The following is a 112948-nucleotide window of genomic DNA, read 5'->3' as shown; positions in this document are numbered from 1 at the left end:
TGGTGTGCTGGAGTTCGATCTGGATGACCGCACCCTCTTCACCCTTGGTCACACGCTGCAGACCAGCGACGCCAACTCGCCGATGTGGGGCGCGTTGCCGCTGGTCTATCAGGACGGCGGTAAAACCAATTATTCGCGCTCTACCAGCACCGCAACCGATTGGGCCTATTGGGACAACCAGGAAAACCGCACCTTTGCCGAGCTGGCGCACACCTTCGATAACGGCTGGCAGGCCAAGACAGTAGTCACCCGGGTCGAGAAGAAGAGCGATGGCTCGATGTTCTATGTCTACGGCACGCCGAACCGCCAGACGGGTGCGGGCCTGTATTCCTATCCGTCCGAATACAACGAAAAGAACAAACAGCTGATCGTCGATCTCCAGGCCAGTGGTCCTTTCAATCTGGGTGGTCGTCAGCACGAAGCGGCCTTGGGCGGCAGCTGGTCACGCTCCGAGCTTGAGGACCTGTCCTGGTATGACTCCAGCACCGGCACCATGCTGCCGCCGCTGGAGCAGTGGACCGGCAACTATCCGAAGCCCCTTAACGACAACGGCAGCAACGGCAGTGACTTCACCGACCGCATGAAGAGCGTCTACGGTGCTGCACGTTGGAGCCTGACCGATGATCTGAGCCTGATCACCGGCGCTCGCGTGGTCGACGTGAAGAGCGACGGCACCAACTACGGTCAAGCCAAGTCGTCGAAGAATAGCGGCAAGGTGGTGCCTTACGCGGGCATCGTTTACGACATCACCGATCAGTATTCGGTTTACGCCAGCTATACCGAGATTTTCACGCCACAGACCAAGAACGATGTGAGTGGCTCGCGTCTGGCTCCCCTGGAAGGCGTGAACTATGAAGCCGGTATCAAGGGTGAGCTGTTCGACGACAAGGTTAACGTTTCCCTGGCGGTATTCCGTACCGAACAGGACAACTTCGCCGAGCAGGCGGGCATGAATGGTTCGGTGGCTTACTACCGCGCCATCGAAGGCCTGACCAGCGAAGGCTATGAACTGGAGTTCTCTGGCGAGCCGGTGGACGGTCTACAGCTTAGCGCTGGGTACACCTTCGTCGACATCACCAATGCCGATGGCTCGCATGCCGTCACCTACTCACCCAAGCACATGATCAAGACCGCTGCTACCTACCGCATTCCGGGTATGGAAAAGCTCAAGGTCGGCGCTGCCGTGCGTTGGCAGGACGATATCAAGATCGCCGTACCGCTGACGGCCGATGACGGTTTCACTTCGATTGGCAGTGCCGACGCCAAGCAGAAGGCCTACGCCGTGGTCGATCTGATGGCCAGCTACGACATCGACCCGAACTGGAGCGTGTCGGCCAATCTCAACAACCTCACCGACGAGAAGTACCTGAACAGCCTGTACTGGTCCCAGGCCTACTACGGCGCTCCACGTAACGTCAGTGCCACCCTGACTTGGAAATACTGATAGCCCGGGCCGCCCGGAAGGGCGGCCCTGCTGGTCGACGAGAGAATTCGATGCGCCCGATTCTGGTACTGCTGCACCGTTGGTGCGGCCTGTTCATCGCCCTGTTCCTGTTCACCGCCGGCTTGACCGGCGCTGTCATTTCCTGGGATCACGAACTGGACGAATGGCTCAACCCGCACCTGTTCGATGCGCAAAGCGCAGGGCCGGCGCAGGACCCGCTGCAGCTGGTCGATGCCCTGGAGACGAGCGACCCACGTCTGCAGGTGAGCTTCATGCCGCTGGCGCTGGAGCCTGGCCATGCGCTGGGGATCTTCGTCGACCCGCGTATCGATCCGGCCACCGGCAAGGCCTTTGATCTGGGCTTCAATCAGCTCGGCATCGACCCGGTGAACGGCGATATCCAGGGGCAACGTGAGTGGGGGGCGATCTCCCTGAGCCGGGAGAACCTGCTGCCGTTCCTCTACAAACTGCACTACAGCCTGCATATCCCGGATGGCTTCGGCATCGAACTGGGCGTGCTGTTCTTCGGCATCGTCGCCATCGTCTGGTGCCTCGATTGCCTGGTCGCGCTGTGGCTGTCGTTCCCCAACCTGCGCAGCTGGCGCAAGTCGTTCGCCTTTCGCTGGCGCCAGGGCGGCTACAAGCTCAATTTCGACCTGCACCGCTCCGGTGGCGTATGGATCTGGTTGCTGCTGCTGATCCTCGCCGTCACCTCGGTATCGATGAACCTCGAACGCCAGGTGGTGCGCCCGCTGGTTGAGCTGTTCTCGCCGTTGACGCCAAGCCCCTTCGCCAGCCGCACGCCGGTCACGCTGGACCAGCAGATCGTGCCGCAGATCGACCGCCGCCAGGCCATCGCCATTGCCGATGCCGAAGCGCGCCGGCTGGGGTGGGACGCGCCCCCCGGTGGGCTGTTCCACTCGGCGGAGTTCGGCGTGTATGGCGTTGGCTTCTACGCGCCGGGCGAGGATCACGGCGATGCTGGGCTGGGCAATCCCTGGATCTACGTCGACAGCCGCAGTGGTGAGCTGGCCGGTGCGCATGTGCCTGGCACGGGTAGCGCCGGGGATATCTTCCTGCAGGCGCAATTCCCGCTGCACTCCGGGCGCATCATCGGCTTGCCGGGAAGGATTCTGGTGTCGTTGCTGGGGCTGGCCGTTGCGGGCCTGTCCGTGACCGGCGTGGTGATCTGGGCGAGGAAACGTCGTTCGCGCGTGCTCGCCGAACAGCGCCTGCGCGGCGGTTCACAGGCCGTGGCGTAAACGTATCGCGGCGACCTGATCGGCCCGCTCTTCGAGGAAGCGGTTGAACGCCTCGATCAGCTGCGGATGGCGGATGCTGGACAGGTAGTAGTGATCTTCAACATGCGGCAGCTCTGGGTCGAACACCAGGCTGTCCGCCGTCATGCGCATCTGCCGCAACTGGTAAGCGACTACCTTGGGGTTGAGGTAGACCGCGTCGACGCGGTCGCTGCTGGCCATGCGCAGCAGTGATTCGATCTGGTTGGCCTGGATCAGGCGGATACGCCCGGCGCGAATCTCCGGCAGATAAGGCCAGGGCGTGAAGCCGTTCTGCGTGCCGAGCAGCTCGATGCGCTGCAGGCCCTGACCCAGGTGCTGCGGCTTGACCAGAATACCGTCGACGTAGGGTGCCGCCGGATGGCTGTAGTGGACGGTATGGCCGTCTTTTTGATCGGCGTTCCACTGCGGATGATCGGGGAACTTGAGGTCGACCCGGCCAGAGAGAAAATCACTGAGCAGGCGCCTGACCGGCAGCGGCGTATAGACGAAGCGATAGCCGGACTCGGCGGCGAAGGCGTCCAGCAGGTCACGTGCATAGCCGCGGTATTCGCCGTCCTCCACGTCCGAGTAAGGCTGATAGGGCTGCAGTTCGACGCCGATGCGAATCTCCTCCTGCGCCACGGCGGGCAGAACGAACAGGCACAGGCTGAGCAGCAGGGTAGAGCGTCTATTCATGGCTGGCAGGGCTCGCGGACAGCTAACGGCAGCTGACACCCGTAACCATAGCCGGGCCTTGAAGCCCGTTCAAAGTTTCCCGCACTGGCGCCAGTGCAGGCGAAACCGGGCGCCACACCGTGGGGCGATATCAGAGAATCGGCGAGATCAGTCGCGCGACGCGCATGCCCAGTTGCTGCAGGCGATGCAGGTTGCGTCGGTCGGCATTGACCAGTTCGCGTGAGCGGCTGAAATCCTCTTCCAGCATGTTCGCCACCTGGGCGTTGAAGGTCTCGTCGAAGGTCAGCAGGCTGGCTTCGAAATTCAGGCGGAAGGAGCGGTTGTCCAGGTTGGCGCTGCCCAGCACGCAGGCGTCATGGTCGATCAGCAGGGCCTTCTGGTGAAGGAATCCCGGTTGGTAGCGGAAGATGCGCACGCCGGCGCGCAAGGCCTCGAATGCATACAGGCTGGAGGCTGCGTAGACGATGTGATGGTCTGGTCGCGCCGGCAGCAGCAGGCGCACATCCACGCCGCGCATCACCGCCAGGCGCAGGGCGGCGAACAGCGCTTCGTCGGGCACGAAGTAGGGACTGCTCAGCCACACCCGATCGCGCGCCGCGTGAATCGCCTCGACGAACAGCAGCGAGCAGGTTTCCTGCGGGTCCGCCGGGCCGCTGGCGATCACCTGGCAGAGTTGCCCGGGTTCGTCCTGCTTGCTCGGCATCAGCAGTGGCGGCAGCTTCTGGCAGGCCCAGTACCAGTCCTCGGCGAAGGCTTCCTGCAGGCTTGCCACCACCGGCCCGCGCACTTCGACATGGGTGTCGCGCCACGGTGCCAGCGGCGGCTTCTGCCCGAGGTATTCGATGCCGACGTTGAGCCCGCCGAGAAAGCCGATCTCGCCATCGACCACGACGATCTTGCGGTGATTGCGGAAATTTAGCTGGAAGCGATTGAACAACCCGGCGCGGGTGGGGAAGGCATGCACCTGCGCGCCGCCCCGGCGCAGGCTGTCGATATAGGAACGCGGCAACGCATGGCTGCCGACACCGTCATACAGCACATGGACCTGCACGCCAGCGCCAGCGCGCTCCAGCAGCACGTCGCGCAGGCGCTGGCCGAGGGCGTCGTCACGGATGATGAAGAATTGCAGCAGGATCGTCTGCTGGGCACTGGCCAGCGCACTGAAGATCGCTTCGAAAGTGGCCTCGCCGTCGATCAGCAGTTCGACGCGGTTGCCGGTCAGGCCGGGCAGGTGCGACAGACGCGGCAGTGCACGCAGGCGGTCATAGGCGGGAGACAGGTGCGCGGCCTTGGCCTCCTCGACCCAGGGGCGCCAGTCCTGTTTGGCCATGGCATGGCGCATTTCCTTGTCGGCCTGACGCCGTGCCTTGACATAGGCGTCGAAACGGCTGCGGCCGAACACCAGATACGGCAGCAGCGTCAGGTAGGGCATGAAGAACAGCGACAGGCCCCAGGCCAGCGCGCCTTGTGCCGTGCGCACGGTGAGCACGGCGTGTATCGCGGCCAGAACGCCGAGGGCGTGGATGGTGGCGATCAGGTAGGCGAACAGGTGGGGGATGCCGAAATCCGCAGGCATGCAGGGTCTTCCTTTGCACGGGCTGTGTGCAGCTGACCATGGGGGTTGCGCAGCGTTCGCCACCATCCTGCCACGGCCAACGGGCGAATGGCAGTGCCGGGCAAATTGCCAGCCCCTGGGGAATTATTCGGGCGCTTCACGTGTCTTGAAATCTGAGTGAGCGGATTTCATGTGTTACCCTCCCGACGCGGCCTATTTGCAGGCCGTCTTTAATTGGAGGAGGGCATCCGTCCTGTTCACGTTCGTCTAGCAGGTTGCTGAAAACGTAGGCGAGGCCGCCAGCGCTGGGCAAAGCACAGGCGAGAGCGCGGAGTCTGCGGGCTGTATATGAGCAGTACTGAAGCTGTTCTGAGGCGTATCAATCGCAAGCGGCTTTCGACCGGGCTGTCCAAGCCTGTGTTCAACGCGGCAATGGCAACGTAGATGGTTTTCAACGTCCTGTTAGCGAGTCAAACGCATCAAGGAGAACGCCAAGTATGGGAAACGTCCCTTCGCATGACACGACCCCGCCATCCGCAGCGGAAAACAACGAAGGCATCCCGGCCCCAACGGGCGCGGCCAATCTGATCGACACCGATTACGTCATCGGTCAGGACAACATCAAAGGGCAGTTCGTCTTCGCCCTCGACATTCACGGCAAGGTCTTCACCATCTCCGCGCTGGTCGCGGTGATTTTCGTGATCCTCGCCCTGGCTCTGCAGAACCAGATCGAACCGCTGTTCAGCGGCCTGCGCGACTGGCTCACGCACCACATGGCCTGGTTCTTCATCGGCGCCGCCAACATTTTCGTCCTGCTCTGCCTTGGCCTGATCGTCTCGCCGCTGGGCAAGGTGCGCATCGGCGGCAAGGAAGCTACGCCCGACTACACCTATCTGGGCTGGTTCTCCATGCTGTTCGCTGCCGGTATGGGCATCGGCCTGATGTTCTACGGCGTGTCCGAACCGATGTCGCACTACAGTGCGGCGATGGGCGGCATCACGGTCGGCGAAGACGGCGTGCGTACCGACTGGGCGCCGCTCGGCGGTGCGGCCGGTAATGCCGAAGAGGCCGTGCGCCTGGGCATGGCCGCGACCATTTTCCACTGGGGCCTGCACCCCTGGGCGATCTACGCCATCGTCGCGCTGGCGCTGGCGCTGTTCTCCTTCAACAAGGGCCTGCCGCTGTCGATCCGCTCGATCTTCTACCCGATCCTCGGTGAGCGCGTGTGGGGCTGGCCGGGCCACGTGGTCGACATCCTCGCGGTGTTCGCCACATTGTTCGGCCTGGTCACTTCGCTGGGGCTGGGCGCCGAACAGGCGGCAGCAGGGCTCGAGTACCTGTTCGCCATTCCGGCCTCGGACACCACCAAGGTGTTGCTGATCGTCGCCATCACCCTGATCGCCCTGGCTTCGGTAGTCGCCGGCCTCGACAAGGGGGTCAAGCGCCTGTCCGAGATCAACATGGGCCTGGCTCTGATCCTGTTGTTGTTCATCATAATCGCCGGGCCGACGCTGGTGATCTTCACCGACTTCTTCAAGAACCTCGGCGCCTACCTGCAATATCTGCCGGCACTGGCCAACCCGATCGGCCGTGAAGATGCCAATTTCAGCCAGGGCTGGACCGCGTTCTACTGGGCCTGGTGGATCAGCTGGTCGCCGTTCGTGGGCATGTTCATCGCCCGCGTCAGCCGTGGCCGCAGCGTGCGTGAGTTTCTCGTCGCCGTGCTGCTGGTGCCGTCGCTGGTATCGGTGCTGTGGATGACCGCTTTCGGCGGCACCGCCATCAACCAGTTGCTGGTCGATGGTTTCACCGGTGCGCAGGATGCCGGCCTGGAGCTGAAGTTGTTCAGCATGCTCGGTGAAATGCCACTGACCGCCATCACTTCGTTCATCGGCATCGTGCTGGTGGTGGTGTTCTTCATCACCTCGTCGGACTCGGGCTCCCTGGTGATCGACACCATCACCGCTGGCGGCAAGGTCAATGCGCCGGTACCGCAACGTGTGTTCTGGGCCAGCATCGAAGGCGTGATCGCCATTGCCCTGTTGCTCGGCGGTGGCCTGGTTGCGTTGCAGGCGATGGCCGTATCCACCGGCCTGCCGTTCACCATCGTGTTGCTGGTCGGCTGCATTTCCATCGTCAAGGGGCTGATGAGCGAGCCGCGTTGACGCACACCGTTCGTCGCTGACAAGAGCGCGCCCATGGGCGCGCTTTTTCATTCCAGGGGCGCGGTCGTTAATGGGAAAGCCTGCGGCGTTTGCGCAGCGCAGGCCAGATTTTCCTTCTGATAGCGTCAGCTCCGCGTAATAGCAGCGGCGGTCGCTGCATTGCTCGCGAATAAAAAAAGAAGGAGCAGCCCCTTGAGCCAAGGCCCCGTATCACGCAAGAACGACTCATCTGTAGACGGTATTCCCGCCCCCAGCGGCGCAGTTAATCTCATCGACACCGACTATGTGGTTGGCCAGGACAACATCCGTGGCCGTTATCTGGTCAATCTCGATATCCACGGCGTGGTATTTCTCGTATCAGCCATTACATCACTGATTTTCGTCACCCTGGCCATGGTCATGCACGACCAGTTGGAGCCGCTGTTCACCGCAGTGCGCGACTGGTTGACGGTCAATCTGGCCTGGTTCTTCCTCGGCTCGGCCAACATCTTCGTGCTGTTGTGCCTGGGACTGATTGTCTCGCCGTTGGGCAAGGTGCGGCTTGGCGGTACCCTGGCTCGCCCCGACTATTCCTATTTCTCCTGGTTCGCCATGCTGTTCGCGGCGGGGATGGGCATCGGCCTGATGTTCTACGGCGTCGCCGAACCGATGTCGCACTATAGCACTGCACTGGGCGGTACGGCCGTGGATGCCAACGGCGTGCGTACCGACTGGGCTCCGTTGGGCGGGGCTGCCGGCAATTCCGCCGAGGCGGCGCGCCTGAGCATGGCTGCAACTATCTTCCACTGGGGCCTGCACCCCTGGGCGATCTATGCCATCGTGGCGTTGGCGCTGGGCCTGTTCGCCTTCAACAAGGGCCTGCCGCTGTCGTTCCGCTCGATCTTCTTCCCGCTGCTCGGTGAGCGCGTATGGGGCTGGCCGGGCCATATCATCGACATCCTGGCCGTATTCGCCACCCTGTTCGGTCTGGTGACCTCCCTCGGCCTGGGCGCCGAGCAGGCCACCGCTGGCCTGCATGTACTGTTTGGCTTGTCAGCTGACACTACAACCAAGGTCCTGCTGATCACTATCATCACGCTGATTGCGTTGGTCTCAGTTGTGACGGGTGTCGACAAAGGGGTGAAGATTCTTTCCGAAGTCACCATCGGCCTGGCGCTTCTGTTGATGGTGTTCGTGCTGCTTGTCGGCCCGACGGGGCTGCTTCTGAGCGGTGTGCTGGATAACCTGGGCGCCTACCTGCAGTACTTGCCGGCCCTGTCCAACCCGGTCGGCCGTGAAGACGCCAACTTCAGCCAGGGCTGGACCGCGTTCTACTGGGCCTGGTGGATCAGTTGGTCGCCGTTCGTGGGCATGTTCATTGCTCGCGTCAGCCGCGGCCGTACCGTGCGTGAATTCCTCACTGCTGTGCTGCTGGTTCCGTCGCTGGTCTCGGTGATCTGGATGAGCACCTTCGGCGGTACTGCGTTGCATCAGGCCCTGGGTGGCCTGACCGAGCTGAGCCAGGCTGCGCTGGAGCTGAAGATGTTCGTCATGCTCGATCAGCTGCCGATCAGCGCCATCAGTTCCTTCGCGGGTATCGTTTTGGTCGTGCTGTTTTTCGTAACCTCCTCTGACTCCGGTTCGCTGGTGATCGATACCATCACTGCAGGTGGCAAGATCAACTCGCCGGTTTCGCAACGGGTATTCTGGGCTCTGCTTGAAGGTGCCCTGGCAGTCGCTCTGTTGCTCGGTGGCGGCCTGGTTGCCCTGCAAGCCATGGCGGTCTCCACGGGCCTGCCATTCACCGTGGTGCTGCTGTTTGCCTGCGTTGCGGTGATCAAGGGTCTGCGCAGCGAACCGCGTTAAGCGCGCCGCCATAGGCGGCCTTGGAACGACAACGACGCCCCTATCGCACGATAGGGGCGTCGTCGTTTGTGAGCCTTGAAACGCGTCTGTACGAGGCCATGGTCAGTGCAGCCTGTTGATCATGGCGGTGGGCGATCAGCCGTCAGGAGCGCTGATCGAGGGGTAGGCTTGCAGCCGGACGATGCGTGACCCGTAGCGAACCATCAATACCCAGCGCATGTAACACAAGTCATAGCCATGCCTTGCTGCGTCAGGGTGCTGCGCACCGGCTTGGCTCGCGCTCGGGCGTTCGCCCCTGGGGTGTGCTCAAGCTGAGCGATTTGAAGTATGCGTCAACGCCAGAGGGCGATATCAACCTTCGCTGGAAACAAAAAAGCCCCGGATAAACCGGGGCGTTTGCGTCACTACGCGGGGATCAACACTCGATGATATTGACCGCCAGGCCACCGCGTGCGGTTTCCTTGTACTTGGTCAGCATGTCGGCACCGGTCTCGCGCATGGTCTTGATCACCTTGTCCAGGCTCACGTAGTGCGCGCCGTCGCCGTACAGCGCCATGCGTGCGGCGTTGATGGCCTTCACCGAGGCGATGGCGTTGCGCTCGATGCAGGGAATCTGCACCAGGCCGCCGACCGGGTCGCAGGTCAGGCCCAGGTGGTGTTCCATGCCGATCTCGGCGGCGTTCTCGACCTGCTCCGGGGTGCCGCCCAGTACCGCGCACAGCGCGCCGGCAGCCATCGAACAGGCCACGCCCACTTCACCCTGGCAACCCACCTCGGCGCCACTGATCGAGGCGTTTTCCTTGTACAGGATGCCGATGGCACCGGCGGTGAGCAGGAAGTCGATGATGCCGCGCTCGTTGGCGCCGGAGATGGCATTGGCGTAGTAGTGCAGCACCGCCGGGACGATGCCGGCAGCGCCGTTGGTCGGTGCGGTGACCACGCGGCCGCCTGCAGCGTTCTCCTCGTTCACTGCCAGGGCCCAGAGGTTGACCCAGTCGAGCATGCGCAGCGGGTCTTCGATGTAGCTGCGCTGGAAGCCGCCCAGCTTGCGCGCCAGGATCGCGGCGCGGCGGCGCACCTTGAAGCCACCGGCGAGGATGCCCTCGGTACGGCAGCCGCGATCCACGCAGGCCTGCATCACCTTCCAGATGTTCAGCAGACCGGCGTCGGTTTCTTCGTCAGTGCGCCAGTGGCGCTCGTTGCGGCGCATCACCTCGGCGATGCCGATACCGTGCTCGCGGGTCAGCTTGAGCAGGTCGGCACCGCTGCGAAAGGGCAGCGGCAGCGAGGTGGCGTCCGGGGCGATGATTTTCTGCTTGCTGCCATCGGCCAGCACCGCCTCGCTGACCACGAAGCCGCCGCCGACCGAGTAGTAGGTGGCCTCGTGCAACTGGATGCCGGCGGCATCGAAGGCGGCGAAGCGCAGGCCGTTGGCGTGCAGCGGCAGCGCCTTGCGGAACATCTTCAGGTCGGCTTTCTCGTCGAAGGGAACGGCATGTTTGCCGGCCAGGACGATGCGCTTGTCGCGACGGATGGTTTCGATGTACTCGGGAACCTGATCGACGTTGACGGTATCCGGCTCATGGCCGCTTAGACCGAGCAGCACCGCCTTGTCACTGCCATGACCCTTGCCGGTGGCGCCCAGCGAGCCGTACAGCTCGGCGACCACGCGGGCCACCTTGGGCATATGGTCGTGGTTTTCCAGGGCGTGGGTGAACAGCGCGGCGGCGCGCATCGGGCCGACGGTGTGGGAGCTGGACGGGCCGATACCAACTTTGAACAGGTCGAAAACGCTGATAGCCATGGCGAGGTTCTTCTTGTCGATTGAATGGACACGCGCCCGGTTACGCGCGTGTGGATGCCCCTATCTAAGAACGGCCATATCATTATGTATACTGATTTATTTTTAACGTATTCGTTAGCGTCACTTAACTATTGAGATCGCGCCATGGACATCACTCGCCTGCGAACCCTGCGCGAACTGGCCCGCTGCCGCACCATGGCGGCGGCTGCCGAGTCGCTGCACCTGACGCCCTCGGCCGTGTCGCAGCAGGTCGCCCAGCTCGAACGTGAAGTCGACGTGGCGTTGATCGAGCGACGTGGGCGCGGCGTGGTGCTGACCCCGGCTGGCGAGCGGCTGGTGGCGCATGCCGAGCGTATCCTCACGGTACTCGACGAAGCGCGTTCGGAGCTGGCGCTGCTGCGTGGCGAAATCGCGGGTGAGCTACGGGTGGCGGCCTTCCCCTCGATCGCCGTGGCGGTGATAGCGGAAACCGTTCGGGCGCTGCGCAGCGCCTATCCGCGGCTGAACGTGGTGGTGCTGGATCTGGAACCGCAGGAAAGCCTCAGTGCCCTCGGTTCCTGGCAGATCGACGTAGCGGTTATCGACGACCTGGCTGTGACCCCGGACGAGAACCGCGAGCACTACGCCCTGATTCCTCTGACCCAGGACCTGCTGCACGTGCTGCTGCCCATCGACCATGCCCTCGCCAGGCGCGACAGCCTGACCGTCGCCGACTTGCGCGATGAAGCTTGGGCGCTGGATTCCAGCGGCAGCTCGTTTGGCGAGTTCATCACCAATCTGTGCCGACGCTCCGGCTATGCACCGCGTATCAACGCCCACTGCGCCGGTTTCGAAATGGTCGCGGCGATGGTCGCTTCGGGCAACTCCATCTCCATCGTTTCCGGCCTGCGCCTGGTGCGCCCGCTGCCCGGCGTTATCTCCGTGCCGTTGCTGCCGGATATCCAGCGCGGCGTGTTCCTCGCCTACCGCAAGGGCGAGCGCGATCATCCGGCGGTAAACGTCTTCCTCGACGAGGCGATTTATACCGCCGACAGGGTGCTGGGTTAGCGCCATCCTGCTCTGTGGGAGCGGCTTTAGCCGCGATGCTCTTGGCGTTTCGATGCTGCCCACGCACATCGTGGGCATCATCCGTCTATCCGACATTTATTCAGCGGACGTGACGGGTTCTGAAGTAGCTTCAGCCTCCAGCTTCGCCCTGTCAGCCTTGCTAACGTACTTGGGTTTGTTGCTTTTGGGCGCGAGCTTGGCATTGGCTTTCTTGGCGTGGGCTTCGAGCAGTTGCTTGATCTTTTTGCGGCGATTCATGGATGTATGCCTGCGTTGTCCTACGTCGATGATATCCACGCGCAGGCCGTAGGATGGGTAGAGCAAGGCTACTTGCTGAGCCCTGTCGGAGTGGCTGGGCGGCATTTCGCTTCTGTCGCGAGGCATTTTGCGGGGTTAGCCGCACCTCGCCAACCGCGCTGTGGTGGATAAGCTTCGCGTTATCCACCCCACACGGTTTTTTGCTGCTACTGGCTGAACTGCTACTCCGCTGCACAAAACGAAGCTGTCCTGCCGTGCATGATGCCGGTAGCCAGCCATACGCCTGGCCCGCAGCCATGGAAACTGCTGAATGCCACCCCTCGCGACTCATTTGTGGTGGGTTTGCCGTCGGCGAAATTGACCCGGCTGTAGCTTTTGCAAACGGGCAGCATCAAAGGCAGCGGGACTATTGCCCACAGCACGGCGCCACACCATTGGTATTCGGACTCCAGCGTTAAAGCGCCATTTACCGGGTGCTCGCTCTGGCTCCAGAAATGCTGGGTGCCATCGATGCGGTAGCCATCCGTCGCGGGTTTCGTGTGGCTTGTGGGCGTGTGTGTCTGGAGACCGACACAGCCACTGAGGCTGAGTAGCGCTACGAGAGCGGGGATGAAGCTCCTGAAATGGGTTCTGTGCTGTTCTGATCTGCTAAGCATGGTCTGTTCCAGAGTCCTTTCCTGAATAGTCTATTTCGTCCTCTCCCCCAGGCTGGAGAGGAAAGCAAAAGCCAAAAGCTTCGCGGAGAAATCCGCTCCTACAGGGGGCCGGCAGGTCAGCTCCAGACCGCTCCCACTGGCGTATGCGCCGGGTAATGCGTCGCTGCCTGTGCCTGCAGCAGTTCACCACAGGCCAGGGCATCGGTCAGCGCGTGGTGCGCGGAGTAGGGCGGCAGGCCGTAGCGCTGGCGGCTGTCGGCCAGCCGGATGGACAGGGGATGGCGGCCGCGCAGACGATCCCACCAGCTGATACTGCGTTTGGGATGCAGGCGCGCTTCCAGCTCCATGGTGTCGATGATCGGGAACATCAGCCCTTCACCCAGGTGCAGGCGCAGAGCCTGGTCGAGGAAATTGCGTTCGATCTTGCGGTAGTGCGCCACTACCACCTTGCCGGCCAGCGCTTCGAGCAGTTCGTCCAGCACGCTGGCCAGGCGCGGGGCGTGGCGGATGTCGGAGTGGGTGATGTGGTGAAAGGTGACCGACTCGGCGCTCAGTTCGCTGGTGGGTTTCACGACCCAGTAACGGGCCTCGGCGCAGCGGATGCGTTGCAGGTCCATCGGTACCAGGCCGAGGCTGACGATGGCGTGCTGATGCGGATCGAGGCCGGTGGTTTCCACGTCCAGGGCGACCAGCGGCGCATCCGCCAATGGCGTGTCGGCGGTGATGCAGCCGGCTCGGTAGTAAGTGCGCAGGCGTTCGTCCTGACTGCTGATCGCACGCTCTGCGAAAAGTTGCGGCCAATCCTGATGCTGATAGTGACTCATTGTGGGCGAGACAGGGGCTGGGCAGGGTAGCGGAAGCGCAGGAATTTCTGGGCATTGCTCACTACCTGGAAGGCTTCCTTGAGGTGGTGGCGTTCGCTGGAGCTGAATTTCTCCGGCTCGACGTAATTGTCGGGTGGGTTGCCGGCCTCGACCTCGCGAGCCTGGTGACGGATGCGCACCAGGCTGAGGAACTCGAAGGCGTAGCGCAGATGATCCAGGGCTTCCTTGGGCAACAGCTTGGTGGCGGCGATGGCGTCGAGGCGTTCCAGCGAGTTCTGTGCCTTGGAGCCGCACGCCAGGGCATGCACGCGGATCAGGTCGGTCAGCGGCGCCGTGCCGCGACCCTTGAGGTTGATGATGTTCTTCTGGCGGCCGTCGGTTTCCATCACGAAGGTGCGGAAGAAGCCCAGCGGCGGCGTGCGATTGAGCGCGTTGCGCGCCAGCGCGGCAAGGAAGGCGGGGGTGGCGCTGGCCTTTTCCGCCAGCATCTCCTTGAGGTTTTCCACCAGCGCGGTCTTGCCGTATACGCCATCGAGGTCGAAGAAGATGCTGCTGTTGAGCAGGGTCTCCGGGTTGGGTTGTTCGATCCACTGGCTGAAGTAGCCACGCCAGACTTTCAGCGGCTGACGCCATTTGCTGTTGCTGGCCATGATGCCGCCCTTGCAGTAGGCATAGCCGCAGGCGGACAGGCCATTGCTGACGAACTGCGCCAGCTCGTAGAAGTAGGCGTCATGCTTCTCCGGGTCGAAGCTGTCGTCGAGCACCAGGGCGTTGTCCTGGTCAGTCAGCAGCAATTGTTCATCGCGCGCCATCGAACCGGCGATCATGAAGCAGTAAGGCACCGGTGGTGGCCCGAGTTTCTCTTCGGCGAGCACCAGCAGGCGCCGGGTGAAGGCGCGACCGATGCTGCTCATGGCGCGACCGACCATGTGCGCGCTGGCATCGTCGGCAACCATGCGCACGAAGGTGGCGTGCAGGTCCGGCAGCAGGCTCTTGAGGCCTTCCACCGAGTTCTTGTTGAAGATGCTGTTGACCAGATAGAGGCTGCTGCGCGACTCGTAGCGAATGACGTCTGCCAGCGAGATCATGCCCACCGGACGACGGCGCTGCAGCACGGGCAGGTGGTGGATGTTGTTGCGCAGCATGCACAGCATGGCCTCGAACACCGACTCGTCGGCCTGCACGGTGACCGGGCCAGGCGTCATCACCTGGCTGACCGGGGTGTCGCCCGGCAGCCCTTCGGCCAACACGCGGGTGCGCAGGTCGCGGTCGGTGAGGATGCCGGCCATGACTTGATTCTGCTGGTCGGCCACCTGCACCTGCGCGGGGTTGGGCCAGCGCCTGGCAGGGTTGACGATGATCACCGAGGACACGCTCTGCTCGCTCATCACCTTGGCCACCTGCTGCACGGGCATGTCCAGCGGCACACTGACCGGCGAGCGACCGATGAGTTTGCGCACCTTGATCTTCATCAGCTCACTGGCTTTGCCATGGCTGTCTTCCAGGGCGGATTTGAGCCGTGACTGGCCTTCGGCCTCGACGAAATCGGCGAAGCTGTCGAACTGGTCGCAGAGTTGTTGAAACAGGGGGCCGGGGATGAAGTAGATCAGGCTATCTTCCAGTGCCCGGGCGCCCAGGCGTACCTTGTTGCCACGCAACAGGCCGGCCTGGCCGAAGATGTCGCCTTCGGTCAGGCGGTTGTGCAGTTCGCCCCCGCGGCGATGGATTTCCACGGCGCCACTGCGCACATAGTGCAGTTCGTGAATCGGCGCGCCGGCGGCCAGAATCTCGCTGCCGGCCTTGAAATAGCCGACTTGCACCTGGCGGGCGATCTCGTCGAGCGTTTGTTCCGGCAGGTTGTCGAAGGGGGCGAAGCGATTCAGGTGATCGCGGATCTCGATCAGCTCGATCTGCATGGGGGACCTCGCTGGCAGGCTGGCATTAGAGGATACGAGCATAACGATGCGATGTCCTCCCGGGGTGTCGCTATGAGGACAATGGCTGTCACAACAGACCAACAAGGAGAAGGTATGCAGCATTCGGGTTTATGGTGGAGCGTGGGCATCCTGCTCGTGCTCGGTGGTGTGACGGTCTTCTACTACAACCGCCTGGTGTTCAATCGTCACCGTGTGGCCGAAGCCGCCAGCGGTATCGACGTGCAACTCAAGCGCCGCTCCAGTCTGATTCCGGCGCTGGTGGAATGCGTGCGGCAGTACATGAACTACGAGCAGAGCACGCTGGAGGCGCTGGTGCAGGAGCGCATGCGCGCAGTGCAACTGGCCGATTCGCCGCTGGGCCAGCGCGCCCCGGTTGAGGCGCAACTGGGCAGCCAGCTGCGCCAGCTCTTCGCCCTGGTCGAGGCCTATCCCGAACTCAAGGCTGACCAACAGTTTCTTGAGTTGCAGGGCAACATCAGCGAGGTCGAGAACCACATCCAGATGGCCCGGCGTTACTACAACGGCGCGGTGCGTGAATTGAACGTGCTGGTGGAGTCGGTGCCGAGCAACCTGGTCGCCCGCCTGTTTTCCTTTACCCCGGCCGAGTACTTCACGCTGGATGACCCGCGTGACGGCCAATCGCCGAAGATGGAGTTCTGAGCATGCAGGGATGGTTGCGTGGCCTGTTGCTGATTGTCTGCCTGTTGCCCGGACTGGTGTCGGCGCAGGAGGTCATCGAGGATTTTGCCGTGAGTCTGCAGGTCGAGGCGGATGGCAACCTGCTGGTGACCGAGCGCATCACCGTGCGCGCCGAAGGCCGCGACATTCGTCGTGGCATCTACCGCGATCTGCCGGTCAGCTATGCGCTGCCGATGGGGCTGGAGCAAAGCAGTCCGATCACCTTGCTGGGCGTGACCCGCGATGGCGATGAAGAGGCCGTGCACAGCGAGCGCAACGGCGCCTGGGTGCGCTTCTACCTGGGGTCGGCAGACACGCTGCTCGACCCAGGCCGCTATCGCTACGAGCTGCGCTATCGGGTTGGGCGCGCGCTGCTGCATCACACCGACACCGACGAGCTGTACTGGAACGTCACCGGCAACGGCTGGATTTTCCCCATTCGCCAGGCGTCGGTTGATGTGCGCCTGCCGGCGGGCGCGCATATTGGCCAACTGGCCGCTTATACCGGCGCCCAGGGCGATCAGGGCCAGGACTTCCAGATCGTCGAACGCGGCGATGATCATCTGCGTCTGGCCACCACTGCGGAGCTTCCCGCCCACCACGGGCTGACGATAGCCGTCGATTGGCAGGCCGGGCTGGTGCCGCGGCCAAGCGCCGTGGATAGCGCCAAACGTGCGCTACTGGACAACCTCGGCGTGGGCATCGGCGCGCTGCTGCTGATCGGCCTGCTGCTGTTCTACCTGAGCGCCTGGAATCGCGTTGGCCGCGATCCACAGAAGGGCGTGATCATCCCGCTGTTCGAGGGCCCGCAGGGTATGAGCGCGGTGCAGGCCGGCTACCTCTGGCATCGTGGGCTGCGTGGTGCCTTTCCGGCAGCCCGGGCATTTGGCGTGTGGCTGACCGACATGGCCATCCACAAACACCTGCAGATCGCAGACAGGCCCCGCAGTGGCTTCATCCTGTCACGCGCTGCTGTGCGAGACGACCTGAATGAGCAGGATCGCGAGTTGAGCGACCGCTTGTTCAGGGCCGGCAAGCAGGATGCTTCGATCGCTATCGGCAAGAAATACGAACCCCGCCTCGCCGATACGCTGAGCACGCTGGAAAACCAGTTGCAGCTGCAGGGCAAGGCCTGGTTCAGCAACAACCGTGGCATCTGGGCCTTGGGCTTGCTGTGGGCCCTGCTCGGGAGCGCGGTGATGCTGGTGATGGGCAGCCATGGGGATGATTTCGCTACCGGTATGGCGGGCTTGGTGTTCGGCCTGGGCTTCGGCGTGCCGACGCTGATCATGTTCAACCTGGCGCGGCGGCAGCCGAGCTCGGGCAAGAAGATTCCCTTGTTCTTCGCCGCGCTGATGTTCGCCTGGCCGGTTCCGGTAGGATTGCTGATGATCGCCGAGGCAGCTTCCCTGCCAGCGCTGCTACTGATCGTGCTGTATGCCGCGTTGGTGGTGATTTTCTATTACCTGATGCCGGCGCCGACCCTGGAAGGACGACGTTTGCTCGATGCGCTGGAAGGCTATCGCAACTACCTGCAACTGGCAGAGCAGGACGCCCTGGCGCTGGCGGCTGATGCCCCGGCGATGAGCATCGCCCTGTACGAACGCCACTTGCCCTTCGCCATGGCACTGGGTGTGGAAGACAAATGGAGTGCGCGCTTCAGTGACGCCCTGGCCAGTGGCCTGATCGATCCTGCGCAGCGCGACTATCAGCCGGCCTGGTACCACAGTCGCAGCAGCTACAGCTCGCCACAGGCGCTCAGCAGCGCCCTGGCCGCGGGCCTGAGCAGCGCCACGGCACTGGCTTCGTCACCGCCGGCGAGCAGTTCGTCGAGTGGCGGCGGATCATCCGGTGGCGGTTCCTCCGGCGGTGGCGGCGGAGGAGGAGGCGGCGGCGGTTGGTAGAGGTCGTGGCGGCGATGTGCGTGATTCGCTTTTGCTCGCGGGAAGACTTCGGGTAGGGTGCCGCTTCGATTCACGCGTGATGCCCGCGCCGGTGGCCGCGAGCGCAGGTAAGCGCATCAAGGAGAGTGTCATGTCAGGAAGACTGCGAGTCCTGCTGTTGCTGTGTTGTTTCTGCGTCTTCGGCGTGCAGGCCGAGGAGGTCATTCAGGCCTATGACGTGCGCCTGCAGGTCGAGCCCAATGGCGAGGTGCTGGTGAGCGAGCGGATCGCGGTCGTCGCCGAGGGCAAGGCCATCGTCCGCGGTATCTTCCGTGATATCCCTACGCGCTATGGCCTGGGCAAGGGCCTGTTGCGCAATACGCCGCTGACGCTGATTTCGGCCACGCGTGACGGTCATCCGGAAAACGTCGCGCAGCAGGCACTGGATCACGGCATTCGCCTGCGCCTGGGCAGCGCAGACACGCAACTCGAGCCCGGCCCCTATCTCTACGAGCTGACCTACCGCATGGATGCGCAACTGCTGCATCACGCCCGCGTCGATGAGCTCTATTGGAATGTCACCGGCAATGACTGGTTGCTGCCGATTCGCGCGGCCAGTGTCGAGGTCGTGCTGCCCAAGGGCGCGCAGATCGAGGCGGTGCATGGCTATACCGGCCATAGCGGTTCGCAGGCTGGTGATTACGAGGTGCTCGAACAGGCAGACAATCGCCTGCGCATGGCGACCAATCGTCCATTGCATGCGCATGAGGGCTTTACCGTCGCCGTTGCCTGGCAGGCTGGCCTGGTGACGCGGCCGGCTTGGTGGGAGCGTTTGCTGAGGTTGCTGAGCGATAACCTGCGCCACAGTCTGCTGATGGGGACATTTGCCGTATTGCTAGGCTATTACGCCAGGCAGTGGTGGGCGAGAGGCCGGGGGCCGGCCAGGGGAGTGGTCATCCCGCTGTTCGAGTTGTCGCGTGGCATCAGCCCGGTGATGGCGGGTTACGTCTGGCGCCGCGGCCTTGGTGGTGACAGCAAGGGCGTGCGTGCCCTGAGCATCATGGTCACCGACCTGGCCATCCGTGGCTGGTTGAGCCTGCAGCGTCACGCCGAGGGCTTACAGTTGACGCGCACCGAGTCGGCAACCGATGACCTGCGTGAAGATGAACGGCAAGTGCTCAATGCGCTGATTCCGCAAGAGGGCGGCTCACTGGTCCTGGGGGGAGGTTACGAGCCGCGGCTGGCCAGGGCGCTAGGCGGCTTGCGCAAGAGCTTGGCTGTTATCGAGCAGAACAACTTCAACAACCATACCGGCCAGTGGCTGTGCGGAGCCTTCCTGGCGCTGAGCGCCGGTATCGCCTTGCTGCTGACGTCTACCAGCGATGCCAAGGCAGCACAGGATGCGTTGTGGCTCGTGCTGATAGCAGTGGTGCTGGCAGCGGCAATGCTTCAATTCATGAGCAGCTCGATAGGTGCCGCAGGCGTGATCATGTTGTTCGTGTTGGGCACTCTGGGTATTGCCGCCGGCCTCGCGGGCGGCGGCGTGGTCCTGCAATGCGTGGCACTGTTCGCCATCGTCGCAGTCGCACGCAAGTTCCTGCGTGCACCAACCACTGCCGGGCGGCGCCTGCTCGATGAGCTGGAAGGTTATCGGGATTATCTGAGCCTGGGCGAGAAGGATGTGCTGGATCGGGCTGGCCAGGCGCCAGTGATGAGCATTGCGCTCTACGAGCGGCATCTGCCCTACGCCATGGCGCTGGGGGTCGAACAGCAGTGGACGAATCGCTTCACCAGCGAACTGCAGAAAGGCACCCTGGAGCCTGTGGCGGTGGATTATCGGCCGCAAGGCTTCACCAGCCTGATGACCTCGGGTGAGGCCCGAACCCTTGCCTGGAACCTGGATCGCGTGCTGATGAGCGCATCCGTACCACCGGAGGCGCCCCGGTCCTCCGATGATTTTTCCAGCTCTGGCAGCAGTTCCGGCTCGTCCGCTTCTCGCGGCGGCGGTTCCTCCGGCGGCGGTGCGGGTGGCGGTGGCGGCGGTGGCTGGTAGGCCGATACCGCTGCGCCTGCCTCAACTCCAGTTCCAGTAGCTCTCCGCTACCGCGTCGTGGGCGTGAAGGCTTTCCGCATGCACCACCTTGAGGCGGAAGGCGCTGGCCTGCGGTAGTTGGCGCAGGGCGCGGTGCAGGCGGCGTGCGGCGTCCTCGCAGAACATTAGGTTCTGTCCGTTGGCGAGGGCGAAGGCCTGTTCGTCTGCACGTTTCACCGCGGTCTGCACCGGCGTGCCGAGGGCCTGTTCGGCGCTGTCGATCAGCGCCAGCACGGGCAGCTCGGTGTAGTCGGGCGCCAGGCGCAGCTGCAGGGTCGCCGTGCTGCGCTGGCTGTGCGGCGTGGCGACGATGCCCTGGGTCGAGCCGAGCCAGTCGAGTACTTCCAGATAGTCCAGCGGTTCACGCGCGAAGGTCTCGGCGAAACGTTGCTGAATCAACTGCCGGGCTAGCGCCGCCGAGCAGGGGCAGGTGGACGAATAGCCGACCTCGACCTGCAGTTCCATGTTCACCCCACGACCATCCTGCCGGGCACGTAGTTCGAAGGGGTAGGCCTTCCAGCCTGTGAGTGGACTGACCAGCGCCGGGCGTTCGAGCGTCACCTGGCCACGCAGCGTCAGCGTGGCGCTGTCGGACAGTGCCTGGTGAGTGCTCAGGCAATCGTCCAGCACCTGCAGCACGGCAGGCACGTCCAGTTCCTGATGCACCAGGCGCTGGGCCGCCAGGTACAGGCGCGACATGTGAATGCCGCGTGCGCCGGCATCATCGAGGCTCACGCCGATATCGACGCTGGCGGTTACGGCCGCGCTGGCCAGGCGAATGGGCAGGGCGATACCGGCCATGCCGACCCAGTCCAGTGGCAGGTCGTGGTGAGTGGCTTGAGCGGCAATATCCGGCAGGAACTGGTCGTTCATCGCAAATCCGTGAGTTGCTTTCAAAATTAAATGTTATGTTATAACAATTAAAACAAGCCAGCCGATTTCCCATGACTCTGACTATGCCCACCGAAGCCGAGCTGCTTGCGCAGCCAGCGGATGACTACATGAACGACGCCCAGCAGCAGTTCTTTCGCGAGCTGCTGCTGACTCAGCGAGCCGAGTTGCAGGCGCGTATCGAGGAGGAATTCACCGAGCTGCGCCAACCCGATACCAGCAGCGATGTGGCCGATATCGGTGCCGCCGAGGAGCAGCGCCAGTGGCAGCTGCGCCTGCTGGAACGGGAGAAGAAGCTGCTGGACAAGATCGACCAGGCGCTCGAACGCCTGGCACGTGGCGAATACGGCTGGTGTGCCGAGACCGGCGAACCCATTGGCCTGAAGCGCCTCTTGCTGCGCCCCACCGCGACCCTGTGCATCGAAGCCAAGGAGCGCCAGGAGCAGCGCGAAAGACATCAGCGTGACCGTGACTGAAACGAGGAACACTCCATGAACCCGCGTCTACCCGTTACCGTGCTGTCCGGCTTTCTCGGCGCCGGCAAGAGCACCCTGCTCAACCATGTGCTGAAGAACCGCGAAGGCCTCAAGGTCGCGGTGATCGTCAACGACATGAGCGAAATCAACATCGATGGCAGCGAAGTGCAGCGCGACGTCAGCCTCAACCGCGCCGAAGAGAAGCTGGTGGAGATGAGCAACGGCTGCATCTGCTGCACCCTGCGCGAAGACCTGCTCGAAGAGGTCGCTCGCCTGGCCAGCGACGGCCGCTTCGACTACCTGCTGATCGAGTCCACCGGCATCAGCGAACCGCTGCCGGTGGCCGAGACCTTTACCTTCCGCGACGAGCAGGGCCGCAGCCTGTCCGACCTGGCGCGCCTGGATACCCTGGTGACGGTGGTCGACGGGGTGAACTTCCTGCGCGATTTCCATGGCGCCGACAGCCTGGCCAGCCGTGGCGAGACCCTGGGCGAGGAGGACGAGCGCTCGATCACCGACCTGCTGATCGAGCAGGTGGAATTCGCCGACGTCATCCTCATCAGCAAGATCGACCTGATCAGCCAGGCTGAACGCGAGGAGCTGACGGCCATCCTGCGCGGGCTCAACACCCACGCCGACATCCAGGCCATGAGCATGGGCCAGGTCGCTTTGGACAAGATCCTCGACACCGGCCGCTTCGACTTCGAGCGCGCCTCGCAGGCGCCGGGCTGGCTCAAGGAGCTGCGTGGCGAACACGTGCCGGAAACCGAGGAATATGGCATCGCTTCCAGCGCCTACCGCGCGCGCCGGCCGTTCCATCCGCAGCGCTTCTTCGACTTTCTCTCGCAGGAATGGCGCAATGGCCGCCTGCTGCGCTCCAAGGGCTTCTTCTGGCTGGCCAGCAAGTACCAGGAGGCCGGTAGCTGGTCGCAGGCTGGCGGGCTGATGCGCCATGGCCTGGCCGGGCGCTGGTGGCGCTTCGTGCCCAAGCAGCATTGGCCGCAGGACGAGGAAGGCCTGCAGGCGATCATGCAGCACTGGAGCGCCGAGGTCGGCGACTGCCGCCAGGAACTGGTATTCATTGGCCAGAACATCGACTTCCTGCGCCTCACCCGCGAGCTGGACGATTGCCTGCTCAGCGACGAGGAAATGGCCGGCGGCCCGGAGGCCTGGCGCCTGCTCGCCGACCCCTTCGGCCCCTGGCAGCAGCAGGAGGCGGCCTGATGTACGCGCTCAAACTGCCGGCGCCGCCGCGCCAGGCGCTGGCCGAGGACATCCAGGTGCTCGGCGAGGTGCTGCATGAGGACGTCAACCTGGCTGTCTGGCAGCGTCGCCTGCCGGCGCAGATCGCCGACTTCGCCGAAACGCTGCTGGCCCAGGGTGAGCCGTTGGCGCAGTCCATGACCCTGGAGCTGGCGCAGGCCGACAACGAGCCGAATCTTGCCGGCCTGGTGGCGCAGTACGCCGACCTGCCGGGCCAGGCGGCCTTTCTCGCCGACGTGGCCTGGCTGGTGCGCGCCTATGCCTGCCTGCTCGACGCCCGGCTTATCGGCCTGCGCCTGCGGGCGCTGGACAAGGCCATGTGCCCGCGCTTTCACGTCGACCACGTGCCGTTGCGGCTGATCACCAGCTATGCCGGGGTTGGCAGCGAGTGGCTGGAAGAGGGCGCCATGCCGCGCAGCAAGCTTGGTCAGCCGGGTGCCGAGCCGCAGGACGAAGCGTTGATCCAGCGGCTGGACAGCGGTCATGTGGCGCTGGCCAAGGGCGAGAAATGGCAGGGTAACGAAGGCCGTGGTCTGATCCATCGCTCGCCGCAACCGCTGGCCGGCGAGCGACGTCTGCTGCTGACGCTGGACTGGCTGGCATAAGTCGCGCGAAATCGGAGTTGCGTAGGGTGCGGCAAGCTCTTAAAAAATAGGCCGGAGCGACTGCCCCGGCCTTAAGCACCAAGAGATCATGTCGACGCGTGACTCGACATGAGGGTCATGTGAGGTACCCGCAGTCATTAGGCGCTTTTTTGGTGACGCTTTGATGTCAGGGCTTGATCCACTTGCCCTGATATTGCGTCTTGCAGGCTGGTTCCAGATACAGCGCGTCGCTGGCCACGCCGTAGTAGTGGATGTCCTGCTGGTACAGGTCGCTGCCGGCGCGCGCATTCTGGCAAATGCCATAGGCACCCTGCGGGCACTGCTCGACGAATTCCACCTCGACCGTCTGCCCCTGCAACTGCGGCTGGCAGAAGCCGTCGCGAAACAGCGTGGCTGGAATGTTGCGATTCTCCTGGCAGACCTTCACGTCCAGGCGCTCGGCTTGGCTATGCACCACGCAGGCTTCGGCCAGGGCCAGGCCCGGCAGCAGGGAAAACAGCAACAGCCATGCACGCATCGTTTCGACTCCCGAAAAACTGCCGGCGAATCTAACATGCTGCTTCCTTGCAGTCTGTGCTGGCACTTGTCTGGCGAACCACCGAACATAAATTCATGCTCAGTCAAATCCCTACCCACCTCATTGCCGGCCCGCTCGGTGCCGGCAAGACCACGCTGATCCGTCACCTGCTGGCGCAAAAACCGGCGGGTGAACGCTGGGCGGTACTGATCAACGAGTTCGGCCAGATCGGCCTGGATGCTGCCCTGCTCGAACAGGGCGACGATGGCATTGCCCTGGCCGAAGTGGCCGGTGGTTGTCTGTGCTGCGTCAATGGCGCGCCGTTTCAGGTGGGGCTGGGGCGGCTGCTGCGCAAGGCCAGGCCAGATCGCCTGCTGATCGAGCCGTCCGGCCTGGGGCATCCGGCGCAGTTGCTGGCACAGTTGCGTCAGCCGCCCTGGCGCGGCTTGCTGGCCGTGCAACCGGCACTGATGGTGTTGGATGCCGCCGCGTTGGTCAGCGGTCAGGCGCTGCCGGACGTGCAGCGCCAGGCATTGGATGAGGCGGGTCTGCTGTTGTTGAACAAGAGCGAGTCCCTGGACGAAGCGAGCCGGGTACGAATTGCCGCGAGCCTGCCGCCCGTGCCGCTGCACTGGACGGAACAGGGGCGGTTTGACTTGGCCTTGCTACCGGGCCTGCCAGCGCAAGCGTTACCTGCGCCGGTGGAGGCCGAGTTACCCACAGCTGCGCCAGCCCTGGCGCAGGTCTGGCTTAATACCGCCGAGCCGATCTGCCAGGTGCAGGCTCAGGCCGAGGGCTGGAGCATTGGCTGGCGCTGGCATCCCGAGCAGATCTTCGACCTCGCGCAGGTTTCGCAATGGTTGCGGACACTGGCCTGGCGTCGGGCCAAGGCGGTACTGCACGGTGTCGATGGCTGGTGTTCGCTGAATGCCTTGCAGACGCAGGCGCTACCCGACTGGGGCTCCAGCGAATGGCGCAAGGATTCGCGGCTGGAGCTGATCTTCGATCAGGCGCAGGACGTCAGCGCACTGAACGCTTCGTTCGCTGCGTGCCGAATCCCATTGGCTGGCTGATACACTCGCCGCGCGTTCGTCGTTGTGGATAACTTTCATGCACCTGCTGCCCTGGTCTCATGACACCTCTGCCGGCTTCACCCTGCGCGGCTGGCACACGCCGCCGTCGGGCAAGCCGCTGCTGCATTTCCTGCATGGCAATGGCTACTGCGGGCGCGTCTACACACCGATGCTGGCCGTGCTGGCGGAGGACTTCGACCTCTGGCTGTGCGACGTGCAGGGCCATGGCGACAGTGATCATGGTGGGCGCTTCCATGGCTGGAACCGCAGCGCCGAGCTGGCGGTGGAGGCGTTCGAGGCATTGCGCGCGCCGTTCGGCGACGTACCGCGCTTCGCCCTGGGCCACAGTTTTGGCGGCGTGCTGACCAGTTTGATCCTGGCGCGCCACCCCGAGCTCTTCCGCCGTGCAGTGCTGCTCGATCCGGTGTTGTTCAGCCCGGCGATGATCGGTGTGATGGCGTTGTCCGACGTAGTTGGCCTGGCGCAGCGCACCGGCATGGCGAAGAAGGCGCACAAGCGCCGCCGGCAGTGGTCGGATCGTGCCAGTGCGCATGCGGCGCTGCATGGCCGCGGTATGTTCCGCGGCTGGGACGAGGCGGCGTTCGATGCCTATGTCGAGCATGCGTTGAAAGACGTGGACGGTGGAGTCGAGCTCAAGTGCCGGCCGAGCCGCGAAGCCGAGATTTTCGGCTCCTATCCGCGTCGCCTGTGGCCATCGCTGGCCAAGGTGACGACGCCGACCGAAGTGATCCACGGCGCCAGCACCTATCCGTTCGTGGCGCGATCAGTGGCGCGCTGGTCTGCGAGCAACGCCCACGTGCGCAGCCAGGTGGTGTCGGGTGGGCACTGCTTCATGCAGGAGCAGCCGGCGGACAGCGCCGAGCGCGTGGCCGATTTCCTGCTGCAGCGGGGCTGAATCGGCAGGCGCTACTGCGTCTTGCGCCGCCAGTCGTCGAGGCGGATGACGTTACCCGGATGCGAATGCTGGACCGCGACCGGCTCGGGCTGTGGCTCCAGCACCGGGTGAGGCTCCAGTTCGATGCGCCCGAGGTGTGGGCCGAACATGCTGATATGTCCGCGTAGACGCTGCTCACCGGTGACGGTGAATTCGAAGTCATACAGCCGCGCCAGGCGACGATGGCCTCTGGTATCACGCTGGATGGCCAGACGACGCAATGCCACGGCGCCATCGAGCAGTTCCACGTCGAGCTTGGCGCAGTGCTGCTTGGCGAAGGCCAGCGCACGCTCGCGAATACCGTGGCCGCGCCATAGCCAGGCGCAGACGGCGGCGAACAGCATCAGCAGGAAGACATCGAACAGGTTGATCATGGCGACTCCGTCTCCGGGAGACAGAGCTTAGCCTATCTGCCGCCCAGTTCTCAGCATCCGGCTTGCCCTTGCGTCGGCTGTGCATTAGCGTTCGCGCACTTCACACGAAAAGGACGTCACCATGCATTGCCCCGCCTGTCGCACCAGCCGTCTGCAACCGGCAAAACTCGAAGATGGCTTGCTCGGCCATGGCTGCGCACAGTGCCAAGGCACGCTGGTCAGCCTGCTGCATTACCGTGACTGGGCCGAGCGTCAGCCAGCACAAGAGACATCAACCGAGCTGGCCGCCGAGGCCGAAGTGGGCGAAACCAGCCACGCCCTGAGCTGCCCCAAGTGCGCCAAGCTGATGAGCAAGTTTCAGATCAGCGGCACTCGTGCCAATCGTCTCGACCTGTGCGGCACGTGCGATGAAGCCTGGCTGGACAGCGGCGAATGGCAACTGCTCAAGGCCCTGGAACTGAGCCACAAGATGCCGGCGATCTTCACCGACGCCTGGCAGCGCCAGGTGCGCCAGCAGGCCAGCGAACAGGCGCGGCGCGAGCGTTTCAGCCGCATCGCCGGCGAGGACGCCATCGCCCGTGCTGACGAAATTCGCGCCTGGCTCAAGGACCACCCGCAGCGGCGCGAACTGCTGTTCTACATCGGTCACGACTGAGGGTCATTCTTCTCCTCGCTCAACGCCCGATAACGCTGCTGCAGCTCTTCACGAATCTGCCGGCGCTGTTTGGCCTGGCGCTGACGGCGCAGGCCGTCGGGTGTGTCCGGGTGCAGTTCGGGCACCACTGCCGGGCGACCCTGCTCGTCCATCGCCACCATGGTGAAGAAGCTGCTGTTGGTATGGCGTACCGAGCGTTCGCGGATGTTCTCGGTGATGACCTTGATGCCAACTTCCATGGAGGTGCGACCGCAATAGTTGACCGAGGCGAGGAAAGTGACCATTTCGCCGACATGCACCGGCTCGCGGAAGATCACCTGATCTACCGATAGTGTCACCACGTAGCGCCCTGCGTAGCGGCTGGCGCAGGCGTAGGCGACTTCGTCCATGTATTTGAGCAGGGTGCCGCCGTGGACGTTGCCGGAGAAGTTGGCCATGTCCGGGGTCATCAGTACGGTCATCGTCAGTTGTGCGGTTCCGGCTTCCATGGTGACTCCGAAATTGGGAGGCTGTGCGCTGCCGCGCTGTGCGTCGCCCGGCTAATATGGGGTTTTACTTGGTTAGGATGCCAGATGATGCCCTTGCGCCACATTCCCCTTATGTTGCTTGGCCTGCTCGCGCTGCCGGCACTGGCAGAACAAACGTGCGATACACCGGCGCAGTGCAACCAGGAGGGCACGGCCGCCTATCAGGCCGGTCGTTTCGAGGCGGCCATCGAGTCCTTCGAGCGTCAGCTGCGCCGCGTCGAGAACGAAGATGAAGCTGGGCTCGAGCTCGCCGTGAACAATCTGATGCTGGCCAACTTGCGCGCCGGTGACGCCGGCATGGCCCGTGCCTGGCTGCAGTTGGCTCTGGACACCAACCTTTACGGTTCGGCAACGCGGCACAACCTGATCAAGGTCACCCAGGCGCTGGATTACCCGGCGCTGAGCGCCAGCCCGGTAGGCCGCTACCTGCGCTACAGCGGCCAGGCGGTGTGGAGCGAACTGCAGATCAGCGAGATTCCTGGCGGTGGTTATCACGCCAGCTTCGCGCCGTTGCGCGCGGGGGCGCGGGTCGAGGAATACGGCCCGGCGGCCGTCGGTGAGCTTGAGGGCAAGCTGGTCGGCGACGCTGTGCAGATGCGCCTGGAGGATGCCGCGCTGAATGCCGGTTGCGCGGTGAGTCTGCTGCGCGAGGGTATCTCGCTGCGCGTGCTGGAAGTGTTCGCCGATGGCTGCCAGGACTATGGCGGCATGGGCATCAGCGTGGCGGGCGACTACATCAAGGTCGATGCGCAGGTGCGCCCGTGAGCCGACGTGCCGGCCTGCTGGGTGCTGTGATTCTGGTGCTGGCGCTGCTGGTTGCCGGCAGTGCCTGGCTGCGTGACGAGCCGCCTGGCGCCCAGGTGCAGCACTGGCAGCAGCAGGTGCAGGCAGCAACGGGTGAAAGCCGCGCTTATCTTTACCTCAACGGGATTGATGCCCCTTTAGATGAACAGCCCGAGGCACTGGGTGAGGCCCGTCTGCAGCACTACGAGCGCTGGCACGCCGGGCGTGGCGTGACCGATAGCGATTATTCGGGGCCAACCGTTGCCAGCCTGCCGTTTCCCGAAGGGCGACTGTTCTGTCAGATCGAGACGCCCGGCTGCTTCGACAGCCTGCTGGCACAGGCCGACCTGGGGAGTCGCATCTCTCCGGATTGGTTCGTGCTGCAGCGACGCTACTGGGATTTTCTCAACAGGGATGACTACCGCACGCTGACCTCGGTGAGTGTCGCCGAGCCGGTACCGCGACTCACTTACGTGTACGCGGGCCAGCAGGTGCTCAATCTACTGATGCTGCAAATGGCCCGCGATGGCCAGGGCGATGTGGCACAGGGAGGGTTGCGCGAGGAGCTCAGGCTACTGCGCCAGCAACTGGCGCGTGCGGACAACCTGGTCCTGAAGATGCTGCTGGGCGTGTTGGTCAACCGCAATCTGGAATGGCAGGTCCGTCTGTATCGCCAGGGGCTGATCCCGCGTCCGTCGGTTCCGGAGTCGTTCAGTACGGACGAGCTTTCGCTGCTCAAGCCCATGCAGCGCGAGTTCTACGGTATCGCGCAGATGTATGCGCAACTGCCAGACAGCGTCTCCGGCCGGGAATACCTTGGCCTGCAGTTGTTCTTCCGCCCGCAGATGACCATCAACGCCAGCCTGGCGCCGTATGCGCGGGCTGTGCAGTTGTCGCAGTTGGAGCCAGAGGCGTTTGCCGTCGCGATGCAGGAGCCGGCTCCCGGGCCGGCCTCGGTTGGCGGCATACGCAACCGGGCCGGCAATATCCTGCTGGCCGTTGCCGGCCCGGACATGCGCCGGTATGCCGGGCGTTTGCACGACCTGGAGGCCAAGCGTCGTTTGCTGGCCGTGGTGGTCAGCCTGCCTGCCGGGCCTTTTGCTGCCGAACGCCTGGCGAACATGCCGGATGCCCGCAACCCCTACTATCCGACGCAACTGGCCGAGCCCGATGACCGCGGCCAGCTGTGCTTCGACGGCCCGCACGAGGCGGGATTCAATGGGCGTTGCATGCCGCTGTAGATAAGGATGTGCGCCAGGGCTTATTGATCGTGCCCACGCTCTGCGTGGGAATGCCACCCAGGACGCTCTGCGTCCGCTTACCGCCGTACAGGCCAGACGGCAAGCGCGACGCAAGGCTCAGAGCTCCCCGTTACGTTCGCCACAGGGCTGCGACGATCAGGCGTGAGTCAGGTACCAGCGCCAGTCCTGCTCGCCCACCTCTCCCATGAACTGGCGGTACTCGGCCCACTTGATCGCCAGGAACACCTTGAGGAAGTCCTCGCCGAGCGCTTTGCGTGCCCAGCTTGAATCCTCAAGATTGCGCAGTGCGGTCAGCCAGTCGGTGGGCAGGGTTTCGCGGGCCTGCTCGTAACCATTGCCGACGATGGCCTCCCCCGGATCGATCTGCTCGCGGATGCCCTTGTGGATACCGGCGAGGATCGCCGCCGCAGCCAGGTACGGGTTGGCGTCGGCGCCGCAGATGCGGTGCTCGACATGGCGACTGTTGGCCGGCCCGCCGGGAACGCGGAATGACACGGTGCGGTTGTTCACCCCCCAGCTCTTGGCCAGCGGCGCGTAGCTGTTGGCCTGGAAGCGGCGGAAGGAGTTGGCATTGGGGCAGAAGATCGCCATGGCATCGCCCAGCGTGGCCATCATGCCGCCGATGGCGTGGCGCAGCAGCGGCGTGCCGTAAGGGTCTTCCGAGGCCATCAGGTTGTTGCCTTCAGCGTCGGCCAGCGATATGTGCATGTGCAGGCCGCTGCCTGCCAGGTCGCCGAATGGCTTGGCCATGAAGCAGGCCTGCAGCCCGTGCTTGTTGGCCACGCCCTTGACCAGGCGCTTGTAGCGCACACCTTCGTCCACCGCCTGCAGCGCGTCGAAGCGGTGCTCCAGCGTGAGTTCAAGCTGGCCCGGGGCGTATTCGGAGATCGCCGTGCGCACCGGCAGGCCCTGGACCTCGCAGGCGGCGTAGAGATCGTCGAGGAACGGCTGCACCTGCTCCAGCTCGTACACGCCATAGACCTGCGGCGCCTGCGGGCGCACACCGTTCATCTGCACGGCGGGCTGCGGGCGGCCATTGGCGTCGCGTTGCTTGTCCAGCAGGTAGAACTCCAGCTCCACCGCCATCACCGGGTGATAGCCGTCGGCCTTGAGCGCCTCGATAGCGCGCACCAGCACGTGGCGTGGGTCGCCCGGTGTGGCCGGCAGGCCCTGGGTCGGGTGCATGCTCACCTGCAGCTGGCCGGTGGGTACCGCGCGCCAGGGTTGCAGGGTCAGGCTGCCGGGCAGCGGATGCGTCCAGCAGTCGGCGTCGGCCACTTCCCAGACCAGGCCGCTTGCCTCGACGTCTTCACCCTGGACGGTCAGCGAAAGGATCGAACTGGGCAGTGGCCGGCCATTTTCGTAGATGGCCAGCAACTCGTCGCGATGCAGCAGCTTGCCGCGCGGGATGCCATTGGCGTCGATCAGCATCAGCTCGATGCTGCGCACCTCGGGGTGCTTGGCGAGGAAATCACGGGCTTCCTGGGGGTTGGCGAATTGCATGGTGCATGCCTCTGGTAGGGTGCGTCATGCGCACCACAGGATTCTGATGGTACCGGCGCTCTGCGTGGGTACCACTCCGGGGACGCTTCACGTCCCATACGACGCGGAGCGTCGCTGTCTGCACTCCCACGCTGGAGCGTTGGAGCGATCTTCGGATTACTCGCGGGCGCCGGGAATGGCCAGCAGCTCGGTGAGGGCTTGGTCGAGCATGGCGATCAGCTTGTCCACATCCTCGGTCGTGGTGCTTGGGCAGCACAGGGTCATGTTGTGGAACGGCGTGATCAGAATGCCGCGGTTGATCAGGTACAGGTGCAGGGCCATCTGCAGCTCGTCATGGAATGCCGCTTCGGCCTCGGCGCCGGTGCGCGGCGGGGTCGCGCAGAACTGGAATTCACAACGCGCGCCCAGCTCGTTCACCGACCAATTGAGGCCGTGTTTGTCGATCAGCTGGCGCAAGCCTTCGGCCAGACGTGCAGCCAGCGGCAGCATGTGGTCGTAGGCGGCCTGGGTCATCACCTGTTCCAGGTTGGCGCGCATGCAGTGCATGGCCAGGGCGTTGGCCGACAGGGTGGTGCCCATGCCGCTGTGGCCGTGACCGTGGCTTTCCTCGCTGGCGCGCTGGCGGGCCTTGGTCATCGCTTCGGCCATCGCCGCGCTGCAACCGAAGACGCCGCACGGTACGCCACCGGCGATGGGCTTGCCGACCACGAAGAAGTCCGGATCCAGCCCCCACAGGCGCGTGCAGCCGCCGATGTCGGTGGAGATGGTGTGCGTCTCGTCGATGATCAGCAGACTGCCGTACTTGCGCGTCAGCTCGCGGCATTTCTGCAGGAACCCCGGATCGGGCAGGACCATGCCGATATTGGTCATCGCCGGTTCGCAGAGCAGGGCGCAGACATCGCCCTGGGCCAGCGCCGCTTCCAGCGCCTCGACGTCGTTGAAGGGGATGGCGCGGCTGTGCTCGGTCAGGTCGTAGGCCTGGCCGACCAATCCTGAGCGGTGCACGGTCTTGCCGTCGCGCTCGCGCACCATCACGTCGTCGACAGTGCCGTGGTAGCAGCCATCGAACACCAGCAGGGTCTTGCGCCCGGTGATGGCGCGTGCCCAGCGCAGCACGTAGCGGTTGGAGTCGGTGGCGGTGGCGGTCACCTGCCAGTAGGGCAGGCCGAAACGCTGCGCCAGCAGCTCGCCGCAGACCACGGCGTCCTCGCCGGGGAGCATGGTGGTCAGGCCGTTGCCCGCCTGCTCGGCGAGGGCGCGGGCCACCGGCTCGGGCGAATGGCCGAACATGGTGCCGGTGTCGCCCAGGCAGAAGTCGACGTACTCATGACCGTCCACATCGAAGAAGCGCGCGCCCTTGGCCCGCTCGACGAACAGTGGCACCGGCGTCGACCAGTCTGCCATCCAGTGCATCGGTACGCCGCCGTACAAAGAGTGCCGGGCGCGTTCGGCCAGGGCCACGGATTTCGGATTGCGGGACAGGAACAGTTCGCGCTCGGCGGCGACGAAGCGGTCTACGGCGACTTGGCTGATGCCACTGGCGGTGGTCATGGGTCATACCTCGGTTGGGTGCTGTCGGCATGATATTTTGTGATCACAAAATAGTAAACAAGCTTTTTTTAGCGGCATTAAAAGCACTATTCTATAAATATGTGATCACAAAGTATTTTCACCTGTGTGATCCTTCATACAAAATCCGATCCTGACGTAGACTCGACGCATTCTTCACTGGAGCCTTGCATGCGTGACTGTAGCCTGACCCTTGCCCAACTGCCGGCGCCACCGATGGAGGTGGCGCATGGCTGACAACCTGCAGGAGCAGCTGTATCAGAACATCCGCTCAGGCCTTTTGGCCGGGCGTTTCCAGCCGGGACAACGGCTGAAGATTCGCGATCTGGCGGCCGAATGGGGGACCAGCCCGATGCCGGTTCGGGCGGCTCTGCAGAGGTTGGTGGCGGAGGGGGCGCTGGAGGGCGAGCAGCAGCGCTCGGTGCGAGTGCCGTCGATGACGCGAGAACGTTACGAGAACATCTTCCAGGTGCGTCTGGCACTGGAGGGCCTGGCAGTGGAACTGGCCACACCGCGCCTGAGCAGCGACGACCTGGCCCGCTTGCGCGACTGCGTGCAGCGCATGGATGCGGCCATCGAGCAGCGCCAGGTACAGGACTACCTCAACGCCAACAGTCAGTTCCACCTGCATCTGTATGGCGCCTGCGGCAACCCCGTGTTGCTGCGTTCGATCGAGTCGTTATGGCTGCAGATCGGCCCCTTCTTCAATCGCCTGTTCACCAGTGCCGATCTGTCACTGCGGCTCAATGACTTTCACGAAGACGCCTTCGCCGCCATCGAGGCCGGCGATGCCAAGGGCGCGCGCCAGGCCATGGAGCAGGATCTGCTGTATTTCGCGCGGTTCCTGCTCAATCTGCTGGCGTTGGAGCAGGGCGACACCTGAGGTGGGGCGGCGAGAAGCCTGCTGTCTCGCGGATGGGAGCTTGCCTTGTGGGGTGTGTGCCGGGGGGGACAATGGTGCATTCGCGGACAAGTCCGCTCCCACGATGCTGCGACCGCGAGGCTCAGCTCTCCAGCCAGACGTCCCGGCACCAGTGCCAGACCGAGTCCCAGCTTTCGTCGGTCAGTTCGCCTTCGTCGCCGTCCCACAGCCACACCTGACCCTCGACGTCCACGGCGTAGTAGTCGCGGCCTTCCTGGCACAGTGGCACCAGGTCACGCGGCAGGCCGAGGTCCCAGGCCACCGAGGCGACTTCCGGCAGGTAGGTGTGCGATTGCGGGTCACTGGCGGTCACTGGCTCCAGGCGGCCGTAGACCACATCGCTGACCTTGAGCAGGAACTCGCGCAGCTCGAAGGGCAGGTGGATGAGGATCTGCTCCTGAATCTCCACCAGCGTTTCCTCGTCCGGCAGCTCCAGCGGTACCGGCACCGGTTCGTTGAGTTCGCGCAGTTGTTCGATGACTTCTTCCACGTTCGGGCTCTCCTGATGGGCGGGCAGCTTTATACCCTAGCAGCGCGATTCGAGGTATTGCTGAAGCGCCTAGCAAATAACCGTTTCACTTATCCGCATGGGCAATTTCAGCTTGAGCCGAGCCGCCTTTATCGGCAACCTTGGCGACCCGCGAGAAAGCCTGGAAGCGTCGTTACATGCAGGATGCATCTTCAACCCCCGCCGCGCCGCTACGCGAGCGCCTCGTTGCGCGTCTGCAAAAGGAACTGCGTACCCGGCGTTTCATCGCCGGCAGCCTGTTCACCCTCGCTTGGCTGGTCGCGCTGCTGATCGTCGCGTCCCGTGAGGGCCACGGCCTGTTCGACAGTAGCCATACGGCCGTGTACGAGCCGTTTCAACTGCCCGGTCCGGACGCACGCGAGCCGCTACAGCCCACCATGCTGGCCGGTACGCTCAGACTTCATGCCGGCTTCGGTCATGTCTACAGCAACCCCGCTCGACGCGACTGGTTCGAGCTGCTGCTGCCCGCGCATGGCAACAATGCGCTGATGCCGGAAAGCATCCTGGCTGTCGAAAACCTCCGATTGTTCAACGCGGACGGCACGCAGTTGTGTGCACCCGAGTTGCGTCTGGATGCACTACAACGACTGTTGCCGGTCGGCATCGATGCCGACCTGGCGCTGTCGCAAGAGCTTGCTGAGTACCCGACGCGCGCCATGCCGGCGCATCGCTTCGAGCTGTTCTGGACGCCGGCATACAGCCCAGCCTGCTCTTATCGGGAGCCAGCCAGCGTGCTGGTCGATGTCCTGCGCAAGGTCGCCGTTGCGCAGGAGGAGCCGCTTTGGCTGGCACTGTCCGACGAGCAGAGCTTCATCCGCGTCGGCGGCAGCCGTATCGTCGCCCGGCCGGGCGCCGTGCCGGGCGAGTGGTGGATCGAGGTCGTCAACCGGGGCGAGCAGACCCTGCATTTCATGCCGGATGACTACCCGGAGCATCAGGGCTGGCATCGCGTGAGTTACGCCCCCTCGCCATACTACGACAGCGCCTGGAATCGCCTGATGCGGGGCAAGGACTTTCTCGCTACCGACATGTATCAACTGCGCTTCGCGGGCACGCCGCCGGCACGCCTGCCGATCAGGCTGTGGAGCGGCAAGGAGGAGCGTCTGACGGATGTGCGCTTCGCCACGGACGAGCAGCAGCGTAGCGTTGCGTCGCTGCCCTCGACCTGGCACCTGCCGCTGGCGCATACCGGCCTCGACATGCCCACGCACCTGCCGCAGCAGGCGCAGGGCCGCGAGTATCACGAGCTGTTTCTACCCATCTCCCTTAGCGCTGTCTGTCAGTTGCGTGTGGTCAGTTCGCAGCAGCCGCTGTTGCGCTGGCAGGCCGTGCAGCGATTGCCTGCGGATGACTACCGACGTTATTCGGTGTTGCCACCCGAGCAGCTCGATCAGGTGCGCTGGGAGCTGCAGGGCAGCGATGGTGAGCTGCGCTTCCTGCATGACGTTGAGGTCGAGAGCGAGCTGTCCTGCCCGACCGGTATGGTCTGGCAGGCACTGCCCTATGAGGCCGGCGAAACGCCCTGGCTGGTTGCCGCCAGCGCCTTGCCGAGCGCGCTGGTGCAACCCGAGCACCCGGCGCGCGAGTTGTTCGGCCGGCTGCGCTTTCTCGATGCCAATGGGCAGGCGTTGATACCGGTTGCCCGCTCTGCCGACCTTGATCAGCCGAGCGTCGAGGACTTCCTGTTCCCCGGTGGGGTGTTCAAGTTTCACGGCGAGGTCAGGGGTATCGAGCAGTTGACCATCCTCGACGCCACGCCGCGCACGGTGCGCTGGACGTATCGCTTCATGCAGCTGGAGGGCAACTGATATGCGCGTTGTTACCCTGGCCCTGATGCTGCTGGCGACTTCCGCAACCGCCTTCGAGCGGGTGCCCCAGCGCTTGCTGGACGAGCTTGCACCTCCTGCGCTGGATGGCGACGGCTGTGCGCGCAGCAAGGATGAAATTCACAAGGAAATCGTCGACGGCAAGCTGGTCGCCTGCGGTGCGCAAGCCAACGGCCAACGTAGCGGCTACTGGGTCTATGAAATGAACAATGGCTTCGTCATGCATGGCTGGTATCGCGACGGTAAGAGTGTCGGAACCTGGCTGGGCCTGAGCGCTGCCGGCAATCTGGTTGGCGTCTGGCGGCACGATGCTGTGGGCACCCGGCATGGCGTTTCCTACGGGCTGGAAAAGGATGGTCGGCTGGCCTGGAAACAGATTCATGTGTACGGCGAGCAGGTGTTCGACTGCGAAGGATGGAAGTGGCCATGCTAGAGATAATGGCGTCGCCCGATTGGGTCCGCTGGGTAAGCCTGGCGTTGGTGGTGCTGAGCGCGGTGGTGCTGGTGCCCGGCACCATCCGCGGCTGGGGGGCGACTGCGCTGGCGCTCGGGTTGTCATGCGCGGTCTTGGCGGTGCTCGCCAGCAGCCACTATCTGTTGTTTACCTGGGCGTCGCAAAAGTCTCTGGCGCTGCCTGGGTTGCTGCTGGGGCTGCCGCTGATCTACCTGGGCAGCGTCGGCCTGCTGGCTCGTCGGCAACCCCGTCGGCCGCTGGGCGCCGTGCTGGTGCTGACGAGCGCTTTGCTCCTGCTGCTGGTGATCGACAGCCAGCAGCTCTGGCCGGCGACCTTCTATCGGTTGCAGGGGGCGCTGATGGGCTACCCGGATCTGGTGCTGCACGGTGGTGAGGATCTTGGCGAATCCCTGCCGCCAGCAGGGACGCGGCTGATTTTCAAACCAGCGGACCAGACACTCTCCTGTGGCTTGCTGAACAACCCTGAGCCGTCGTACGCCTCGCTGTCCTATCGCATTGATTGTCGGAACTACTACTGGGGGCCGGCCATGCTCGCACCCGAGCATGCTGCCCTCGCCGATCTGTCACCGTTGCATGGGCTGGCTGCACTCTGGAAGGAGGAGGCGCCTGGCCAGTTCTCCACCTACATGGGGCTCAAGGTGTTCCCCGCGGCAATGACCGAATTCGACCGGCTGTGCCCTGCCGATGGCGATTGCCAGGCCGGCAAGCAGGCCATCATGCAGTTGCTGGGGTATGAGCGCTGGGCCGATTTTCGGGATGTGCTCGATGCTCAACCCGAGCAGGTGCTTGAGGCTTATAAAGCCGCGCATTATACGGCAAGCGATGAAGCGGTCGGCGTGCTCGCCGGTGACGTGCGCGCTCAGTTGGAGGCGCGCGTGGCTGCTATCGTTGCGGCCTATACCGAGGCACAGGCGCACAGTCTGATCTTGACTGACCAGGCGCCGCGCTATTCAAGCTCAAGCGGATCGGATTTCTATTGGCCTATCGAGAACAGCGCTGCGAGCTGGAACGGCTTTTTGCGGGCCTTGCGCCAGCTCCCGGTTTCGGTGCCGGAAATCGGTACGCTGAGCAAGTTGCAGAATGCCGTGCTGATCGCGGCCGAGCGGCAGGAAGACGGAGTGCGACTGGTTTACCACACGGAGGTTGGCCGTCATGCTGCCAGCACCCTGGTGATCTTCCTGGTTCCGTTGCTCTGGCTGGTACTGCTACTGGCTGTCATGATCTGGCGCTGCCTGCGCAGGCCAGGCGGCGAGCGTGTCGTGCCTTAGTGTCTCCTGGAGAGAGTCGTGACCATCAGTTGGATCAGCAAGCACCACAGCGAACTCGACATCCATGAGCTGTACGCCATTCTCTCCCTGCGCACCCAGGTGTTCGTGGTGGAGCAGAACTGCCCCTACCTGGAAACCGATGGCCAGGACCTGCTTGGTGATACCTGCCATCTGCTGGCGCGCGATGATGACGTGCTGGTGGGCTATCTGCGCCTGCTCGACCCGCAGCGGATGAATGGCGAGGTGGTGATTGGCCGCGTGGTGATTGCAGAGCAGGCACGTGGCAGTGGCCTGGGTCACAGGCTGATGGAGCAGGGGTTGGTCGAATGCAGCCGCCGCTGGCCTGGCGTGCCGGTCTACCTGTCTGCTCAGGCGCACCTGCAGGGTTATTACGGGCGGTATGGCTTCGAGGCGGTGACCGAGGTCTATCTGGAGGACGACATCCCGCATATCGGCATGCGCCGAGCCGCGATGACGTGACTCCGGCTTGTACAGGCGCGGCTGGCGCCGCGATTCGCGGACAAGTCCGCTCCCACGGGTGCTGCTTGCTGCACCGGCATGGCCTGAGGCTGTGGGAGGGGCTTTAGCCGCGACGGCTGTGCTACCGAAACTGGCGGATGCCGAAATGAAAAACCCGGGCAAGCCCGGGTTTTTTGTGCGTCGTTGCGATCAGTTCTGGCGAATGCCGGCGATCAGCCAGGGCTGGTTGTCGCCCTGGGCACGCTCCAGGCGCCAGCTCTCGCTGAACGGCTCGCCCTGGTCGAAGCGCGAAGTCTTGGACACGCCACTGAAGGTCAGGGTGGCGATGGTCTTCTCGGCGTTGTCGTCGACGCCGTCGAGCTGGACCTGAAGGTCGTCGATGTAGGTGGACTGGAAGCCATCACCCAGTTCGGCGCGCTCGCGCTTGAGGAAGTCCAGCAGTTGTGGGGTGACGAATTCGGCGATCTTGTCCATCTCGTCGGCGTCCCAGTGCTGCTGCAGGTTCATGAAGTGCTCACGGCCAGCGGCGATGAAGCTCTGCTCGTTGAACCAGGCCGGGGCGTTGATCACCGGGGCGGCCGAAGCCAGACGACCGCCGAAGATGTTGCTGCCAGCGGCCGGCGCGTTGTCGGCATTCGGCATTTCACGCTGGTACGGCGCACCGGCAGCAGCCATTTGTGGCTGTTGGCGAGCACGACGGGCGGCGAGGAAACGGAACAGCAGGAAGGCGATAAGGCCGAAGATCAGCATGTCCATGATCTGCAGGCCTTCGAAGCCGTCGCCCATGAACATAGAGGCCAGCAGGCCACCAGCGGCCAGACCGGCCAGCGGGCCGAGCCAGCGCGAAGCGCCGCTGGCGGCAGCGGCAGGCTGCTGGCGGCCGGGAGTCGGGGCAGCCTGTTGAGCTGGCGGCGTGGCCTGACGAGTCTGGTGGCTGGGAGCGGAGCCGAAGGATTTGCCACCGCCAAAACGCTTGGCGTGGGCTTCGAAGCTGAAGGTCAGTGCCAGGCACAGCACCATGGCGATACTGAGGAAACGCTGCATCACGGTTTTCTCTCTTGTGGAAAAGCTTGGTCGGCATCTTGCCCGCCGTGGCGGGTGATGACCAGTGACAGAATGTTTCCGGCTTTTGCCTGGAGGGCGAGCACCCTGCGATATGTTCGAGCAGCCCGGATGCAATCCGGGAAGGCCCGCAGCCATGGCCGCGGACTTCATCCGAGCTACGGGCGTTGCAGCAGTAGAGGCAGCGGGCCGCAGCGGAGTTGGCCACGCAGAAAGGCGCGGAAGGTTACTGCGTCTTCTTCGGGGTGGCGCAGCCAGTGCACGAAGCTGCGCAGGTAGGCGTTGGTGAGCAGGGTTTCTTCGGCGATACGGTGCACATGCAGGCTCTGTCGCCCGGCTGCTTCGCGCCACCACTGCACGGTGCGGCTGATACGCATCAGGCCGAGTACCTGCAGGTGGAGATGACCGGGTTCCAGTTTGTACAGCAGCATCTGTGCGGTGACAGCCCGATGAGCGGCGAGGCTGTCGAGCCAGGCCAGCAGGCAACTTTCCAGGCGCTGTTCGGCATTCAGCCTGGGGAGGTCGGGGTTTCCTGCGTGGTTGAGCATGGCCTGATCGGCGCGGTCGAACCAGACTTCCACCAGGTCATCCTTGTCACGGTAGTGGCGGGCGATATCGTCCAGGCCGATGTCCAGTACGGCGGCTACCTCGAAAAGGTGCAGGCGCTCCCAGCCGCAGGCGTCGGCCAGTTGCAGGGCGGTATCAAGAATGTGGGTGGGGTCGGTTGGCTTCTTTTTCATCCCCTGAAGTATGGCCGCCAGGGTATGAGGTGCAGCCTGGAGCGACAAACGGAGCCAGTGACGGCTGCTGCGCCATGCCCACCGCCGTCGCCGATCACCGGGCTCAGCGCCAGTCGTACAGCTCCTTCTCCGACAGCGCATGCATCGAGGTGGCCAGTGCCTGGAAGGTCTGCATCGAGGCCCAGATACGACCATTGAGTTCGCTCTGCGCCGCCAGGTCGCCGAGCACCTGTTCGGTCTCGCGCTGCATGGCCTGCAGTACCTCGTCGGGGAAGCGCTTGAGCAGCGTGCCGCTCTTCTTCAACTCGTCCAGCGCCAGGGCGTTGTGGAAGACGTAGTCGTCCATCATGTCCTGGGTCGCTGCGCGGGCCGCCTCGGTGACGATGGCCTGCAGGTCGGCCGGCAGGGCGTCGTAAGCCTTCTGGTTGATCAGCAGTTCGAGTACCGACTGCGGCTCCTGCCAGCCCGGGTAGTAGTAGTACCTGGCTGCCTTGTGCAGGCCGAAGGCCAGGTCGTTGTAGGGGCTGACCCAGTCTGTCGCATCGATGGCACCGGTCTGCAAGGCGGTGAAGATCTCGCCGCCAGGCATCACCACGGTGGTCGCACCAAGGCGGCTCCAGACTTCACCGCCGAGGCCCGGCATGCGGATCTTCAGGCCCTTGATGTCATCCAGGCTGTTGATTTCCTTGTTGAACCAGCCACCCATCTGCATGGTGCTGTTGCCCGCGGTCAGCGGCTTGAGGCCGAAGGGCGCGTAGGCTTCGTCCCACAGCGCCTGACCACCGCCCTTGCTGAGCCAGGCGTTCATTTCCTGGGTGGACAGCCCGAAGGGCACCGCGCCGAAGAACTGCGCCGCCGGTACCTTGCCCTTCCAGTAGTAGGGCGTGCCGTGACCCAGTTCGGCCGTGCCGCGGGAGACCGCATCGAACACTTCCAGTGCCGGCACCAGTTCGCCAGCGGCGTAGACCTTGATGGTCAGGCGCCCGGCGCTCATGGCGTTGACGCGCTCGGCCAGGCGCTCGGCCGCGGTGCCGGTGCCGGGCGCGTTCTTCGGCCAGGTGGTGACCATCTTCCAGTGGAAGGTCTTTGCAGGCGCGGTGACCTGCTCGGACGGGGCGGAATCGTCCTTGCAGCCGATCAGGCCAACGGCGAGCAAGGGCAGGAGAAGCAGGGTGGAAAAGCGCATGGGATGGCTTCCAGATATTTTTGTAGGAGCGAATTCATTCGCGATCCTGCTGGTGCGGCGCCAACCCCATCGCGAATGAATTCGCTCCCACAAGGGCAAAAAGCCTTGTGGGAGCGGCAGCAGCTTAACGCCAGTTGTACAGCTCTTTCTCGGTCAGCGCCTGCATGGCGCTGGCCTCTTCGAGGAAGGCCTTCTGCGAGGCCCAGATGCGGCCGTTGAGGTCGTTCTCGGCAGCCAGGGACTCGAGCACCACGTCGGATTGCTCACGCATGGCTTTCAACACCTCGTCCGGCAGGCGCTTGAACTGCACGCCTTCGCTCTTGAGGGTCTGCAGCGCCTTGGCGTTGTTGAACACGTAGTCGTCCATCATATCCAGGGTCGCGGCACGCGCGGCTTCGACGACGATGGCTTGCAGGTCGGCTGGCAACGCGTCGAAGGCCTTCTGGTTGACCATGGATTCGACCACCGCCTGCGGCTCCTGCCAGCCCGGGAAGTAGTAGTACTTGGCCGCCTTGTGCAGGCCGAAGGCCAGGTCGTTGTAGGGGCCGACCCAGTCGGTGGCATCGATGGCGCCGGTCTGCAGGGAGGTGAAGATCTCACCGCCAGGCAGGTTGACGGTGATCGCGCCGAGCTTGCTCCAGACTTCGCCGCCGAGGCCCGGCATGCGGATCTTCAGGCCCTTGATGTCATTCAGGCTGTTGATTTCCTTGTTGAACCAACCGCCCATCTGCATGGTGGTGTTGCCGGCGGACAGCGGCTTCACACCATAGGGCGCGTAGGTTTCGTCCCACAGCGCCTGGCCACCGCCGTGGCTGAGCCAGGCGTTCATTTCCAGGGTGGAGAGGCCGAACGGCACGCTGCTGAAGAACTGCGCAGCCGGGACCTTGCCCTTCCAGTAGTACGGGGTACCGTGGCCCATCTCGGCGGTGCCGCGAGAGACGGCATCGAACACTTCCAGGGCGGGAACCAGCTCACCAGCGGCGTAGACCTTGACGGTCAGGCGCCCGGCGCTCATGGCGTTGATGCGCTCGGCCAGGCGCTCGGCGGCTGTGCCCAGGCCCGGGAAGTTCTTCGGCCAGGAGGTGACCATCTTCCAGTGGATGGTTTCGGCCGGCTTGGCGGCGGCTTGCTCGCTGGCAGCCTTTTCTTCTTTGCAGCCAACCAGGCCGATGGCGGCGATCAGCGCCAGAGCGGCGCCGAACAGATTGCGGCGATTCATCGATTATCTCCAGATACGGTAGGTACTCAGAGCCTATTCACGAGCATGCGAGCTAGAGTCCTACAAGGCAAAAATAGGCGAGGAACGGTCGGAGTCGCGGGCGACTGTACTTTTGTACATGAGCATTCCAAGCCTGTTTTTAACGCAGTAGGGCCGACGCGCAGCTGATCGTGCATAGGCTCTTCACACGGCTTCGAGCTTGGCGTATGCCAGCATCAGCCACTTACTGCCTTCGTTTTCAAAATTCACCTGCACCCTGGCCTGTGCGCCGGCACCCTCGAAGTTGAGGATGGTGCCCTCGCCGAACAGGCTGTGGCGTACCCGCTGACCCAGGTTGAAGGGCGTCTGCGGCACGGCGCTGCCGGCGAACAGGCTGCTACCGCTCATCGAGCTGGTGCTTACCGGGCGGCTGACGCTGTTGCTCAGGCGTACCTCCTGAATCAGCGGTGCGGGGATTTCGCGGACGAAGCGCGACACCTTGTTATAGGTCTCGCTACCGTAGAGACGCCGGGTTTCGGCGTAGCTGATCACCAGCTTCTGCATGGCACGGGTAATGCCGACATAGGCCAGGCGGCGTTCTTCTTCCAGTCGGCCCGGTTCTTCCAGGCTCATCTTGTGTGGGAACAGACCCTCCTCCATGCCAACCAGGAATACCAGCGGGAATTCCAGGCCCTTGGCGCTGTGCAGGGTCATCAGTTGAATGCTGTCCTCGTTCTCGGCGGCCTGGGTGTCCCCGGCCTCCAGCGATGCGTGGGTGAGGAAGGCCTGTAGCGGGGTCAGCTCGTCGTCTTCGTCGTTCTCGAAGGCGCGCGCGGCGCTGACCAGTTCCTCCAGGTTCTCCACCCGGGCCTGGCCCTTCTCGCCCTTTTCCGCCTCGTGATAGGCGAGCAGGCCGCTCTGTTCGATGACCACCTGGGTCATCTGGTGCAGGGGCATGGCCAGAACTTTTTCGGCCAGGCCCTCGACCAGCTCGATAAAGCCCGCCAGCGCGCCGGATGCGCGGCCAGGCAGGACCTTGTTGGCGAGCATCAGGCGGATCGCCTCCCACATGTGCACGTCGTGGGCGCGGGCGTACTCGCGGATGGTCTCGATGGTCTTCTCGCCGATGCCGCGTGCCGGCACGTTGACGATGCGCTCCAGCGCCGCGTCGTTGCCACGACCGTCGAGCAGACGCAGGTAGGCCATGGCGTTCTTGATCTCGGCGCGCTCGAAGAAGCGCTGGCCGCCGTAGATGCGGTAGGGGATCTTCTCGCGCAGCAGCGCTTCTTCCAGCACCCGTGACTGGGCGTTGGAGCGATACAGAATGGCGATCTCGCTGCGTTTGAGGCCGTCCTTGCGCAGGGCGTCCTCGATGGTCTCGACCACGTAGCGTGCTTCGTCATGCTCGTTGAAGGCGGCGTACAGGGCCAGCGGCTCGCCGTCACCGCCATCGGTCCACAGCTCCTTGCCGAGGCGCCCGTTGTTATTGGCGATCAGAGCGTTGGCGGCTTTGAGGATGCCGGCGGTGGAGCGATAGTTCTGCTCCAGGCGGATCACCTGGGTATCGGGGAAGTCGCTGGAGAACTGCTGGATGTTCTCGATGCGTGCGCCACGCCAGCCGTAGATCGACTGGTCGTCGTCGCCCACCACCATCAGGCTGTCGCCGCCTTTGGCCAGCAGACGCAGCCAGGCGTACTGCACGGCGTTGGTGTCCTGGAACTCGTCGACCAGGATGTGGCGGAAGCGCCGCTGGTAATGCTCGAGCAGGCCCGGCTTGTCGCGCCAGAGGTCGAGCGCACGCAGCAGCAGCTCGGAAAAGTCGATCACCCCGGTACGTGCGCAGGCCGCTTCGTAGGCCTCGTAGATGCCGCGCATGGTAGCCAGGAACAGGTCGCCACCAGCCTGGATATGCTGCGGGCGGAAGCCTTCATCCTTCTGTCCGTTGATGAACCACTGCGCCTGCTTGGCCGGCCAGCGTTGTTCGTCCAGGCCCAGTTCACGGATCACCCGCTTGATCAGGCGCTGCTGATCGTCGGAGTCGAGAATCTGGAAGTTCTCGGCCAGCCCGGCTTCCTGCCAGTGCGCGCGCAGCAGACGATGGGCCAGGCCGTGGAAGGTGCCGACCCACATGCCGGCCGGGTTGTGGCCAAGCATCTGTTCGATGCGGTGGCGCATCTCGGCGGCGGCCTTGTTGGTAAAGGTCACCGACAGGATCGAATGGGGCGACGCGCCAATCGCCTGGATCAGGAAGGCGATGCGGTGCACCAGCACGCGGGTCTTGCCCGAGCCGGCGCCGGCCAGCACCAATTGGCGGCCGAGCGGAGCGGCCACGGCCTGGACCTGGGCGTCGTTGAGCGAAGCGAGGAGGAGTTCGGGGTCGTTTTGCATCGCGGCATTCTAGGGGGCTGGGCAGGGGAGGGCAAACCGTCGGCCAGGTGAAGCGAAACCGGCCGGATGCAACCGACGACCGGCAGGTCAGGGCGCAGAGGTATGCGTCTGGCGGCCAAAGGCCATCATGGCTGGTAGGGGCTCACCAAAAGTTGGGCGCCAAGCTGTGAAATTGCCCACATCTTTGTTGGGCACAGCGTCTGTCTCGGGTATTCTCCCGCGACGTCAGGGTTGAGGGCGCCGATAGTTCTCTCGCACACCCTTAGGCAACCATTACAAGAACATCGCCTATGACCGCCACGACTAGCGCCGTAGTTCAAGAGGTGACGCTGGACCCGCATCAGGCTGAACGTCAGTTCGCCACGGATATTGCCGTCGAGCGTACCCGACTGTTGTTTCAGGGCTCGCGTCTGCCCACTTTGCTCATGCTGCTGGTCGGGCTGGCCTGCAGCCTCTTGCTGTGGAGTCAGCAGAGTGCGCCATTGCTTGCGGCCTGGCTGGGCTGGGTGGTGTTGCTGGTGCTGTTGCGCCTGACTCAGGTGAATGCCTTCAACGAGGCGCTGCCCAGTCGCCAGGCCGAACCCTACTGGCGCCGCATCTTCCTCTTCGGTGCCGGAGCCTCCGGCCTGACCCTGGCCTTCGCCGTGATCGTGCTGGTGCCGGCCGACGTGTTCTATCAGCAGGCACTGGTCTATGGCCTGATCGCCGCGGCGATTCTTTCGGCCAGCGTGGCCTATGCCGTCAGCCTGTCCGCCTTTCTGAGTTTCGCCTTGCCCTGCCTGGTGCCTTCGGCGGCCTTCCTGCTGCTGGCCGATAACAGCCTGCAACGTGGTTGGGGGCTGCTCGGGGTGATCCTGTTTCTCGCTCTGCTGATCGTGGCCTGGCAGGTCAACCGCCTGGTGCAGCGCAGCCTGCTGCAGCGTTTTCACAACCTGGCGCTGATCAGCAATCTGGAGCATGCCAAGCAGCGTGCCGAAGGGCTCAACGAGGAACTGGCGCGCGAGGTGGAACAACGCCGCCGTGCGGAACGCGAATTGCGCGGCGCCCATGGCGCGCTGGAAATGCGCGTCGCCGAGCGCACGCTGGAACTGGACGAGGCGACCCACGCCCTGGGCAAGAGCCAGGCGCGTCTGGCCCTGGCACTGGAGGCCAGCGAGCTGGGGCTGTGGGACTGGGATCTGGACAGCGATCAGGTGCACCACTCGCACCTGCGCGAGCTGTTTGGCCTGGAGCCCGGCCAGGTGCAGGTGATGCTGCGTGATCTGACGCCGCGTCTGCACCCCGATGATCTGCCGCGGCTGCGGCGGGCGCTGGTCCAGCACCTCAAGGGGCGCAGCGAGGATTATCAGATCGAGTACCGCGTGCGTCATGTCGATGGTCACTGGGTCTGGGTCGAAGATCGGGGCCGCGCGGTCGAGCGCGATGCTGCCGGCCGTGTGCGACGCATGCTCGGCACGCGACGCGACGTCAGCGCGCGGCGTCAGCAGGAGCAGCAGCAACGCCTGGCTGCCACCGTGTTCGAGGCAGCCAGCGAAGGCATCTTCATTCTTGACCCCTACTACCGCGTGCTGGCGGTCAACCGCGCCTTCAGCTCGGTGACCGGCTACAGCAGCGAGGAAGTGGTCGGGCGCACGGTGACCAGCCTGATCGGCAGCCGTGAGATGCGCAGGCAGTACCAGATGATCCGTCAGGAGTTGGACAGTAGCGGCACCTGGCAGGGAGAACTGATCGAGACGCGCAAGAGCGGCGAACTCTACCCGCAGTGGTTGCAGCTCAATCTGGTGCGCGATACCAGCGGTCGGCCCAGCCATATCGTCGGTTTCTTCGCCGACCTGACCGCACGACGCGAGGCCGAGGAGCGCCTGCGCTACCTGTCGCACTATGACGAACTCACCGGCCTGGCCAACCGCAGCCTGTTCAAGGAGCGCCTGCACGAGGCCAGCCAGCGTGCGCGGCAGAGCGGTCGCAGCATCGCCCTGGTACATATCGACCTGGACCGCTTCAAGCTGCTCAACGACAGCCTCGGCCATGAGGTGGCCGACCAGTTGCTGCGCCAGATGAGTCGCCGTCTGACCCAGGCCGTGCCCGAAGCCGATTGCATCGCACGGCTGTCGGGCGACGAATTCGCCGTCATCCTCGACGCCTACGGCAGCCTCTCCAGCCTGGCGCGGGTGGCCAGCCGCCTGCTGGCCAAGCTGCGTGTGCCAATGACCGTGGGCGGCCACGAGCTGGTGGTCAGCGCCTCGCTGGGGATCAGCCTGCTACCGGATTATGCGCGCGAGATCAGCGCACTGATCAGCCAGGCCAACATGGCCGTGCAACACGCCAAGCACCTGGGCGGCAATACCTTCCAGTTCTTCACCGACAACCTGCAGGCCTGCACACTGGAGCGGCTGCAGCTGGAAAACCAGCTGCGCAAGGCCATCGACGAAGGCCAGCTGGAGGTGTTCTACCAACCCAAGCTGAACCTCGCCGATGACCAGCTCAACGCTGCCGAAGCTCTGGTGCGTTGGCGCCATCCGCAGCAGGGTATGGTGGCGCCAGGCGAGTTCATCGGCCTGGCCGAAGAGACCGGGTTGATCGCGCCGATTGGCGAGTTCGTGCTGCGCCAGGCCTGCCAGCAGGCGTGCGAGTGGCAGCGCCAGGGGCTGGCGAAGATTCGCGTATCGGTGAACATTTCGGTGTACCAGCTGCGTCAGGGCAACCTCACCAGCCTGGTCCGTCAGGTGCTCGATGAAACCGGCCTGGCACCGCATTATCTGGAGCTGGAGCTGACCGAGAGCGAGTTGCTCGACAACGTCGAGAGCGTCATCGCGACCTTCCGCCAACTGCGCGAACTGGGGGTGAAGCTGGCAATCGACGACTTCGGCACCGGCTACAGTTCGCTCAGCTACCTCAAGCGCTTCCCGGTGCACTACGTGAAGATCGACCAGACCTTTATCCGCGACCTGTCGCCCGGTGGCGAGGATGCGGCGATCACCCGCGCGATCATCGCCATGGCTCACAGCCTGGAGCTGAAGGTGGTCGCGGAGGGCGTGGAAACCCAGGCGCAGATGGACTTTCTCAAGAGCCAGAATTGCGACGAGATCCAGGGTTTCCTGATCAGCCGCCCGGTAGAAGCCGGCGCCTTCGCCGAACTGTTGCGCGCGCAAATCGACAACCCGCTGGATTGAGCGGCGTTTCCTCTCTACCCAGTCGCTGGCGGCGACTGCAGACGCGACCGGCGCAAAGATGGCTGCGCCATCACCACCACTACGGGATGCTGCAGGCCTCGGTCACGACAAGGAGCATCCGATGGCCAAAGCCCCGTCCCTGAGCATGGCGCAGCGTCTGCTGCTGGCCTCGCAGAGCATGGCGCCCGTGGCGGTGAAGGCGGCGCTGGTGCAGAAGCTCGGGCCCGAGCAGGCCGCGCAGCTGTCGCCGCACATGGTGCCAGCGCAACTGCGTGAGCTGATTCTCGAGCTACCCATCGACTTTCTCGCCCGGGTCACCACTCACCTCGATCCGCAGCTGATTCTGCCAACCTACCTGGCCTTGCCGGATGAGTTGCATCTGCAGGTGGCGCGTCAGTTGTGTGTGATCGGCGCCTTCGCCACCGCCGCGCGTTACGCCGAATGCCTGTCGGCCAGGCAGGTGAAGATGCTGATCTACGGCATCAACGACGCCGATCATGTAGTGCAGATTGCCCGGCATATCGTCGATATCGAACTGATCGTGCAAAGCCTGCGCAGCTTTTCCACCGGCTACCTGTGCAAGCTCACCGAGGCGGCTGCCGCCGATGACAACCTGGCCATCGCCGCGCGCGTGCTCGGTGGCCTGGCGCTGTCACGCCAGGCCGATGTCTGTGCTCATCTCGAGCCTGCGCTGGTAAATGAGTTGTTGCCGCAGTTGCTGGAGGCCAACGACGGGCTGCGCGAGCTGCTGCCCGAACGACTGTTCGAGGCCGCTGCGGTTTAACTCTGCTGCCCCTTACTTGGCGAACAGCTGACCGATATCCTTGAACGCCTTGAACTCCAGGGCGTTGCCACAGGGATCGAGAAGAAACATGGTCGCCTGTTCGCCGACCTGGCCCTTGAAGCGCACGTAGGGCTCGATGACGAACTGCGTCTCGCGGCTGCGCAGGCGCTCGGCCAGCGCCTCCCAGTCAGCCCAGCCAAGTACTACGCCAAAGTGCGGCACCGGCACGTCGTGGCCATCCACCGGGTTGCTTACGGCCTCTTCCTGATAGGCCATCTTCGGCGCCTCATGAATCACCAGCTGGTGTCCGAAGAAATCGAAGTCGACCCAGTGGTCGCTGCTGCGACCCTCGGCACAGCCGAATACCTCGCCGTAGAAATGCCGCGCTGCGGCCAGGTCATGGACGGGAATCGCCAGGTGAAAGGGAGCAAGGGCCATCACGCAGTACCTCTGGTTATTGTCTGTCGGACTAGCCTAGCAACAGCCAAATCGATTTAAAGCGAATATCCTTGCTCGTAATCTCAAATAATTTTGATCAATTGAGGCGTCCATGCTGCGCGAGCTGAAAACCTTCGTCACCGTAGCCCGACATGGCACCTTCGCTGCTGCGGGGCAGCGTGTAGGACTGACCCAGTCTGCCGTCAGCGCGCAGATGCGCGTGCTGGAGCAGAACCTTGGCGTACGCCTGTTCGATCGCAGCGGCCGCAGCGCGGTGCTCAGTGCCGGTGGCCGCCATGCCTTGCCGTTGGCAGAACAGATACTGGGTCTTTACGCGCAGATGGCAGTGCCGACGGCGCTGGCCGAATGGCAGGGCGAACTCAAAATTGGCGCCATCGCCACTGTCCAGACAGGGCTGTTGCCTGAGGCCCTGGTGCGCTTTCGTACCCAGGCCGCACGGGTCGAGCTGAAGCTGGTGCCGGGCGTCTCGCTCGATCTGCTGGGGCAGGTGGATGCCGGTGAACTGGATCTGGCGGTACTGATCCGCCCGCCCTTCGAGTTGCCCAAGGAACTGATGCAGGTCCCTCTGGCTCGCGAACCCTTCGTGCTGATCGTGCCGCCTGGCCTGCCGGGGGACGATCCGCTGCAACTGCTGCGCGAGCAGCCCTTCGTGCGTTATGACCGCCGTTCCTTCGGCGGTCGTCAGGTCGAGCGTTTCCTCCGCGAACAACGGCTGACGCCCCGCGAGGCGCTGGAGCTGGATGAGCTGGAGGCCATCGTGCGTATGGTCGAGTGTGGGCTGGGTGTATCGCTGATACCCCGTGCCGGCTTGTGGTGTAACCGACCCCAGGCGCTACGCGTACTGGAGCTGGGTGAGCTCACCTTCCACCGCGAGTTGGTCGCGACCCTACGCCGCGCCCAGCGCCAGCCGGCGCTGGACTGGTTGCTGCAGTGCCTGGCTGATCCAACCTATGATGAGGTTTCCTGTCGAGCGGAGGTCTGACGGATGAACAAGGATATCGGCGAGATCAACGGCGCGTGCCATTGCGGCGGTGTGCGCTTTCACGTGACCTTGAGCGATGGCCTGCACAGCGCACGGCGCTGCACCTGCTCCTACTGCCGCATGCGCGGTGCGGTGGCGGTCTCGGCCGAGCTTGCCGGCTTTCGCATCCTGCAGGGTGAAAACTTGCTGACCACCTACCGCTTCAACACCATGAGCGCGACGCACTTCTTCTGTTCGCGCTGCGGCATCTACACCCACCATCAGCGGCGTTCCAATCCCAGTCAGTACGGCGTCAATGTCGCCTGCCTGGAGGGGATCAGCCCGTTCGATTTCACTGAGGTGCCAGTCAGCGACGGCATCGCCCATCCCAGTGACGACCCTAGCGGCGCCGGGCCGCGGCAAGCCGGTGTGCTGCGCTTTATCCCGTCGTGAGCTCCCTTTCCAGCGCGCGGAAATGAAAATGCCGCGCGGCTTTGCAGCGGCGCGGCATCGGGTACTACTCAGGGTGTCAGCGGCGATCAGAACGCCGGTACGACGGCGCCCTGATACTTCTCTTCGATGAACTGCTTCACTTCGGCGCTATGCAGGGCCTTGACCAGTTTCTGCACGGCGTCGCTGTCCTTGTTGTCAGCGCGGGTCACCAGGATGTTCACGTACGGCGAGTCGCTGCCTTCGATGGCCAGAGCATCCTTGGTCGGGTTCAGCTTGGCTTCCAGGGCGTAGTTGGTGTTGATCAGGGCAAGGTCGACCTGGCTCAGCACGCGCGGCAGGGTGGCGGCTTCCAGCTCACGCACCTTGATGCCTTTCGGATTCTCGACGATGTCCTTCGGCGTGGCGAGGATGCCGGCTTCCGGCTTGAGCTTGATCACACCAGCCTTCTGCAGCAGCAGCAGGGCGCGGCCTCCGTTGGTGGCGTCGTTGGGGATGGCCACGGTGGCGCCTTGCGGCAGCTCGTTCAGGTCCTTGATCTTGCTGGAGTAGGCGCCGAAGGGCTCGACGTGTACGCCGGCAACGTTGACCAGATCGGTCTTGCGGCTGGCATTGAATTCGTCCAGGTACGGCTGGTGCTGGAAGAAGTTGGCATCGAGGTTCTTCTGCTGTACCTGCAGGTTGGGCTGCACGTAGTCGGTGAACACACGCACCTTCAGCTCCACGCCTTCTTTGGCCAGCGCCGGTTTGACGAACTCGAGGATCTCCGCGTGCGGTACCGGAGTGGCAGCGACGCTGAGGGTTTCGGCCTGGGCCGAGAAGGCCGCGCAAGCGGCGATGGCAGTCAGCAGCTTCTTCATTTCAAGGTTCCTTTTGGGAAGGTTGGTGCGGGTCTCGCGGGTGGCGAGTCGCCGCTTTTCATCATTTACGGGAAAAATGCACAACCAGCCGGTCACCGATCATCTGCAGCGCCTGAACCAGAATCAGCAGCAGGATCACGGTCACGGCCATCACGTCCAGCTGATAGCGGTGGTAGCCGTAGCGCACCGCCAGGTCACCGAGACCGCCGCCGCCGACCAGGCCGCTCATGGCGGTATAACCCACCAGGGTAATCGCGGTAACGGTGGTAGCCGCGAGCAGGCCAGGCAGTGCTTCAGGCAGCAGCGCGCGGGTGATGATCTGCCAGGTGGTGGCGCCCATCGCCTGAGTTGCCTCGATGATGCCGCGTTCCACTTCACGCAAGGCGCTTTCCACCAGGCGGGCGAAGAACGGCGTTGCCCCGACGATCAGGGGAGGGATGGTGCCTTTCACGCCCAAGGAGTCACCAACCAGGAACGCGGTGACGGGCAGCATCAGGATCAACAGGATGACGAAGGGCATCGAACGCAGGATGTTCACCAGCAGCGACAGCGTGTTGTACAGCTTCTCACGCTCGAAGATCTGGTTCGGGCTGGTCAGAAACAGCAGTACGCCGAGTGGCAAACCGAGCAGAACGATAATCACCATTGAGCCGAAAAGCATGAGCAGCGTGTCAAGGCTGGCCTCCCAGATTTCCGGCCAGAAGACGTTGGGCAGCAGTTGTTCGAGCATCAGCGCAGTACCTCCAGATGCACGTCGGCGGCGCCGAAGCGCGCCAGCGCGGCGTCGATGTCGCCACCGGTCAAGGCCAGGGTGAGCTGGCCGTAGGGGGTGTCCTTGATACGGTCGATGCGCCCGGCGAGGATGCTGTAATCCACCCCGGTCTCGCGCGCCACGGTACCTAGCAGCGGCGCGTAGGTGGCTTCGCCCTGGAAAGTCAGGCGCAGGATGCGCCCCGGAACGTGGGCGAAGTCGTCATGTTGCTCGGCCTCGTCGACATGTTCGGACTCCTGCACGAAGCGCCGCGTGGTCGGGTGCTGCGGGTGCAGGAACACCTCGGCTACCGGGCCCTGCTCGACGATCACGCCGGCATCCATCACCGCCACGCGGTCACAGACGCGGCGGATCACGTCCATCTCGTGGGTGATCAGCACGATGGTCAGGCCCAGTTCGCGGTTGATCTCGGCCAGCAGCTGCAGCACGGCGGTGGTGGTCTGCGGATCGAGGGCGCTGGTGGCCTCGTCGCACAGCAGGATCTTCGGTCGTGTGCTCAGCGCACGGGCGATGCCGACGCGTTGTTTCTGGCCGCCAGAAAGCTGCGCCGGGTACTTGTTGGCATGATCCTGCAGGCCGACACGGGTCAGCAGTTCAGAGACGCGGGCGTAAATCTCGGCGCCGCTCAGTTCGCCGGCCAGGCGCAGCGGCATGGCGATGTTGTCGGCGACGGTCTTCGACGACAGCAGGTTGAAGTGCTGGAAGATCATCCCGACCTGCTGGCGGAAGCGGCGCAGGCCATTGGCATCGAGGGCCGTGACGTCGACGCCATCGATCTCGATGCGTCCGCCGGAGGGTTCCTCCAGGCGGTTGATCAGGCGCAGCAGGGTGCTCTTGCCTGCGCCGGAATGACCGATGATGCCGAACACCTGGCCGCTGCCGATCTGCAGCGTGGTGGGCTGCAGTGCCGGAATCTCGCGGCCCGCGACACGGTAGGCCTTGTGGACGGATTGAAACTGGATCACGCGAACGACCTTTTGGGTGTGTTCAAGGGCGAGCCCCAAGGTGGAAGGGGCCGGCCATCGGGCGCCGGGTGGGCGCAAAAGGGGGCTAGTCTACCCGGCGGTGTTTAGGCCGAGAAAATCTTTGTTGGCCTATGGTTATTACAAAATGGCATTACCGATCAGCGGTGGTACCAGTGCCCGCGTCAATGACGCTGCGGGCTCAACAGCAGGCGCGGTACCTGCTGTGGCGCGATCGTCTGGCTTAGCTGCGGACGGAAGCTCGGGTCGAGCTTCTTGATACGTGCCGAGAGCAGTGCCGCGACCCAGGGGTAGTCCTTGGCCTCGCGTACTTCGATGCGCACGGCGCAGCGAAAGGTCACGACGTCCGCGGCCACGCTGTCGAGCAGACGGCGCAGTTGCTGGTTGTCCTGGCTGTCCAGCATAGGCAATGCCACGACGCTGGTGGCGGCGCTCGGGTCGATCAGTCGGGCGCTGGGCGTGCTCTCGACCACTGGCTTGGCCAGGTTTGCCGGGGCCGCAGAGGCCGCCACCTTGGCCTGCCGCTCACTGGCCAGGCGCTGCTGGCGCAGTTGCTCCTGGCGTTCGGCGTCGAGCTTGGCGGCCGCCTCGCGTGCCTGCTGTTCGGCTGCCGTTTGCCGGGCGGCGCGGGCGCTATCGATGGCCTGGTTGAGGTCGTGGCTCAAGGCCGGTGCCTGTGGCATCAGGCTGCGGGCCTGACCCAGCGCCTGCGCGGCGCGATCCAGATCACCCTGCTGCAGCGCTTCCTGGCCTTGCTCCATATAGGCCTCGGCCAACTGGCGCTGGTATTGCTCCAGGCGTGTGTCGCGGCTGGCGCGTTGCTGCAGTGCGCTGAGCTGGCTACGCGCGTCGTCGAGCCGCTCTTCGGCCAGGCTCAGGTCGAGCTCGCGGAAGGCGATGACCAGATCATCGACCGGCGGGAGACTCTGCTGCTGGCTGCTCTGGCAACCGACCAGCAGCAGAACCAGTAAAAGAGGAAGACCACGAAAAGCGAACGACTTCATGACTACGCGTCTCGAATTGTGCAAAAAACGCGCAATCATACAGGTTCGTACCGCTGATTTCACCTCGAACGGTCGCGCCGTAGCGCGCCCTCAAGTGTTGCGCTTGGGCAATGCGAAGCTGGCCAGGAACAGCGCCGCGGCACTGACCACGATGGACGGCCCGGCCGGCGTGTCCTGGTACCAGGACAGCGCCAGGCCGCAGCACACCGCCAGCAGGCCGAGCAGGCTGGCGCCCACGGCCATCTGCTCCGGCGTGCGTGCGTGACGCTGAGCGGCAGCAGCGGGAATGATCAGCAGGGAAGTGATCAGCAGCACGCCGACGATCTTCATTGCCACGGCGATTACCACGGCGATCAGCAGCATCAGCGCCAGGCGGATCGCCGCGACCGGCAGGCCTTCGACCCGCGCCAGTTCCTCGTGCACGGTGATTGCCAGCAGTGGCCGCCACAGCCAGGCCAGCAGCGCCAGCACCAGCGCACTACCGCCGATGATCCAGGCCAGGTCGGTGGTGCTGACCGCGAGCAGATCGCCGAACAGGTAGCTCATCAGATCGATGCGCACGTCATGCATGAAGCTCAACGCCACCAGGCCCAGCGACAACGTGCTGTGGGCGAGGATGCCGAGCAGGGTGTCGGAGGCCAGCGGCTGGCGTTGCTGCAGGGTCACCAGCAGCACGGCCAGCAGTACGCAGCCGACCGTCACGGTGAGGGTCGGGCTGACGTCGAGCAGCAGGCCCAGCGCCACGCCGAGCAGGGCGGCATGGGACAGCGTGTCGCCAAAATAGGCCATGCGCCGCCAGACCACGAAGGAACCGAGCGGGCCGGCTACCAAGGCCAGCGCCAGGCCGGCGAGCAGGGCGTTGAGGAGAAAGTCAGGCATCAGTGTTTACAGTTCGGGCCGTGGACGTGGGCCGGACCGTGAATGGTCAGGCCTGGCTTGACCACGCCGCCATGCAGGTCGTGATCGTGGTCGTGATGGTGGTGATAAACGGCGAGGCTCTTGGCGTCCTGGCCGAACAGCTCGATGAAGGCTGGGTCGCCGCTGACCTGCTCCGGGTGGCCGGAGCAGCAGACATGGCGGTTGAGGCAGACCACCTGGTCGGTGGCGCTCATCACCAGGTGCAGGTCGTGCGAGACCATCAGCACGCCGCAGCCGTGACGCTCGCGCAGACGCGAGATCAGCCGGTACAGCTCGGCCTGGCCGGCGACGTCGACGCCCTGCACCGGCTCGTCGAGCACCAGCAGTTGTGGCTCGCGCAGCAGGGCGCGGGCTAGCAGCACGCGCTGCATCTCGCCACCGGAAATGCTCTGTAGCGGGCTGTCGATCACCTGTTCGGCGCCGACTTCAGCCAGTGCCGCCAGCGCGCGCTGGCGATCCACACCCGGCACCAGGCGCAAAAAGCGCAGCACCGACAGCGGCAGGGTGGCGTCGACATGGAGCTTTTGCGGCATGTAGCCAATGCGCAGGCGCGGCGTGCGGCGCACGCTGCCACGCTCGGGCTGCAGCAGGCCGAGTACCACGCGCACCAGAGTGGTCTTGCCGGCGCCGTTGGGGCCGATCAGGGTGACGATCTCGCCGGGCTTTACGCTGAGCTGCACGTTATCCAGCACCGGCTGGCCGTTGAAGCTGACAGCGACGCCGTCGAGGCGGATCAGCGCGTCGCTCATGCCGTGCCCTTGCAGCCTGCGCACAGGCCGACGACTTCCACGGTCTGGCCTTCAACGATAAAGCCGACGCCGGTTGCACTGTCGACGATGGCCTGACTGATGGTGGCTTGTTCCAGTTCGGTTGCCGCATGGCACGCTCGGCAGATCAGGAACTGGCCCTGATGCGGGTGCTCGGGATGGCTGCAGCCGACGAAGGCGTTAAGTGATGCGATGCGGTGTACCAGGCCGTTTTCCAGCAGGAAATCCAGTGCGCGGTACACCGTGGGCGGCGCGGCGCGGCGGCCGTCTTCGTCGCTCAGTACGCCGAGGATGTCATACGCGCCGAGTGGCTTGTGACTGGCCCAGACCAGTTCCAGCACGCGTTTGCGCAGAGCTGTCAGGCGCAGGCCCTGGCGCGCGCAGATGGCTTCTGCTTCGGCCAGCGCATGGCTGACGCAGCGGGAGTGATCGTGAGGGCGTGCAGACAGGGGCGTGTCGGTCATGGGCAAGGACGGAGCGAGTGAGAGACGTTATTATATTACCTGTTCAATGCCATTCGAGTATGCCCCGTGTTGCGTCTTTTCTGTCTCTTTACCCTGTTTTTCGTCGCCAGCGCTCAGGCCGAGGTGCGCGTGCTGACCAGTATCAAACCGCTGCAACTGATCGCCGCGGCGGTGCAGGACGGCATCGGTGAACCTGAAGTGCTGCTGCCGCCTGGCGCTTCGCCGCACCACTATGCGTTGCGCCCGTCCGACGTACGGCGAGTGCGCGATGCCGACCTGCTGTACTGGATCGGCCCGGACATGGAGGCCTTCCTGCCCCGTGTGCTGGGCAGCCGTGACAAGCCCCAGTTGGCGGTGCAGGACCTGCCCGGCATGACCCTGCGTCATTTCGGCGAGAGTCATGAGGAACATGATCACGAGCACGCACATGCTGGCGACGACCTGGGCCACGATCATGACCATCGCCCGGGCAGCCTGGATGCTCATCTGTGGTTGGCGTCCGACAATGCCAAGGTGATCGCCGCGCGTATGGCCGCTGACCTGGCCAAGCTGGATGCTGCCAATGCCGGGCGTTACGCCGCCAACCTGAAAGCCTTCGAAGCACGCCTGGATGCGCTCGATGGCCGTATTCGCCCGCAACTGGCCGCCTTGCAAGGCAAGCCGTATTTCGTTTTCCACGAGGCCTACGACTATTTCGAGGCTGCGTACGGCCTCAAGCATGCCGGCGTATTTAGCGTGTTGAGCGAGGTACAGCCGGGCGCACGGCATGTCGCTGCCATGCGTGAGCGCCTGCAGCAGACCGGGCCGAGCTGCGTGTTCAGCGAACCGCCACTGCGCCCACGGTTGGCCGAAACCCTGACCGCCGGCCTACCGGTGAAACTGGCGGAACTGGATGCTCTGGGCGGGACCTTGCCGGTCAACGCGAGCGGTTACGAGCAACTGCTGGAAAACCTGGCAAACGGCCTCAGCGAGTGCCTGAATAGCCTGTAGGGGACGCATTGGAGAGTCCAGCGGCAGACCCTGTGTAGGAGCGAATTCATACGCGATTGAAGTGCCCCGGATTGCACCCGGGCTACGGGCTGGCGAGGCTTTGTGGGAGGGGCTTCAGCCGCGACGAACCGAGCTACGAACTGTAACCACCACCTCGTTGCCGTTCGCCGGCGCAAACCACTAGGCTTGCGCTTTTGCCGCGAGCGCCCTCCATGCTGTCACCTGCACCTCGCCCGTCCAGCGCCACACTGGTGCTTTTGGCCTCGCTCTACTGTGCTCAGGGCTTGCCCTCCGGGCTGATCGCCCACTCGCTACCGGTACTGCTGCGCCAGCACGGCGTCGACCTGGCGCTGATCGGTCTGCTCAAATTGCTGGCGCTGCCCTGGTTGCTCAAGGTCTTCTGGGCTCCCTGGATCGACCGCCTGGCCTCGCGCCGATTGGGTCACCATCGTGGCTGGATTCTGCCGCTGCAGAGCGGCGTCATCGTCTGTGTCGCCGCGCTGGCGCTGCTGTCCCCGCAGGCGCTGTTTGGCTCCGGCCTGTGGTTGTTGCTTGGTTTGCTGCTGCTGATCAACCTCTTTGCCTCGACCCAGGACGTGGCCACCGATGGCCTCACCGTACGCCTGCTGCCCGAACGCTGGCGCGGCCTGGGCAACAGCCTGCAAGTGGGTGGCTACAAGGTCGGCATGATCATCAGCGGTAGCGGCCTGTTGCTGGTGATCGACCCGCTGGGTTGGAACCTGGCCGTGGGGCTGGTGGCTGGCCTGATCCTGCTGATGAGCGTGCCGATCTGGTTGTTCCCCGAGCGCCGGGTGTTGCCGTTTCAACCTGCTCTGGCTGAAAACGCTCTGGGCCCACGTCTGCTGCTCGATCACTACCGCGGCTTGTTGGCGCAACCCGGCATGCTGCTGTGGCTGGCGGTGGTGCTGACCTTCAAATTGGGCGACTCGCTCGGCTCGCCGATGATCAAGCCAATGCTGGTGGATCAGGGCTGGAGCACGGGCGCGCTTGGCCAACTGACCCTGATCAGCAGCCTGGCCGGCATTGGCGGAGCCATGCTCGGCGGCCTGCTCTATGCCCGTATCGGCGTGCTGCGTTCGCTGATCCTGTTCGGCGCCCTGCAAGCCAGCGGCATCGCCGCCCTGGCCTTGCTGGTGGGGCAGGGCGCCAACACTGGGTTGGTCTACGCCGTGACCCTGTTCGAACAAGTGGCCGACGGCATGTCCACCGTCGCCCTGTTCGCCGCGATGATGCGCATGTGCCGCCCCGAACACGAAGGCGCCGACTTCACCTTGCAAGCTTCAGCGCAACTGCTGCTGTCCGGCTTCGTCGGGGCCAGCAGCGGGGTTTTGGCCAAGGCGTTGGGTTACGAGGGGCTGTTCGTGGTGGCCGGAGGGGTGGGAATGCTGGTGTTGCTTGTGGTGCTCGCGCACGCGCGCCGGTCAGTCGCCTGAACGACGCCGGCGAGCCAGTAGCCTGAATGCAATCCGGGGAAGGGCGCCGGTTATTTTCGGGTTGCATCCGGGCTACACGTCTATGCCCAGTGCCGTCCGTGACGCTCCAGCAGGTGCTGCAGTTGCTCCGGCCCATCGCTGCCGGCCGGGTAGGGGCGCGGGCTCTGGTAGTGCTGGTGCCAGCCCTGCAGGATCGGGTCGACCCATTTCCAGGCTGCCTCGACTTCGTCGCGGCGCATGAATAGCGTCGAGTCGCCGTCGATCACGTCGAGCAGCAGGCGCTCGTAGGCATCCCAGCGGCGTTGCTGGTTGAAGGCATTGGCCAGGTTGAGGTCCAGCTCCACCGGTTTCAGATGCATGCCCTTGCCGGGGTTCTTGGCCATCAGTTGCAGGCTGATGCGCTCCTCCGGCTGCAGGCGGATCAGCAACTGGTTGGCTTCACCGTCGTTGAACAGGCGGTGCGGCACCGGCTTGAACTGGATGAGAATCTCCGAGGTTTTCTTCGCCAGGCGCTTGCCGGTGCGCAGGTAGAAGGGCACGCCGGCCCAGCGCCAGTTGTCGATCTCCACCTGCACGGCGACGAAGGTTTCGGTGTCGCTGTCGTTATCGACGTTCTTCTCGAAGTAATACGCAGGCACGTCATGGCCGCCGATCTTGCCGGCGGTGTACTGACCGCGCACGGTCTTGTCCTGTACATCGAGGCCGGAGATGGGTTTCAGAGCCTCGAGGATCTTCACCTTTTCGTTGCGCACCGCTTCGGCGTCGAAGCGCACCGGCGCCTCCATGGCCACCAGGCAGAGCAGTTGCAGCAGGTGGTTCTGGATCATGTCGCGCATGGCGCCGGCCTTGTCGTAGTAGCCGCCGCGGTTTTCCACGCCCAGGGTTTCGCACACGCTGATTTGCACGTGATCGATATGCCCGGCACGCCAGACCGGCTCGAACAGGGCGTTGGCGAAGCGCAGCGCCATCAGGTTCTGCACGGTTTCCTTGCCCAGGTAGTGATCAATGCGGAATACCCGTGCCTCGTCGAACACGGCGCCGATGGCAGCGTTGATCGCACGGGCCGACTCCAGCGAGTGGCCGATGGGTTTTTCCAGCACGATGCGCGCCGCCGGGCCAGCCAGGCCGGCGTTAGCCAGGTGCGCAGCGATGTCTTCGAACAGGCTCGGTGCGGTGGCCAGGTAGTACACCCGCACGCGCTGCTCGTCACGTCCCAGGCGCTTGGCCAGGCGGCCGAAATCGGCGCTCTGCGCGGCGTCCATGGCGAAGTAGTCGAGGCGTGCGGCGAAGCTCGCCCAGGCCTCGTTGGTGAAGTCGGCACGGGCGATCTGGGCACGGCAGTGGCGCTCGGCCAGGGCCTGGTAGGCCTCGCGGGTGTGACTGCTGCGGGCCAGGGCAAGGATGCGCACATCGGCGTGCAGGCGCCCTTCGCGGTGCAGGTGATAGAGCGCCGGCAGCAGCTTGTGCAGGGCCAGATCGCCCGTGCCACCGAAGACCAGCATGTCGCAGGGAATACTCAAGGGAAACACTCCGACTCGTTTAGCGGACCGTTGCACACTACCTGCGTTTGCAGGTAGGAGGCAGTGAAAACCGCCTCAAGAATGCCTGTATTTCTGCGGCGTGCCCGATGTTTGAAACATTCGTTCAGCTGTTCGGCAGCCGCTTGGCTGTGCGCGGATGCGCGCTATGTAGTATAACTACAAGGTCACTACAACCGCCGGCCGCCGATCATAACCGAGCCATGACTCGCCGAGTGCCGCGGTAGACCCTTTTCTGCATAGAGCCTATCTCCGTGAATCTGTTGCAACACATCGCCCAGTCGCGCCACCTGCTGCGCAAGTCCGAGCTCAAGGTGGCCGATCACGTCTTGCTCGATCCTGCATCGGTGATGCACAGCTCCATGGCCGAGCTGGCGCATAGTGTCGGCATCAGCGAGCCGACCATCGTGCGCTTCTGTCGCGCCATCGGTTGCAGCGGCTTCCAGGACCTCAAGCTGAAGCTGGCGCAGAGCCTGGCCGCCGGCGCCAGCTTCGGCCAGTTCGCGATTCATGAGGATGACTCGGTCGCCGACTTCAGCCTGAAGATCTTCGACACCACCCTGCATACGCTGATGGAGGTGCGCGAGAAGCTTGACCCCGAGGCGCTGCAGCGCGCCATCGCCGCGTGCTCCAACGCGCAGCGCGTGGAGTTCTACGGATTCGGTGCATCCGGCGCCGTGGCCGCCGATGCCCAGCACAAATTCTTCCGCCTGCTGCTCAATGCCGCGGCCTATTCCGACCCGCACATGCAGGCGATGAGCGCTGTGACCCTGCAGCCCGGCGACGTGGCGGTGTGCATTTCCCAGTCCGGTCGCTCCAAGGACCTGTTGATCAGTGCCAACCTGGTGCGTGAATCCGGCGCCAGCCTGATCACCCTGTGCCCGAGCCAGACGCCGCTGGCCGAGCTATCGACCGTCAACCTGGCCATCGACGTGCAGGAAGACACCGAGATCTACACCCCGCTGACCTCGCGCATCGCCCACCTGGTGGTGATCGACGTGCTGGCCATGGGCGTGGCCATGGCGCGCGGGCCGAGCCTGGTCAACCACCTCAAGAGCGTCAAACGCAGCCTGCGCAGCTTGCGGCTGTCACCCAAGTCGCTGCGTAACAGCGAGGATTAGAGCTGGAGTCTTCAAGGATGAAGCGTTTAATGGAACGCGCTGGGCTGCTTGCGTTGATCATTCTCTTTACGGGCTGCAGCACTTTTTTCTCCCGTATGCCTGCCGACAGACAGGTCAAGCTGTATCCGGCGACCAAGTTCGCAATGGATGCTGCCGGTGATGGCTGGTGCTGGATGTTCCTGGCTTGTCCGGCGTTGATGGTTTCTCTGCCGGTCGATGCCGCGCTGGACACGCTGCTGTTGCCGGTCGACGCGGTACGCGTGCACAACCGTCAAAAGTCGAAGAAGGCCGAGTCGGGCGAGCCGTCCAAAGTCACCGAGCCTTCATAGAGTCGCCGTCAAAGCTTCATCTCCCCGAGCGAAGCTGGGTACTCCAGTCCTCGTTCCGGGAGAACCGAGATGCCTCGTATCTTCGATGACGCGCAACTGCACGACCAACCTGACGCCAAGACCCGGCGCAAGCTGCAAGACCAACGCCGCATGGCCTATCGCCGTGCCATCGAGCACTATGCCGAGCAGTGCCAGCTGCAACGTGAGCTTGCCGATTTCCCCGAGCTGGTGTCCGCCGGCTACTCGCGGCAGGCCGAGCGCACCTCCCGCCGCGCCGCCTGATCCGCTCTCGCTGCCCTGCCTGTGAGCAGGGCAGCTAGATTGCCCGATTCTACGAACTTATTGCCCGGTTCTGCCGATCTCTGCGGTCAGTGGCGACAGGCGCTTTTATGCCCACTACAGTGATGGTCTGGCCCCTTGTGTGCGGGGCTGACCGTGACTACCGGCAAGCCATGCCGGAACCATCAGACACCATCAGAACAAGGTGGGCAGACCATGATTACCCTGAATCTCAATGGCAAGGACCATGAGCTGGACGTGGCCGACGACATGCCGCTGCTCTGGGCATTGCGCGATGTCGCCAATCTCACCGGCACCAAGTACGGCTGTGGCATGGCGCTGTGTGGCGCCTGCACGGTGAACGTCGAAGGCCAGCCGACGCGTTCCTGCGTCACCCCGGTATCGGCGGTGGTCGGCAAGCGCATCAGCACCATCGAAGCGGTTGGTGAAGATGCCGTGGGCAAAGTGGTCCAGCAGGCCTGGAGGCAACTCGATGTGGTCCAGTGCGGCTACTGCCAGTCCGGCCAGATCATGGCGGCGACGGCGCTGCTGAGCAGCAATAAGGCGCCAAGCGATGCCGATATCGATGCGGCCATGAGCGGCAATATCTGCCGTTGCGCTACCTATGTGCGGATTCGCGCTGCGATCCACGAAGCGGCTGGCCAACTGGCCTGAGGAGAATCGAATCATGGGCAAGATCGAAACCCCCGATAGCGCCACTCGCGGCATCCTCAATGTTAGCCGCCGCACTCTGCTCAAGGGCTCCGGTGGCCTGGCGCTGGGCATCTTCTTCGCGCCGTTGCTGCGCGGTATGGACGCGCTGGCCGCAGGTGGCCCGCTGGAGCCGAACGCCTTCGTGCGTATCGACCTCGATGGCACGGTGACCGTCCTGGCCAAACACCTGGAAATGGGCCAAGGCAGCTACACCGGCCTGGCCACATTGCTCGCCGAAGAACTGGATGCCGACTGGGACAAGGTGCGCGTCGAAGGCGCGCCGGCCGATGTGAAACGCTACAACAACCTAGCCTTCGGCCCGATGCAGGGCACCGGCGGCAGCACCGCCATGGCCAACTCCTGGGAGCAGATGCGCAACGCCGGAGCGACCGCCAAAGCCATGCTGGTGGCGGCTGCCGCGCAGCGTTGGGGCGTGCCGGCCAGTGAAATAAGCGTCGACAAGGGCGTGGTCAGTCACGCCGGCTCCGGCCGCAGCGCTGGCTTCGGCGAGCTGGTCGAAGCGGCAGCCTCGCTACCGGTGCCCGAGCAGGTGCAGCTCAAGGACCCGAAGGACTTCAAGCTGATCGGCAAGCGCGAGCTGCGCCGCAAGGACAGCCCGGGCAAAACCGATGGCAGCGCCATCTTCACCCAGGACTTCAAGCTGCCCGGCATGCTGGTGGCCATGGTCGCCTATCCGCCGCGTTTCGGCGGCGTGCCACGCTCGGTCGATAGCAGCAAGGCCAAGGCCGTGCGTGATGTGGTCGAGGTGGTGGAGTTTCGCGAACTGCCCCATGGTCGTTCGGGGGTCGCCGTGTTGGCGAAGAACACCTGGGCGGCGCGTCAGGGTCGTGATGCGCTGGTGATCGACTGGGATGAGAGCCAGGCATTCACCCTCGGCAGCGAAGAAATTCTCGCGCAGTACCGCGACAGTGCGAGCAAGCCCGGTCTGCCTGCAACGAGCAAGGGCGACGCCGATGCGGCGCTGGCCAAGGCCGCCAAGGTGGTCGAAGCCGACTACGAGTTCCCCTACCTGGCCCATGCGGCGATGGAGCCGATGAACTGCCTGGTCAAGCTTTCCAGTGACCGCTGCGAAATCTGGAACGGCGAGCAGTTCCAGACCGTCGATCAGGCCATCATCAGCAGCTATCTGGGCCTCAAGCCCGAGCAGGTCTCGCTGACCCAGCTATACGCCGGCGGCAGTTTCGGCCGTCGCGCCAGCTCGGTGTCGGATTATCTGCTGGAGGCGGTGGCGATTACCAAGGCCGCGCGCGACAAGGGCGTGGATGCGCCGGTGAAGATGGTCTGGACACGCGAGGACGACACCCGCGGTGGCTTCTTCCGTCCGCTGTACCTGCACCGCGCGCGCATCGGCCTGGATGAGGCCGGCAAGCTGCAGGCGTGGCACAACCGCATCGTCGGCCAGTCGATCATTGCCGGCACCTCGATGGAGCCGTTCCTGGTCAAGGAGGGGATCGACCACACTTCTGTCGAAGGTGTCTCCAATCTCTCCTACGCCGTGCCCAACCTGCAGGTGGAGTTGAGCACGCCGACCAATATCAAGGTGCCGGTGCTGTGGTGGCGCTCGGTGGGGCATACCCACACCGGTTACGTCGCCGAAACCATGATCGATGAGGCCGCTGTCGCGGCCGGGCAGGACCCTTACACTTTCCGCCATGCGTTGTTGGACAGCCATCCGCGTCATCGCGGTGCGCTGGAGCTGGCCGCCAAGCAGGCCGGCTGGGACAAACCGCTGGCGGCGGGCGCTGAGGGCGAGAAACGCGGGCGTGGCATTGCCGTGCATGAATCGTTCGGCTCGTTCGTGGCACAGGTCGCCGAGGTCACGGTGAAGGCCGATGGCAGCTATCGCCTGGATCGTGTGGTGTGCGCCGTGGACTGCGGCATCGCGATCAACCCGGATGTGATCAAGGCGCAGATGGAAGGCGGCATCGGCTTCGCCCTGGCGGCTGCCCGGCATAGTGCGATCACCTTGAAGGAAGGACGGGTCGAGCAGTCGAACTTCCACGACTTCCAGGTGCTGCGCATGAACGAGATGCCCAAGGTCGAGGTGCATATCGTGCCGTCCGCGGAGAACCCGACCGGCGTCGGTGAGCCCGGTGTGCCGCCGCTGGCACCGGCGCTGGCCAACGCGCTGTTCGCAGCAACCGGAGTGCGCCTGCGCAAGCTGCCATTCCCGGCGCAGATCAAGGCCTGAAGTTGGCTGCAGCAAACAAAGCGCCCGGGCAGTTGCCCGGGCGTTTTGGTTTGTTGGTGTGCGGTGGGAGGCGCTTTAGCGGCGAGCTTTGGCGATGGATCGCGGCTGAAGTCGCTCCTACGGAATCCTGTCGGGTGTGTTCAGCATGTAGGGTGGGCTTTAGCCCACCAGACCAGCCGTGGTGGGCTGAAGCGGATCGCCGTCCGGCCCACCCTACATGCCTGTGGCCTCGATGCAGTCCGGGGATCAGGAAGCACTTAGCCTGGTCGCCGGCTCAATATCGCTGCGGTCCAGTGGTGTTGGTGTGTGGATCGCCGCCTGGCGATGCTTGAGCATGCCGCCTGTGCGCTGGTTAATGGCGGCTGTCATCTCGGCGAGGATCGCCGTGGCCACACTCTCCGGCGTATCGCCGCCGATATCCAGACCGATGGGGTAGTGCAGGCACTCCAGGGCCGGCAACTGCGGGCTGTGCTGGCGAATCTCGTCCAGCAGGCGTTCGGTGCGGTCACGCGGTCCCAGCTGGCCGATATAGGCGGGCGAGCCCTGCAGAACGCTGCCCAGCCAGTGGCGATCCTGGCTGTAGCTATGGCTCATGATCGCCACCATGGCGTCGTTGGTGAGTGTATGCAGGTCATAGGGCGGCTGTGCATCCACCTGCAGCACGGCGTCGGCGTCGGGGAAGCGTTCGGCGCGGGCGAAATGGGAGCGGCCATCGACCACGGTGACGTGCCAGTCCAGCAGCTTTGCCATGTGCGTCAGCGGCTGTGCGTCATGCCCGGCGCCGAAGATCACCAGACGTCGCTGCGGCGGCAGGTATTCGCAGAACACCTCGATCTCGCCACGCGCATCACGGTAGTTGCGCAGTGAGGAGCGGCCGTCGGTCAGGGTTCGTTGCAGATCGGCGCGAACCTCGGCGTCGATTGCGGAATCGAGCAGGCGGCCGTTGTCGCTGAGCGATGGATGCAAGTAAAGACGCTCACCCACGCGTACGCGGGCGTTGCGATAGCTACCTATCACCGTGGCGACCGCCCCGGCCTGGCCGCTTTCGCGCACCTGGCGCAATAGCCCAAGCACCGCCAGTGGCTTTTCCGCGCTATGGCGTTCGAGCAATACGTGCACGGTGCCGTTGCAGCCGAGGCCGAAGGTCAGTGCGGCGTCCTGGTCGTCATCGTCGTCCTGAGTGGCGGTGCTGTAGCGACGGATCACGGCTTCGCCACCGTCGGTCAGCCACCAGGCCTTCTTCGCCACTTCGGATTCCAGGCAGCCGCCGCTGATGGTGCCCACGGTACCGCCGTAGAGTGGGATCAGCATGCGCGCGCCTGGACGGCGGTATGCCGAACCCTCGACCTTGACCACTGTAGCGAGCACGGCCTGGCCATCGTCGCGTTCGAGCGTGCGGACGGCATCGAGCAGAGCGCTGATTCCCGACAGCATAGGTTTCTCCCGGGCAGATTTTTTGAAGCGACCCCAGGGTGGCAATGTCCCGTATCTCAGTGAAGAAGGGTTAGGCCGATCCTGCGAGATTCTTGCCCGATCCTGCGCTGCCTGCCTGAAAGCGTTCAGCCAGTTTGCCGATATGCGCGCGCTCGGTGCGGATGAAGTCGACGAACGCCTGTGCCACCGGGGACAGGCGTCTGCCGCGGATATTCACCACGCACCAGCTGCGCTGCAGTGGCAATTCGGCCACTGGCAGCTCGCGCAGCAGGCCGTACTGCAACTCCAGGCGTACGGCATGGCGCGGTAGCAGCGCGATGCCTAGTCCGGCCAGCACAGCCTCGCGCTGCGATTCCAGCGAGCCGACCTCCAGCGTATGCGGGAAGTGCGCACGTTTCTGATGGCAGTACTCCTCGCAGGCGCGGCGGGTGCCAGAGCCGCTTTCGCGAGTCAGCAAAGGGTAGGCAGTCAGGTCCTGCAACTGCAGGCTGTCCGCCTCGCAAAGCGGGTGGTCGGGCGGTGCCACGGCGATGATCGGGTTGTTGAGGAAGGGCATGAAGTCCAGCGCCAGATCCTGCGGCACCTGGCTCATGATCATCAGGTCATCGCGGCTCTGGGTCAGGCGGCGCACCACCAGGGCGTGGTTGACCACCGTGAGGTTGAGTACGACTTCCGGGTAATGGCGGCGAAAATCGGCGAACAAGTGGGGAATGAAATACTTCGCGCTGGATTCCACGCACAGGTTGAGCTGCCCCTGCAGCGAGCCCTGCAAGTCCGACAACTGCATGTCCAGGCTTTCCAGTCGGCCGAAAATATCGCTACTGGCGCGACGTAGTGCTTCGGCGGCCGCGGTGAGGTAGAGCTTCTTGCCGACGTACTCGAATAGCGGCTGGCCGACCAGGTCTTCCAGCTGACGAATCTGCAGGCTCACGGCCGGTTGGGTCAGTGACATTTCCTCGGCTGCGCGGCTGTAGGAGCCGTGTTCGCACACCGCCCGAAACACCTGAAGCTGGCGCAGCGTCATGCGCAGCAGGGTTTTACGCACGTTTTCGCCCTCGTTCGATCAATCCATAAGTAATTACTTATGCGCGATCAAATAATTATTCATTTTTGTTAATTCGTATAGCCGGATAGGGTTTCACCACGTTTTGCAACCAACTGTTGCAGCGGCCCTTGCAGCTCTGCGCTGAGGATTGGATCGTGATAAGAAAAATACTGATCGCCAACCGTGGTGAGATTGCCGTCCGCATCGTGCGGGCCTGCGCCGAGATGGGCATTCGCTCGGTGGCGATCTATTCCGAAGCGGACCGTCATGCATTGCACGTCAAGCGCGCTGACGAAGCGCACAGCATTGGCGAAGACCCGCTGGCCGGCTATCTGAACCCGCGCAAGCTGGTCAACCTGGCGGTAGAGACCGGCTGCGATGCACTGCACCCTGGCTACGGCTTCCTGTCCGAGAACGCCGAACTGGCGGAAATCTGCGCCGAGCGTGGGATCAAGTTCATCGGCCCGAGCGCGGAAGTGATCCGTCGCATGGGCGACAAGACCGAAGCGCGCCGCAGCATGATGGCCGCTGGCGTGCCCTGCACCCCGGGCACCGAAGGCAACGTTGCTGATCTGGCCGAGGCGCTGCGCGAAGGCGAGCGTATCGGCTACCCGGTGATGCTCAAGGCCACCTCCGGTGGCGGTGGACGCGGCATTCGTCGCTGTAACAGCCGCGAGGAACTGGAGCAGGCCTACCCGCGCGTCATTTCCGAGGCGACCAAGGCTTTCGGTAGCGCGGAAGTCTTCCTGGAAAAATGCATCGTCAATCCGAAGCACATCGAGGCGCAGATCCTCGCCGACAGCTTCGGCAACACCGTGCACCTGTACGAGCGCGATTGCTCGATCCAGCGCCGCAACCAGAAGCTGATCGAAATCGCCCCCAGCCCGCAGCTCACCCCCGAGCAGCGCGCCTACATCGGTGACCTGGCCGTGCGTGCGGCGCAGGCCGTGGGCTACGAGAACGCCGGCACCGTGGAGTTCCTGCTCGCCGAAGGCGAGGTGTACTTCATGGAGATGAATACCCGGGTGCAGGTGGAACACACCATCACCGAGGAAATCACCGGCATCGATATCGTTCGTGAGCAGATTCGCATCGCCAGCGGCCTGCCGCTGTCGGTCAAGCAGGAAGACATCATCCACCGCGGTTATGCCCTGCAGTTCCGTATCAACGCCGAGGACCCGAAGAACAACTTCCTGCCCTCGTTCGGCAAGATCACCCGTTACTACGCTCCCGGCGGCCCTGGCGTGCGCACCGACACGGCGATCTACACCGGCTACACCATTCCGCCCTATTACGACTCGATGTGCCTGAAGCTGATCGTCTGGGCGCTGACCTGGGAAGAGGCGATGGATCGTGGCCTGCGCGCACTGGACGACATGCGCGTGCAGGGCGTGCGCACCACCGCCCCCTATTACCAGGAAATTTTGCGTAACCCGGAATTCCGTAGCGGCCAGTTCAATACCAGCTTCGTCGAAAGCCACCCGGAACTGACCCAATACTCGATCAAGCGCAACCCGTCGCACCTGGCCATCGCCATCGCCACCGCCATCGCTGCCCACGCGGGCCTGTAGGGGACATCATGAGCAAGAAGATCACCGTTACCGATACCGTCCTGCGCGATGCCCACCAGTCGCTGCTGGCCACGCGCATGCGCACCGAAGACATGTTGCCGATCTGCGACAAGCTCGACCGCGTCGGCTACTGGTCGCTGGAAGTCTGGGGTGGCGCCACCTTCGACGCGTGCGTGCGCTTCCTCAAGGAAGACCCGTGGGAACGTCTGCGTCAGCTCAAGGCCGCGCTGCCCAATACCCGCCTGCAGATGCTCCTGCGCGGGCAGAACCTGCTCGGCTATCGCCATTACAGCGATGACGTGGTCAAGGCGTTCGTGGCCAAGGCGGCGGTCAATGGCATCGACGTGTTCCGCATCTTCGATGCGATGAACGACGTGCGTAACCTGCGCGTGGCCATCGAGGCGGTCAAGGCTGCCGGCAAGCATGCTCAGGGCACCATCGCCTATACCACCAGCCCGGTGCACACCAACGAGGCCTTCGTCGCCCAGGCCAAGGCCATGCAGGCGATGGGCATCGACTCCATCGCCATCAAGGACATGGCCGGTCTGCTCACGCCTTACGCCACCTTCGAGCTGGTCAAGGCCCTGAAGAGCGAGGTCGACCTGCCGGTATTTATCCACAGCCATGACACCGCCGGTCTCGGCGCCATGTGCCAGCTCAAGGCTATCGAGGCCGGTGCCGACCATATCGACACCGCCATTTCCAGCCTGGCGTGGGGCACCAGCCATCCGGGCACCGAGTCGATGGTCGCCGCGCTCAAGGGTAGCGAATACGACACCGGCCTGGATCTGGAGCTGATCCAGGAAATCGGCATGTATTTCCATGCCGTACGCAAGAAGTACCACCAGTTCGAGAGCGAGTTCACCGGCGTGGATACCCGCGTGCAGGTCAACCAGGTGCCGGGCGGGATGATTTCCAACCTGGCCAACCAGCTCAAGGAGCAGGGTGCGCTGAACCGCATGAACGAAGTGCTGGAAGAGATTCCGCGCGTGCGCGCCGACCTCGGCTTCCCGCCGCTGGTGACGCCGACCTCGCAGATCGTCGGTACCCAGGCGTTCTTCAACGTGCTGGCCGGCGAGCGCTACAAGACCATCACCAACGAAGTGAAGCTGTACTTGCAGGGCCGCTACGGCAAGGCGCCGGGCAAGGTCGACGAGCAACTGCGCAAGCAGGCCATCGGTAGCGAGGAAGTGATCGACGTGCGCCCGGCCGACCTGCTCAAGCCCGAGCTGGCACGCCTGCGTGAAGAGATCGGCAGCCTGGCCAAGTCCGAAGAAGACGTGCTGACCTTCGCCATGTTTCCCGATATCGGCCGCAAGTTCCTCGAAGAGCGCGCGGCCGGCACCCTCAAACCGGAAGAGCTGCTACCCATGCCGAACGGCCAGGGCAAGGCGGCGCCGGTGGGCGGTGAAGGCGTGCCGACCGAGTTCGTGGTCGACGTACATGGTGAAAGCTACCGTGTGGACATCACCGGTGTCGGCGTCAAGGGCGACGGCAAGCGCCACTTCTACCTGTCCATCGACGGCATGCCGGAAGAGGTGGTGTTCGAGCCGCTCAACGATTTCGTTGCAGGCGCAGGTGGCAAGCGCAAGCAGGCCGCTGCACCGGGCGATGTATCTACCACCATGCCAGGCAATATCGTCGATGTACTGGTCAAGGAAGGTGACACGGTCAAGGCGGGTCAGGCGGTGCTGATCACCGAAGCGATGAAGATGGAAACCGAAGTGCAGGCGCCGATTGCCGGCAAGGTCAAGGCCGTTCACGTGGCCAAGGGCGACCGTGTCAATCCGGGCGAAGTACTGGTGGAAATCGAAGGTTAACCTCTATGGAGCCCGGCCTGTTGGATGGGCAAGTTTGACGGGGCGTATAACCCGGGCTCCTTTTTTATTCGTTGGCGTCCGTCCCTGACGGGGCGCCCAGGGTTTGAGACCCAGGAGCCGCAAGGCTCCTTTTTTTACTGCAGTTCTCTGGTCATGCCCCAGGTGCGCAAGCACAGCGCGGGCGATCAGCACCGCTTGCGCGGGGCATGGCCTTTTCCCTTCAGCCGGCCGGAGCCTTGACTCCGGCCGGCGCGTTTCAGGCCTGTGGGAAGCGCGAGCGCGGCGTGGCCATCGGGATCTTGTCGCCATCGAGCGGCAGGAAGCTGCCCAGCTCGGCGTCGTAGGCCTTGATCTGGCTGGTTTCGATGTCGTACACCCAGCCATGGATGAACAACTGCCCGCGCGCCAGCTTGGCTGCCACCGATGGGTGGGTGCACAGGTGGTTGAGCTGCGCCACGACGTTTTCTTCGGTGAGCACCGCCAGGGTTTCCTTGTCGTCGCTGCAGTTGCAGTTCTCTGCCACCACGCTGCGTGCGACCTCGGCATGGCGCAACCAGGCCTTGACCGTGGGCATGGTTTCCAGCGATTGCGGGTTGAGCACGGCCTTCATCGCGCCGCAGTCGGAGTGGCCGCAGACGACGATGTGCTGCACGCCCAGGGCCATCACCGCGTATTCGATGGCGGTGGAAACGCCGCCCATCATCTGCCCGTAGGCCGGCACCACGTTACCGACGTTGCGGTTGACGAACAGGTCGCCTGGCGAGCTCTGGGTGATCAGCTCCGGTACCACGCGCGAGTCGGCGCAGGTGATGAACATGGCGCGGGGGTTCTGGGCGGTGGCGAGCTTCTTGAACAGCTCTTCCTGCTGCGGGAAGACCTCGTTGCGAAAGCGTTTGAAGCCGTCAACGATGCTGTGCAGCGCCTGATCGGCGGTTTCGTTGCCCTCATGGGTCTGAAGCGGAATCACCTGGTGTTTGTAAGGCATGCCCTGAACCTCTTTGTTATCGAAAATACGCTGCTAAAACGACAGCGGCAGCGGGGTGCGAGTCACACGCAAGTGTCGCCTTCGGCAAGCCGAGCGACAACTGGCAGGTTCGTCTTTATGCAGGGCTGGAGACCATCAAGACTCAGCGTAGGTTCAGAGCAGGCTCAATTGCGCACCGGGCGGGCAGAACTGCGAGCAGTCCAGCGCAAAACCCTCGCGGCGATCCAGGCCGAGCTTGCGTCGAGCCAGGCGGAAACGCTGTTGCAGCAGCTCGGCAAACTGGCCCTCGCCACGCATGCGGCTGCCGAAGCGGCTGTCGTAGTTCCTGCCGCCGCGGCTCTGGCGAATCAGGCTCATCACATGTTCGGCGCGGTCGGGGAAATGCATCTGCAGCCATTGCTCGAACAGATCGGCGATCTCCAGCGGCAGGCGTAACAGCACGTAACCTGCTGAGCGTGCCCCTGCATCGCGCGCGGCTTCGAGCAGTTGCTCGAGCTCCATGTCGTTGATCATCGGAATCATCGGCGCGCACATCACGCTCACCGGCACGCCGGCCTCATGCAGCGTGCGCATGGCGCGCAGGCGGGCAGCTGGTGCTGCAGTGCGCGGCTCCATTATGCGCTTCAGCTCGTCGTCCAGAGTGGTCAGGCTGAACGCCACGCTGACCAGGTTATGGCTGGCCAATTCGCTGAGCAGGTCGAGATCACGCAGGATCAGCGAGCCCTTGGTGATGATGCTCAGTGGGTGCTTGTAGCGCAGCAGGATCTCCAGCGCCTGGCGGGTCAGGCGCTGCTCGCGCTCGATCGGCTGGTAGGCATCGGTGTTGATGCCCAGGGCGATGGGCTGTGGGACGTAGCCGGGTTTCTGCAGTTGTTCTTCGAGGCGCTCGGCCAGGTTGGTCTTGGCGATCAGGCGGGTTTCGAAGTCGATGCCCGGCGACAGGTCCCAGTAGGCGTGAGTCGGCCTGGCAAAACAGTAGATGCAACCGTGTTCACAGCCGCGGTAGGGGTTTACCGAACGGTCGAAACCGACATCCGGCGAGTTGTTGCGGGTGATCGCCGTCTTGGCTTTTTCCTTGCGCACCTCGGTGGCGCGACTCATTGGCGTTTCGTCCTGGTACCAGCCGTCGTCTTCCTGTTCCGAGCGGGTTGGGGCGTAACGGTTATGCGGGTTGCTGGCGGTGCCGCGACCGCGCGGCGGCAGGTTCAGGGACATGTGAAACGCTCCATATACTGTATGTATGAACAGTATATGGGTTGTCTAATTCGTGCCAGTACTCCGCGTCGCTCAGTCGTCTTCTTCGACCGGTGGTGGCGGTGGGGTAAAGGGCTCGACCACGTACTGGCGGCCGTAGCGGCGGCAGTCTTCCAGCGTGCCGTTTGCCTGGCGCAGGGTGACGAGGAAGGTGCTGCCCTGCGGGTCGTCGGCATCGATCACGCCGGTCTGCAGGTTGACGGCCTTGTTGAAATACCACTCGAACTCGTCGTCCGCCCAGCTCGTACCGCCATACCAGCGAACGATCAGTCCGCCTTCGCGCCAGTGCACGGAGGCGAAGGAGTGTCCGTCCGGCCAGCGGTAGCCGACGATACAGAAGTGGTTGCGGGTGTCGTAGGCCTTCTTCGACTGCAGCAAGATACGCAGCTCGGGTTCAGGATCCTGATAGGGTGGCGTCGTGGCGATATCGAAGCGGGCGTCCATCCCGGCGTAGATCAGTTCGCCGAAATCCGTGGCCAGGGCGGCTGGCGCGGCACCGAGCAGGGCCGCGCCGATCAGCTTTACGAGTGTGCGCATGAACATCCTTGTGATAGGTGATCGACGCCCTGCACGCTAACCCATTAGCGCTGTGCTCAGGAAGCCGTCTGGCTGACCATCGCTTCGCTCTCCGGGCGGCGCGAATAGCGCTGGGCCAGCACCGCGCAGACCATCAATTGAATCTGGTGGAACAGCATCAGCGGCAGGATCAGCACGCCGATGGCGCCGCCGGCGAACAGTACCTGGGCCATGGGCACGCCAGTGGCCAGGCTCTTCTTCGAACCGCAGAAGAGAATGGTGATGCGATCTTCCAGATTGAAACCCAGCCACTTGCCGAGCAGGTGGGTGATCACCAGGGCGAGGGCCAGCAGCACGCAGCAGGCGAAGGTCACGGCCAGCAGTGTGAGCAGCGGTACCTCTTGCCATAGACCGCCAATTACCGCGGCGCTGAAGGCGGTGTAGACCACCAGCAGGATCGAACTCTGGTCGATGTACTTCAGCCAGCTCTTGTTGCGGTTGACCCAGCCGCCGATCCAGCGCTGCGCGATCTGGCCGAGAACGAACGGCAGCAGCAGTTGCAGGCTGATCTTGCCGATGGCGTCGAGGGTCGAATCGTTGTCGCCCTGCACGCCCATCAGCAGCGCCACCAGCAGTGGGGTGACGAAGATGCCGAGCAGGCTGGAGGCTGCTGCGCTGCAGATCGCTGCCGGGATGTTGCCGCGCGCCAGCGAGGTGAAGGCGATGGCCGACTGTACGGTGGCCGGCAGGGCGCACAGGTAGAGCATGCCCAGATACAGCTCCTTGCCCAGCAACGGTTCCAGCGCCGGCTTGAGCGCCAGGCCGAGTAGGGGGAAGAGAATGAAGGTGCAGGAGAACACCAGCAGGTGCAGGCGCCAGTGCCCGGCACCGGCGACGATCGCCTGGCGTGACAGCTTGGCGCCATGCAGGAAGAACAGCAGGGCGATGGCCAGGTTGGTGATCCACTCGAAGATCGTCGCAATCTGGCCGCTGGCAGGCAGCAGCGTGGCGGCCAGTACCACGGCGAGCAGGGTCAGGGTGAAATTGTCAGGCAACAGGCGGCGCAGGAACATGGCGAATCTCGGACTTGCGATACAGGAGGGCGCCAGACTATCGTCAGTGAAAATTTCCGGCTAACGCCAAAGAGCCAGCAAGTGTCGACAAACAGACATCCCTCCACGGTCTATCGCAACCTTCCCGAGTTACCGAGCCTGCCCAGGCCGCTCTACGGTCGGGTTGAATCGCTGACCAACCGCGCCCTGACCTTTCGCCATACCCATCCCTGGGTGCAGTTGTCCTATGCCATTGCCGGGGTACTCGAAGTGCAGACCGCCGGCGCCCGTTTCGTCGCGCCGCCACAGCGTGCGGTATGGGTGCCGGCCGGTGTCGAGCACCGTGTGTTCAGCTCGCCGCGCACCGAGATGCGCAGCCTGTACATCGATGGCGATGCCGTGCCATGGGGGCCGGATGCGTGTCGGGTGCTGGCGGTCAGTCCGTTGCTGCGCGAGCTGATTCGTCGTTTCAGCGATCTACCCGCCGAATACGACGAGCAAGGTGCGCCAGGTAGATTGGCCTCGGTGCTGCTGGATGAGCTGCACGCTGCGCCGGAAGTGGCACTGGTGCTGCCGCTGCCGCAGGATGCGCGCCTGCGCGAGGTGTGCCACGGCCTTGAGGACGCCAACCTGCGCCAGTTGGGCCTGGGGGAATGGGGCGAGCGCCTGGGTGTTTCGGAGAAGACCCTGAGTCGGCTGTTCCTGCGTGAAACCGGCTTGAGTTTCCGCGCCTGGCGCCAGCGTCAGCGCCTGCTCGATGCGCTGACTCCGCTGGAGCAGGGCGAGCGTGTCACGGACGTGGCACTGGCTTGCGGCTACGAATCACTATCGGCTTTTATCGCGGCCTTTCGCCGCCAGTTCGGCGCGCCACCGGGGGAATTCTTTCGCGAATAGCGTCTGCTTGCAGGTTATCGCATGCGGGTGCATTTCGCGGACAAGTCCGCTCCCACAGGTGGCTGTGACTGATTCGTGGGGGCGGACTTGTCCGCGAATCCCAGCATCGGGGTGGGCAACAAGGTCTCTGAGCCCGATGCGAAAGGAGCGGCTGGTTTCAGTCCAGAGCCACCGGCAGCGCCTTGCCGCCTTCCTGCTGCCAGGTGCCGATTAGGGAGCCATCTGGTTGCAGGTGCAGGTCGAAGCTGGCTGGGGTGTCGCCGCCTTCCTGAAGGCGCAGGCGGCCGTTGTGCAAATCTCGACCATCCAGCTCGATGCGCGTGGCGTACTTGTCGTAGAAGTAGGCGCTGGATTGCGGGCGGCTGTTCTCGCTGGTGCCGACGACCAGGGTGATGGGATAGCGGCCGCCAATCTTGCCCCAGTACACGCCGCCGGCCTTCAGATCGGCCGGATGCTGGCAATCGCTGCGTCGCTCCAGCAGCAGGCAGCGCCCGTAGATGCTGAGGTCAGCGTCAAGCTCGGCATAGGGCACGCTGTTGGCGAACTCGCCAAGGTCATCCAGGGCTCGTGCTGCATGGGGCGCGCAGCTTTCGGCGGTCAGCGTCAGTTGTTGCTTGCCGAGTTGCAGGCGGTCGTAGCGGAGGTCGGCTTTGCTACGACTGGGCAAACACTGACGATACATATCCCGCTGTTCGTCGCTGCGTTCGTCGTGGTCGTCAGGGGGGAGCGATAACAACTCGTCGGTATGTCCGCCGGGTACCGGAATACCGGCCAGATAGTCTTCGATGCGCTTGCTTCGTTCCCTGCCGATGCGTTCGCCCAGCCGTTGCAGGCCGGCCGATGTGAAGAGTTGGCGCAGGCCAATGGGTTGGCCGCTGGCCAGGTCGAACAGGTAAGTGACATGGCCCATGCTGGTATAGGCCCCGGTGTACTCGCCGCTGATGGTCAAGGACAGAAAGCCGGGTTGCTCCGTGTCGATCCGGTAATCCAGGCTGTTGGTGCCCCAGATCTCACCTTCCTTCGGCCAGATTCGCTCGAAAGGCGAGCGCTCGAAGCGCCCCGGCAACCCTTCCAGTTCCATGACGTGCAGGTAAGTGTTGATGCGCCGCACCGCCAGGCTGTCGCCTTGCAGTACGGGAAAGCGATAGTTCGCCCAGTCGCCGCGTTTGGCTTCCAGGTTTTCGAAGCGCAGTTCGGCGGCCACCGGCATCACGGTAGCGAGCATCAATAGGGGTAGGTAACGCATCCTGTCCTCCCTGGACATGCAACAAGCCGAATCAGGCGCGACGCACCTGCAATCCCTGATAACCGTATTCACCGGGTTCGCCACTGAGCGCCAGCTGGCCGGCGGCCGCTAGTTCACGGGCGCGCCAGAACAGAAAGAAATCGGTGGCGAAGAAACCATCGTTGCGCGCCATGACCTCGGCCATCAGCCGCGCCAGCGGTTGTGCCTGTGCGCTTGCGCCATTGACCAGCGCGGCATCGATGGCCTGGTAAATTTCACCGCTGAAGGTACCCGCTTGCCATCGGCGGATCGGTGCGTCCTCAGTCACTGCCTCTCGCCACTGCGCCGCCAGTTCGGCCCTGCGTTCGGCATCGACCAGACGCGGCTCGGCGATCTGCGTCAGCGCCTCGGGGCTGTGCATGGCCACCGCCTTGCGCGTTTGCACACGGCTGTCGCCATTGCCACAAGCCACTTCCCAGAGTTCGGCGCTGCTGCCTTGGAGCGCGCTGGCGACGCGCGCCAGCAGCAACTGCTCGCTGCTGCTGTCGCCATGCCAGACGGTGACGGGCCGATCCTGACTCCCCAGGCTGGCAAGCCAGCGAGCATCCTCGGCCAGGCCTGTGGAAAAGTCTGGCCGCGGTGTCATCGCTGCTGGCCACACTTCGCCCCAGAATACGGCGCGGGCGTTGCAGGGCGGATTGTCCACGTCGCCCAGCGGGCCGACGGCGAGGTCGTCACTCAGCACGCGCAGACCGGCTTCGGCGGCCTGCTGGCCGATCACTCGCGTCACACCGGCTACCGCGTTGTCGCCGCAAACCAAGTGCCACATGCGGCTCAGTCCTTCTTCAGCTTCGGATTGGGAAAGAACTGCACCGCCTGCACATTCGGGTCGGCGGCCTTGGGTTTCAGGCCGCTGACGTTGACCCGCGTGGGCAACTCCTTGGGCACCGAGTTGCCGCGTGCGTCGAGGGTGTCGGCGTAGCCGCACTTAACGCATTCACGGTGCGGCACGCCGTCGACGTTCCACATCTTGATGCTGTCGGTCTCGCTGCACGCCGGGCACACGGCACCGGCGATAAAGCGTTTCGGGGTGCTGTTCACCGGGGCGTCGCTCATGCGGCCTCCTGGCTCAGGCCGAGGTGGCGCAGCAGGGCGTCGATGCTCGGCTCGCGACCGCGGAAGTCGACGAACAGCACCATGGGTTCCTGCGAGCCGCCACGGGCGAGGATGGCCTCGCGGAAGGCGCGGCCGGTATCGGCGTTAAACACACCTTCTTCCTCGAACTTGGAGAAGGCATCGGCGCTGAGCACTTCGGCCCACTTGTAGCTGTAGTAACCGGCCGCATAGCCACCGGCGAAGATATGTGCGAAGCCGTTGGCGAAGCGGTTGTAGGCCGGCGGGCGCAGTACCGAGACCTCGGCGCGCACGCCTTCGAGTACGTCCAGCACGCTGCGGCCGTCGCCGTGGCTGGCGTGCAGCTCGAAATCGAACAGGGAGAACTCCAGCTGACGCACCATCATCAGCCCGGACTGGAAGTTCTTCGCCGCCAGCATCTTGTCCAGCATGGCCTGCGGCAGCGCCTCGCCGCTTTCATAGTGGCCGGAGATCAGCGCCAGGCCTTCGGGCTCCCAGCACCAGTTCTCCATGAACTGGCTCGGCAGCTCGACTGCATCCCAGGCCACGCCGTTGATGCCCGAGGCGCCGGCGTGCTCGACGCGAGTCAGCAGGTGATGCAGGCCATGGCCGAATTCGTGGAACAGGGTGGTGACCTCGTCGTGGGTCAGCAGCGCCGGCTTGCCGCCGACCGGCGGGGTGAAGTTGCATACCAGGTTGGCCACCGGGGCGATCAGCTTGCCCTTAGCGTCACGGCGCTTATCGCGGGCGCCGTCCATCCAGGCGCCGCCGCGCTTGTTGGCGCGGGCGTAGAGGTCGAAGAAGAAGCGGCCGACGTGCTGGCCGTTCTCGCTGATCTCGAACAGGCGCACGTCCGGGTGCCAGGTGTCGAAGTCTTGCAGCTCGCGAATCTCGATGCCGTAGAGCTTCTGCACGATGGCGAACAGGCCGGTGAGCACCTTGTCCACCGGGAACCAGGCGCGTACTTCTTCCTGGGAGATGCTGTAGCGCTGTTGGCGCAGCTTCTCGCTGTAGTAGCCGACATCCCAGCTTTGCAGATCATCCAGACCCTGTTCGGCGGCGAAAACCTTCAGCTCGGTCAGATCCTGCTCGGCGAAAGGTTTGCTGCGTACGGCCAGGTCGCGCAGGAAGCTCAGCACCTGCTCGGTGGATTCGGCCATCTTGCTCGCCAGGCTCAGCTCGCTGTAATGGGCGAAGCCGAGCAGGCGCGCCAGTTCCTGGCGCAGGTCGAGAATCTCGGCCATTAGCGGGCCGTTGTCGTTCTGCCCGGCATTCGGCCCCTGGTCGGAGGCGCGGGTGCAGTAGGCGGCATACACCTCTTCGCGCAGCGCGCGGTCGTCGGCGTAGGTCATCACCGCGTAGTAGCTGGGGAATTCCAGTGTGATCAGCCAGCCGTCCAGGTTCTTGGCCTTGGCTGCCTGCTGCATCTGTGCCTTGGCAGAGTCGGTCAGGCCGTTCAGGCGCGCTTCGTCAGTGATGTGCTTGGTCCAGGCCTGGGTGGCGTCGAGCAGCTGGTTGGAGAACTTGCTGGTCAGCTCGGACAGGCGCATCTGGATCTCGCCATAGCGCTTCTGCTGCTCGGCCGGCAGGTCGATGCCGGAAAGGCGGAAATCACGCAGGGCGTGTTCGAGAATGGTCTTCTGCGCCACGTCGAAATCGGCGGCCGCCGGGCTCTGCGCCAGCGCCTCGTAGGCCTGGAACAGCGGCTTGTTCTGGCCCATTTCGGTCCAGTACTCGGACAGCTTGGGCAGGCAGGCCTCGTAGGCGGCGCGCAGCTCGGGACTGTTGCACACCGAGTTGAGATGGCTCACCGGGCTCCAGGCGCGGCCCAGGCGTGCGCCCAGTTCGTCCAGTGCCAGCACCAGGCCCTCCCAGCTCGGATTGGTCTGCTGCTGTTCAAGCAGCTTGGCGATGGCCGCGCGGCTGTCGGCCAGGATCTGGTCGACAGCAGGCTCGACGTGTTCCGGTTTGATCTGCGAGTAGGGTGGCAGGTCGAAGTCTTGCAGCAGGGGATTGTTCGCGGTCACGACGAGGCGCCTATGGAGAAGGAAGACAGTGTTGTGCTGGCGGGCATTCGAGCTAATTCCAGCACGCTGACAACAGACATGGGGGCCATCTTAATTACAATCAAGCTTTCCCGCAGCCCAGGAGCCTCTATCGTGGCGATTCGCAAATACCAGCAACACCTCCCGCAACTGGGCGCGCGCGTCTTCGTCGACGCCAGCGCCGTGGTCATCGGTGATGTCGAACTGGGCGAGGACAGCTCGGTGTGGCCGATGACCGTGATCCGTGGCGATATGCACCGCATCCGCATCGGTGCGCGCACCAGCGTGCAGGACGGCAGCGTGCTGCACATCACCCACGCCGGGCCGTTCAACGCCGAGGGCTTCCCGCTGATCATCGGCGATGAGGTCACAGTCGGGCACAAGGTCACCCTGCATGGCTGCACCCTGGGCAACCGCATCCTGGTGGGCATGGGTAGCATCGTCATGGACGGCGCGGTGGTTGAAGACGAAGTAATCATCGGCGCCGGCAGCCTGGTGCCGCCGGGCAAGCGCCTGGAAAGCGGCTACCTGTACATCGGCAGCCCGGTGAAACAGGCCCGCCCGCTGACCGACAAGGAGCGCAGCTTCTTCAGCTACACCGCCGGCAACTACGTGAAACTCAAGGATCAGCACCTGGCCGAGGGGTATGACCAGTGAGCGATGAACTGATCATCCGTCCCATCGAGGCGGCCGATTTCGATCAGGTCTGGCCGATCATCCGTGACGTGGTGCAGGCGCAGGAAACCTACGCCTTCGACCCGGACATGGATCGCGACACGGCCTGGAAACTCTGGGTCGAGCTGCCGCGCGCCACCTTCGTCGCCGAGCAGGGCGGGCAGATTCTCGGCACCTACTACATCAAGGCCAACGCTGCCGGGCCGGGTGATCACGTCTGCAACTGCGGCTATATGACCGCTCCGGCCGCGCGGGGTAAGGGCGTGGCCAGCCGGCTCTGCACCCATTCGCTGGACGTGGCGCGCGAGCTGGGCTTCAGCGCCATGCAGTTCAACAGCGTGGTGGCCACCAACACCGTTGCCGTGGCGCTGTGGCAGAAGCACGGTTTCGAGATAGTCGGCACCCTGCCCAAGGCCTACCGCCACGCCCGGCATGGGTTGGTGGATTGCCATGTGATGTTCCGTAGCCTGACCTGAGCCTGCCGTTGCTACGGAGGGAGAGCCCTTATCTGATCGGTAGTAGGCGTGGGGCGATCAGTCAGCTCCTTTGCTAAGGAGTCGCTTCGGGCTCTGATGCTGCTTGCCAGCCGCCTCCCAGCGCGCGTGCCAGCGCCACGCTGCTCTGCAGGCGAGCCAGATGCAATCGGGCGCTCTGATCTTCGGCCGCGTAGAGGCTGCGCTGGGCGTCGAGCAGGTTGAGCAGGTCGTCGGCGCCGGCCTGGTAGCGTTCTTCGGCCAGTTGCAAGGCGCGGGCGGCTTGGGCCTGGACTTCCTGCTGGGCTCGCCAGCGGGCCTCGACGCCGGCGCCGGCATTGAGGGCCGTCTGTACATCGGCGAAGGCTTCGACGATGCGCTGGCGGTAGCTGGCCAGCAGTTCCTCGCGGCGCGCGGAACTGGCGTCGCGGGCGGCGGCGAGGGCGCCGCCGTCGAAGATCGGTGCGCTGAGCGCGGCGGCCAGTGAATAGAGCGGATTGGCCAGTACGCGGCTCAGGCTGCTGGCGTTGCCACCGGCACCAGCGCTCAGATCGAGGCGCGGTAGCAGGGCGGCGCGTGCCGCGCGCAAGTCGGCGTCAGCGGCGCGCAGTTGCGCTTCGGCGCGGGCCAGATCAGGTCGGCGCAGCAGCAGGTCGCTGGGCAGACCGGCCGCCAGCGGCATGGCCTGCAGGGCGTTGAGCGCGCTGTCCATTGCCACGGCTGGCTGGCTCTGGCCGAGCAGAACGGCGAGGCTGCTATGCAGGTCTTCGGCCTGCTGGCGCAGTTCGGCGCGGTTACGTCGCTGCTCGGCGAGCAGGCCGCGTTGCTGGGCCAGTTCCAGCGGGGTAGCGGCGCCGGCGGCGTAACGGGCCTCTACGGTACGCAGCACGCGCTGCGCGTTGCTCAGGTTCAACTCGGCCAGGCGTAGGCGCTCGGCCAGCGCCACCTGGCGCAGCCAGGTCTCCACCAGCGTAGCGGTCAGGCTCAGGCGCAGGGCGTCGCGGTCGAAGCGCCTGGCGGCCAGTTCGGCCTGTACGGCGTCGCGGCTGGCGCTCAGGCGTCCCCACAGGTCCACTTCGTAACTGGCCAGCAGGCCCGTGTCGTAGGTGTTGCCGGCGCCACCATCCTGGCCGCCGAGCCGCCTTTCGCGGCTGGCGCCGAAGCTGCCGTCCACGCGTGGCAGCAACGCTGCGTTGGCGCCACGGGCAAGGGCTTCGGCCTGACGCAGGCGTGCGGCGGCCGCGTCTAGGTCGTGATTGTGTTGCAGCGCCTGACTGACCAGGGCGTCCAGCTCGGTACTGGCAAAGGTCCGCCACCAGTCATCGGCAGGCGCGCTGGCATCTGCCAGTGTGTGATTCCAGCTCGGCGGGGGCGTCGGCAGATCGACGGGGCCTGCGCTGTGCTTGGCGCAGCCGACGAGCAGCGCGCTGGCGAGCAGCAGGGGCAGAGGGCGGGGCATGGTCAGTCCTGTCATTGCGTGGCGAGCGCCACCACTGGGTCGAGGCGGGCAGCGGTGCGTGCCGGCAGATAGCCAAACAGCAATCCAGTGCCGACTGCGCAGGCGAAGGCCAGCAGCATGGCCGAGAGGGAAAACACCAGCGGTACGTCCCACAGCAGCAACAGCGCACCGAAACCGAGGCCGCTGGCCACGCCGGCGCTGCCGCCGAGCAGGGTGACCAGCACCGACTCGGTGAGGAACTGGCGCAGGATGTCACGCTGGCGTGCGCCGGTGGCCATGCGGATGCCGATTTCGCGGGTGCGCTCGCGTACGCTCATGAGCATCACGTTCATCACCCCGATGCCGCCCACCAGCAGCGACACGGCGGCGATCAGACCGAGCATCAGGGTCATGCTCTGCCGTGTTTCGGCCTCGGCCTGCAGCTTGGCCGCCGAGTTGTACACGCGGAAGTCCTCGCGGCCGTGGCGCTGGCGCATCAGCTCTTCCAGCGCCGTCTGCGCCTGGGCGACCAGTGCGCTGTTGCGCACTTCGATGGCGCCGTAGCTTTCGTCACGCAGCTTGGGGAAGACCCGCACCACGCCGGTGCTGTGCGGCACCAGAACCTGCTCGTCGGGATAGTTGCCGCCGGCTTCGCTGCCTTTCTCGCTCATCACGCCGATCACCTCGAAGGGCGCGCTGTTGATCAGGATGATCTGCCGCAGCGGATCGCCGCCGTCGGGGAACAGGTTCTGGTAAACCTCGTGGCCGAGCACGGCCACCGGGGCGATCTCGGCGTTTTCCGCGGCGCTGAAGAAGCGCCCGCGTGCCACCGGCCAGTGGTGGATCGCCGGCAACTGTTCGCCGACGCCGAGCACTTCGGTCTGCAGCGCCTGCTGGCCGTGGCGGATCAGCGCCGGGTCGCGCAGGATCGGCATCATCCGCGCCACTTCGCGCAGTTGGCCGATGGCGGCGAAGTCATCCATGGTCAGCACGCCAATCGGCCCGCCAGTGCGCGGTACGCTGCTGCCGATGTACATCAGGTTGGCGCCCATCACGCCCATTTCCGCGACCACCTTCTGCCGCGCACCTTCGCCGACGGCGAGCATGACGATCACCGAAGCCACGCCGATGACGATGCCGAGCAGGGTCAGCGCGGTGCGGAAGCGGTGGATCAGCAGCACGCGCCAGGCGCTGCGCAGCATCTCGCCGAGTTCGTCGGCGAACGCTGCCCCCGAATCGCGGCCGGCCTGCTGCAAGTTCGGTGGCGGCAGTGCCGTGGCGGGTGGTAGACCGCCGCTGTCGGCGATCACCGCGCCATCGCGGACTTCGATGATGCGTCGTGCCTGGGCGGCGACATCACGGTCGTGGGTGATCAGGATGATGGTGTGGCCGGCGTCGGCCAGCTCGTGCAGCAGCGCCATCACCTCCTTGCCGCTGTGGCTGTCCAGCGCGCCGGTGGGCTCGTCGGCGAGGATGATGCGTCCGCCGTTCATCAGCGCGCGGGCAATCGACACCCGTTGCTGCTGGCCGCCGGAGAGTTGGCTTGGGCGATGTTCCAGGCGCGTACCCAGACCCAGTCGCTGCAGCAACTCGGCGGCTCGTGCATGGCGTGCGGCGGCCGGCATGCCGGCGTAGATGGCCGGCACTTCGACGTTTTCCCGCGCCGACTCGGTGGCGATCAGGTGGTAGCCCTGGAACACGAAGCCGAATGCTTCGCGGCGCAGCCAGGCCAGCTGGTCGGCGTCGAAGGCGGCCACATCCTGCCCGGCGAAGTGGTAGCTGCCGGCGCTGGGGCGGTCGAGGCAGCCGAGGATATTCATCAGGGTCGACTTGCCGGAGCCGGAGCTGCCGACGATGGCGACGAATTCACCGGCCTCGATGCGCAGGTCGATGCCGCGCAGCACATCCACCGCCGGCGCGCCGTCCTCGCCGCCGTAGGTGCGGCGGATGCCCTGCAGTTCGATCAGTGCACTCACCACTGGAACCTCGGCACTCCCTCGTCGGCCGTCAGCTCGCCGGTGATCAGGCGCTCGCCTTCCTTGAGACCTGCGGTGATTTCCGCTACCTGACGGTCTCGCGCGCCGACTTGCACCGTGCGCGCCTCGGCCTTGCCGTCGGCACCGAGCACGCGCACCTGCCAGGCGCCGGGCTGGCCCTGCAGGGCGTCCAGCGGTGCGGTGAGCACATCGCTGGCAGTGGCAGTGACGAACACCACCTGCGCGGTCATCTGTGGCATCAGCTCGCCGTCGGCGTTGTCCACCTCGAACAGCACGGTGTACTGCACCACCTTCTCGGTTTCGTTACTGGCGCTACTCGCTTCGCCCTGACTGCCGGTCGGCACCGGTGGCGCCGGCAGCACCTGACGCACGCTGCTGTGCCAGCGCCGCGCATCGCCGCCGAGGGTAGTGAAGTACAGCGGCAGGCCTGGCTGCAGGCGGCGAATATCGGCTTCGGACACTCGCGTCCAGCCGGTCATGCTGGACAGATCGGCGATGCGCATCACCGTTGGCGTCTGGTAGGTGGCGTTGAGGGTCTGGCCCTGCTTTACATCTACTCCCAGTACCGAGCCGGCAATCGGCGCATACAGGCGCGTGTAGCTCAGTTGCGCCTCGTTGCCGCGCAGCCGTGCGCGTGCCTCGGCCACTTGCGCGCGCAGTTGCTGCAAGCGCGCCTCGGCCGAGCGCAGGGTGGCCACGGCAATCTGCACATCTTCCTCGCGCGTGGCCTCGGCGCTGAGCAGGCGTTGCTGGCGGCGGTGCTGCTGGCGGGCCAGATCGAGCTGCGCCTGCTGCTCGGCCTGTTGCGCGCGCAGGCCGGCGAGCGCGGCGCGGTCGGCTTCCACCGTGGCCTTGTGCAGGCTGGCGTCGATCTCGGCGAGCAGTTGGCCCTTGTCGACGTGATCGCCCGGCTCCACCAGCAGACGCATGATCTGCCCGGACACCTGCGCGCCGACCTCCACCGAATGCCGCGGCTGTAGGGTGGCCATGGCCACTACCGTAGCCTGCACGTCGCCGCGCGCCACTGGCTCGCTGGCATAACGAATTGCCGGCGCCCGGGTGAACCAGCCGGCCAGGCTCAGCAGGAGTACAACGATTGTCACCAGCCAGGTGAGACGGCGCGGGGAAAAGCGGGAAAACATCATGATGAAGCTCGACCTGAGTGACCATCCGTGAGCCGGCGCAGGTGCGCGCGCGGGAGGTGAGATGCGGATCCTGAGGAACCACCTGGAGGGGTGGTGCGACAAGGGCGTCGGCAATGACGCTCCACCTACAAAGACGGATGAGTCGCGGCGACCTGCTGTCCGTTTGTCGGAGCGAATGAAACAAGATGTTTCAGCATTCCTGCGTCTGGCGGCGATGGAGAGGCCGGTTCATGTCAAGAAATGTGCGCGTTGCGTTTAGCACGGCTGCTACGCCTGCTCGGCCAGCAGTGCCCTTGTTTCCAGCAGGTAGCACATTTCGCCGGCGAATGTGGCGCGCGAGCTGGGTTTCAGCGTCATGCAGTTCAATAGCGTGGTGGCGACCAACACGGTGGTCGTGGCGTTGGGGCAGAAGCTCGGCTTCACCATCGTCGGCACCCTGCCCAAGACCTACTGCCATACGCGGTTGGGGTTGGTCTATTGCCACGTGATGTTTCGTAGCCTGAGTTGAGCTTGCCGTTGGTGTAGGAGCGAATTTATTCGCGATCATGGCCGGGCGCTGAGCCAAACCTACAGCGGCATATCTGATTGGCAGCAGGCGTATCCGGCAGTTAAGTAAGAACGAATCCGGCAAGTCATTGGTTATTAAAGTCAAAACCCTGTTTCAAGCGTTTTTACCCATTTCCCCAGCCGTTGGTTAAATGCCTGACTTTGAAAACGCGGAAATCGGCCTCGGAAAAGGCCTGCCAATCAGTACACGTAAAGCCTGGCGTCTGCATCGACTGCAGCACGTAAACAGCCTGTCGCACTTTCTTCTGCCGTCAGGGTCGTTATTCTCCGACTACCCCAACGGACTGTGTCGACGACAAGGATCGCCCCATGACCGAACCCAATCCCTTCGCCCCGGAGGCGCGTGCGCCGACACTGGCATCACGGCAATTGCCGTTATTGCCGCTGCATCTGGTAGGCGTGGTGCTGCTGATGAGCCTGATCAGTATCGCGGTCACGCTGGTCGGGTGGGTGATCAATGATGTCGACACCGATGCCATGTTCTGGCTGCGCTACGTCGTCAGCTATTGGATAACCCATCTGCTGATGGCCGGGCTGTGCGTCTACTGGCTGGCCAACGCCTACATGGAGCGCCATCGCCTGGCGAGCTACCGGCAGCCGGCAGGGTTGCTGATCGGCTATGGCCTGGCCTACCTGCTGTTGTCCTGGGCACTGGGTTTTGCCTCTGGGCAACTCTACGCGTGGCTGTATCAGCAACTGGATGTCTACGGCGTCGTGCGTCTGCTGTTCGGTCTCGGCTGGTGGGGCGTCGGTTTGCTGATCTTCTGCCTCGAGGCGCTGCTACCGCTCTGGCTGCTGTTGCATCTGTTCCGCCAGCAGGCCGAAGTAGGCGCTGACGATTTGCAGGTGTCGGGCACGACACTGGCCTGGTGCTTCGCGCTGGCTGTCGTGGTGGCTTCCCTGCAACTGGCGGGGATGACCACTCAGTTGCTGAGCGGGATGGCCTATGGGTACGAGCTGCAGGGCTGGGAAGGGCTGGTCAACCTGGTGAATGCCGTGCTGTTTCTGCTGGTCGCGCTCTTCACCGCGCGTGCAGCATTGCCAGCGCAGGTACGAGGTTTCAATGGCGGACGGCTGGCAGCAGCGGTGGCGATCACCCTGTCACTGTGGATAGGCAGTGCTCTGCTTTGCGGCATTGTGCTGCTGGTGCTGCTTTGGCTTGGACTGGGAAACAGCCTCGTATTGATGCTGTTCTTCAGCCTGCTGCAACTGGCGCTGCTGTGGCCATTCACTCGCCTCGGGCTGCGCTGGGGCTATCGCGCGCAAGCTGCCCAGGCGTGAATGCCTGGGCAAAGGCGGGTATCCTTCGCCACCGTTCCAGTTGCGAATAGGCACTCGCCCATGCATCACTCCACCCTCCTTTTCGATCTCGATGGCACGCTCACCGACCCGCGTGAGGGCATCACCCGTTCGGTGCAGTACGCGCTGGCCAAGCTGGGTATCGATGAGCCTGATCTGGCTGCGCTGGAGCATTTCATCGGCCCGCCGCTGCTGCAGTGCTTCATGGCGACCTATGCGCTGGACGAGGCCACCGGCTGGCAGGCGGTCAATCATTATCGCGAGCGTTTCCGGGTGACCGGTCTGTACGAGAATCGGGTATTCGAGGGTGTCGAGGCGCTGCTCGAAGCGCTGGTGGCGCAGGGGCGGACGCTGTATATCGCGACCAGCAAACCGACGGTGTTCGCCGAAGAAATTGCCCGGCACTTCGGTTTCAACCGTTACTTCAAGCGTATCTACGGCAGCGAGCTGGACGGCACGCGCACCAACAAGGTCGAGCTACTGGCGCATCTGCTGGAGTCGGAGCGACTGGCGCCGGATTCGGCACTGATGATCGGCGATCGCAAGCATGACCTGATCGGCGCTCGCAGCAATGGCTTGCAGGCGGTGGCAGTGGGCTACGGCTTCGGTAGCCGTGAAGAGTTGCTCGGCGAGGCGCCGGCCTTCCATTTCGAGACGCTGGAAGAGATGCACCGGGCGTTCAGTCGTTGATCGATCCCGGCTGCTGCCGGATCACCGGCGTAGGCCGGAGCGAAAGATTCGCGGGCAAGTCCGCTCCACAAAAGCCACCTCGTGGGAGCGGACGTGCCCGCGAACGGCTCTCCACCCAGCGCAAAGATAGTCGCTGGAAGTGGAGTCAAGGGAGAAACGGCTGCTGACTTCCCGCCGTGCTGCGGGAAGCCAACTTCACGGGCATCAGCCGTTGCGCTGATAGACGATCTTCTTGGTGCCGCCGTCGCAGCTGCCGACGACCATGCTCTGATCCTGAACTTCGTCGTTGGGCACGATTTCCAGGGTGTAGCTGGGCACGTTGTTGGCCTGGATCTTCACTTCAATTTCCTGCTTGAGTTCTTCGCAGGGCTTGGGCGCGGCCAGCGCGCCGCCAGCCAGGAGCATCAGGGCCAGGGCGGGAATCAGTCGTTGCATCGCTTGTACCTCCAGTGTTGGGCGAAACCTGAGTAGGTTGGACTGGCATTTTGCCCAGCAGTTCTAGTCGTTTTGCAGCAGGCTTTCCAACCTGGCCCGACGATCTGCTTCCGGTAGCCGACCGAGCGCGGCTACGGCTGCATAGAAGGCCTGCCAGTTTCGTGCTTCATGCTCGAACAGGGCGGCAAAGGCTGGCACCCATTGGTCGTAGAGACCAAAGGGCAGTAGCTTGGCATTGTTCAGCGGGCTCTCGATCCAGGCGTCATAGCGGCCCTGGCCACCCCATTCAACTTGGCGCAGGGTACGGTAGTCGCGGCGCAGACGATCGAATTCGGCCTGCTTGGCGGCGCGCATGGCTTGCTCCGGCTGTTCGCTGGCATAGAGCGCCTGCAGGCGCTCGCGGCTGGCCAGTACCAGTTCGATGAACTGCTGGCGCTGGCGGTCATCGTCAGCCGGTGGTGTTTCTCCGCGGGCGGCATGCCACTGACGCAGCCCTTCATGCTCGACGAAGGTGGCGAAGGACTCGTTGAAGGCGGTATCCCCCGGCAGGTAGTACTGCTGGTGTGCCAGTTCGTGAAAGATCACCGCGATGAAGCGTTCGTCGCTCCAGCGCAGCATGGTGTTGAGCAGCGGATCGTCGAACCAGCCCAGAGTCGAGTAGGCCTCCACGCCGCCGATGTAGGTATCCAGCCCCTGCTGGCGCAGCAGCGCGGCGGCGGCGCGCGCGCGACCCTGCTGGTAGTAGCCACGGTAGGCGACGCAGCCGGCGATGGGAAAGCAGTGCAGCTCGGGTTCGAGGGAAAACTCCGGCGTGGCGAACAGGTTCCACACCACGAAGGGGCGACCCAGGTCGGCGTACAGCCGATAGCTGCGGTTCTCAGGTAGCTGCAACTGCGTGCTGGCGAAGTCTCGCGCCTGCTGGCTCAGCGCCAGGCGCCTGGCCAGATCGGGGGCGGTCGCCGGGTCTTCGAGAATGCGCTGCACTGGCTCGCGGGCGTGCAAAAGCTGCCACTGGCCCTGGCCGAGGTGGGCGTAGTAGTCGATCGTCGAGCAGCCGCCCAGCAGCAGGGCGAGCAGGGGAACCGCAATGCGGCGCAGCAGGTCGATAGGGCAGGCGTTGGGCATGCCGTCACGCTAGCTGATCGCGTGTGCAGTCTCCAGCCCCTTTCGCCTCGGTTTTGCCTGCCTCCCGGTGTAGGCTGGTATCCGGACCCTTATCGGAGGTCGCCATGCGCGTCCTATTTCTCGCTCCCGCCCTGATGCTGCTTGGCGCCTGCGCTTCGCCACTGCCCACGCCTGACCCGCAGCAGGCCTGGGTCGAGCTGTATTCCACTGCCGATACCCTGCTGATGGCCGACCGCCTCGACCGCAAGCGTTGGCCGGATGGCCGCTACTTTCAGGTAACGCCTGGCCAGCACGAGCTGGAAACGCGCTTTCAATTCGAGGTGCGCAGCGGCGGGTCGGTGGGCATGTTGAGCGAGCCGTTGCGCATGACCTGCGAGATTCGCCTGCGTTATGACGATTTCGCCGCGGGGCAGCGTTATCGCATCGAGGCGCGCCAGCAACTGATGAAGGCGCAGGCATGGCTGTATGACGAGCAGAGAAACGTACTCGCACGCGGTGAGGTGTTGCGCTGCGGGACGGCGATCTGACGTCGATCTGAAGCTTGCGGCGCGCCGTTCGAATAGCCGGCTGCGCCGCAGGTGTTGCCTCAGTTTTCCAGCACGGCTTCGAGGGTGATCGCCGCGTTCAGCACCTTGGAGACCGGGCAGCCGGTCTTGGCGGTTTCCACGGCCTTCTCGAAGGCGGCGCGATCAGCACCAGGAATCTTCGCGCGCAGCGACAGGTGCACCGTGCTGATCTCGAAGCCGCCGTCGACCTTGTCCAGGGTGACTTGTGCCTGGGTATCGATGCTCTCGGCGGTCATCCCGGCTTCGCCCAGCTCCTTGGATAGGGCCATGGAAAAACAGCCGGCGTGGGCGGCGCCGATCAGCTCCTCGGGGTTGGTGCCGGGCTTGTCCTCGAAACGGGTGTTGAAGCCGTAAGGGGAGTCCTTGAGCGCGCCGCTCTGAGTGGAGATGGTGCCCTTGCCGTCCTTGATGCCGCCCTGCCAGTGGGCCGAAGCTGTCTTCTTCATATGCGTCTCCCATTGAATGATCGAGGCCACCGGTCTGGCAGCCCGTTCTCATTCAGAGGGTTGTCGCGCTCACAAGTTCGGCACCTGGCAGGCTGTTAGCCGCGTTGCAGTTCGGCAAGGATGTCGAAGGCGTGCAGACGGTCGGCGAAGTCGTACATGTCGCAGGTGAAGATCAGTTCGTCCGCCTCGGTCTGTTCGAGCAGTTGCTCGAGACGCTGGCGTACGGTCTGCGGTCCGCCAATGGCGGCCAAGCCGAGAAACTCGCTGACCGCCTGGCGCTCGTGCGGCAGCCACAGGCCTTCCATGCTCGCCACTGGCGCACGCTGCACCAGGCTCTGGCCACGAATCAGCGCGAGAATGCGCTGGAACGCCGAGGTGGCCAGATGCTGCGCCTGCTCGTCGCTGTCGGCCGCCAGTAGCGGTACGCCGAGCATCACGTAAGGCTTGTCGAGCACCTCTGACGGGCGGAAGTGATTGCGGTAGATGCGGATCGCCTCGTGCAGGTAGCGCGGCGCGAAGTGCGAGGCGAAGGCGTAGGGCAGACCCTTGATGCCGGCGAGCTGGGCGCTGAACAGGCTGGAACCGAGCAGCCAGATCGGCACGTTGGTGCCGGTGCCCGGCATGGCGATCACCCGTTGTCCTTCCTGGCGCGGGCCGAGGTAGGCCTGCAGCTCCTCGACGTCATTGGGGAAGTCGTCGACGCTGCCGTCGCGACTACGGCGCAGGGCATGGGCGGTGTACTGGTCGGCACCGGGCGCGCGGCCCAGGCCCAGCTCGATTCGGCCGGGGTAGAGCGTGGCGAGGGTGCCGAACTGCTCGGCGATCACCAGTGGCGCATGGTTGGGCAGCATCACCCCGCCGGCACCGAGGCGGATTTTCGAGGTGCCGGCGGCCAGGTAGCCGAGCAAGACGGATGTGGCGGAGCTGGCGATGCCGTCCATGTTGTGGTGTTCGGCAACCCAGAAGCGCTCGAAACCGAGGCTTTCGACGTGTCGGGCCAGTGCCAGCGAGTTGTGCAGGGCCTGGGCGGCATCGCCGTCATCGCGGATCGGTGCCAGGTCGAGGGTGGAGAGCTTGATGGAGGCCAGTCGGCTCATGGGGAGTCTCCTCGTTGCATGGCCGGCTACTCTAACCCCATGGGTCGTGGCTCGCACGCCCGGCGCAGACATAGTCATCATCGACGCGGATAATGGGCTGGTGCGTGCAGCGCCTCATATCGGGCGATCCTGACGCTGACTCCAGAACTGCTCGGCCAGCAACTGCAGGCGTGCAGCGAGGTCGGCGAGCTGCTCGGCGCTGCCATGGCTGCGGGCGCTCGCTTCGGCGGTGCTGGCGCAAGCCTGGCGGATGCCATGCAGGTTGCGCTGGATGTCATCGCCGACTGCGCTCTGCTGCTCCACGGCACTGGCGATCTGCAGGTTCATGTCGCTGATCTGGCTGACCCGCTCGGTGATTCCGCTCAACGCCTCGGCGGCCTGTTGCGCCTGGCCGGCAATGGCCTGAGCGTGCTGCTGGCTATCGGTCATCGCGGCGACGCTGCCGTCTATGGTGCCTTGCAGGCCGCCGATGATGGCATCGATCTCGCTGGTGGCCGCCTGGGTGCGCCGGGCCAGCGCGCGCACTTCATCGGCGACCACGGCGAAACCACGGCCGGCGTCGCCGGCACGGGCCGCCTCGATGGCGGCATTGAGGGCAAGCAGGTTGGTACGCTCGGCGATGTCGCCGATCACTGTGAGCACCTTGCCGATCTCCCGGCTGCTGTCGGCCAGTTGGCGCACCTGGGCATGGCTGGCCTGCAGCGCCTCGGCGAGAGTAGCGATCTGTCTGCGAGTGTCCTCCACCAGTTGCCGGCCATCGCCGGTTTCCTGATCCGCTGCACTGGCCGCGCTGGCGCTGAGCTGGGCGTTGCGCGCCACCTCCTGGACGCTCACCGCCATTTGCCCCATGGCACTGGCGACCTGTTCGGTTTCCTGGTGCTGTTGCAGGGTGGCGCTGTTGTGATGTTCCACCGCACCGGCCAGTTGCCCGGCCTCACCGTTGAGTTGCCGAGCCGAGTCGGCGATGCGCCCGACCACCGCACCGGCTTCGGCCTGCAGGCTTTGCAGGGCGAAGGCGATAGCGCCGAAGTCATCACGGCGTCCGCTGTAGAGGAACTGGCTCAGCGGGTTGTCGGCATGCCTTCGGGCCATTTCCGCCAGGCCTCGCAGCGGCCGCAGGGCGTGCTGAATGACGCCTGCCAGCACCAGCCCCAGCAGTGCACCGGCCGCCAGTTGCGGCGGCAGCGGCAGGCCCAGCGCCAGGCTGGTGAGCAGCGCGCCGAAAGGCGGCAGTAGCAGGCCGAGCAGCGCGAGACGCCGGCCCGGCTCCAGCAATGGCCGGCGCAAGGCGCTTGGCGTACGGCCGGCGAGCAGTTCGGCATACAGCGCCTCGGCGCTGGCGACTTGCTCTGCGCTGGCCGCTGTGCGCACGGATTGGTACTCGACCACCTGCCCATCGCGGCGCATCGGCGTGACGTAGGCGCTGACCCAGTAGTGGTCGCCGTTCTTGCAGCGGTTCTTCACCAGGCCCATCCACGAGCGTCCGGACTTGAGCGTCTGCCACAGGTGGGCGAAGGCGGCGGGCGGCATGTCCGGATGGCGCACGATGTTGTGGTTGCGACCGATCAGCTCGTCTTCGCTGAAGCCGCTGATGGCGACTAATTCCGGGTTGACGTAGGTCAGCGCGCCTTTGAGATCGGTCGTGGAGAGGATGTTGGTCTGCGGCGGTACCGGAATCTGGCGGCCGCTCACCGGCAGGTTGCGCTTCATGCCTGCACGCCCTCTTTGCGCAACTGACACCAGAGGCCTTCGAAGCAGTCCTCGCCGTCGAGCAGGCGCTGCAACTCGCGCGGTGCACGCGGCTGGCTGAACCAGTAACCCTGGGCGTAGTGACAACCTTCGCTGTAGAGAAAATCGAGCTGCGCCTGCTTCTCCACACCCTCGGCCACCACCGCCAGGCCCAGGCTGTGGCCCAGGCCGATGATCGCCCGAGTGATGGCCAGCGACTCGCTGTCCTGTGGCGCGCCAGCGATGAAGCTCTTGTCCACCTTGATGATGTGCAGCGGGAAGCGCTTGAGGTAGCCGAGCGAGGAGTAGCCTGTGCCGAAATCATCGAGCGCCAACTGAATGCCGAGGCTGGCCAGTTCGCGCAGGCAGGCGAGATTTTGCGCGCTGTCCTCCATCAACTGGCTTTCGGTGATTTCCAGCACCAGGCTCGACGGCGGCAGCCCGCTGTGCCGGAGGATATCAGCGACGCGCGCAGCGAAGTCGCTCTGCTGCAACTGGCGGCTGGACAGGTTGACCGAGCAGCGCAGATGCGGCTGCCCAGCCAACTGCCAGGCGCGCACCTGGCTGCATGCCTGCTGCAGCACCCAGTCACCCACCGCGAGGATTTCGCCGGACTCTTCCAGGCACGGGATGAACTCCAGCGGCGAGATCTCACGCCCTTGGTGTTGCCAGCGCAGCAGAGCCTCCACCCCAATCAGCCGAGGCTGGTTGCCATCCAGCTGGCAGATCGGCTGGTACACCAGGCGTAGCTCGCCGCGCGCACCCGCCTGGGCGAGGGCGTTTTGCAATTCCAGCTGGCGCTGCGCCTGCTGCTGCAGTTCGTTGCTGTAGCGGGCGAACTGGGCCTTGCCCGCGCTCTTGGCGCGGTACAGCGCCAGATCGGCCGCCTGCAGCGGATCGAGTGGCTGGCCGCTTTCCTGCAGGCCGGCGATACCGATGCTGGCGCTGACTGCCAGAGTCTGCTCTGGCAGCCGCAGCGGTACGTGCAGGCTGTCGAGCATGCGCTGAGCGACCCGCTCTGCGTCGCCCATGCAGGCCAGGTCGTCGAGCAGGGCGACGAACTCGTCGCCGCCGAAGCGCGCCAGGTGGTCCCCCGGACGCAGGCAGTGGCTGAGGCGTTCGGCGACTTCCACCAGCACGCGATCACCGGTCTGGTGGCCGAGGCTGTCGTTGATCAGCTTGAAGCGATCGAGGTCGATGAACAGCAGCGCGGCCTCGCGGGCGCCGGGGCGTTGCCGGCGTTGCACGGCCTGTTGCAGCAGCTCGCTGAGGCGGGCGCGGTTGGCCAGGCCGGTGAGCGGATCGTGGCGCGCGGCATGATGCAGTTGCTCTTCGGCGGCGCGGCGCTGGCTGATGTCGCTCTGCGAGCCGGCCATGCGCCGCAGGCCGCTGCTGCAGGTATCGGCGACACCGCGTACCAGCACCCAGAGGTAACTGCCGTCGCGGCGGCGGATGCGGTATTCGTGGTGCAGGAAGGGCGACAGGCCGCGCAGGTGATTGTCGATGGCCTGGCGCAGGCCGGGCAGATCGTCACTGTGTACGCGACTGAACCAGCTCTGGCTGGTAGGCGAGAGGCTGTCACGGTCGAGATCGAGCATGCGAATCCAGCGCTCGGAGAGGTACAGCTGGTCCTGCTCCAGCTGCCATTCCCACAGGCCGTCGTTGGCGCCACGCATGGCGCGCGCATAGCGCGCCTCGCTGTCCTGCAGCGCCTTGCGCTGGGCGGCGCCGTAGCTGTCCAAGGCCAGGCCGATGTCGAAGAACACCTTCTTGATCAGGCTGGAGAAACAATCGCTGGCCACCGAGGAGCCGAGCAGTTCGCCGAGCAGGCGATCCAGATACAGGCGATAGGCGCCGAGGTACCACTTGAGGTCGACCCCTACGCGCTGGTGGACCCAGCCGATGCGCAGCCGTTCCAGCACGTAGGCCTCGTCCAGTGGGCTTAGCCAGAGGCCGCGGTAGTAGTCGGCCTGGCGTTGCTTGAGACGTTCGATGACGGCCCTGTCGCCGAGAATGGCCGTTGGCGCCGGGTAGTCGGCAAGTTCCTGGTAGAGCGTATCGACGAAGTTCTGGTTGGCGCGTTCGACCCGCTGCGCACAACGCGCCAGACGCTCGTTGTCGACCTGGCGCCAATCGAGAAAGCGCAGGCGCTGACGCAGCTCATCCAGGTCGGGAGCGATGTGTTGCAGCAGGTCTAGAAACTCTTGTTCGTTGCCCATCTCAGCCTCGTGCTTTTCCTCAGCGCAAAAAAAAGCGCCGCTGGCCGCGCTTCCTCGAAGGAAGGCGGCCAGCGGCGCTCTGTCTTGCAGGCCCTGTGTCCTGCCCGGCAAAGCCGGTCTCCGCGTGGGCGGAACCTACTGCGGCTAGCTTTTACCGCATTGCCCCAGCGCGGACAACTCCTCACGCAGCTGGCTCAGGCGCTTGCGCAGCTCTGCCAGCTGGCCCGACTTGAAGGCGTGCCGGGTGCGTTCGAGAACCTCGATGGCGTCGTCGAGATTGCTTTGCACATCGCCCAGGCTGCCCACCGGCAGGCGTTGCAGCCAGCGACACAACGGCTGCTGCTGGCAGCTGTCGAGGCTCTCGATGACCTGGCAGTGAGGGGCCTGGCGACGCAGCAGATGGGCGATCTGCTGGCTGGAGGCGGTGTCCGGCAAGCTGAGCAGCAGATGGGTCTGAGGCATGACGGTCGCGCTGTATGGCAATTGGCTAGCAATACTAGGGTGCCGCCGCTGGCGATTTATTGATCAGGATCAGTCTGTGGCGTCGTTGCTCGACCTGGCGAGCTTTCGGCCTGTTGCGCGCGGTATTCGCCGGGTGTCAGGCCTGTCCATTGGCGAAAGGCGCGGAAAAATACGCTGGGCTCGGAGTAGCCCAGCAGCAGGGCGATTTCCGCCGCAGGCAGGCGACCGTCGCGCAGATGCTGCTCAGCCAGTTGCCGACGTGTGTCGGCCAGCAGTTGCTGGTAGCTGCAATCCTCTTCGGCCAGGCGTCGCTGCAGCGTGCGTTCGCTGAGGTTGAGCGCCCGCGCCAGTTCGGCGCGGTCCGGCTCGCCATGTGCCAACTGCTCACCGAGCAGGCCGATGACCCGTGCGCTGAGGCTGGCACTGGGCAGGCGGGCGAGCAGGGTTTCGGCATGTTGACGCAGCAACTGTTGCAGCGGCGGGTTGGCCTGGATCAACGGCAGCTGGCACAGCGCATGCGGCAGGAGGATGGCGTAGTCGTCGCTGGCGAACTGCAGCGGGCAGGCGAACACGTCCTGGTAGGGCGCGGTGTCGGCCGGTTGCTCATGACGAAACTGCGCACCCAGCAGGTGGAAGTCGTCCAGCAGCGGAGCGGTCATCTGCACCCAGCAGGCCATCATCGCCAGCACTCGGATGCGCGTCGCCGGATGTTGCGGATGCAGGGGGCGGTACAGCACTGCCAGGCATTGGTCGCGTGTTTCCACATGCAGCTCGCCACCCTCACCGCCGAGACGCTGATAGCGCAGCGCGGCATTCAGCGCATCCTTCAGGGTGGCACTGCTTTGCAACAGGTAGCCGAGCACGCTGAAGGGACCGGGGGCAAGATTGCGACCGAGCAGCAGGCCGGGCTCCGGGTGCTGCAGGCGCGCGTCCAGTTCATGCCAGAGGGTTTCCTGAGCCGCGAAGGGGATGCGCGCATCGGGGTCTGCCAGTTGTTCGTCACGCAGCGCGCAGGCGCTCAGCAGGGCTCGGCGATCGAGGCCGAGACGCGTGGCAGCGTGCAGCACCGCCTGGGTCAGGCTGGCGCTGACCGAGGCTTGCGCGGATTCGTGAGGGACGTTGGACATTGGCCGATTCTGCCCAATGCCGGGAATGGGCGATAGCCCGCGCCTCACACAAGCGGTTACGAGCGATTGGCCAACAAGGCGTGCATATTCGCCGTGAGCGGTTAGACTTCCCTCCCGGACGTCGCTCACAAGGCACGCTCGCTCAAAACAACAGAAAAAAGGAGATTTCCCATGAAAGGCAAATCCTTGGCATGGGTCCTGTCCGCCGCACTCGCGGGCACTGCCCTGAGTGGTATGGCACAGGCTGAAGAGAAATTCGTCACCATCGGCACCGGCGGCCAGACAGGCGTCTATTACGTTGCCGGCCAGTCCATCTGCCGTTTCCTCAACCGTGGCTCGGCCGAGCACGGCATCAAGTGCAACGCACCTGCCAGCGGCGGCGGCGTGGCCAACGTGAACGGCATTCGCAGCGGCGAATTCAACTTCGGCATCATGCAGTCCGACCACCAGTACAAGGCCCTCAACGGTCTGGCGCCGTTCGAGGCCGAAGGCGCGATGAGCGACATCCGTGCAGTGTTCTCGCTGCAGAGCGAAGTGTTCACCATCCTCGCCCGTCGTGACGCCAACATCAAAGGCTTCGACGACCTCAAGGGCAAGCGCGTCAACGTTGGCAACCCGGGTTCCGGTCAGCGCGACACTCTGGAAGAAATCCTCGCCGTCAAAGGCTGGGACCGTTCCGCCTTCGCTCTGGCTGCCGAGCTGAAGCCGGCCGAGCAGGCCAGCGCACTGGGCGACAACAACATCGACGCCATGACCTACTTCGTCGGTCATCCCAACGGCGCGATCCAGGAAGCCACCACCACCACCGACGCCGTTCTGGTGCCGGTGACCGGCGCCGAGATCGACAAGCTGCTGGCCGAGAAGACCTACTACACCAAGGCTGACATCCCGGGCGGTCTGTACAAGGGCAACGACCAGCCGACCCCGTCCATCGGCGGCAAGGCTGTGCTGTCCACCAGCGCCAAGGCTGATCCGGAAGTGGTCTACCAACTGGTCAAGTCGGTATTCGACAACATCGATCGCTTCAAGCGTCTGCACCCGGCCTTCGCTGACCTGAAGGAAGAGGACATGATCAAGGTCGGTCTGACTGCCCCGCTGCACGAGGGCGCCGAGCGCTACTACAAGGAACGCGGCTGGCTGTAAGCCGGCATCCGGCGATAGACGAAACCGCGGCCATGGCCGCGGTTTTCTTTTGCCCCGAGGGTTGCCTCAGCGCTGCTCGTCGAGCAGGTCGATGGCCAGCGTCTGCAGGCGTTTCAGCAGGGCTTGCTGAGCGGCAGAAGGCGTCTCGTCGCAACGCCGCAACAGGTACAGGGGCACGGGGATGACGGGCTCCAGCGGGCGGGCCTGAACGTCTCCGCGATTGCCTGACAAGGCCGTGAACGGGTCGACCAGGGCCAGCCCCTGCCCGGCAGCCACCAGCATGCGGGCCAACTGGTAGGTCTGTACCGAAATGTCGATGCGGGCTGGTGGGTCCAGCTCCTGGATGTGCCCGCGTAGCAGGCCGCCCAAGGCGTCTCGTGTGTCCAGGCCGATCAGGCTCAGCCCTGCCATGTTCTGCAGGCGTATGGGCGTCGCGCATTCCTGGTCACTCCACCAACCCGGTGGGGCGATGGCCATCATCCTTCCCTGTGTCAGCACTTCAGTGTGCAGGTCCGGGTGCTCCACGCGTTGCAGCGTCAGGCCGAGATCGGCCTCGCGCAGCAACAGGGCCTGGATGATTTCGCTGGTGTGCTGGGTCGCGAGGTCGCATCGGGTGTGCGGAAAATCGGCGCGCCAGACGCATACCACGTCAGGCAGTAGGGTTTGCGCCAGGGTGGGTGTGCAGATCAGGCGCAGCGCCCGTTCCTCGCCACGGCGCAGGCTATCGGACAGGCGCCGCAGATCCTGCAGTTCGGCAGCGAGGCGTTCGGTCTGTTGCTGCAGTATTCGCGCTTCGGCGGTAGGCAGCAGCTTGCCGCGTACACGGCTGAACAGGGCAAACCCCAGCTGCTGTTCGGCATGCTGAAGAATCTTGCTGGCAGCCGGCTGGGAGATGTGCAGCAGCTCTGCCGCTGCCGTGAGACTCCCGGTCTGCAGGACTGCCTGAAACAGTTCGACGTGGCGTAGGCGCATGAGCAATCCGTGTTCCCGCGTGGTCGAGGGAACATAACCTAGGGTTATGGGCTGCCGCCATCTTTTCATTGGCCGCTCGTTTCGCCCCTCCATACCCTGACTTCATTCAGATGCGGGGGATGGATCATGCGGGTCGCGGTTATCGGTGGTGGGGTGATAGGGCTGAGCACGGCCTACGCGCTGCTCCGTCAAGGGTATCGGGTGGATCTGATCGAGCAGCGTGAGGAAGTGGCGCTGGAGACCAGTTTCGCCAACGGTGGTCAGCTCAGTTATCGCTATGTCTCACCCTTGGCCGATGCCGGTGTGCCGCTGCAGGCGCTGTCGTGGATGCTGCAGGGGAATGCCCCGCTGCGTTTTCGCCCCAGCCTGAGCCCGCACCAGTGGCAATGGTGTTTGCGCTTTCTGCTGGCTTGCCGCCGCTCGGTGAACCAGCGCAATGGCGCGCACCTGCTGCGCCTGGCCTTGTACAGCCAGTCGGTATTGCAGGGTTGGCGCGAGCAGGAGGCGCTGGATGATTTCTCCTGGCGCGCCAATGGCAAGTTGGTGATCTACCGCAACGCTGCGAGCTGGAACAAGGCGCGCAGCGCAGTCGGTGAATCGGCGCATCAACGCCTGCTCGACGCTGATCAATGCCTTGAGCTGGAGCCTGCCCTCGAAGGGCTGGCCGGCCGAATCCAGGGCGGTGTCTTCGCGGCCGGTGACGAGGTCGGTGATTGTCATCAGTTTTGCCGACAGCTGCTGCGCAAGCTGCGCAGCAATCCGTCGTTCCGCCTGCATGCCGGGCGGCGGGTCACTGCGATACCCCTTGAGCACGGCAGGGTGAGGGCCGTGGCGCTGCATGACGGGGAGCTGGAGGTCGATCATGTGGTGGTCGCGGCAGGTGTCGGCAGCGTGGCATTGCTCCGCCCGCTGGGGTTGCGACTGCCGATATACCCGCTCAAGGGCTACAGCCTCACCTTGCCGCTGGCCGACCGCGCAGCGGGCCCGGAGACCAATGTCACCGATTACGACCACAAGGTGGTCTACGCCCGCCTGGGCGAGCGTTTGCGGGTTGCTGCAATGGTCGATATCGGCAGTTGGGATGCCACGCCAGACCCTGATCGGCTGGCTGAATTGAGACAGCTTGCCCAGGCCAGCTTTCCTCGCGCGGGCGATTACGCGGCTGCCGAGACCTGGGCGGGAATGCGCCCGGCGACACCGGAGGGCACGCCACTGTTGGGAGCCTGCGGCATCGGTAATCTCTGGCTGAACGTCGGCCATGGCAGCCTGGGCTTCACCCTGGCATGCGGCAGCGCCGAGGTGCTGGCGCAACTGATAGGCCAGCAACAACCGGCGATCGCTCTCGATGGTATGCAGTTGGCATCCTGAGAACCCCCGAACACTCACAACAGCAGGAGTTTGCCATGTCCGTGCAACGTATTCAGGCCAACGACCGCCTTTCTGGCGCGACGATCTTCTCCGATCTGGTGTTCCTCTCTGGCCAGGTGCCGAGCGACCGCAGCCAGGATGTAGCTGGGCAGACCGCCCAGGTGCTGGAAAAGATCGACGCGCTGCTGACCGAGGCGGGATCGGATCGAAGTCACATGCTCAGCGCGCAGATCTGGCTGAAAGACATCGAGAAGGACTTTGCCGCCATGAATGCGGTCTGGAGTGAGTGGCTGCCAGCCGGCTGCGCGCCTGCCCGGGCCACGGTCGAGGCACGCCTGGCTTCTGCCGATGTTCTGGTCGAGATCATGGTCATTGCAGTACGTAAGGCGGCTTGACGGCCGCAATGGTTGTACCGATGGCGCTGGTGACGACGGCCCATCCACCGTTCGAAAAAACAACAACACGAGGACGTTGATATGCAGCAGCATCGAATCATGGGTTTCCTGGCATGTGTCATCGGCAGCACCTTGCTGAGCAGTCCCCTAGTCGCTCAGGAGCGCTACGTGACTATCGGCACCGGTGGGCAGACGGGGGTTTATTACACGGCCGGACAGTCGATCTGTCGGTTCCTCAATCGCAGTGGCGCCGAGCACGGCATCAAGTGCAACGCGCCGTCTTCGGCTGGCAGCGTCAGCAACATTGCCTCGATCAAGAGCGGCGACTACGACTTCGGGTTCATTCAGTCCGATCATCAGAACAAGGCGCTCTCGGGCCAAGCGCCTTTCGACCAGGATGGCGCTGTCGAAGATCTGCGCGTGGTCTTCTCCCTGCAGAGCGAAATCCTCAGCGTGGTCGCCCGTGCAGACAGCGGTATCGAGACCTTCGCCGACCTCAAGGGCAAGCGCGTGAATATCGGCGTACCGGGCTCTGGCAGTCGCGATACCTTCGATGAGGTGATCCAGGCCAGCGGCTGGAGCAAGTCCGACTTCGCCCTCGCCGCTGAACTCAAGCCTGCCGAGATGGCGGCTGCACTGGGGGACAACAACCTGGATGCCATCACCTATGTGGTCGGCCATCCGAGTGGTGCCATCCAGGAGGCCATGGCTACCGTCGAGACCCGCCTGATCCCGGTCAGCGGCCCTGATATCGACAAGCTCCTGGCACAGGCCAGCTACTTCACCAAGGCGGATATCCCGGCGGGTGTCTATCCTGGTGTTGAGCAGCCCGTCCCATCCATCGGCGGTAAAGCGGTGCTGGCCACTTCGGCCAAGACCGATCCCGAGGTCGTCTACCAGTTGGTCAAGTCGGTATTCGATAACCTGGAGCGCTTCAAACGCCTGCATCCGGCGTTTGCCGACCTGCAGGCTGAGGACATGATCAAAGCGGGGCTAACGGCTCCGATACATGAAGGGGCACTACGTTTCTACAAGGAAAAAGGCTGGCTCTAGCCGGGGTGGAGAGTCTCAGGCTGGGCTCTAAACTCTTCGATAGCGGGCGCAGTTGAGCTGGTATAGGTAAACTGCGTGCTCAGAGATCCTTTCAAAGGGTCAAAAACCGAGCCCCTCCGTCAACGAGGGGCTCGCCGTTTTTATCAGAATGACAACGTAGGTGTACTACCCTATGGCCGAAAACAAACTATCCACCGAGGAACTGATTGCCCAGGATGTCGGCGCGCGCATGCCCGTCGGCCCGATGGCCCAGGTGATCACCGGCCTTGCCTTGCTCTGGTCGCTGTTCCAGTTGTGGATCGCCTCGCCACTGCCGTTCATCTTCGGCGTTGGTGTACTCAACGATACCCAGACCCGCGCCATTCACCTGGCGTTCGCCTTGCTGTTGGCTTTCCTCGCCTATCCGGCATTCAAGAGGTCGCCACGTGATCGCGTGCCGCTGCTGGACATCGCCCTTGGCCTGGTCGCCGCTGCCAGTGCCGCCTATCTGTTCATCTTCTACCAGCAGCTTGCCCTGCGTCCTGGCAGCCTGACCACGGGCGACCTGGTCACTGCCTGCATCGGTATCCCGCTGCTGCTGGAAGCCACGCGCCGTGCACTTGGCCCACCCCTGGCGATCATCGCCCTGGTGTTTCTCGTCTACAGTCTGGCCGGCCCCTACATGCCTGGCCTGCTGGCGCATCGCGGGGTCAGCTTCAACGCGCTGGCCAACCACCAGTGGATTACCACCGAGGGCGTGTTCGGTATCGCCCTGGGCGTATCCACCAGCTTCGTGTTCCTCTTCGTATTGTTCGGCGCGTTGCTCGAGCGAGCCGGCGCTGGCCATTACTTCATCCAGCTGGCGTTCAGCCTGCTCGGCCACTTCCGTGGTGGCCCGGCCAAGGCAGCGGTGCTGGCTTCCGGCCTGACCGGGATGATCTCCGGCTCGTCGATTGCCAACGTGGTGACTACCGGCACCTTCACCATTCCGATGATGAAGCGCACCGGCTTCTCCTCGGAGAAGGCCGGCGCGGTCGAAGTGGCCTCCTCGGTCAACGGCCAGATCATGCCGCCGGTAATGGGGGCTGCGGCCTTCCTGATGGTCGAATACATCGGCATGCCCTATGTCGAGATCATCAAGCATGCCTTCCTGCCTGCCGCGATTTCCTACATCGCGCTGCTCTACATCGTCCATCTCGAGGCTCTGAAGCTCGGCCTGCAACCCATTGGCGGCCATCAGCCCAAGCCCTGGCTGCGTCGCCTGACCGGCTTCGCCTTCGGTGCAGCGCTGATCAGCGGCTTGTCGCTGGCGGTCTACTACGGCCTCGGCTGGCTCAAGCCGGCGCTCGGCGAATATGCCCTGCCGGTGATCGGCGTTCTGCTCGCGGTGGTCTACCTGGCGCTGCTGAAAGTCGCCGCCAGTGTGCCGGTACTGCCGCCGGAAGACCCCAATGCGCCGTTGGAAGAACTGCCGCAGACCCGCGCGGTGCTGCTCTCGGGCCTGCATTTCCTGCTGCCGGTGGTGGTGCTGGTCTGGTGCCTGATGATCGAGCGTCTGTCCCCCGGCTTGTCGGCCTTCTGGGGCAGCGTGATGCTGATCATCATCCTGCTCACCCAGCGCCCGCTGCTGAGCTGGATGCGCCGCGATGGCAGCCATGACCACGGCACCTTCATCGATGGCGTGGTCGACTTGCGCGAAGGCCTGATCGCTGGTGCCCGCAACATGATCGGCATCGGTATCGCCACCGCGGCGGCCGGCGTCATCGTCGGTGCGGTTTCGCAGACCGGCGTTGGCCTGGTGTTGGCCGACCTGGTCGAGCTGCTGTCGATGGGCAACCTGCTGCTGATGCTGATCCTGGTGGCAGTGTTCAGCCTGATCCTCGGCATGGGCCTGCCGACCACTGCCAACTACATCGTGGTGTCCAGTCTGTTGGCGCCGGTGGTGGTGGCGCTGGGGCAGCAGAACGGCTTGATCGTGCCGCTGATCGCGGTGCACCTGTTCGTCTTCTACTTCGGCATCATGGCCGACGTGACCCCGCCGGTGGGGTTGGCCTCGTTCGCCGCGGCTGCGGTGTCCAAAGGCGACCCGATCAAGACCGGTATCGTGGCGTTCTTCTACAGCCTGCGCACCGCCGCGCTGCCGTTCCTGTTCATCTTCAACACCGACCTGCTGCTGATCGACGTGGACTTCTGGCATGGTGTGCTGATCTTCATCGTGGCGACCGTCGCCATGTTGATATTCGCTGCCGGCACCCAGGGTTTCTTCTTGGTGCGCAGCCGCCTGTACGAGAGCGTGCTGCTGCTGTTGGTGGCGTTCACCCTGTTCCGTCCCGGCTTCTGGATGGACATGCTGCACGATCCCTATCAGGAGGTGCCGCCGGCCGAGCTGGCGCAAGCGCTCGATGGGGTAGAGGACGGCAGCTCGCTGCGCCTGCGCATTCTTGGCGAGAACGCCGTGGGCGACCCGCGTGAGTTCACCGTGCTGCTGCCGGTGCCGGACGGCGCTTCGGGCCAGGCACGCCTGGAGAAGCTCGGCCTGAACCTCTACGAGGAAGGCGACAAGGTGCTGGTGGACAGCGTCACCTTCGGCAGTATTGCAGCCGATGCAGGCCTCGAGTTCGACCAGCAGATCCTCAGCGTGCGGGCACCGACCGACCGCTGGCTGAAAGAGCTGATGTGGATTCCAGGCTTCCTGCTGTTCGGTCTCGTTGTGCTGCTGCAGCGCCGTCGTCTGGTCGCGCAGCTTACATAGCGCGCGTCTCGACCTCCAACAAGGCAGCTTCGGCTGCCTTGTTCGTTTATGCCCTGGCAACGGGTTGCTAGACTCGCCGACCTGACCATTCAGACAACAAGGACTCAGCCAGCCATGTCGACGCCACGCGTGCACTATCCCTGGTACAAGAAGGAAGACACCGACGCCTTTTTCGCCCTGTTCCAGAACAACATCGCCAACTTCGTGATCATCGCCATCAGCATGCTGGGCATGGGTTTTCCCGCCGAGATCGTGTTCGGTCAGGTGTTGCCAGGCGCGGCGGTGGCGGTGATGGCCGGCAACTTCTACTACGCCTTTAGTGCCGCGCGACTGGCGCGCAAGGAGAACCGTGCCGACGTGACGGCGCTGTCTTACGGCATCAGTACACCGGTGATGTTCGTCTTCCTGTTCGGCGTGCTGTTGCCGGCGAAAAACCTTACCGGCGATGCCGAGCTGGCCTGGAAGGTAGCGGTGGCTGCGTGCTTCATCAGTGGCCTGATCGAGGCTGCCATCAGCCTGATCGGCAACTGGGTGCAGCGTCATCTGCCGCGTGCGGCCATGCTCGGCGCGGTGGCCGGGGTGGCACTGACCTTCATCGCTGGGGAAATGCTGTTCAAGACCCTGGAAATTCCGGTGATCGGCCTGCTCGTACTGGCCATTACCATCGTCGGCCTGGTGGCGCGGGTGAGCATGCCGTTCCGCCTGCCTGCCTCGCTGTTCGCCATCGTCGTCGGCACCGCGCTGGCCTACCTGATCGGCGCGGCTGACGGCGGCAAGTTCAGCGATGCCTTCACCCACCTGGGTTTCTACCCGCTACTGCCCAACCTGGCCTGGTACGAAGGTCTGGGCCTGCTGTTCACCAGCCTGCTGGCGCTGATGACGGTGATCCTGCCGATCACCCTGTACAACGCCATCGAGACCATGAACAACGTCGAGGCCATGAGCGCCGCCGGTGACAGCTACAGCGTGCGCGAATGCCAGGCCGTGGATGGGCTCGGTACCTCGCTCGGGGCGCTGTTCGGCGGCGTGTTCCCGACCACCGTTTACATCGCCACCGTGGGTTCGAAGTGGATGGGCGCCGGGCGTGGTTATAGCCTGCTCAATGGCGCGGTGTACGGCCTGGCGACCATGTTCGGTCTGATCGCCTTCATCGCCGCGCTGATTCCGGTATCGGTGGTGGCGCCGATCCTGGTGTTCGTCGGCATGTCGATGATCGCCACCGCGTTCAACAGCAACCACGCCCGTTACTACCCGGCCGTGGCGCTGGCGATGCTGCCGTACTTCGCCAACTACCTGGCGACGCGCTTCAACCGTGGCGCACCCGAAGTGGTCGAGGGCATTTCCAGCGCCATCGGCGCGCTGGGGCAGGGCGCCATGTTCAGCGCCATCCTGCTGGGCGCGATGTGCGTGGCGGTGATCGATCGCCAGTTCCGCCAGGCCACCACCTTCGCCCTGGTGGCGGCGGCCATGGCCTTCGTTGGCCTGATGCACGCGCCGAAGCTGGCGTGGTATGCCGCGCCAGACTTCGTCCACGGTTATCTGCTGATGGCGCTGTTCTTCGCCTGGTACGCCTGGCGCGGCGTCGAGCCGGCCGAGCCCGAGCGCGTGACCGGCGCCGACTGAGTCACTCGCCGCCTTCGAGCTTGAGGGCGCCGGTTTCGCCGCCCTCGAGCACCACGTAGGCGCTGGCGCAGAACAGCGAGTTGAGTCGCTTCATGTCGGCGATCAGCTCCAGGTGCAGGGAGCTGGTTTCGATGCTCTGCACCACTTGACGCTGCAGACGGCCGATATGCGCATGGGCCAGGCGTCGCTCCTGCGCGCGGAAGCGGCGCTTCTCCCGCAGCAGCTGGCTGGCGCTGGCGTGGTCGGCGCTGAGGAACACGTTCAGCCCCAGGCGCAGGTTGGCCATCAGTTGTCCGTGCAGGCTGGTGAGCTCCTCCAGCCCCTTTTCGGAGAAGGCCCGGCGTTGCGCGGTCTTCTCGTTCTGGATCTTGCCGAGCATGCGCTCGATCAGATCGCCAGCCTGCTCGAGGTTGACCGCCAGCTCGAGAATCTCTGCCCAGCGCCGGCTTTCGTGCTCGCTCAGGGCCTCACGGGGGATTTGCGCAAGGTACAACTTGACCGCCCGGCACAGGCTGGCGACATCGTCATTGAGGCTGCGCAGCTCCTTGTTCAGTGCTGGCTGGTTCTGCTCCAGCACCGGTAGCAGACGGCTGAGCATGGCCTCGATCTTGTCGCCCACGCGCAGGGTTTCACGCACGGCGTTGGCCAGCGCCAGGCTCGGCGTGGCCAACGCCGTTGGGTCGAGGTGGCGTGGCCGGGCGATGCCGCTGTCGTCCGCTCGGTCCGGCAGCAGCCAGTTGCAGAAGCGTGCCATCAGCCCGACGCTCGGCAACATCAGCACCGCGCGCAGGCTGTTGTAGAGGAGGTGGAAAAAGATCACTAGCTCCGCCGGGCGCCAATTCAGGCTGTCCAGCCAATGGGCCAGTGGCTGCAGCAAGGGCAGGACCAGCAGCAGCCCGATCAGCTTGTAGATCAGGCTGCCCAGCGCCACGCGGCGCCCGGCCGGGTTCTGCAAGCTGCTGGTAAGAAAGGCCAGCAGGCCGCTGCCGATATTGGCGCCAATCACCAGGCCGATGGCCACCGGCAGGCTGATCAGCCCAGCGCCAGCCAGGGTCGCGGTGAGCAACACCGCTGCCAGGCTGGAATAGGTGAGCAGGGCGAACATCGCGCCGACCAGGGCATCGAGCAGCAGGTCGCCGGTCAACGATGCGAACAGCACGCGAATGCCACGTGCCTCGGTGATCGGCGTGGCGGCGGCAACGATCAATTCCAACGCCAGCAGCATCAGCCCGAGGCCGATGGCCACGCGGCCGAGTTGCCCCGCTCGGGTCTGCCGTCGCGAGAGAAAGAAGATCACCCCGAGAAAAATCAGCAGCGGGCTGAGCCAGCTCAGATCGAGGGTCAGCACGCGTGCCATCAGCGCGGTGCCGACGTCGGCACCGAGCATGATCGCCAGACCCGGCGCCAGTGCCATCAGGCCCTGAGCGACGAAGGAGGTGACCAGCAGCGCGGTGGCGTTGCTGCTCTGCACCAGCGCGGTGACGCCGATGCCGGCGACGAACGCCAGCGGCCGGCGACTGATGTTGTGGCTGAGCACCTTGCGCAGTTGTGAACCAAACACGCGCAGGATGCCGGTACGTACGATGTGTGTGCCCCAAACCAACAGGGCAATGGCTGACAGCAAATGCAGCAGGGTCAGCATAAATCGGCCCCCTGAAAGACGGCCGATTAGAGGTTATGGTTTCGGCCTGTATAGATGAGCATCGGCCGAAATCATTCAGAAAGCCAGTCAACCGTCGCGCAGCACCTTGAGTTCGGCGTCGTCGGCGGAGAAACCGCGCTCGAGTTTGAACTTGAGGCTGATGTCGGTACGCGAGTCGGCAAACTTGAGCGCTTCGGCCAGGCTGATGCGTCCGGCTTCGAGTAGGGCGAACAGATGCTGGTCGAAGGTCTGCAAACCCTGCTCGGCGGCTCGTGCGATGGCCTCGCGCAGTTCATCCAGTTCGTCGCGCTGGACCAGATCGCGGATATAGGGCGTGCCGAGCATCAGCTCAATCGCCGCCACGCGCTTCTGCTCGATGCCAGGCACCAGGCGTTGGCCGATCACCGCGAGCAGGTTGTGCGCCACGTCGGCCAGTACCTGTTTGCGAGCGTCGTCGGGGAAGAAGCGGGCGATGCGTTCGATGGCGTGGCTGCTGCTGGTGGCATGCAGGGTGGCAACGCATAAATGGCCTGTTTCGGCGTAGTGCAGGGCGTGCTGCATGGTGGCGGCGTCGCGGATTTCGCCGAGCATGATCACGTCCGGCGCCTCACGCAGCACGTTGCGCAGTGCGTCATCGAAGCTGTGGGTATCGAGGCCGACTTCACGCTGGTCGATGATCGAGCGCTGATGGCTGTGGAGAAACTCGATGGGGTCTTCGATGCAGACGATATGCCCGCTCTTGTGGCGATTGCGAAAATCCAGCATCGCCGCCAGGGTGGTGGACTTGCCCGAGCCGGCTGCGCCGGTGACCAGGATCAGCCCGCGGTCCTGCATGGCCAGTTTCTCCAGCAGCTTGGGTAGACCGAGCGCCTCGAAACCAGGGATCTCGCTCTTGATCAGGCGCACCACCATGGCCACTTCGCCGCGCTGGTAATAGACGTTGACCCGATAGCGTCCGGCGCCCTGCAGGCTGACGGCCAGGTTCATCTCCAGGTCGCGTTCGAACTCGGCGATCTGCTTCTGCGTCATCAGTTGATAGGCCAGCTGCTGCACCTCGCCGGCCTTCATGATGCGCTGGCCGACGGGCTGGCTATGACCTTCGACCTTCATGTGCGGCGGCGCGCCGACGCTGAAGAACAGGTCCGAGCCGGCATGTTGATGCATCAGCTGCAGGTAGGGGAAAACATCGGGCTGGTCGTTGGCGCTGGTGTCGTTCATCGGCGTGTCGCAGTCGGTTCGTGGTGCAGCAAGGATAGCCGGCGTCCTGCCAATCCTGTTGTTCCGCATCAAGAGATCGGGGCAAATGGTCGCCCTGTGGTGTATCGCACTGGACAGCTTCGCTCATGGGAGCAAGAGTCAATGTTCAGGGGCGGGAAGGCGATTGCACGCCGGTGATTGGAGAGTGAGGGTGGGATTTTGGGGAGTGGCTCTGCTGGGCCTGTTGCTGTGCGCCTCGGTGCGCGCCGATGTGCTGCATCTGGCCACGGGCGATGACTATGCGCCGTTCACCGGTACCGCACTGCCCGGTCAGGGCATGCTTACCCAGGTGGTGCGTGCGGCGCTGGCCGAGCAGGGCATGGCGATGACGCTCGACTGGCTACCCTGGAACCGCGGCTACCTGAAGGCCAGGCGCGTTGAATACGATGCCACCTTTCCCTACGTTCGCTCGGCCGAGCGCGAAGCGGAGTTTCTCTACTCGGCGCCCATCTACTTGTCCGAACAGTTTCTCTTCAGTCGCGCGGGTGACCGTATCGAACTCGATGATCTGCCGAGCATGACCGGGCGCCGGCTTTGTTATCCACTGGGCTGGCAGCCGGCGGCGATGATCCAGCAACTGATCGACGAGGGGATACTGCTTCGTCATTCCCCGCTTGGGTTGCAGGAGTGTGCGCGGTTGTTGCTGTTGCAGCGTGACGATCTGTTCATCGCTGATCGCCATCTGGGTAACAGCGCCTTGCGCGCAACCGGCGCTGAGCCGAGTGCGTTCCATCGTTCGCAGACAGCGTTCCACAGCAATACGCTGCACTTCATCGTGTCACGACAACATCCGCGTGCGGCCGAACTGATCGAGCGCTTCAATCGCGGGCTCGAAGCGCTCAAGGCGAGCGGTGACTATCAGCAGTTGATCGAGCGCTACGTGGAGTAGCGCCTCACCGGTCCGTCAGGCCAGCAACATCATGATCGCCACCAGGCTGCCTGCGGCCAGCAGCGTCTGCAGGGTGATGATGCCGGCCATCAACTGGCTGTCGCCGCCGAGCTGGCGGGTCAGCACGTAGGCGGTAGGGGCCGTGGGCAGGGCGAAGAACAGCACCAGAACCGCAGTCTCCATGGCCGGCAGCGCCAGCGTCCAGGCTACGCCCCAGGCCAGCAGCGGCATCGCCAGCAGGCGCAGGGCGCTGTTCCAGGTCAGTGCAGGAATTTCTCCGCCCAGCTGTTCCGGCTTGAGTGCCGCACCGACGCAGAGCAGGCCCAAAGGCAAGCTGGCGGCGGCGAGCAGGCTGAGCAGGCGGTCGGTGCCACCAGGCAGGCCGATGCCCGTGAGGTTGAACAGCGCACCGCCGAGGCAGGCGAGGATCAGCGGATTCTTGATGATCGGCAGCAGCAGGCTGCGCGCACTGACGCCGCGCTCGGCGGTGAGCGACCACACCGACAGCACATTCACCGTCGGCACCATCAGGGCCAGCATCAGGGCAGCGAGCGTCAGGCCTTCCTGGCCGAACAGGCTGCCGACCGCAGCCAGGCCCAGGTAGGTGTTGAAGCGCAGAATGCCTTGAGTGAATGCGCCAAAACGCCCCGCTGGCCAGCCACGCAGGCGACGTACCAGCAGCAGCGCCAGCCAGGCGATACCCAGACCGAGCAGCACAGCCAGTGCCAGGCGCGGCAGCGCCGGGTTGTTCAGCGGCGCACGGGCCAGGCTGGAGAACAACAGCGCAGGGAACAGGATGAAGTAGTTGAGGCGTTCGGCGCCCGGCCAGAAAGCCTCGCTCGGGAACTCGCGCAGGCGCAGCCAGTAGCCGGCGACTATCATGGCGAACAGCGGCCACAAGGCCAGCAACAGGTCGATCACGGGAACCCCCGGTGGTGGTGAGCGCCTATCTTGGTCAGCGGCGCGGGGCAATGCAAGGCGGAGGCAGGATGAAGGCAGAGCATCAGGGCGGCTGCCAGTGCGGCGCACTGCGTTATCGGATCGATGCGCCGCTGGAGGATATCGCCCACTGTCATTGTTCGGTCTGCCGGCGCAGCAGTGGCGGCATCCTCACCACCTGGGTCACGGTGCCGCGCCAGGCATTTCGTTGGCTGTGCGGTACACCGAAGGCTTTCGCCTCATCGGCCAGTTGCACGCGTTATTTCTGTACGGACTGCGGCGCACACCTGGCGCTGTTCACCTCGCTCAGCCCGGATACGCTGGACGTGACGGTGGCTACCTTGGACGAGTCGCATCAGGCTCCGGCGGGTCGGCATATCTGGGTGAGCAGCCGGCTGCCGTGGTTGACGGTCGATCCGCAGTTGCCGGAAGAGAACGAAGAGATCATTCCGTAGCCTGGATGCAATCCGCGGACAGCGCAGGATGACTTCCCGGGTTTCAGCCGGGCTACTCAAGAGCTAGGGCAACTGCAGGCCGCCACTGGCCTTGTGCAGCGCGCGCAGGTGTTCGCCCAGCGCAACCAGATTCGCCTCGTTGGCTTCCAGCTCGGTCAGGCGCTCAGGTTGCAGCAGGTTGCGCACTTCGCCATCGAGCTCGTCGCTAAGTTGACGCAGTTGCTGCTGCCGCTCGCGGCTGCGATCTTCCAGCCCCTGCCATTCGCTGCCTTGCGGTAGACCGTAACCGCCATCGAGCAATTCCGCCGGGCGGCTGAGGAAGCCGCTGTTGGCAAGGATCTGTTCGAGCGCGGCGCCGGCCTTGTTCAGGCTCGGATCACCGGCGGCGCGGCCGGTGAGGTAGCGGCGCTTGAGTTCGTCCTGGGCCAATAGCAATTGCCGGCGCAGCGCGGCCTGTTCCAGCAACAGCAGGGCAGCGCTAGCGCGTAGATCGGCCTTGGCGAACCACTGGTTGCGAATCTGTGCTGGCTGTTCCAGCCAGGTCTCGACGCTGTCCTGGGTGATCGGCAGGCGCTCGCGCAGGACACGGAACATCGCCTGGTAGCGTTCGCGGAAGGAGTCGAAGCGATAGCCCAGGCGCAGTGCCTCTCGCGGATCGTCGAGCACGGTGGTATCGGCCAGGCCACGAGCATCCATCAGTTCCAGCAGGCCATTGGGCAGGATGCTGTCCAGCGCCTGCAGGCGCGGGTTGGCGGTGCCGCTGCGCAGCAGCTTGAGGGTTTCCACCGCGCAGTTGTTGGAGACGAAGTAGTAGTCGCCGTCATAGCTCCAGTGCTGCTCGGCCGCGCGTACCACCAGCTGTTCGACCTCGTCACGCGACAGGCGCAGCGGCACCGAGGCCAGGCTGCGCAGCTCGACCTTGGTGTATTCGTCGATCACCTGCTCCAGCGGCAGGACGAACAGGCGTGAGGGGTAGACCCCGGTCAACCCGTCCCAGCTCGATAGTTGCAGGTCGCCGACGAAGGCACGGTAGGAGAGCACCAGATGATGGTCGAGATCCAGACGGCAGTCCGGACCGCGCGGACGGCCCGGTG

The 112948-nt window shown here is 64.3% G+C and carries 101 protein-coding genes and 1 pseudogene (2 of these 102 only partly in view); 49 read left to right on the top strand and 53 right to left on the bottom strand.

Annotated features, from left to right (window positions below; translation table 11 throughout):
* Positions 1-1444, top strand: partial view of a TonB-dependent siderophore receptor gene (locus tag EL191_RS23975; protein WP_041975484.1) — the 3' portion only. 692 nt of this gene lie to the left of the window's left edge; 1444 of the gene's 2136 nt are visible here — the last part of the coding sequence; the start codon falls outside the window, past its left edge; the stop codon is at positions 1442-1444.
* 50 nt (positions 1445-1494) lie between these two features.
* Positions 1495-2706 carry a PepSY-associated TM helix domain-containing protein gene (locus tag EL191_RS23970; protein ID WP_041975482.1) on the top strand — a complete coding sequence of 404 codons (1212 nt, stop codon included), beginning with the start codon at positions 1495-1497 and terminating at the stop codon, positions 2704-2706.
* On the opposite strand, the gene EL191_RS23965 is transcribed toward EL191_RS23970, so the two are convergent.
* Both EL191_RS23965 and cls read right to left on the bottom strand, forming a co-directional pair.
* Entirely contained in the window at positions 2689-3420 is a 732-nt protein-coding gene (locus EL191_RS23965) for a substrate-binding periplasmic protein (protein WP_041975479.1), read from the bottom strand. The two genes, EL191_RS23970 and EL191_RS23965, sit on opposite strands and share 18 nt — an antisense overlap.
* Positions 3421-3550: 130 nt before the next feature.
* Entirely contained in the window at positions 3551-4996 is a 1446-nt protein-coding gene (cls, locus tag EL191_RS23960) for a cardiolipin synthase (RefSeq protein WP_041975477.1), read from the bottom strand.
* A 476-nt stretch (positions 4997-5472) separates the two neighbouring features.
* On the opposite strand from cls, the gene EL191_RS23955 reads away from it, so the two are divergent.
* Complete coding sequence (locus tag EL191_RS23955; protein ID WP_013717916.1) at positions 5473-7140, top strand: BCCT family transporter; 1668 nt, start codon at positions 5473-5475, stop codon at positions 7138-7140.
* 192 nt (positions 7141-7332) lie between these two features.
* Positions 7333-8985, top strand: coding sequence for a BCCT family transporter (locus tag EL191_RS23950; protein ID WP_017363483.1), 1653 nt, complete (start codon positions 7333-7335; stop codon positions 8983-8985).
* A 415-nt stretch (positions 8986-9400) separates the two neighbouring features.
* Here the strand turns inward: EL191_RS23950 and EL191_RS23945 are convergent, their stop codons facing one another.
* Positions 9401-10789, bottom strand: coding sequence for an L-serine ammonia-lyase (locus tag EL191_RS23945; protein ID WP_013717914.1), 1389 nt, complete (start codon positions 10787-10789; stop codon positions 9401-9403).
* 144 nt (positions 10790-10933) lie between these two features.
* On the opposite strand from EL191_RS23945, the gene EL191_RS23940 reads away from it, so the two are divergent.
* A complete protein-coding gene (locus tag EL191_RS23940; RefSeq protein ID WP_041975474.1) occupies positions 10934-11836 on the top strand; it encodes a LysR family transcriptional regulator in 903 nt (300 codons plus the stop codon).
* A 96-nt stretch (positions 11837-11932) separates the two neighbouring features.
* Here EL191_RS23940 and EL191_RS23935 read toward each other — a convergent pair whose 3' ends face one another.
* The 3 genes from EL191_RS23935 to EL191_RS23925 all read right to left on the bottom strand — a co-directional run bounded on the left by EL191_RS23935 (position 11933) and on the right by EL191_RS23925 (position 15490).
* Positions 11933-12094 carry a DUF2986 domain-containing protein gene (locus EL191_RS23935; RefSeq protein ID WP_013717912.1) on the bottom strand — a complete coding sequence of 54 codons (162 nt, stop codon included), beginning with the start codon at positions 12092-12094 and terminating at the stop codon, positions 11933-11935.
* Between the two features lie 772 nt (positions 12095-12866).
* Complete coding sequence (locus tag EL191_RS23930; RefSeq protein WP_041975472.1) at positions 12867-13574, bottom strand: 3'-5' exonuclease; 708 nt, start codon at positions 13572-13574, stop codon at positions 12867-12869.
* Positions 13571-15490 (bottom strand): DUF294 nucleotidyltransferase-like domain-containing protein, encoded by a 1920-nt coding sequence (locus EL191_RS23925; protein ID WP_041975470.1) that lies wholly within the window; start codon positions 15488-15490, stop codon positions 13571-13573. Before EL191_RS23925 ends, EL191_RS23930 begins: the two co-directional genes overlap by 4 nt.
* A 114-nt stretch (positions 15491-15604) precedes the next feature.
* On the opposite strand from EL191_RS23925, the gene EL191_RS23920 reads away from it, so the two are divergent.
* The 3 genes from EL191_RS23920 (at position 15605) to EL191_RS23910 (ending at position 20125) form a co-directional block, all read left to right on the top strand.
* Positions 15605-16171, top strand: coding sequence for a LemA family protein (locus tag EL191_RS23920; protein ID WP_041975467.1), 567 nt, complete (start codon positions 15605-15607; stop codon positions 16169-16171).
* A 2-nt stretch (positions 16172-16173) separates the two neighbouring features.
* On the top strand, positions 16174-18093 hold the full coding sequence (locus tag EL191_RS23915) for a DUF2207 domain-containing protein (RefSeq protein WP_041975465.1): 1920 nt from the start codon (positions 16174-16176) through the stop codon (positions 18091-18093).
* Positions 18094-18223: 130 nt separating this feature from the next.
* Positions 18224-20125: a DUF2207 domain-containing protein gene (locus EL191_RS23910; protein ID WP_041975464.1), complete on the top strand. Its 1902-nt coding sequence runs from the start codon at positions 18224-18226 to the stop codon at positions 20123-20125.
* A gap of 21 nt (positions 20126-20146) precedes the next feature.
* Here EL191_RS23910 and folE2 read toward each other — a convergent pair whose 3' ends face one another.
* Positions 20147-21037, bottom strand: a complete 891-nt coding sequence (folE2, locus tag EL191_RS23905) for a GTP cyclohydrolase FolE2 (RefSeq protein ID WP_041975462.1) — start codon at positions 21035-21037, stop codon at positions 20147-20149.
* Between the two features lie 71 nt (positions 21038-21108).
* Between folE2 and dksA the strand changes: the two genes are divergently transcribed.
* From dksA to EL191_RS23890, 3 genes are read left to right on the top strand one after another with little or no spacing between them, the layout of a single operon-like run.
* On the top strand, positions 21109-21531 hold the full coding sequence (gene dksA / locus EL191_RS23900) for an RNA polymerase-binding protein DksA (RefSeq protein ID WP_041975460.1): 423 nt from the start codon (positions 21109-21111) through the stop codon (positions 21529-21531).
* A 15-nt stretch (positions 21532-21546) separates the two neighbouring features.
* Positions 21547-22755 carry a zinc metallochaperone GTPase ZigA gene (gene zigA / locus EL191_RS23895; RefSeq protein WP_041975458.1) on the top strand — a complete coding sequence of 403 codons (1209 nt, stop codon included), beginning with the start codon at positions 21547-21549 and terminating at the stop codon, positions 22753-22755.
* Positions 22755-23399, top strand: coding sequence for a DUF1826 domain-containing protein (locus EL191_RS23890; RefSeq protein ID WP_041975456.1), 645 nt, complete (start codon positions 22755-22757; stop codon positions 23397-23399). The genes zigA and EL191_RS23890 overlap by 1 nt, the downstream gene beginning before the upstream one ends.
* A gap of 166 nt (positions 23400-23565) precedes the next feature.
* Here the strand turns inward: EL191_RS23890 and EL191_RS23885 are convergent, their stop codons facing one another.
* Complete coding sequence (locus tag EL191_RS23885; protein ID WP_013717902.1) at positions 23566-23916, bottom strand: hypothetical protein; 351 nt, start codon at positions 23914-23916, stop codon at positions 23566-23568.
* Between the two features lie 95 nt (positions 23917-24011).
* Between EL191_RS23885 and EL191_RS23880 the strand changes: the two genes are divergently transcribed.
* Both EL191_RS23880 and EL191_RS23875 read left to right on the top strand, forming a co-directional pair.
* Positions 24012-24989: a CobW family GTP-binding protein gene (locus EL191_RS23880; RefSeq protein WP_041975453.1), complete on the top strand. Its 978-nt coding sequence runs from the start codon at positions 24012-24014 to the stop codon at positions 24987-24989.
* Positions 24990-25026: 37 nt separating this feature from the next.
* Complete coding sequence (locus tag EL191_RS23875; RefSeq protein ID WP_041975451.1) at positions 25027-25905, top strand: alpha/beta fold hydrolase; 879 nt, start codon at positions 25027-25029, stop codon at positions 25903-25905.
* 11 nt (positions 25906-25916) lie between these two features.
* On the opposite strand, the gene EL191_RS23870 is transcribed toward EL191_RS23875, so the two are convergent.
* The gene (locus EL191_RS23870; RefSeq protein ID WP_041975450.1) at positions 25917-26318 is read right to left on the bottom strand and encodes a DUF3301 domain-containing protein; all 402 of its coding nucleotides are present in this window, start codon (positions 26316-26318) and stop codon (positions 25917-25919) included.
* Between the two features lie 121 nt (positions 26319-26439).
* Between EL191_RS23870 and EL191_RS23865 the strand changes: the two genes are divergently transcribed.
* Positions 26440-26973, top strand: a complete 534-nt coding sequence (locus EL191_RS23865) for a TFIIB-type zinc ribbon-containing protein (protein WP_013717898.1) — start codon at positions 26440-26442, stop codon at positions 26971-26973.
* Here EL191_RS23865 and EL191_RS23860 read toward each other — a convergent pair.
* Positions 26964-27461, bottom strand: a complete 498-nt coding sequence (locus EL191_RS23860; protein ID WP_003464774.1) for an acyl-CoA thioesterase — start codon at positions 27459-27461, stop codon at positions 26964-26966. The two genes, EL191_RS23865 and EL191_RS23860, sit on opposite strands and share 10 nt — an antisense overlap.
* A gap of 84 nt (positions 27462-27545) precedes the next feature.
* Between EL191_RS23860 and EL191_RS23855 the strand changes: the two genes are divergently transcribed.
* Complete coding sequence (locus EL191_RS23855) at positions 27546-28265, top strand: hypothetical protein (RefSeq protein ID WP_041975445.1); 720 nt, start codon at positions 27546-27548, stop codon at positions 28263-28265.
* A complete protein-coding gene (locus EL191_RS23850; protein ID WP_126403538.1) occupies positions 28262-29524 on the top strand; it encodes a hypothetical protein in 1263 nt (420 codons plus the stop codon). The genes EL191_RS23855 and EL191_RS23850 overlap by 4 nt, the downstream gene beginning before the upstream one ends.
* A 156-nt stretch (positions 29525-29680) precedes the next feature.
* On the opposite strand, the gene EL191_RS23845 is transcribed toward EL191_RS23850, so the two are convergent.
* Positions 29681-31048 carry a glutamine synthetase family protein gene (locus tag EL191_RS23845; RefSeq protein WP_126403537.1) on the bottom strand — a complete coding sequence of 456 codons (1368 nt, stop codon included), beginning with the start codon at positions 31046-31048 and terminating at the stop codon, positions 29681-29683.
* Positions 31049-31204: 156 nt separating this feature from the next.
* A complete protein-coding gene (locus EL191_RS23840) occupies positions 31205-32599 on the bottom strand; it encodes an aspartate aminotransferase family protein (RefSeq protein WP_126403536.1) in 1395 nt (464 codons plus the stop codon).
* A 247-nt stretch (positions 32600-32846) separates the two neighbouring features.
* Here EL191_RS23840 and EL191_RS23835 point away from each other — a divergent pair, with 247 nt between their 5' ends.
* Entirely contained in the window at positions 32847-33500 is a 654-nt protein-coding gene (locus tag EL191_RS23835; protein WP_126403535.1) for a GntR family transcriptional regulator, read from the top strand.
* 121 nt (positions 33501-33621) lie between these two features.
* Here EL191_RS23835 and EL191_RS23830 read toward each other — a convergent pair whose 3' ends face one another.
* Positions 33622-34029 (bottom strand): SMI1/KNR4 family protein, encoded by a 408-nt coding sequence (locus EL191_RS23830; protein WP_013717892.1) that lies wholly within the window; start codon positions 34027-34029, stop codon positions 33622-33624.
* A 176-nt stretch (positions 34030-34205) separates the two neighbouring features.
* On the opposite strand from EL191_RS23830, the gene EL191_RS23825 reads away from it, so the two are divergent.
* The 4 genes from EL191_RS23825 to EL191_RS23810 are packed head-to-tail and all read left to right on the top strand — an operon-like array spanning position 34206 to position 38117.
* Entirely contained in the window at positions 34206-35876 is a 1671-nt protein-coding gene (locus EL191_RS23825) for a hypothetical protein (protein WP_126403534.1), read from the top strand.
* A gap of 1 nt (position 35877) precedes the next feature.
* Positions 35878-36327, top strand: coding sequence for a toxin-antitoxin system YwqK family antitoxin (locus EL191_RS23820; protein ID WP_013717890.1), 450 nt, complete (start codon positions 35878-35880; stop codon positions 36325-36327).
* Positions 36321-37637 (top strand): hypothetical protein, encoded by a 1317-nt coding sequence (locus tag EL191_RS23815; RefSeq protein ID WP_126403533.1) that lies wholly within the window; start codon positions 36321-36323, stop codon positions 37635-37637. The genes EL191_RS23820 and EL191_RS23815 overlap by 7 nt, the downstream gene beginning before the upstream one ends.
* Positions 37638-37655: 18 nt before the next feature.
* The gene (locus EL191_RS23810; RefSeq protein WP_115290387.1) at positions 37656-38117 is read left to right on the top strand and encodes a GNAT family N-acetyltransferase; all 462 of its coding nucleotides are present in this window, start codon (positions 37656-37658) and stop codon (positions 38115-38117) included.
* A gap of 189 nt (positions 38118-38306) precedes the next feature.
* On the opposite strand, the gene EL191_RS23805 is transcribed toward EL191_RS23810, so the two are convergent.
* The 5 genes from EL191_RS23805 to uvrD all read right to left on the bottom strand — a co-directional run bounded on the left by EL191_RS23805 (position 38307) and on the right by uvrD (position 44691).
* Complete coding sequence (locus tag EL191_RS23805; RefSeq protein ID WP_013717887.1) at positions 38307-39161, bottom strand: Tim44 domain-containing protein; 855 nt, start codon at positions 39159-39161, stop codon at positions 38307-38309.
* Positions 39162-39337: 176 nt separating this feature from the next.
* The gene (locus EL191_RS23800) at positions 39338-39919 is read right to left on the bottom strand and encodes a TetR/AcrR family transcriptional regulator (protein ID WP_115290388.1); all 582 of its coding nucleotides are present in this window, start codon (positions 39917-39919) and stop codon (positions 39338-39340) included.
* Positions 39920-40022: 103 nt separating this feature from the next.
* Positions 40023-41105: a TRAP transporter substrate-binding protein gene (locus EL191_RS23795; protein WP_126403532.1), complete on the bottom strand. Its 1083-nt coding sequence runs from the start codon at positions 41103-41105 to the stop codon at positions 40023-40025.
* A 124-nt stretch (positions 41106-41229) separates the two neighbouring features.
* Entirely contained in the window at positions 41230-42324 is a 1095-nt protein-coding gene (locus EL191_RS23790) for a TRAP transporter substrate-binding protein (protein WP_013717884.1), read from the bottom strand.
* A gap of 183 nt (positions 42325-42507) precedes the next feature.
* Positions 42508-44691 carry a DNA helicase II gene (uvrD, locus tag EL191_RS23785; protein WP_126403531.1) on the bottom strand — a complete coding sequence of 728 codons (2184 nt, stop codon included), beginning with the start codon at positions 44689-44691 and terminating at the stop codon, positions 42508-42510.
* A gap of 290 nt (positions 44692-44981) precedes the next feature.
* Here uvrD and EL191_RS23780 point away from each other — a divergent pair, with 290 nt between their 5' ends.
* Both EL191_RS23780 and EL191_RS23775 read left to right on the top strand, forming a co-directional pair.
* Positions 44982-47864: an EAL domain-containing protein gene (locus EL191_RS23780; RefSeq protein ID WP_115298696.1), complete on the top strand. Its 2883-nt coding sequence runs from the start codon at positions 44982-44984 to the stop codon at positions 47862-47864.
* A gap of 121 nt (positions 47865-47985) precedes the next feature.
* The gene (locus EL191_RS23775; RefSeq protein ID WP_013717880.1) at positions 47986-48648 is read left to right on the top strand and encodes a hypothetical protein; all 663 of its coding nucleotides are present in this window, start codon (positions 47986-47988) and stop codon (positions 48646-48648) included.
* A 12-nt stretch (positions 48649-48660) separates the two neighbouring features.
* On the opposite strand, the gene EL191_RS23770 is transcribed toward EL191_RS23775, so the two are convergent.
* Positions 48661-49086 (bottom strand): VOC family protein, encoded by a 426-nt coding sequence (locus tag EL191_RS23770; RefSeq protein WP_017363456.1) that lies wholly within the window; start codon positions 49084-49086, stop codon positions 48661-48663.
* Positions 49087-49198: 112 nt separating this feature from the next.
* Between EL191_RS23770 and EL191_RS23765 the strand changes: the two genes are divergently transcribed.
* Both EL191_RS23765 and EL191_RS23760 read left to right on the top strand, forming a co-directional pair.
* The gene (locus EL191_RS23765) at positions 49199-50089 is read left to right on the top strand and encodes a LysR family transcriptional regulator (RefSeq protein WP_115298694.1); all 891 of its coding nucleotides are present in this window, start codon (positions 49199-49201) and stop codon (positions 50087-50089) included.
* A gap of 3 nt (positions 50090-50092) precedes the next feature.
* Positions 50093-50521, top strand: a complete 429-nt coding sequence (locus EL191_RS23760; RefSeq protein ID WP_013717877.1) for a GFA family protein — start codon at positions 50093-50095, stop codon at positions 50519-50521.
* 86 nt (positions 50522-50607) lie between these two features.
* Here the strand turns inward: EL191_RS23760 and EL191_RS23755 are convergent, their stop codons facing one another.
* From EL191_RS23755 to EL191_RS23725, 7 genes are all read right to left on the bottom strand, one after another.
* Positions 50608-51378, bottom strand: a complete 771-nt coding sequence (locus EL191_RS23755) for a MetQ/NlpA family ABC transporter substrate-binding protein (RefSeq protein WP_013717876.1) — start codon at positions 51376-51378, stop codon at positions 50608-50610.
* A gap of 61 nt (positions 51379-51439) precedes the next feature.
* Positions 51440-52108 (bottom strand): methionine ABC transporter permease, encoded by a 669-nt coding sequence (locus EL191_RS23750; protein ID WP_013717875.1) that lies wholly within the window; start codon positions 52106-52108, stop codon positions 51440-51442.
* Complete coding sequence (locus EL191_RS23745) at positions 52108-53115, bottom strand: methionine ABC transporter ATP-binding protein (protein ID WP_013717874.1); 1008 nt, start codon at positions 53113-53115, stop codon at positions 52108-52110. Before EL191_RS23745 ends, EL191_RS23750 begins: the two co-directional genes overlap by 1 nt.
* Before the next feature lie 182 nt (positions 53116-53297).
* On the bottom strand, positions 53298-54137 hold the full coding sequence (locus EL191_RS23740) for a PA5502 family lipoprotein (protein WP_041975443.1): 840 nt from the start codon (positions 54135-54137) through the stop codon (positions 53298-53300).
* A gap of 90 nt (positions 54138-54227) precedes the next feature.
* Positions 54228-55016: a zinc ABC transporter permease subunit ZnuB gene (znuB, locus tag EL191_RS23735; protein WP_013717872.1), complete on the bottom strand. Its 789-nt coding sequence runs from the start codon at positions 55014-55016 to the stop codon at positions 54228-54230.
* The gene (gene znuC / locus EL191_RS23730; protein WP_041975441.1) at positions 55016-55804 is read right to left on the bottom strand and encodes a zinc ABC transporter ATP-binding protein ZnuC; all 789 of its coding nucleotides are present in this window, start codon (positions 55802-55804) and stop codon (positions 55016-55018) included. The genes znuB and znuC overlap by 1 nt, the downstream gene beginning before the upstream one ends.
* The gene (locus EL191_RS23725; RefSeq protein WP_041975439.1) at positions 55801-56286 is read right to left on the bottom strand and encodes a Fur family transcriptional regulator; all 486 of its coding nucleotides are present in this window, start codon (positions 56284-56286) and stop codon (positions 55801-55803) included. The genes znuC and EL191_RS23725 overlap by 4 nt, the downstream gene beginning before the upstream one ends.
* A gap of 66 nt (positions 56287-56352) precedes the next feature.
* Between EL191_RS23725 and znuA the strand changes: the two genes are divergently transcribed.
* The gene (gene znuA, locus EL191_RS23720) at positions 56353-57276 is read left to right on the top strand and encodes a zinc ABC transporter substrate-binding protein ZnuA (protein ID WP_041975437.1); all 924 of its coding nucleotides are present in this window, start codon (positions 56353-56355) and stop codon (positions 57274-57276) included.
* Positions 57277-57488: 212 nt separating this feature from the next.
* Positions 57489-58730 carry an MFS transporter gene (locus EL191_RS23715; RefSeq protein WP_041975436.1) on the top strand — a complete coding sequence of 414 codons (1242 nt, stop codon included), beginning with the start codon at positions 57489-57491 and terminating at the stop codon, positions 58728-58730.
* Between the two features lie 80 nt (positions 58731-58810).
* Here the strand turns inward: EL191_RS23715 and zwf are convergent, their stop codons facing one another.
* Entirely contained in the window at positions 58811-60232 is a 1422-nt protein-coding gene (zwf, locus tag EL191_RS23710) for a glucose-6-phosphate dehydrogenase (protein ID WP_217997017.1), read from the bottom strand.
* A 290-nt stretch (positions 60233-60522) separates the two neighbouring features.
* On the opposite strand from zwf, the gene hexR reads away from it, so the two are divergent.
* From hexR to EL191_RS23685, 5 genes are all read left to right on the top strand, one after another.
* A complete protein-coding gene (gene hexR, locus EL191_RS23705; protein ID WP_017363449.1) occupies positions 60523-61389 on the top strand; it encodes a transcriptional regulator HexR in 867 nt (288 codons plus the stop codon).
* A gap of 17 nt (positions 61390-61406) precedes the next feature.
* Positions 61407-61718 carry a YceK/YidQ family lipoprotein gene (locus EL191_RS23700; RefSeq protein ID WP_231118651.1) on the top strand — a complete coding sequence of 104 codons (312 nt, stop codon included), beginning with the start codon at positions 61407-61409 and terminating at the stop codon, positions 61716-61718.
* 69 nt (positions 61719-61787) lie between these two features.
* Positions 61788-62000, top strand: coding sequence for a PA3496 family putative envelope integrity protein (locus EL191_RS23695; RefSeq protein WP_017363447.1), 213 nt, complete (start codon positions 61788-61790; stop codon positions 61998-62000).
* Positions 62001-62213: 213 nt separating this feature from the next.
* Entirely contained in the window at positions 62214-62672 is a 459-nt protein-coding gene (locus EL191_RS23690; RefSeq protein ID WP_013717864.1) for a (2Fe-2S)-binding protein, read from the top strand.
* Between the two features lie 13 nt (positions 62673-62685).
* On the top strand, positions 62686-64923 hold the full coding sequence (locus EL191_RS23685; RefSeq protein ID WP_041975433.1) for a xanthine dehydrogenase family protein molybdopterin-binding subunit: 2238 nt from the start codon (positions 62686-62688) through the stop codon (positions 64921-64923).
* Positions 64924-65169: 246 nt separating this feature from the next.
* Here EL191_RS23685 and EL191_RS23680 read toward each other — a convergent pair whose 3' ends face one another.
* Both EL191_RS23680 and EL191_RS23675 read right to left on the bottom strand, forming a co-directional pair.
* On the bottom strand, positions 65170-66357 hold the full coding sequence (locus EL191_RS23680; protein WP_080764230.1) for an XdhC family protein: 1188 nt from the start codon (positions 66355-66357) through the stop codon (positions 65170-65172).
* 70 nt (positions 66358-66427) lie between these two features.
* Positions 66428-67402 carry a LysR family transcriptional regulator gene (locus EL191_RS23675; RefSeq protein ID WP_041975431.1) on the bottom strand — a complete coding sequence of 325 codons (975 nt, stop codon included), beginning with the start codon at positions 67400-67402 and terminating at the stop codon, positions 66428-66430.
* Between the two features lie 155 nt (positions 67403-67557).
* Between EL191_RS23675 and EL191_RS23670 the strand changes: the two genes are divergently transcribed.
* On the top strand, positions 67558-68973 hold the full coding sequence (locus EL191_RS23670; RefSeq protein WP_017363443.1) for an acetyl-CoA carboxylase biotin carboxylase subunit: 1416 nt from the start codon (positions 67558-67560) through the stop codon (positions 68971-68973).
* 8 nt (positions 68974-68981) lie between these two features.
* A complete protein-coding gene (gene oadA, locus EL191_RS23665; RefSeq protein WP_041975429.1) occupies positions 68982-70793 on the top strand; it encodes a sodium-extruding oxaloacetate decarboxylase subunit alpha in 1812 nt (603 codons plus the stop codon).
* A 256-nt stretch (positions 70794-71049) separates the two neighbouring features.
* Here the strand turns inward: oadA and EL191_RS23660 are convergent, their stop codons facing one another.
* From EL191_RS23660 to EL191_RS23645, 4 genes are all read right to left on the bottom strand, one after another.
* A complete protein-coding gene (locus EL191_RS23660; protein ID WP_041975426.1) occupies positions 71050-71778 on the bottom strand; it encodes a carbonic anhydrase in 729 nt (242 codons plus the stop codon).
* 153 nt (positions 71779-71931) lie between these two features.
* Positions 71932-72993 (bottom strand): PA0069 family radical SAM protein, encoded by a 1062-nt coding sequence (locus EL191_RS23655; protein ID WP_041975423.1) that lies wholly within the window; start codon positions 72991-72993, stop codon positions 71932-71934.
* Positions 72994-73065: 72 nt separating this feature from the next.
* A complete protein-coding gene (locus EL191_RS23650; RefSeq protein ID WP_013717856.1) occupies positions 73066-73569 on the bottom strand; it encodes a hypothetical protein in 504 nt (167 codons plus the stop codon).
* A 56-nt stretch (positions 73570-73625) separates the two neighbouring features.
* Entirely contained in the window at positions 73626-74621 is a 996-nt protein-coding gene (locus EL191_RS23645; protein WP_041975421.1) for a bile acid:sodium symporter family protein, read from the bottom strand.
* Between the two features lie 81 nt (positions 74622-74702).
* On the opposite strand from EL191_RS23645, the gene EL191_RS23640 reads away from it, so the two are divergent.
* Complete coding sequence (locus EL191_RS23640) at positions 74703-75494, top strand: AraC family transcriptional regulator (protein ID WP_041975418.1); 792 nt, start codon at positions 74703-74705, stop codon at positions 75492-75494.
* Positions 75495-75651: 157 nt separating this feature from the next.
* Here EL191_RS23640 and EL191_RS23635 read toward each other — a convergent pair whose 3' ends face one another.
* The 4 genes from EL191_RS23635 to prlC are packed head-to-tail and all read right to left on the bottom strand — an operon-like array spanning position 75652 to position 79880.
* Complete coding sequence (locus EL191_RS23635) at positions 75652-76740, bottom strand: DUF3298 domain-containing protein (RefSeq protein ID WP_041975416.1); 1089 nt, start codon at positions 76738-76740, stop codon at positions 75652-75654.
* Positions 76741-76771: 31 nt separating this feature from the next.
* Positions 76772-77548 carry a DUF1835 domain-containing protein gene (locus EL191_RS23630; protein ID WP_041975414.1) on the bottom strand — a complete coding sequence of 259 codons (777 nt, stop codon included), beginning with the start codon at positions 77546-77548 and terminating at the stop codon, positions 76772-76774.
* 5 nt (positions 77549-77553) lie between these two features.
* Positions 77554-77835, bottom strand: a complete 282-nt coding sequence (locus EL191_RS23625; RefSeq protein ID WP_013717851.1) for a YheV family putative zinc ribbon protein — start codon at positions 77833-77835, stop codon at positions 77554-77556.
* The gene (gene prlC, locus EL191_RS23620; protein ID WP_041975411.1) at positions 77832-79880 is read right to left on the bottom strand and encodes an oligopeptidase A; all 2049 of its coding nucleotides are present in this window, start codon (positions 79878-79880) and stop codon (positions 77832-77834) included. Before prlC ends, EL191_RS23625 begins: the two co-directional genes overlap by 4 nt.
* Before the next feature lie 132 nt (positions 79881-80012).
* Here prlC and EL191_RS23615 point away from each other — a divergent pair, with 132 nt between their 5' ends.
* A complete protein-coding gene (locus EL191_RS23615) occupies positions 80013-80555 on the top strand; it encodes a gamma carbonic anhydrase family protein (protein ID WP_041975409.1) in 543 nt (180 codons plus the stop codon).
* Positions 80552-81049, top strand: coding sequence for a GNAT family N-acetyltransferase (locus EL191_RS23610; protein WP_174447334.1), 498 nt, complete (start codon positions 80552-80554; stop codon positions 81047-81049). The genes EL191_RS23615 and EL191_RS23610 overlap by 4 nt, the downstream gene beginning before the upstream one ends.
* 73 nt (positions 81050-81122) lie before the next feature.
* Here EL191_RS23610 and EL191_RS23605 read toward each other — a convergent pair whose 3' ends face one another.
* From EL191_RS23605 to EL191_RS23595, 3 genes are read right to left on the bottom strand one after another with little or no spacing between them, the layout of a single operon-like run.
* The gene (locus EL191_RS23605; RefSeq protein ID WP_041975406.1) at positions 81123-82505 is read right to left on the bottom strand and encodes an efflux transporter outer membrane subunit; all 1383 of its coding nucleotides are present in this window, start codon (positions 82503-82505) and stop codon (positions 81123-81125) included.
* An 11-nt stretch (positions 82506-82516) separates the two neighbouring features.
* Positions 82517-84463: a MacB family efflux pump subunit gene (locus tag EL191_RS23600; protein WP_041975404.1), complete on the bottom strand. Its 1947-nt coding sequence runs from the start codon at positions 84461-84463 to the stop codon at positions 82517-82519.
* The gene (locus EL191_RS23595) at positions 84457-85626 is read right to left on the bottom strand and encodes an efflux RND transporter periplasmic adaptor subunit (protein WP_041975402.1); all 1170 of its coding nucleotides are present in this window, start codon (positions 85624-85626) and stop codon (positions 84457-84459) included. The genes EL191_RS23600 and EL191_RS23595 overlap by 7 nt, the downstream gene beginning before the upstream one ends.
* A 328-nt stretch (positions 85627-85954) precedes the next feature.
* On the opposite strand from EL191_RS23595, the pseudogene EL191_RS23590 reads away from it, so the two are divergent.
* The 3 genes and pseudogenes from EL191_RS23590 to EL191_RS23580 form a co-directional block, all read left to right on the top strand.
* Positions 85955-86134 (top strand): annotated as a pseudogene (locus EL191_RS23590) (GNAT family N-acetyltransferase); the annotation flags it as partial.
* A gap of 368 nt (positions 86135-86502) precedes the next feature.
* The gene (locus tag EL191_RS23585) at positions 86503-87474 is read left to right on the top strand and encodes a hypothetical protein (protein ID WP_041975400.1); all 972 of its coding nucleotides are present in this window, start codon (positions 86503-86505) and stop codon (positions 87472-87474) included.
* A 60-nt stretch (positions 87475-87534) separates the two neighbouring features.
* A complete protein-coding gene (locus EL191_RS23580; protein ID WP_041975398.1) occupies positions 87535-88182 on the top strand; it encodes an HAD family hydrolase in 648 nt (215 codons plus the stop codon).
* A gap of 204 nt (positions 88183-88386) precedes the next feature.
* Here the strand turns inward: EL191_RS23580 and EL191_RS23575 are convergent, their stop codons facing one another.
* Positions 88387-88617 (bottom strand): DUF1161 domain-containing protein, encoded by a 231-nt coding sequence (locus EL191_RS23575; protein ID WP_013717841.1) that lies wholly within the window; start codon positions 88615-88617, stop codon positions 88387-88389.
* 63 nt (positions 88618-88680) lie between these two features.
* Positions 88681-89742 (bottom strand): aminopeptidase, encoded by a 1062-nt coding sequence (locus EL191_RS23570; RefSeq protein WP_041975394.1) that lies wholly within the window; start codon positions 89740-89742, stop codon positions 88681-88683.
* A gap of 104 nt (positions 89743-89846) precedes the next feature.
* On the opposite strand from EL191_RS23570, the gene EL191_RS23565 reads away from it, so the two are divergent.
* Positions 89847-90269, top strand: coding sequence for a PA0061/PA0062 family lipoprotein (locus EL191_RS23565; RefSeq protein ID WP_013717839.1), 423 nt, complete (start codon positions 89847-89849; stop codon positions 90267-90269).
* A gap of 59 nt (positions 90270-90328) precedes the next feature.
* Here the strand turns inward: EL191_RS23565 and EL191_RS23560 are convergent, their stop codons facing one another.
* From EL191_RS23560 to EL191_RS23535, 6 genes are all read right to left on the bottom strand, one after another.
* Positions 90329-90754 (bottom strand): OsmC family protein, encoded by a 426-nt coding sequence (locus tag EL191_RS23560; protein ID WP_017363426.1) that lies wholly within the window; start codon positions 90752-90754, stop codon positions 90329-90331.
* Between the two features lie 95 nt (positions 90755-90849).
* Positions 90850-91851, bottom strand: coding sequence for an LLM class flavin-dependent oxidoreductase (locus tag EL191_RS23555; RefSeq protein ID WP_041975392.1), 1002 nt, complete (start codon positions 91849-91851; stop codon positions 90850-90852).
* Between the two features lie 114 nt (positions 91852-91965).
* Entirely contained in the window at positions 91966-93561 is a 1596-nt protein-coding gene (locus EL191_RS23550; protein WP_041975390.1) for a methyl-accepting chemotaxis protein, read from the bottom strand.
* On the bottom strand, positions 93558-95798 hold the full coding sequence (locus EL191_RS23545; RefSeq protein ID WP_041975388.1) for a putative bifunctional diguanylate cyclase/phosphodiesterase: 2241 nt from the start codon (positions 95796-95798) through the stop codon (positions 93558-93560). Before EL191_RS23545 ends, EL191_RS23550 begins: the two co-directional genes overlap by 4 nt.
* 144 nt (positions 95799-95942) lie before the next feature.
* Positions 95943-96260 (bottom strand): hypothetical protein, encoded by a 318-nt coding sequence (locus tag EL191_RS23540; protein ID WP_017363422.1) that lies wholly within the window; start codon positions 96258-96260, stop codon positions 95943-95945.
* A gap of 56 nt (positions 96261-96316) precedes the next feature.
* Positions 96317-97387, bottom strand: a complete 1071-nt coding sequence (locus EL191_RS23535; RefSeq protein ID WP_041975383.1) for an AraC family transcriptional regulator — start codon at positions 97385-97387, stop codon at positions 96317-96319.
* Positions 97388-97558: 171 nt separating this feature from the next.
* Here EL191_RS23535 and EL191_RS23530 point away from each other — a divergent pair, with 171 nt between their 5' ends.
* On the top strand, positions 97559-98530 hold the full coding sequence (locus EL191_RS23530) for a TAXI family TRAP transporter solute-binding subunit (RefSeq protein ID WP_013717832.1): 972 nt from the start codon (positions 97559-97561) through the stop codon (positions 98528-98530).
* Positions 98531-98596: 66 nt separating this feature from the next.
* Here the strand turns inward: EL191_RS23530 and EL191_RS23525 are convergent, their stop codons facing one another.
* Positions 98597-99502 carry a LysR family transcriptional regulator gene (locus EL191_RS23525; RefSeq protein ID WP_041975380.1) on the bottom strand — a complete coding sequence of 302 codons (906 nt, stop codon included), beginning with the start codon at positions 99500-99502 and terminating at the stop codon, positions 98597-98599.
* Between the two features lie 126 nt (positions 99503-99628).
* Here EL191_RS23525 and EL191_RS23520 point away from each other — a divergent pair, with 126 nt between their 5' ends.
* The 5 genes from EL191_RS23520 to EL191_RS23500 all read left to right on the top strand — a co-directional run bounded on the left by EL191_RS23520 (position 99629) and on the right by EL191_RS23500 (position 106672).
* Positions 99629-100870 carry a D-amino acid dehydrogenase gene (locus tag EL191_RS23520; protein WP_041975379.1) on the top strand — a complete coding sequence of 414 codons (1242 nt, stop codon included), beginning with the start codon at positions 99629-99631 and terminating at the stop codon, positions 100868-100870.
* A 35-nt stretch (positions 100871-100905) separates the two neighbouring features.
* On the top strand, positions 100906-101265 hold the full coding sequence (locus EL191_RS23515; RefSeq protein WP_041975377.1) for a RidA family protein: 360 nt from the start codon (positions 100906-100908) through the stop codon (positions 101263-101265).
* An 81-nt stretch (positions 101266-101346) separates the two neighbouring features.
* Positions 101347-102318 (top strand): TAXI family TRAP transporter solute-binding subunit, encoded by a 972-nt coding sequence (locus tag EL191_RS23510; RefSeq protein WP_041975375.1) that lies wholly within the window; start codon positions 101347-101349, stop codon positions 102316-102318.
* Between the two features lie 172 nt (positions 102319-102490).
* Positions 102491-105049, top strand: coding sequence for a TRAP transporter permease (locus EL191_RS23505; protein ID WP_041975372.1), 2559 nt, complete (start codon positions 102491-102493; stop codon positions 105047-105049).
* Between the two features lie 114 nt (positions 105050-105163).
* On the top strand, positions 105164-106672 hold the full coding sequence (locus EL191_RS23500) for a uracil permease (RefSeq protein ID WP_041975370.1): 1509 nt from the start codon (positions 105164-105166) through the stop codon (positions 106670-106672).
* Between the two features lies 1 nt (position 106673).
* Here EL191_RS23500 and EL191_RS23495 read toward each other — a convergent pair whose 3' ends face one another.
* Together EL191_RS23495 and EL191_RS23490 are read right to left on the bottom strand one after the other, a co-directional pair.
* A complete protein-coding gene (locus EL191_RS23495; RefSeq protein WP_041975366.1) occupies positions 106674-108314 on the bottom strand; it encodes a Na/Pi cotransporter family protein in 1641 nt (546 codons plus the stop codon).
* An 87-nt stretch (positions 108315-108401) separates the two neighbouring features.
* Complete coding sequence (locus EL191_RS23490; protein ID WP_041975364.1) at positions 108402-109532, bottom strand: PilT/PilU family type 4a pilus ATPase; 1131 nt, start codon at positions 109530-109532, stop codon at positions 108402-108404.
* A gap of 190 nt (positions 109533-109722) precedes the next feature.
* Here EL191_RS23490 and EL191_RS23485 point away from each other — a divergent pair, with 190 nt between their 5' ends.
* A complete protein-coding gene (locus EL191_RS23485) occupies positions 109723-110460 on the top strand; it encodes a substrate-binding periplasmic protein (RefSeq protein ID WP_232005499.1) in 738 nt (245 codons plus the stop codon).
* Positions 110461-110475: 15 nt separating this feature from the next.
* On the opposite strand, the gene EL191_RS23480 is transcribed toward EL191_RS23485, so the two are convergent.
* Positions 110476-111381 carry an AEC family transporter gene (locus EL191_RS23480; RefSeq protein ID WP_013717822.1) on the bottom strand — a complete coding sequence of 302 codons (906 nt, stop codon included), beginning with the start codon at positions 111379-111381 and terminating at the stop codon, positions 110476-110478.
* Between the two features lie 68 nt (positions 111382-111449).
* On the opposite strand from EL191_RS23480, the gene EL191_RS23475 reads away from it, so the two are divergent.
* Entirely contained in the window at positions 111450-111854 is a 405-nt protein-coding gene (locus EL191_RS23475) for a GFA family protein (RefSeq protein ID WP_013717821.1), read from the top strand.
* A gap of 63 nt (positions 111855-111917) precedes the next feature.
* Here the strand turns inward: EL191_RS23475 and EL191_RS23470 are convergent, their stop codons facing one another.
* A protein-coding gene (locus EL191_RS23470) for a DUF7844 domain-containing protein (RefSeq protein WP_041975360.1) crosses the window boundary here: on the bottom strand, positions 111918-112948 show its 3' portion. The gene runs 925 nt beyond the window's last position; only the last 1031 of its 1956 coding nucleotides appear in the window; the start codon falls outside the window, past its right edge; its stop codon occupies positions 111918-111920.

The sequence above is a fragment of the Pseudomonas mendocina genome (assembly GCF_900636545.1).
Classification (GTDB): Bacteria; Pseudomonadota; Gammaproteobacteria; order Pseudomonadales; family Pseudomonadaceae; genus Aquipseudomonas; species Aquipseudomonas mendocina.
The sequence above is the reverse complement of the archived record's forward strand: the minus strand, read 5'-3'. Positions and strand labels throughout refer to the sequence as shown.

Excerpts from the sequence above, each read along its gene's own strand:
- EL191_RS23530 (WP_013717832.1), top strand. The coding sequence starts at position 97,559 with ATGAAAGGCAAATCCTTGGCATGGGTCCTGTCCGCCGCACTCGCGGGC.
- EL191_RS23475 (WP_013717821.1), top strand. The coding sequence starts at position 111,450 with ATGAAGGCAGAGCATCAGGGCGGCTGCCAGTGCGGCGCACTGCGTTAT.
- EL191_RS23740 (WP_041975443.1), bottom strand. The coding sequence starts at position 54,137 with ATGAAGTCGTTCGCTTTTCGTGGTCTTCCTCTTTTACTGGTTCTGCTG.
- folE2 (WP_041975462.1), bottom strand. The coding sequence starts at position 21,037 with ATGAACGACCAGTTCCTGCCGGATATTGCCGCTCAAGCCACTCACCAC.
- EL191_RS23715 (WP_041975436.1), top strand. The coding sequence starts at position 57,489 with ATGCTGTCACCTGCACCTCGCCCGTCCAGCGCCACACTGGTGCTTTTG.
- EL191_RS23595 (WP_041975402.1), bottom strand. The coding sequence starts at position 85,626 with ATGATGTTTTCCCGCTTTTCCCCGCGCCGTCTCACCTGGCTGGTGACA.
- EL191_RS23970 (WP_041975482.1), top strand. The coding sequence starts at position 1,495 with ATGCGCCCGATTCTGGTACTGCTGCACCGTTGGTGCGGCCTGTTCATC.
- EL191_RS23890 (WP_041975456.1), top strand. The coding sequence starts at position 22,755 with ATGTACGCGCTCAAACTGCCGGCGCCGCCGCGCCAGGCGCTGGCCGAG.
- EL191_RS23635 (WP_041975416.1), bottom strand. The coding sequence starts at position 76,740 with ATGCGTTACCTACCCCTATTGATGCTCGCTACCGTGATGCCGGTGGCC.
- uvrD (WP_126403531.1), bottom strand. The coding sequence starts at position 44,691 with ATGCAAAACGACCCCGAACTCCTCCTCGCTTCGCTCAACGACGCCCAG.
- EL191_RS23495 (WP_041975366.1), bottom strand. The coding sequence starts at position 108,314 with ATGCTGACCCTGCTGCATTTGCTGTCAGCCATTGCCCTGTTGGTTTGG.
- EL191_RS23930 (WP_041975472.1), bottom strand. The coding sequence starts at position 13,574 with ATGAGTCACTATCAGCATCAGGATTGGCCGCAACTTTTCGCAGAGCGT.
- EL191_RS23570 (WP_041975394.1), bottom strand. The coding sequence starts at position 89,742 with ATGCCCAACGCCTGCCCTATCGACCTGCTGCGCCGCATTGCGGTTCCC.
- EL191_RS23795 (WP_126403532.1), bottom strand. The coding sequence starts at position 41,105 with ATGCGCTTTTCCACCCTGCTTCTCCTGCCCTTGCTCGCCGTTGGCCTG.
- EL191_RS23925 (WP_041975470.1), bottom strand. The coding sequence starts at position 15,490 with ATGCAGATCGAGCTGATCGAGATCCGCGATCACCTGAATCGCTTCGCC.
- EL191_RS23575 (WP_013717841.1), bottom strand. The coding sequence starts at position 88,617 with ATGCAACGACTGATTCCCGCCCTGGCCCTGATGCTCCTGGCTGGCGGC.
- EL191_RS23655 (WP_041975423.1), bottom strand. The coding sequence starts at position 72,993 with ATGTCCCTGAACCTGCCGCCGCGCGGTCGCGGCACCGCCAGCAACCCG.
- EL191_RS23870 (WP_041975450.1), bottom strand. The coding sequence starts at position 26,318 with ATGATCAACCTGTTCGATGTCTTCCTGCTGATGCTGTTCGCCGCCGTC.
- znuC (WP_041975441.1), bottom strand. The coding sequence starts at position 55,804 with ATGAGCGACGCGCTGATCCGCCTCGACGGCGTCGCTGTCAGCTTCAAC.
- EL191_RS23695 (WP_017363447.1), top strand. The coding sequence starts at position 61,788 with ATGCCTCGTATCTTCGATGACGCGCAACTGCACGACCAACCTGACGCC.
- EL191_RS23770 (WP_017363456.1), bottom strand. The coding sequence starts at position 49,086 with ATGGCCCTTGCTCCCTTTCACCTGGCGATTCCCGTCCATGACCTGGCC.
- EL191_RS23540 (WP_017363422.1), bottom strand. The coding sequence starts at position 96,260 with ATGCCTCAGACCCATCTGCTGCTCAGCTTGCCGGACACCGCCTCCAGC.
- EL191_RS23510 (WP_041975375.1), top strand. The coding sequence starts at position 101,347 with ATGCAGCAGCATCGAATCATGGGTTTCCTGGCATGTGTCATCGGCAGC.
- EL191_RS23560 (WP_017363426.1), bottom strand. The coding sequence starts at position 90,754 with ATGAAGAAGACAGCTTCGGCCCACTGGCAGGGCGGCATCAAGGACGGC.
- EL191_RS23840 (WP_126403536.1), bottom strand. The coding sequence starts at position 32,599 with ATGACCACCGCCAGTGGCATCAGCCAAGTCGCCGTAGACCGCTTCGTC.
- EL191_RS23775 (WP_013717880.1), top strand. The coding sequence starts at position 47,986 with ATGGCCAAAGCCCCGTCCCTGAGCATGGCGCAGCGTCTGCTGCTGGCC.
- EL191_RS23935 (WP_013717912.1), bottom strand. The coding sequence starts at position 12,094 with ATGAATCGCCGCAAAAAGATCAAGCAACTGCTCGAAGCCCACGCCAAG.
- EL191_RS23920 (WP_041975467.1), top strand. The coding sequence starts at position 15,605 with ATGCAGCATTCGGGTTTATGGTGGAGCGTGGGCATCCTGCTCGTGCTC.
- EL191_RS23820 (WP_013717890.1), top strand. The coding sequence starts at position 35,878 with ATGCGCGTTGTTACCCTGGCCCTGATGCTGCTGGCGACTTCCGCAACC.
- EL191_RS23865 (WP_013717898.1), top strand. The coding sequence starts at position 26,440 with ATGCATTGCCCCGCCTGTCGCACCAGCCGTCTGCAACCGGCAAAACTC.
- EL191_RS23765 (WP_115298694.1), top strand. The coding sequence starts at position 49,199 with ATGCTGCGCGAGCTGAAAACCTTCGTCACCGTAGCCCGACATGGCACC.
- EL191_RS23855 (WP_041975445.1), top strand. The coding sequence starts at position 27,546 with ATGATGCCCTTGCGCCACATTCCCCTTATGTTGCTTGGCCTGCTCGCG.
- EL191_RS23500 (WP_041975370.1), top strand. The coding sequence starts at position 105,164 with ATGTCGACGCCACGCGTGCACTATCCCTGGTACAAGAAGGAAGACACC.
- EL191_RS23490 (WP_041975364.1), bottom strand. The coding sequence starts at position 109,532 with ATGAACGACACCAGCGCCAACGACCAGCCCGATGTTTTCCCCTACCTG.
- EL191_RS23815 (WP_126403533.1), top strand. The coding sequence starts at position 36,321 with ATGCTAGAGATAATGGCGTCGCCCGATTGGGTCCGCTGGGTAAGCCTG.
- cls (WP_041975477.1), bottom strand. The coding sequence starts at position 4,996 with ATGCCTGCGGATTTCGGCATCCCCCACCTGTTCGCCTACCTGATCGCC.
- EL191_RS23545 (WP_041975388.1), bottom strand. The coding sequence starts at position 95,798 with ATGGGCAACGAACAAGAGTTTCTAGACCTGCTGCAACACATCGCTCCC.
- zigA (WP_041975458.1), top strand. The coding sequence starts at position 21,547 with ATGAACCCGCGTCTACCCGTTACCGTGCTGTCCGGCTTTCTCGGCGCC.
- EL191_RS23910 (WP_041975464.1), top strand. The coding sequence starts at position 18,224 with ATGTCAGGAAGACTGCGAGTCCTGCTGTTGCTGTGTTGTTTCTGCGTC.
- EL191_RS23650 (WP_013717856.1), bottom strand. The coding sequence starts at position 73,569 with ATGCGCACACTCGTAAAGCTGATCGGCGCGGCCCTGCTCGGTGCCGCG.
- EL191_RS23945 (WP_013717914.1), bottom strand. The coding sequence starts at position 10,789 with ATGGCTATCAGCGTTTTCGACCTGTTCAAAGTTGGTATCGGCCCGTCC.
- EL191_RS23625 (WP_013717851.1), bottom strand. The coding sequence starts at position 77,835 with ATGAGCGACGCCCCGGTGAACAGCACCCCGAAACGCTTTATCGCCGGT.
- EL191_RS23565 (WP_013717839.1), top strand. The coding sequence starts at position 89,847 with ATGCGCGTCCTATTTCTCGCTCCCGCCCTGATGCTGCTTGGCGCCTGC.
- EL191_RS23690 (WP_013717864.1), top strand. The coding sequence starts at position 62,214 with ATGATTACCCTGAATCTCAATGGCAAGGACCATGAGCTGGACGTGGCC.
- EL191_RS23835 (WP_126403535.1), top strand. The coding sequence starts at position 32,847 with ATGGCTGACAACCTGCAGGAGCAGCTGTATCAGAACATCCGCTCAGGC.
- EL191_RS23825 (WP_126403534.1), top strand. The coding sequence starts at position 34,206 with ATGCAGGATGCATCTTCAACCCCCGCCGCGCCGCTACGCGAGCGCCTC.
- EL191_RS23505 (WP_041975372.1), top strand. The coding sequence starts at position 102,491 with ATGGCCGAAAACAAACTATCCACCGAGGAACTGATTGCCCAGGATGTC.
- EL191_RS23685 (WP_041975433.1), top strand. The coding sequence starts at position 62,686 with ATGGGCAAGATCGAAACCCCCGATAGCGCCACTCGCGGCATCCTCAAT.
- EL191_RS23555 (WP_041975392.1), bottom strand. The coding sequence starts at position 91,851 with ATGAGCCGACTGGCCTCCATCAAGCTCTCCACCCTCGACCTGGCACCG.
- EL191_RS23790 (WP_013717884.1), bottom strand. The coding sequence starts at position 42,324 with ATGAATCGCCGCAATCTGTTCGGCGCCGCTCTGGCGCTGATCGCCGCC.
- EL191_RS23915 (WP_041975465.1), top strand. The coding sequence starts at position 16,174 with ATGCAGGGATGGTTGCGTGGCCTGTTGCTGATTGTCTGCCTGTTGCCC.
- EL191_RS23660 (WP_041975426.1), bottom strand. The coding sequence starts at position 71,778 with ATGCCTTACAAACACCAGGTGATTCCGCTTCAGACCCATGAGGGCAAC.
- EL191_RS23520 (WP_041975379.1), top strand. The coding sequence starts at position 99,629 with ATGCGGGTCGCGGTTATCGGTGGTGGGGTGATAGGGCTGAGCACGGCC.
- EL191_RS23645 (WP_041975421.1), bottom strand. The coding sequence starts at position 74,621 with ATGTTCCTGCGCCGCCTGTTGCCTGACAATTTCACCCTGACCCTGCTC.
- dksA (WP_041975460.1), top strand. The coding sequence starts at position 21,109 with ATGACTCTGACTATGCCCACCGAAGCCGAGCTGCTTGCGCAGCCAGCG.
- EL191_RS23725 (WP_041975439.1), bottom strand. The coding sequence starts at position 56,286 with ATGACCGACACGCCCCTGTCTGCACGCCCTCACGATCACTCCCGCTGC.
- EL191_RS23755 (WP_013717876.1), bottom strand. The coding sequence starts at position 51,378 with ATGAAGAAGCTGCTGACTGCCATCGCCGCTTGCGCGGCCTTCTCGGCC.
- EL191_RS23630 (WP_041975414.1), bottom strand. The coding sequence starts at position 77,548 with ATGTGGCACTTGGTTTGCGGCGACAACGCGGTAGCCGGTGTGACGCGA.
- EL191_RS23780 (WP_115298696.1), top strand. The coding sequence starts at position 44,982 with ATGACCGCCACGACTAGCGCCGTAGTTCAAGAGGTGACGCTGGACCCG.
- EL191_RS23700 (WP_231118651.1), top strand. The coding sequence starts at position 61,407 with ATGAAGCGTTTAATGGAACGCGCTGGGCTGCTTGCGTTGATCATTCTC.
- EL191_RS23535 (WP_041975383.1), bottom strand. The coding sequence starts at position 97,387 with ATGTCCAACGTCCCTCACGAATCCGCGCAAGCCTCGGTCAGCGCCAGC.
- EL191_RS23845 (WP_126403537.1), bottom strand. The coding sequence starts at position 31,048 with ATGCAATTCGCCAACCCCCAGGAAGCCCGTGATTTCCTCGCCAAGCAC.
- oadA (WP_041975429.1), top strand. The coding sequence starts at position 68,982 with ATGAGCAAGAAGATCACCGTTACCGATACCGTCCTGCGCGATGCCCAC.
- EL191_RS23965 (WP_041975479.1), bottom strand. The coding sequence starts at position 3,420 with ATGAATAGACGCTCTACCCTGCTGCTCAGCCTGTGCCTGTTCGTTCTG.
- znuB (WP_013717872.1), bottom strand. The coding sequence starts at position 55,016 with ATGCCTGACTTTCTCCTCAACGCCCTGCTCGCCGGCCTGGCGCTGGCC.
- EL191_RS23940 (WP_041975474.1), top strand. The coding sequence starts at position 10,934 with ATGGACATCACTCGCCTGCGAACCCTGCGCGAACTGGCCCGCTGCCGC.
- EL191_RS23800 (WP_115290388.1), bottom strand. The coding sequence starts at position 39,919 with ATGAAAAAGAAGCCAACCGACCCCACCCACATTCTTGATACCGCCCTG.
- EL191_RS23880 (WP_041975453.1), top strand. The coding sequence starts at position 24,012 with ATGCTCAGTCAAATCCCTACCCACCTCATTGCCGGCCCGCTCGGTGCC.
- zwf (WP_217997017.1), bottom strand. The coding sequence starts at position 60,232 with ATGCTGGTCTTCGGTGGCACGGGCGATCTGGCCCTGCACAAGCTGCTG.
- EL191_RS23550 (WP_041975390.1), bottom strand. The coding sequence starts at position 93,561 with ATGAAGCGCAACCTGCCGGTGAGCGGCCGCCAGATTCCGGTACCGCCG.
- EL191_RS23750 (WP_013717875.1), bottom strand. The coding sequence starts at position 52,108 with ATGCTCGAACAACTGCTGCCCAACGTCTTCTGGCCGGAAATCTGGGAG.
- EL191_RS23860 (WP_003464774.1), bottom strand. The coding sequence starts at position 27,461 with ATGGAAGCCGGAACCGCACAACTGACGATGACCGTACTGATGACCCCG.
- EL191_RS23680 (WP_080764230.1), bottom strand. The coding sequence starts at position 66,357 with ATGCTGTCGGGAATCAGCGCTCTGCTCGATGCCGTCCGCACGCTCGAA.
- EL191_RS23760 (WP_013717877.1), top strand. The coding sequence starts at position 50,093 with ATGAACAAGGATATCGGCGAGATCAACGGCGCGTGCCATTGCGGCGGT.
- EL191_RS23955 (WP_013717916.1), top strand. The coding sequence starts at position 5,473 with ATGGGAAACGTCCCTTCGCATGACACGACCCCGCCATCCGCAGCGGAA.
- EL191_RS23515 (WP_041975377.1), top strand. The coding sequence starts at position 100,906 with ATGTCCGTGCAACGTATTCAGGCCAACGACCGCCTTTCTGGCGCGACG.
- EL191_RS23605 (WP_041975406.1), bottom strand. The coding sequence starts at position 82,505 with ATGCCCCGCCCTCTGCCCCTGCTGCTCGCCAGCGCGCTGCTCGTCGGC.
- EL191_RS23885 (WP_013717902.1), bottom strand. The coding sequence starts at position 23,916 with ATGCGTGCATGGCTGTTGCTGTTTTCCCTGCTGCCGGGCCTGGCCCTG.
- EL191_RS23525 (WP_041975380.1), bottom strand. The coding sequence starts at position 99,502 with ATGCGCCTACGCCACGTCGAACTGTTTCAGGCAGTCCTGCAGACCGGG.
- EL191_RS23580 (WP_041975398.1), top strand. The coding sequence starts at position 87,535 with ATGCATCACTCCACCCTCCTTTTCGATCTCGATGGCACGCTCACCGAC.
- EL191_RS23805 (WP_013717887.1), bottom strand. The coding sequence starts at position 39,161 with ATGCAGCGTTTCCTCAGTATCGCCATGGTGCTGTGCCTGGCACTGACC.
- EL191_RS23875 (WP_041975451.1), top strand. The coding sequence starts at position 25,027 with ATGCACCTGCTGCCCTGGTCTCATGACACCTCTGCCGGCTTCACCCTG.
- EL191_RS23585 (WP_041975400.1), top strand. The coding sequence starts at position 86,503 with ATGACCGAACCCAATCCCTTCGCCCCGGAGGCGCGTGCGCCGACACTG.